This window comes from Streptomyces sp. NPDC006339, assembly GCF_040612775.1.
In the GTDB taxonomy this organism is placed as follows: Bacteria; Actinomycetota; Actinomycetes; order Streptomycetales; family Streptomycetaceae; genus Streptomyces.
In genome coordinates this window covers 1-115343 of sequence record NZ_JBEXQW010000023.1, presented here as the reverse complement: position 1 = coordinate 115343, position 115343 = coordinate 1, and the positions used below count along the sequence as shown (strand labels likewise).

Here is a 115343-nt window from a genome sequence, read left to right as displayed (position 1 = left end):
GCTCTGGGTCGTCACGGTCACGCCGTGGGGCGGCATCACCTTCGTACCCATCACCCACCCCGACACGATCCTCGGCTTCAAGGACCACGCGGTGACCGCCAACAGCGAGGTGCGCCTCACCCAGAACTGGGGCGGGGACTTCACCGGGACGGTCATCAACACCTTCTACCCGCGCCTGCCCAGCGAGTGGAACGTCCCGTACCACCACGTCTTCACGTGATCGACGGCCGCCGCCGCACGACACCCGTCCCGAGCCACCGTCCGCACCGCCTGGAAGAGGCACCACGATGCCCGTGCCCACCGAAGAACTGAAACTGGAGATCGTCAACGCCGCCACGGGGAAGACCCTCGACGTCAGGGCCGCGCCGGGGAACGGCGGGGCGCTCGTCGTCCGTGCGCTCCCCGAGAACGGTCCGCCCCCGGGACAATGGCAGATCGTCCCCGTGCCGTCCGCGCAGGACGAACAGGTCTACGTGATCCGCGACGTGGCCGGCGGCACGGTACTCGAACAGCCCGCCACCGCAGGCGGCCGCGTCCGGCAGGCGGACGCCACCGACGGCAGGAAGACCCAGCAGTGGCGGCTCGTCGCCGTCGAGGGCGAAGCCGATCACTATGTGATCGAGAGCGCGGCCGACGACATCGTCCTCGCCCTCGATCTCGATGCCGACCCCGACGCGCCCGCCGAAGACGGCACCACCCCGGTCGTCGCGCGCGCGTACGACGAGGACGCGGAAAGTCAACGGTGGCATCTCGTGCCGGCCCAGCCCGAGCGCGTCAGCGACCCCGTACTGCGCTGGACACGGCTGGCGCACTGGAACGGCCGGCAGTCCTGGCGGCTGGCTCCCTCGGCGGCACTGCGGCCCGCACCCGACACGACACCCTCCTTCAGCGATCCACTGCTGGTCCTCGAGAGCTTCGGAAGCGACCAGGACGCCGGCGGCTGGACGAGCGAAGGGGCCGCGCCCCGCCCCGGCGCACAGCCGGGCTCGTGGGCCGGGCTCGGTGCGCGGTTCCTCGCAGAGACCGCCGGCAAGGCGCCGGCGGACATCGTCGCGCTCAAGCCGGCCAAGGGGGTGGTGACGGCGGCCGCGAGGGGTGACGGCACGTTCGAGGACGAGGAGCGCGTCCTGCATCCGCCCGCGGCCTCGCCGCACCGCGCGGACCTGTGGACCTTCGCGGACACCGCGGGCGACGGCCGGCCCGGCATCGTGGTGCTGGCCACCGACGGTGTCCGGGTGTACTCCCCGGAGGAGGACGGGACGTTCAAGGCCGCGACCGACGAGCCCGCTCTCCGTGCTTTCGGCCACGGTGAGAAGGCCGGCGGCTGGCTGGCCGACAAGCACCCTCGCTTCCTGGCCGACACCGCCGGCAGCGGCCGGCTGGACATCGTCGGTTGCCACGACGACGGCGTCTGGATCTCCCGCCAGGACGAGGACGGAACGTTCACCCCGCTCCCCGACGAGCCCGCTCTCCGTGCTTTCGGCCACGGCGAGAAGGCCGGCGGCTGGCTGGCCGACAAGCACCCCCGCTTCCTGGCCGACACCGCCGGCAGTGGCCGGCTGGACATCGTCGGTTGCCACGACGACGGCGTCTGGATCTCCCGCCAGGACGAAGACGGCGGCTTTGCCGAGCCCTTGTACGTCCTCGACGACTTCGGGACCGACCAGGGGTGGACCTCGGCCGAGGAACACCCCCGGTTCCTGCTGAGGACCACCGGCGACGGGGCGACGGACATCGTCGGCTTCGGCCGCCACGGCGTCGTCGTCGCACGCGGCCGCGGCGACGGCACCTTCGCGCCCTCGAAGCTCGTCCTGAACGACTTCGGCACCGCCCAGGGATGGACGGCCACGAAGCATCTGCGCTTCCTCACCGATGTCACCGGTGACGGCAACCCCGACATCGTCGGCTTCGGCGACGCAGGGGTATGGGTGGCGCACAACCTCGGCGACGGCACGTTCGAACAGGCCCGACTGGTCTGCCGCGGCTTCGGGTACGACGATGCCGCCGGCGCCTGGCGGGTCGGACACCACCCCCGCTTCCTCGCCGACATCACCGGCGACGGACGCCTCGACATCGTCGGCTTCGGAGGACCGGGCGTGTACGTGGCCCGCAGCCTCTACCGCCGCTTCCGGACTCGCTGACCGGGGAGTGCGGGCGGGGCCTCCGCTTTTCGTGGGGTGGGCGGGGTCATGGCCGGATCGCCAGGTCCCCGGTGTCGGCCACGGTCGCGACGGCCTCGTCGAGCACCGCCAGGCCCCGCTCCATCTGTCCGTCCGTCACGGTGAGCGGCGGCAGCAGTTTGACCACCTCGTCCTGCAGCCCCGCCGTTTCCAGGAGCAGCCCGGCGCGGTACGCGGCGTCGCAGACCTCACGGGCCGCACCCGGGCGGTCGAGGACAAGGCCCCAGGCCAGACCCCGTCCTCGCGGGGCGGAGAGACCGTGACGGCGGGCCGTCTCGGTGAGGGAGCGGTGCACGCGGTCGGCCAGGGCCGCGGTCCTGGCCTGGAGGGCGCCGTCGGACCAGAAGACCTCCAGCGCCCGGGTGGCGGTGACGAAGGCCGGGTTGTAGCCCCGAAACGTGCCGTTGTGCTCACCCGGACACCACACGTCGTGCTCGGGGCGGATCAGGGTGAGGGCCATGGGCATCCCGTAGCCGCTGATCGACTTGGACAGGCAGACGATGTCGGGCACGATTCCGGACGTTTCGAAGGAGAAGAACGGGCCGGTGCGTCCGCAGCCCATCTGGATGTCGTCGGCCACCAGCAGAGTGCCGTGTTCCCGGGCCCAGGAGGCGAGCGTCCTCAGCCAGGCCGGACGGGCCGGGTTGACCCCGCCTTCACCCTGCACGCTCTCCACCACCACGGCGGCGAGCCGTCCGTCGGTGACCGCCGTCTCCAATGCCTGGACCAGTCGGGTGACGGCCCTCTGGTCGTCGTCGGCGGGGTCGTCGAAGGGGAGCGGCACGGTGTGGGGAAGCGGTACACCCGCCCCGGCGCGCTTGGCCGGGTTGGCGGTGACGGCGAGGGCGCCGAGCGTCATGCCGTGAAAGCCGCGCTCGAAATAGCCGACGGTGTGCCGCCCGGTCACTTTGCGGGCGAGCTTGAGCGCCGCCTCGATGGCGTTGGTGCCGCCGGGCCCGGGGAACTGGACGCGGTAGTCCAGAGCCCGCGGGGTGAGCACCAGGTCGCGCAGGCGCTCCAGAAAGGTGCCCTTGGCGGTGGTGTGCATGTCGAGCCCGTGGGTGATGCCGTCGCCGGTCAGGTACTCCAGCAGGGCCGCCTTCAGCTCGGGTGGGTTGTGGCCGTAGTTGAGGGCGCCCGCACCCGCGAAGAAGTCGAGATAGGTACGGCCGTTCGCGTCACGCAGTTCCGCACCCTGGGCGGTGGTGAAGACGGTGGGCCAGGCCCGGCTGTAGCTGCGGACCTCGGATTCCATGGTGGCGAAGACGCTCATGTTCGTCCCTGTCTGGCGTGCTTGCGGGGGCTGGCTGAGCTCGGTGGATACCCGGTCAAGCCTGCACACGGCGGTGGCCTTCGTGCCCGTCGACACCGGACCGACGTGCACCGGACCGCCGTACAGCGGCCCGACGTTGCCGGAGGCCGACGATCCGGCGGTCTCCGGCACCGAGAGCCGTCCGCGTCTTCTCCAGCCACCCCTGCGGGTGAGGTGCTCGGGCGTCAGGAGTAACAGATCTTGTGGCACGTGGTCGGACACAGATAGCCATGGGCCGGTCAGGTCCGTCCGGCCGCCCGAAGGAGCAGTCAGCAGCGATGAGCACCGTCCTCACCGGAACCCCGCCCGGCACGCCCCAGCAGCCCAGCACCGATCCGTTACTCCACCCGGATCCCACCGTCGCCGCCGAGCACGCCGCCGCCGAGACCCTGCTGCGCTGCTGGGTACGCGAGACCGGCGCCACGCCTGACCCCGACGGAGTCCTGCGCGTGCCGGTGCTGGAGGGAGCCGCCTGGATCGTGGCTCCCGTGTCGTACTGGTCACCGTGCGGCTGGCACCGCTTCGGCACGGTCACCCTCGACACCGGCGGCGCGGCCGAGTCGGTCCCGCCCGGCCGCCTCGACGCGGTCACCCTCGCGGCCCTCATCGGCGCGACCACCGAGGGCGGCGAGGGCGGTCACCTCGCCGCCCTGGTCGCCCAGGTCGCCGACTCGGTCGTCCGCACGGCCGACATCCTGGCGTACCGCCGCACCGCGGCCGACCCCGGGCACCTGCCCTTCCTCCGCGCCGAGCAGGCCCTGCTGCTCGGGCACCCCCAGCACCCCGCGCCCAAGGGCCGCGACGGCCTCGCACCCGCGCAGAGCGCCGCCTACTCCCCGGAGACCCACGGCGCCTTCCGCCTGCACTGGTGGGCCGTCGACCGAGAGCTCCTCGCCGCCGACTCCGCCGAGCCGCTCGCCGCCGAGCAGCTCACCGCACGCCTGCTCGGCGACCCGACCGTCCTGCCACCGGGCACCGCCGCACTGCCGCTGCACCCCTGGCAGGCCGGCGAGCTCGCCCTGCGCCCGGCCGTCGCGGCGCTGCTGGAGCAAGGCCTGCTGCACGACCTCGGCCCGCACGGGGAGCCTTGGCACCCCACCTCCTCGGTCCGCACCGTGCTCCGCCCCGGCACCCCGTGGATGCTCAAACTCTCGCTCGGTCTGCGCATCACCAACTCCCGCCGGGAGAACCTCCGCAAGGAGCTGCACCGCGGCCTGGAGGTGCACCGGCTGCTCGAGGCGGGCCTCGCCGCCGAGTGGCGGGCCGCGCACCCCGGCTTCGACATCGTCCGCGACACGGCGTGGATCGGCCTGGACGCGCCCGGACTGACCGATCCCACCGGCCTGGACACGGTGCTGCGCCGCCAGCCGTTCGGTCCTGAAAACCGAGTGCACTGCGTCGCCGGACTGGTCGCCGAGCAGCCGCTGGGCGACACGCTCGACTCCGCCCTGGCCGGGGTGCTGCGCGGCCTCGCCGCCCATACCGCCCAGCCGCTGCCAGCCGTGGCCGCCGATTGGTTCCGGCGCTACCTCGACGCGGTCGTGCTGCCCATCCTCTGGCTGGACGGCCAGGGTGGCATCGCCCTGGAGGCGCACCAGCAGAACACCCTGATCCTGCTGGACGACGACGGCTGGCCCGTCGGCGGCCGCTACCGCGACAACCAGGGCTACTACTTCCGCCAGTCCAAAGCCGGCGACCTGTCGGCCCGCCTGCCCGGCATCGGTGCCGCCAGCGACACCTTCGTCCCGGACCAGGTCGCCGACGAGCGGTTCTGCTACTACCTCGGCATCAACCACCTGCTCGGCCTGATCGGCGCGTTCGGCTCCCAGCGCCTCGCGGACGAGGACCGGTTGCTCGGTCTCCTGCGCCGGTTCCTCGCCGGCCCCGCCGCTGCCGCGACCGGCTCCCGCCTGCCCGCCCACCTGCTTGACGCGCCGACCCTGCGCTGCAAGGCCAACCTGCTCACCCGCCTCAAGGGCCTCGACGAGCTGGTGGGCCCGGTGTCGACACAGTCGGTGTACGTGACCCTGCCCAACCCGGTTGCCGCGCCGTGACCAGCCACGCGCTTCCCTGCGCCCTCACCACCACGGCCGGCGAGTTCCGGCTCCGCCCCGTCCGGCCCACCGACCTTCCCCTGGTCACCGACTGGATGAACGACCCGGCGGTCGCGGCGTACTGGGCGCTCGACGGGCCGGCCGAGCGCACCGAGCGACACGTCACCGCCCAGATGTCCGGCGACGGCCGCAGCACCCCGTGCGTGGGCCTGCTCGACGGCACGCCGATGAGCTACTGGGAGGTGTACCGCGCCGACCTCGACCCGTTCGCCCGCCACTACCCCTCCCGCCCCCACGACACTGGGATCCATCTGCTGCTCGGGCCGCCCGAGGCACGCGGCAGGGGGCTCGGCAGCATCCTGCTCACCGCCCTCTCCGACCACCTGCTTCGCTCCGCACCCCGGCTGGTCGGCGAGCCGGACGTCCGCAACACCCCGTCCATCCGGGCGTTCCGCAAGGCCGGCTTCCGCCGCGCGGCCGAAATCGACCTCCCCGACAAGAGAGCCGCCCTGATGACCCGCGAACCTCCGTCTGCCAGGAGGACCGTGACCTCATGAACCAGCCACCGACCGCACCGTACGACCTGCTCGGCGTCGGCATCGGCCCGTTCAACCTCTCGCTCGCCGCGCTGTGCGACCAGGTACCGGACCTGACCACGCTGTTCTGCGAGGCCCGCCCCGAGTTCCGCTGGCACCCCGGCCTGCTGATCGACGGAGCCAGGATGCAGGTCCCGTTCCTGGCCGACCTCGTCTCCCTCGTCGATCCGACCAACCCCTGGTCGTTCCTCAACTACCTGCGGCACCAGGAACGGCTCTTCCCCTTCTACTTCACCGAGCGGTTCCACCTGCCGCGCCGCGAGTACGAGCACTACTGCCGCTGGGCGGCCGAACGCCTGCCCAACTGCCGCTTCGGTACGCCGATCAGCTCGGTGCACTGGAACACCACCGACGAGCTGTTCCACGTCACCGCGGACGGGAAGGAGCTCACCGCACGCAACGTCGTCCTCGGAGTCGGCACCGAACCGCACCGGCCCTCCGCGTTCGACGCCCTGGCCGACCACCCCCGGGTCTGGCACTGCGCCCAGTACCTGGATCGTCGCTCCACACTGTCCGACGTCCAGGACATCACCATCCTCGGCTCCGGCCAGTCCGGCGCCGAGGTCTTCCTCGACCTGCTGCGCACCCGCGCCGGTGACGGCACGCGGCTGCGCTGGCTCACCCGGACCCGTGCCTTCGCGCCGATGGAGTACTCCAAGCTGGGCCTGGAACACTTCACCCCCGACTACACCCGCTACTTCCACCACCTCCCGGCCGCCGTACGCGACCGCCTGGTCGGCGAGCAGTGGCAGTTGTACAAGGCGGCCAGCGCCGAGACCCTCGCCGAGATCCACGACCACCTCTACCAGACCACGGTCGGGCAGCCGATCGACGTCGAGCCGGTCGAGATCGTCCCTGGCATGGCGGTGACAGAAGCCACCGCCGACCCGACCGGCACCCTTGAACTGCGCTGCCGGCACACCGACTCCGGCACCGACAGGGTGATCCGTACCGGCGCGGTCGTCCTCGCCACCGGTTACCGCGCGGTCCGACCCGCCGTACTCGATCCGATCACCCACCTGATCGACTGGGACGAGCAGGGCCGCTACCGAGTGGACCTGCACCACCGGGTCGCCACCCGGCCCGCCCTCACCGGCGGCCTGTACGTGCAGAACGCCGAACTGCACACGCACGGCGTCGGCACGCCCGACCTCGGCCTCGGAGCCCACCGGGCCGCCGTCATCCTCAACGCGGTCGCCGGCCGCACTGTCCATCCGCTGCCCGCCCGCACCGCCTGGACCAGCTTCACACCGCCCGCCCCCGCCCTCCCACAACGACAGGAGAGCAACGACGTGCCCCGCATCGTGTGTTGATTCCGCGCGATCGGCGCGGCCCGAGAGACGACGGCCACTGCCGCTCACGCGGCCGCCCACGGCGCCGGACGAGGTCCAGCCGGTGAGACCGGTGCATGACACAACGCGGACGTCCGGCGGGCCGCCTCGACTTGGTGCAGTCCGCGCCGCGCGTCTCCTGCGTTCCATCCCAGCTCACCGACGGCGGTTGATGACGACCACGACGCAGCCCGCCCCGTTCCGGTAGCCCGCGCCGGCCCGGTCGTCCCACCTCTTCCGCCTGGCGGCACCCTTCAGGCCTGGGGAGCAGCGGGCAGTTTGGTCTCACCCGCACTTCGCCGCCCGGGTCGGCCTGCACCAGGTAGCCGGCCTGGGCAAGGATTCCCAGCAGCGACTGCCGCAGCGCGGCGCGGATGCCCTCGTACTCGGTGTCCTGACGCCCGGCGGGGGCCAACTCGCTGCCCGGTACCCAGCCCACCACCACGCACTCGGCCTCCGTGCGTACGCGCAGCCCGTCCCGTCGGCCGCGTCCACCGACGGCAGGTCGAATCCGGCACGTGGGAGCGTCCCGCACACCTCGTTGAACAGCGTCCGCGGGACAGCCTCATGGTCATGGCCTCAGCCTGACCACAAGACGACCACCTGATCGACAATGATGTGCAGGACTTAACTGATCGTTTCAGAATGTGGTTCTGAGGCGTCTCAAGCAGAGAGTGGTGCAGGCGAGTTGGAGGGTGCGAGGTGGAGGTCGGCGCGTATCTCATAGCAGATGCGCAGCGATTGAACTGGTGGTGTCAGGCGAAAGTGCGCTCGACGAACCACCGGTTTTGCACAGGCCAAAGCCGTGCGGTGTGCCACGGCGGGCGATGTTGGGGGTGATGCCTCGGGCCCATGGGAGGCGACGGTACCTTTCGCGGCTTCGGCGAGGGTTGAGGACGCCCGGGACGCGGGAACGCCCCTTGCGCAAAGAGCCACTGGGTGTGGAGCCGTAGTCCATGGGTCGTGCGTAGATTATCGGCCGTGCACTCGGTGATACTGGCGCGTGGCATGGCACGCCAGGGAGGCTGGGGTGCGCGGGCGCGAGGGGGCGGCGTGGATCTGCCGGAGCACGTGGGCGACTTTGCGGTGGAGCGCGAACTGGGCGCGGGTGGCATGGGGACGGTGTATCTGGCCCGCTCGCGGGGTGGCCGTGCGGTGGCGGTGAAGGTCGCCCGGCCGGAGCTGGCAGCGGATCCCCACTTCCGTGCCCGGTTCCGTGCAGAGGCCGATGCCGCCCGCAGGGTCGGCGGGTTCCATACCGCGCAGGTGATCGACGCCGATCCCGAGGCGCCGGCCCCCCTGGATGGCCACTGCCTACATCGCCGGACCTACGTTGTCGGAGCTCCTCGCTGAGCAAGGCCCCATGGGGGAGACCGCATGGCGAGGGCTGGGCGCGGCGCGGGCGGAGGCCCTGGAGGCGATTCACGCGTGCGGTCTCGTGCACCGTGACCTGAAGCCCGGCAACATCCCTGCCCGGCGCCGGCCCTCGACCCTCCCGAGCGGCATCCGCTCGCTCGCTGTCGGGCCCGGCCGACGCGCGGGGTCGGCGTCATCCGATGTGTGTCGACCGATGCGTCCTCGGCTCCGCGTCCTCCGTGGCTCTGCCCGGCCGCACGGCTCCGCAGGACCGGAGGGCGTGCACCCTCGTATCCCCTTCGTTTCGAGAGATTTCGAAAGGCTGGGACGGGCCGGCCCACCCGGACAGAGTGGTCGTACCGGCCGGTGCTCCGGGCCGGAGAGCCGGTGCGGCGTCGCATGCGTCGTCGTGCGGGGGCCGGATCGAGAAGGCCCGGCACCGGCCGTCGTCGGAACCGGATGCGGGGGCATCCGGGCAGAAGAAAGGTATGTGATCTTGTCACGAAGGAATTCGGTCCGGGCCGCGGGTGCCCTGGCGGCGGGCCTGCTGTCGATCGCCGGGCTCGCGGGCACGGCGGTAGCGCAGACGTCGGCCCCGACCGCGGCCGTCAGCGCCGCCACCGGCTCTACCAGCGCCACCAGCTCCGCGACGAACGGGGCCTCGGCCGCCGCGTACAACCTGGTGTACCACCGCACCTTCCACGGCTACACCCGCGACATCGCCTGGTACCAGTGCAACAACGCGGGCCAGAACGGAGTGCGCAACAAGTACTGGTTCGTCTACGAGTGCAGGAGCGCGGGCGAGATCACCTACGACCTGTACGTGGCGTGGACGGGCAGCCCGTGATCTGAGCCGCCCTGACAGCACAGCACGGTAGGGGGCTTCGACGGCCTGTCGAAGCCCCCTACCGTGCGCTGCTTTCTCCCGCACACGGATACGATCGTGGCGTCGATGCGGTTACGGCGGTGCAGCGGGGGGGCTGTATGTCGAGAACGGCGAGCGTTCCGATCGGGCGTCTCGAGCATGTGCATCTGTCGGTCAGCCGGCATCCGGGGACGACGCTGTTCTCCGTTCTCGCCGGTACCTTCGGCGACCGTCCTCAGGGCATGCCGCAGACATGGAACCGGATCGTCCGCCAGTCGGCGCGGCCAGACGACGCGGCCGCGCTGCGGGCCGTGTTCACCTCGGGCGTCCCGTGGCTGCCCGACAGCCTCGCCCTGACACGGGGCGTGCGCGACGCCGGGGCCGGCCCGCACCCCAGGGGCGTCGAGGAGGAGCTGGACGCCCTCGACACCGAGGTGCTGCAGCAGGAGATCGCCCGCCGGTTCGGCGACGCCGTCCCGGAACACTGGCGGCGGATCGCCGAACGGCCCCGCCGCTTCCTCGACGCCTACCGGCGGTTGGCGCACTCGGTCTGGTCCGCCTTCTGTCCCTTATGGCGACGGGCGGACGGGCTGCTCCTGCGCGAGGCGGAACGCGTCGGGGTCGCCTCCGTGACGGGCGGTCTCGACCCGCTGCTCAACACCCTGGGCACGTCCGTCCGTTACGCCGACGGCCTCCTGGAACTCCCCCACGCCTGCCCTTCGCATCTCGCGGACCGAGGCCGCCGCCTGGTCCTGGCCCCGCTCACCTCCGGGTTTTCCGCCTGCGCCTACAGCGCCGAGGACCCGGACCTGATCTGGATCGGCTACCCCCTTCCCGGCCTGGGACAGCTCACCGAGGCCGCGGACACGGAGCCGCGTACGGCCTCCGATCCGCTGGAGGTGGTCCTCGGCCCGGTCCGTTCCGTGATCCTCCGCTCGGCCCGCCGCGGGCCATCCGTCTCGGAGACGGCCCGGCAGGCCCACGTCACGGTGAGCACGGCCACGTACCACTGCGGCCAGCTCGCCCGCGCGGGCCTGCTGCGCCGTACCCGCCACGGCCGCGAGGTCCGCCTCCGGCTCACGGACACCGGCGCCGCGCTGCTGGACCTGCTGTCCTGACACCCGGCACAGCCGGCCCGATAGCCGCGCCACCCGGTGCATGCCCTTCTCACACACGGCCCATCCAGGGCGCGTTACATGAACGCCGGGATTCGCGTCGACACGTGCACCTGGGACGGCGAGAAGCGGGCTGAGGACATGAACACCGCCTGGAGCACACGGCGAAGATCGTCGAGCAGAGTAAGGACAGCTACCGCTCCACGGGCGTCGAAGTCTCGTGCCTGTTCACTGAGTCGTACTGACCGTGGGCCTGCCGACCTTGGGGTACGACAGAAGGGGCCCGCTCCCTCCGGGGCGGACCCCTTCTCGTATGTCCGCAGCGCCGAGGACGAATGCGTCCCACTCTGCCTTCGTGTACCGCGAGCCGGTCGACACTTATGCCGACGAGCCCCCGGCATCGGACCCTGCGCATTCGGTTAGGGCGACCAGCATGCCGGCCACGCCGCTGTGCCGATGGAGCTCCTCATTGTGTACTGCACGTCTCTGCCCTCGGTTCGGCCGTGTGCTCTGCCCGGGGGCGCAGGGTACGCGGCGGCGCGGAGGCGCTCGGGTGGGGATCGGAAGCCGGCCGATGGGGCCCGTGACATCAGTGTGTGACCTCGCGGGCGCCGCCGAGCGCGCTGCTTTCCACCTCGCCGAGCAGGGCCTGCTGTGCCGTCTCGTCCGTGTTCCTGCTCTTCAGCCAGATGCGGGTGAGGTCGACGCCCTGGGTGCTCAGGCGGTCGAAGCGCTCGGCCTCGGGCGTCTTCTCGAATTCCTGGAGCCAGACGGCCGCGAATGCCTCGCCCGCCTGGTCCTTCCCCTCCACCGGCGCGTCCAGGCCGCGCGCCACCCCCTTCACGACCGTCACGCGCCAAGCCTTCGCCTCGTCCTCGTCCAGGCCTTGCAGGACCACGGTGGCGATGCCGTCCAGCACGCCGAGGGCACGTGCCCCCTTCGTCGCCGGCAGCGAGAAGGCCGCGTCCTTCGCGTCACGGGGGACAGCGGCCAGGCCGTTGGCCACCTGCCGGGTCTCGGCCGTGCGCAGCAAGGCGTACGCCTCCGGGTCCTCCGACACCGCCCGCACGATGTGCCGGAACATCGTGTTGTACACAGCGAGGTGATACGTGCCCTCCGACTCCCACGGAGGCTTCGTCCTGTCGCCTTCGAGGATGTACTTGCTGTCGAGGGTGACCAGCAGCTCGTGCACGTCGGGCGCGTAGTCCGCCAGTGCGGTCGCCAATGGGAGTCGCAGCGCGGGATCGATTGTGAGGTCCTCGGGTTGCGTGGACCCGAGCTCGAACAGGACATCCTTCAGAGCCTGGGCTTGCTGTCGGCTGTGGACACCAGGCTTTGATCCCGTCGTCGCTTCGACGATGACCTCACCCAGTGCGGCGCAGCTCATGCCGGGCTTCACGCCCGCGCCCAGGGACTGCTGGACGCGCTTGTTCTCGGGCAGGCCGTTGCAGGCCGGCGCGGAGTCCCGGCCGAGGACGAACCAAGCAGCGAGGCCGCCCAGCAGAGCCAGAGCCACCCCGGCAGCGATGAGTACCGCCGATGGACCGGCTCGGCGGGCAGTGCGCGCTGTCATGATCTTTCCCTTTCCGTGGTACCCGAGTCAGTTGGTCGTATCCGTCAGGTACTTCTGGGCGGTCTCGGTGCCACGGACTCTGCCTTCGAGAACGTCACGGGGGTAGCTCTCGACGTCGTCGTCGGAGATGGCCGGGTTCGCCTTGGCGTCGACCTCGGCCTTCATTTCGTTGCCCCACTGCCAGGCCCAGGTGTCGACACCTCGCTGGATCGAGTCGCCGAAGGCGACGGAGACCCCGCCTGCGGTGGTGAAGTAGAGAGGTGTCACCGCACCGCCGATGACGTGGTAAGCGATCTTTGCCTTCCAGTCCGCTTCGCTGTAACCCGCCATTCGGCCGTCGTTGATCACGTCTTCCCGGATCGAGGCCATCGCGCCCAGAGCCGTTCCGGCCTTGTTGAGCGGATTGGTCAGCTCGGCGCCCTTGGCGTCCTCCGGGATCCGTTCCAGCGAGAGGTCGATGTAGCGGGACTCGGCCTTGTGGAGCGTGCCGTAGGCCTCCGGGTCCTCGCTCAACCCACGTGCCTGCGGAAGTCGTCCATCGACATCGTGTCCGCGTCCGAAGGCGGTGAGATCGAGAACCTATCCCCGAAGGAGTCGTACCGCGTGGTGCTGAACCGCCCGTTCCGAGCGGACACCAACTCCACGAGCCGCGAGGTGTCGGACTCGATGTAGTACGTGTCCCGCGCAGCGCCCGCCGCCACCGCGAACGCCTGGGTCTGCTTGCCTTGAGACGTGCGGTCGTCCTCCGGCGTGTGCTCCGCGGCCTCGGGTATCTCGAAGAACCTCTCGCAGCCGCCGTCCGTCTCCGAGGTGACGAATGCGCCGGCCAGCCGGTCAGGCACGGTGACCGATTGGCCCTTCTCCTGCAGCGAGTGGGCGAGCAGCGCGGCACTCGTGTACGTCTTGCCGTCCTTGCAGAACATCTCACCGGAGCCGCCGATCCAGGACGCCTTCAGCCGGTAACCCCGATCCGGGTCCCACCATGCCTCTTGGGTACCGCCGCTGAATGCCGTCGTGGTCCCGGAAGAATGGAACGATGTCGAGCGGAGCTGGTCGTTGGCCTTATCCACCGAGGCGCCATCCCCCGAACCACAGGCCGACAACACCAATGCCACGAGGGCAATGGCCATGGCTGAACGCGCCCGTGGTGGTTTGCCTGGACTCATGACGCAACGTTTCGGCAACACCGGCTCCCCCTCATGGACCGCGATCGATGATCATGTTTGCACCTCTGCAGTGCTATGTCCACGGCAAATCGTGTGCCTGGCCCCGGACCTTAACTACCGTGGGTCGCTGCACATGTGATCCCACCACATGTGCTCTCTGCAGAAGCGAAGTCGCCCTGTTTCGATAACTCGGGCGGCGAGGCGGCTTCAGGTAGTCGTGTAGACGTGCGAGTCAACGGGGCCAGGCGCGTGTTACTCCGGAGACGGCGGCGAGGCGCGGCAAGGGGTTACGACCGGGCGCGCGCCGCAACCGTCGCTACCTTCGCAGGCGCCAGATCAGGCACACCATTGCCGAACCGCGAAGCCAACGTGCCAACCGGCAGCGCCGCGAACGCAGGGGCGGCCGGCCCGTCGGCTTCGACAAGGCGATCTACAGACGCCGCAACCTCGCCACGATCCGCTTATGGCTCCGACCATGATCCGCCGGAAGCTGTACGCCTTGTCTCCGTTGAGATGGTCGGGGCGGGTACGAGGGCGGCCGGTGGTGAGCCGGGGGACGTTCAGATCTTTCAGCACCGGGATCAGATGCGGGGCGTCGCCCCACTGGCCCGGGGTGACCAGGAACGCTAAGGGGCGGCGGCCGCCCTCGCCGACCAGATGGCCCGACAGGAGGTGGAATCGATGCCGACCACACTCCAGTCGATCCGGTCTTCGGCGTCGGCGTGTGCCAGGAGCGAGCGGAATATCTTGTCCCAAGTGCCGTCCGCCGCCAAGCGGCGGTGACGCTCGAGGATTCCGATGATGACCGTGCGATGGTCGCTCCACCGTCCGCCCGGCAGTCCGCCGCCGGGCAGGAGTGGCTGGAGCCGTGCCCACTCGTCATGTGTCAGATCGCCTCGCCCGACCTCGAGCACGGTGCACCCGTTCACCCAGACCGGACGACGTGGGCGGTTACGCGGTGATCCGCCGGGCGTACACCTCGATCTCGATCTTCATGCGGGAATCGGCGAGGCCACACATGAGCATGGTGGCGGCCGGCCGGACGTTCCCGAAGGCGCGACGCAGTACCGGCCAGCAGGGCTCGAAGTCCGCTCGGTCGGGCAGCAGATAACGTACCCGCACCACGTCGGCGAAGGTGCACTTCGCTTCGGTCAGGGCAGCCTCGATGTTGCGCAGGCACTGCTCGGCCTGCTCCACCACATCGTCGGAAATCGTCATGGTGGTGTAGTCGAATCCGGTCGTCCCGGACACATGCACCCAGTCGTCGTCGACCACGGCGCGGGCATAGCCGATCTGCTCCTCGAACGTCGAGCCGCTGAGGATGGAACGTCGCTCTGTCATGCGCCGAACGCTAAGTGACCAGCGCTGATACGTCTAATACGTCATGAGGTACGAACTGATATCTCTATGCGTATGGAGCGCCCTGAACTTCCCCTTCCGCAGTTGTACGCCTTCGTCGTGCTCGCCGAGGAACTCCACTTCGGCCGCGCCGCCGCCCGCTTGGGCATTGCCCAGCCGCCGCTGAGCCAGCAGATCCGCCGCCTGGAGGACAAGGTCGGATACGCGCTCTTCAGCCGCGCACCCGGGCACATCGGTCTCACCCCAGCGGGCCGGGAACTCCTCCCTGCCGCCCGGCATGCCCTCACCGACCTCGCGGACGGCCTGACAGCCGCCCGAGAAGTCGGCAGCGGCAAGGCCGGCCGCCTGCGGATCGGATTCGCCGCCTCCCTCGCCCTCACCGTCCTGCCCGGCCTGCTGCGAACCTTCCGGCAACGTTTTCCCGCCGTTCACGTGGACATCCAGGAGATGACCACCGCGCCGCAACTGGCCGCTCTGCGTGAAAGAACGATCGACGTCGGCCTGTTGCGCGAGCCGCCTGCCCATGATGCGGACCTCGGGTTCGAGACCGTGCTGACCGAGCCATTCGTGGCCGTCTTGCCCTCCTCGCATCCGCTCACGGCACAACGAACCGTCCGAGTCGAGCAGTTGGCGGACTACCCCTTCGTGCTCCTGCCTCGCGTCGTCGGCCCGCCGTTGTACGACCAGATCACCAACTTGTGCATCGCAGCAGGCTTCACACCCCAAGTGACCCAGCACGCCGTGGAATGGCAGACCGTCTGCGCCCTGGTGGAGACCGGCTTGGGCGTGTCACTGGCCCCGGAGAGCATCCGCCGCATCCGCCTCAAAGGCGTCGCTTTCCGCAAGATCGCGCCCGACAGCGCGTACACACGAGTCGCCGTCGCTTGGCGCAAGAATGATTCAAACCCTCTGGTCCCACGCCTCTTGGCAGCTCTCAACCAAGATCCGTCGGACAGGCCCTAGGCCGGTCAAGGTGCGGCAGACCGGGGCCGGGGTGAGGTACCCAGGAGTTCGGCGAGGCCGCGGCGGGTGGCGGCGATGACGATGCGGTCCTGGGGGTGCAGGACGTAGCCGGGGTGCAGGTCCCACAGGAGTTGGGGTTCCTCGCCGACCTGGTGCGAGGAGGCGAGGTCGGGGCGGCGGGCGGCGGGGGCTGCGGTGTCGAGGGCGAGGACGCGCCATGCGCCGGGGCGGAAGGCGTCGGCGATGGTGCGGCCTTCGAACTGGGGGTGGCCGGCGACGAGGAGGGCGGCGAAGAGCAGGACCTTGCGCTCGACGGGGATGGCGCCGAGGATCTGGCGGCCCATCATGGCGCCCGCGAAGGCGGGTGCCGCGAGGTGGGTGACGCTGCGGCTGCGGGTGAGGGCGTCGGGGTGGGCGGTGCGGAGGGTGCGGTGGACGGCGGTGGCGAAGTCGTCGTCGTACAAGCGGAGAGCCACCCGCAGATCGTTCTTGACCGTACGGGCGTAGAGCGTGGCTTCCAGGTTGGTGGTGTCGGAGCTGGTGAGGGCGAGCAGCGCGTGGGCGCGGTGGATCCGGGCGGTCTCGAGGACGCCTTCCTCGGTGACGTCGCCGAGGACGACGGGGACGCCGAGGCCGCGAGCCAGGGGAATGCCTCGTGCGTCGGGGTCCTCCTCGACACAGACGACCGGGATGTCGAGTTCGCGCAGTCGGGCGAGGACACGGGTTCCGATTTTCCCGAGGCCCAGCAGGACGACGTGGCCGGACAGTCCGCGAGGCGGCCGGTGCAGGGCACCCGCGGCGCGGAAGGTACCGAGTGCCTCCAGAGCTCCGGCGACGAGGAGGGGGAGCAGGGCGAGGCCGACGAAACCGGACAGGAGCTGAAGGATCTGTTGGGTGACCGACGCGTCGATAGCGGGGTCGTTGATCGAGAACAGGTCGAGCAGCGTGATGTACGCGGCGTGCACGGGGTCGGCGTCGGTGAGCAGGGTGGTCGTGACGGTCAGGGCGAGGACGGAGGCGACGATGCCGGCGAGCGCCCACCGCAGGCGGCTGGAGAAGAGCTCGTGGAGTGGCGCCCCTCGGCGGGCCAGGCGCCGCGCGGGCAGAGCGGGACCGGTGTACCGGACGGTCTCCAGGACGACGCTCCCGCGCCCGCTCGCGCCCGCCACGGTCCGGTCGTCGGGCAGGAGCATGGGGCTCTGCGGACCGCTGGCCTCCGAGCCCTCGGCGCCCGCGGGGTCGCCGGTCGTGGACGAGAGCAGGGCCAGGGTGCACAGGCCGGGGTCGGCCACCTCGCCGCGGCCGGGAGGGGTGCGTTCGGCGGCGCGCAGGAGGACGCCGTCGGCCTGGACGACCTTGCTCGTTCCGGCGACGGCGGTGGCGGCGAGGGCGGGTGCGGCGGTGTCCGCGTCGGACAGGACGGTGGTGGAGGCGTCGAGGGCGGCCCGGTCCATGCCGGGGGAGTGCAGGAGCGCCGCCTGGTCGAGGAGTTCTTCCAGGTGCTGTCCGAGCTTGCGGTTGTACATGCGGACCACGAGCCGCAGACCGGGCCTCAGACGACGGGCGGCGAGCGCCGCCCGCAGGTTGGTCTCGTCGTCCTCGTACAGCAGGGCCAGTGCCGTGGCCCGGTCCACCCGCGCCCTCAGCAGCGCCGCCTCGGTCGGGGCCGACGACGTGACGTCACGTAGCGGCGGGGGTGCGCTGCCGGACTCGTCCTCCGTGGCGGGTTCGCCGGGCCGGCGTATCAGTCGGGCGGCCCGGGACAGTGCGGCGGGCTGTTCGCCCATGGGGTCGTCCATCGGCTCGCCCGCCTGATCGCCGGGAGCGACGAGGACGACCCGCTGGCGGTAGACGTCCCGCAGCTCGGCAGCGAGCCGGTGCGCGAGCCCGTCGTCGCCGCAGACCACCATGTGGCCATCGTCCCGTGGATCTCCGGCTTCCTGGTGCGGTAGCGCGATCACGAATCTCCCCCCGGTCGAGATGGGCCCGGCTGTCACGCGGGCGGGTGCGGTGTCGGTCGTTCCCGCCTCGGATTGTCCCGAGTGCGGCGCGCGCGGGAGACCAGGGTTTGTGCCGGCAGGGCAAGGCATACGACGACGAGGACACCGGCGCCGACCCGCACCCACGTCGGGGTGCCGCTGCTTGCGGCCGTCCAGCTCAGCCACAGGAGGTACAGGCCCATCCCGGCGGGACTCTCCAGGAAGCCGCGCCGGGCATTCCGCGATGACATGACAGTCCCTGGCCCTTTCGCTCGTGGTCGTCATGGACGGGGGCTGCGTGGCGGCTCATCGTCGGTTGTGCGTCTCGGGTATCGGCGGCTCGGGAGAACAAGCGAGCAGTGGCGCGCTGCCCGTGGTGAGGGCCATGAGCCTGGCCAGGCCGACGAGTTGTGCACGACGCCGGCGGCGCTGTGGGCCTTGCCGTGGTGGGGATCGGGCGTCATGGCCTGCCGGCCCAGTGGTCCAGCTTCCCGAAGACGAGCGTCAGGCCGCCACCGCCCGCCGCGAAGAGACCGTACGCCGCGAACGCGACACGCTGTTCGTCCTTGCGCAACGCCTCGTACTGGCTTGTGGTGATCGGGACGCGCCTGCGGTCCGGGGTGGAGGTGTCGATCGCGGAGTGGTACCCCCTGACGGACTCGGCGCCCTGGAGGTCCGAGTCGTCCCACAACGCTCCGGTGACCAGGAAGACCCCGGCCAGCCCCGCACCCACGAGCAGCGCGTGGACGCGGCGGGGCAGGGCCCGCAGAGCCCTCCACTGGTTCGCCTTGTTGCCGGCGAAGCCTCTCGCGCGCCGTTCGAGAGCGACGCTACGGAAGGTGGTCGCCAGGTGCAGGGGCACCAGCAGGGCGATGCCGATGCCGAGCAGTAACCACTCGTTGGTGAAGGGAGGCAGGGGTGGTGCCGCGGCGAGGGCTGCGGTGAGTAATCCGGCGGCGCAGAGGGCTAGTTGAGCGCCTGCGTGAAACTTGAAGCTGGTTCTCACCACGGCCCCCGTCGCGTTCGCGTATCTACTCGGTGATCTCGACCGGCTTCCCCATGGCTGCCGGAGCGGGTACAGACGCGCCGGTCGACTTCTTCTGGGTGATGCCCTGGAGAAGGGAGGCGAGGTCGACTCCGGTGGTGGAGGAGAGGAGTTCCATGCCCTGGGCGACATTGTCGGCGACCGTGCGGGAGAGCTGACTCGCACCGTCAGTGGAGATGACGGTCATCTTGTCGACGGCCGACAGCGGCTCGGATGCCTTGGCGACGACCTGGGGAAGCACCTCGACGAGCATCTGGAGGACGGCGGCGTCGCCGTACTGGGCGAAGGCGTCGGCCTTCTTCCGCATGGCCTCGGCCTCGGCGGAGCCCCTCGCCGCGATCGCGGCGGCCTGGGCCTCGCCCTCGATGCGTACGGCGTCGGCGAGGGCGGCGCGGTGGGCCTTTTCGCCCTCACCGGTGAGGCGGGAGCGCTGGGCGTCGGCCTCGGCCTGCTTGACCAGGGCGATGCGGCGGGCCTCGGCCTCCTGCTCGGCCTGGTAGCGGGCGGCGTCGGCGGGCTTGCGGACCTGGGTGTCGAGCTGGCGGTCGGTCAGCGCGGCCTGCCGCTCTGCGACCTTCTCCTGCTCGCTGAGGATGTCCTGCTGGCGGGCGGCTTCGGCGAGCGGCCCGGCGGCGTTGGCCTGCGCGGCGGCCTCGTCGGTCTGGGCCTTGATCTCGGCCTGCTTCAGGTAGAGGGTCCGCTGCGCGATGGCGATCTCCTCCTCCGCCTTCAGCCGCGCCTGTTCGGCGGCCCGCCGGGCGACGGCCTCGGCGATGTCGGCCTCCTGCTTGGCGCGCGCGGCCTCCGGCCGGCCCAGGTCCTCCAGGTACGAGCCCTCGGTGGTGATGTCCTGGATCTGGAACGCGTCGAGGACAAGCCCCTGCCCCGACAGGCTGGCCTCGGCCTCCTCGGCGACCTGCCCGGCGAACGCGGCCCGGTCCCGGATGATGTCCTCCACCGACATACGGCCCACGATCGAGCGCAGCGCGCCCGACAACACCTCCTGGGTGAAGCCGACGATGCCGTTCTGCTGCATCAGGAACCGCTGGGCCGCGGCCCGGATGGAGTCCTCGGTGCCGCCCACCTTCACGATGGCGACGCCCTCCAGGTTGGCCTTCACCCCGCGCAGGGTGACGGCGCCGCGGACGGCCACCGGGATGTGACGGCTGGAGAGGTCGAGGGTGAACTTCTGCTGCACGAAGGGGACGACGAAGACGCCACCACCGACCACGACCTTCTGGCCGCTGTTGTCGGTGAACACCCGCCCGGTCGCGGGGTCGGTGGACTTCTTGCCGCGCCGGCCGGTGATGATGAACGCCTCGCTGGGCCCGGCGACCTTATAGCGCGTGATGACCACGAGGCCGAGCAGCACGAGAAGGACGACGATGCCCACCACGGCGGTGAGGACAGGGCTCATGAAGAAACCCCCTTCAATCGGTACAGAATGAGAAGAACAGAGTGTGCCGGGCCGGTCAGCGTTCGATCGGACGGACGGCGACGGATGCCGGTGAGAGGACGGACTCCACCCACACGTCGGTGCCGCGCGTGAGGGGAGTCGCCGCTTTCGCCGCGTACTTCACCGGTTGGCCGGCGAGATACAGCAGCACCTCGCCGTAGCCGTCCGCCGGGATCGGCGTCACCACGGTGCCGCTGGTGCCCGTGAGGTCCTCGCCCCGCGGTGCGGGCGCGGTCCCGTCGCCGTGCAGGAGCATCCGGCTGAACCGCCACACCACCCACCCGACGACGCCCCCCGCGGCCACACCCGCACCGGTGGCGACCCCCGCCCCCGTACCGGTGGACCCGAGCACGATCGCCCCCGTGAAACCCAGCGCCGACACGAACCCGGCGACCACCGGCAACGACAGAAACCCGTCCAAGCCCCCGCCGAGACCGTCGAGGACCCCCTCCAACACCCCGTCGAAGACCAGGGACAGGACGAGCAGCACAAGACCCGCGATGCCGAGACCGAGAAACCAGCCCATGTACGCCACCCCGCCTCGTGCCATCCGCTGCCGTTGCCAGGGATGGTGCCATGGAGTAGCACGGGTGTTCACTGCCGGATTCCGGCAGTATTTACGCGTTCTTAATGCCGCCTGTGCGCACGCATGAAGTCAGCCATGACTGCGGCGGCACACTCGGGAGACTCCTCCGGGACGAGGTGCCCCGCGCCGTCGAGAACGCGCAGCACGGTGCCGAGCCGCCGTTCGGCCGCAGGGCCGAGGCGGCTCGGGGGCAGGAAGACGTCGTGCGACCCCACCACCACGCTGTTGGGCACGCGCTGGGCGCGCGCCAGGATGGCCGTCGGCACAGGCTCGGGGGCGAGGCTGCTGTGGCAGGAGCTGCCCACCAGCGCCATCCACCGGCTGAGACCGTCCGGTACGGCCGCACCGGGGGCCATCATGTGCCGCAGGAGCCGCTCGGCCCGCCCCACGGGAGGGCGCAGGAGCCATGGCGTCGTCGCGCTCAGCTCGGGGGTGACGCGAACCCGCATCGGCGGGCGACACGAGCACGCGACCGGCGATCAGGTCGGAGCCAGAAGCCAGGGCGATCGCGCCGCCGAGCGAATGGCCCACGACCACGACCGGTTCGGACGCCACGTGCGCCGCCGGCGCCGGCCCGTCGGCGGCCAGCGTGTGGCCGGCACCGGCCTCGGGCGCTTCGGCAGATCGCTCGCCAACGAGTGTCGGCGTTCACGAGTTCTCCAGCGCTGTCGTCGGTATCGGTGCGGACATCGAAGCGAGCATCCTGGTCAGCTCCAACCTCCTCGAAGCGGCGTCCCCCATATCTGGGTCAAGGCCGTCAGCCGTCAGCACGGCAAGATCCTGGAATGCCTCGGAGTGCACCATGCCCTGCTGCCGGAGCATGAGATGGGCGAACGCGCCGCCCATCTCGTCCCCGGGCGCATGCTCGACTTCATCGGCGTCAAGCGTCCCGGCGGGGCTTCACCTCCGCCACCGCCGACACGAGCGTCGAGAAGGGCGACATCCCCGTCGTCACCGGCAAGACCGGGGCCGTTGCAGAGCTTCACACACCTCCCCTGACGACTAGAATCAGCCACCGGTGAGCCGGGAAGTCTGGTCGGCACAGTCTTCCGCCTGCCCTGGAGCCCTGCCCCATGCCCCTCACCCTTGTCGTGCTCGCCCTGTGGGCGCTTGCCTTCCTCACGTTCAACGTCGTCGTCAGCGTCCGGGTCTGGCGGATCAGACATCTGCCGCGCTGGCGTCGGGTCCTGCCGGGACTGCTGCTGTGCGCAGGGCTCACGGCCAGTCTCACCCGGGCCACAGGAGTCACCGCTGTCGCGGAGTCCCTTGCCTTCTCCCTCTTCGTAGCCACGGCGGCGATCGGCCTGTTCGAGCTTCGCCGCCAGCGGACGCGTGCCTCCCGCCCGGACGATTCCGCGGCCCTGACATGAGCGCTTGGGCAAGCTGGACACTGGTGATCGGGGGTGTGGCACTGCTCCTGGCGCCGAGCATCGCGGTCCTGCTGGGCTGGCGGCCGAACCGCCTCGCCCGGCCCGGCGCCCCGGCCCGCCTGCTCGGTGGCGCCGGTGTCATGCTGTACGGAGCCGTGCTGACCAATGAGGCGGCGCGGCTGGCCGAGGCTTCGAGCGCCGCGAGGGAGGCATGTTCCCTCGTCGCGCTGGGGCTGGTCGGTTTTTCCATCGCGTTCGTGATCATCTACGACTTCCGGGCGGTCCGCCCTTCCCGATCAGGACGCCGCTGAGCGGCCCTCGGCCGGCGAAGAACGGCTACCAGGGGGCGAGATGGCGGTCCTCGCCCTCGCCTCCGTCGCCCGCGTCGGCATCATGCGCTTCAACCGCCGGGATGTCGGCTGACCCGGCCGAAGGGCGCGCGGGGCGGCTGCTCACGGTGCCGCATGCATGGCCATAGCCGCAGAACGGGACGTGGGCCTGTCGAACCCGTCCGCGGGTGGAGTCGGTGGGGCATTCAGCACGGCTGTGAGCATCAATGCCAGCAGCGCGATCACCGAGAGGACGACCGCTACCACGAAGCGAGGGTTGCGGCGGATGGCTGGGGCCGCAGGCTCTGCCGGATTCCCGGGGAACTGCTGGTTCAGTGTGCTCATCCGGGCGGCGAGGGCGGGGTCGTCGTGGGTGAGGCGCCGCTCGATCTCCGTGAGGATGCGCTGGTCATCTGCGGGGTGACTCATAGCGACCGCCTCGGGAGTGCTGTGGACGGGCGGATGGACCTGTCACATTCCTCCTCACTCGGAATGTTCCCCAGCGACCCCGCTCCGATGCCCTGGGACGTCGGAGTGCCTGGGCGGTTGCGCCACCGTTCCAAGAGCGCCGACTCAACGGGGCGAGCCGGACCGTTGCCGTGAACCAGCCGAACGGGCTCTGCCCACGAAGGCTGGCGCTGCGTCCGACGTTCCGCCTTCCCCCTGGGAACGGCTGCTTCGCCGTAGGGCCGGCCCGAAGCCGGCTGCTCGTCGAGTGGACCCTCTGATCGGGAGGCCCGCTCGTCGTGGTCCATGCGCGCCAGAATGTCGAAGCACTCTCCGCGGCCCAGGTACTTCAAGTGGCCCGGTTCGCCGGAGAACCGCCCGTCGCGCCGGTTCGAGGAGTGATCGAGGAGTGCACCAGGTCGCACGGCGCACGGGTGGCCCTTTACCCCGTCCGCTGGCACATCGTGCGGACATGCCGATTGCGTCCCGATTTAGGTGGGTAAATGAGTGGATAAGTCCCCTGAGGGAGGCTGATCCCATGCCGTGGTTCGCCTGGCTTCTCGCCGCCGCGGCCCTCGGCCTCGCGGAGTTCTTCACCCTGACGCTGGTTTTCGGGCTTCTGGCGGGCGCCGCCCTGGTCACTGCCGTTGTCGCCGGGGTCGGCGTCGGCCTTTTCGGGCAGCTCCTCGCGCTCGCGCTGGCAGCGGCGGCGGGCCTGGTCATCGTCCGCCCTGTCGCGCTGCGGCAAATGGCACAGGGCCCCGTCACGCATGAGGGGAGCGACGCGCTGATCGGCAAGCGGGCCGAGGTCATGCAGGAGGTGACCGCGACACGCGGCCTGATCAAGATCTCCGGTGAGGACTGGTCCGCACGTGCTCTCGACGAGAGCCATGTGATCCCGGTCGGGTCGCTGGTGGACGTCATGGAGATCGAAGGCGCGACAGCGATCGTCTACCCCCGCGAACTGCTTCCGTGAACGGCTGAACACGTCCCGACGGAGGAATGGTGGATCCGGTTCTCATCCCGATTCTCGTGGCGGCGATCGTCGTCGTCTTCCTCGTGGCGGCCACGGTGCGCATCGTCCCGCAGGCGCGCCGCTACAACATCGAGCGGTTCGGTCGTTACCGCCGGACGCTGCAACCCGGCCTGAACTTCGTTCTGCCGGTGGCGGACCGCATCAACACCAAACTCGACGTGCGCGAGCAGGTCTACTCGTCCCAGCCCAAGCCGGTCATCACCGAGGACAACCTCGTCGTCAACATCGACACGGTGCTCTACTACCAGATCACGGATCCGCGCGCGGCGGCCTACGAGGTGGCCGACTACCTGCAGGCGATCGATCAGCTCACCGTGACCACGCTCCGGAACGTCATCGGCTCCATGGACCTTGAGCAGACGCTCACCTCGCGTGAAGAGATCAACACCCGGCTCCGCACCGTCCTGGACGACGCCACCGGCAAGTGGGGCATCCGCGTCAACCGCGTCGAGATCAAGGCCATCGATCCACCTCACACGATCAAAGAGGCGATGGAGAAGCAGATGCGGGCCGAGCGGGACAAGCGCGCGGCCATCCTGCACGCCGAAGGAGAGCGGCAGGCCAAGATCCTCACCGCGGAGGGCACGAAGCAGAAGGACATCCTGGAGGCGCAGGGCACCCAGCAGGCCATGATCTTGAGGGCGGACGGCGAGGCGAAGGCGGTGGAGCGCGTCTTCCAGGCCGTCCATCGCAACAACGCCGACCCGAAGATCCTGGCCTACAAGTACCTGGAGACGCTCCCGCACCTGGCGAAGAGCGACAACAACACGTTCTGGGTGATCCCGGGAGAGCTGACCGAGGCGGTTCGCGCCGTCACCAGCGCGTTCGGGGATCGGTCGGCCAGGGGTCTGCCACCGTCCGAGCAGCGGGAGAAAGCAGCCGCTACCGGTGGTGGCGGCGAGCCGGACGAAGGCGCGGCGCCCCAGCTCGAGGCAGGCTCGACGTTCTCGCTCGACGCCGCCGCGGCAGCGGACGAAGTCGCGAAGCAGGCCGACGCCGTGGTGAGCGACGCGAAGGCCGAGGCCGAGGCGGCCAGGACCTCCCAGGTACCGGGCCGGGGGCAGACCTCCGGCGCTTGAGCGCACCCCCGCTCCGTCAGAGCTGCTCCCTCGGCCAGCCGAGGAGTCGGGCGCCGACGACGGCGGTCTGGAGGGTGTAGCGCTGGACCGGATCGCCGGGGTCCGAACCGGTCAGGCGATGGATGCGGTCGAGGCGGTACGTCATGGCCCGCACGCTCAGGTTCAGACGGCGGGCCGCCTGGGCGGTGACGCAGCCGGTGTCGAAGTACGCGGTGAGGGTGTCCAGGAGCGGCTGGGCGCCGCCGCGGGCCTGCTGGAGCGGACCGAGGACGCTGCGTACGAGGTCGGCCATGGCCTGCCGGTCGCGGGTCAGGACGGGGTAGACGAGGAGGTCGGCGGCGTGCAGGACCGGGTCGTTCAGGTCCATGCGGGCGGCGAGGTCGAGGGCGTTGAGGGCTTCCTCGTAGGAGTGGACGACGCCGCCGGCGCCGGGATGGGACCGGCCTATGGCGACCTGGCCGCCGTCGGTCGCCGCGTACGCCTGCTTGGCGAAGTGGGCCAGCACCTCGGGCTCGTCGGCCGGCGCGATGCAGATCAGCCGGCCGTCCTTGGTGGTGAGCAGGATGCGGCGGTTGCCGAACCGGGCGACCAGCGACGCCTCGATCGTGCGGGTGACCGCGAACCCGTCGCCGTACGGCTCCGCGCCCTGTGCGACGGCCACCGCGTGGGCATGGGACAGGAGCAGCCCGAAGCGTTCGGCGCGCTCGGCGAGCCGGCCGAGGTCGCTGCGCCCGTAGAGCAGGTCGTCGATGAACTCCCGACGCGCCGCCTCCTCCTGTCGTACCGCCAGCCGCTGCGCCCGTTCGTGGCCCTCGGCGAAGGCGTCGACGGCCTGCTCGACGGCCGCGAGGAGGTGCTCGTGGCTCGGCCGCGGCAGCCCGGCATGTGTCTCCCGCGCGGCGGCGAGGTGGGCGCGGACGAGGGCACGCAAGCCGATCCCGGCCTCCGCGGCCCGCTCGCCCTGATACCGGAACGCTTCCAGCTCCTCGCGGGTGAGCCTGCGGCCGGTCGAGCAGACAGCCGTCAGAACGCCGGCGTACCCCTCCAGATACTCCTCGGCTGTCTCCCGTTCCCCCACGGCCCCTCCCGGAATCCTGACGCGTCTCTGACGAGATCCTGACGCGAGAGGCCAGGCTGCCACAGCCCCGGTGAGGAGTCGCAACCGGCATCAAGAAGGCGTCAAACACTGCCGGGTTACGGAAATGCCTTACACGGGCTCTGCGGCCAGGATAGTGAGGCCGGACGGCCTGGGGGTGGCGTCGATGCCGGTTGCGGGAAATCGACGTACGCGAAGGGGAGGGCTATGGGCGGGTTCCTTAACGCGGCCGCCGGCCTCCCCGCGACGCCGTCCGCAGCGCCGTCCGCGAAGCTGCCGCCCGACGAACCGGGGCCGCCCCGGCGCTGACCCGCCGGCCCTCCGCAGCACCGCGCTGCCCCCCTCATGCGTACCGCCGCCCGAGCGGATACGCCTCTCCTCCTTCTTCGATCGACACGGGGTTCTCTCATGGATGCCATCACCGTGGTCATCGGCGTGCTCATCGCCGTGGTCCTGCTCGTCGCCGCCGCGCTGCTCTTCGTGAGCCGCCTGTTCCGCAAGGTGGAGCAGGGCAAGGCGCTGATCGTCTCCAAGATGCGGAAGGTCGACGTGACCTTCACCGGGCAGGTCGTGCTGCCCGTGCTGCACAAGGCCGAGGTCATGGACATCTCGGTGAAGACCATCGAGGTCAGCCGGACCGGCCGGGACGGCCTGATCTGTCGGGACAACATCCGTGCAGACATCCGCATCACCTTCTTCGTACGGGTCAACAAGACCGCGCAGGACGTCATCAAGGTCGCGCAGGCGATCGGCACCCAGCGGGCCAGTGACAAGGCGACGCTGCAGGAGCTGTTCAACGCCAAGTTCTCCGAGGCGCTGAAGACCGTCGGCAAGCAGATGGACTTCACCGACCTGTACACCAAGCGCGAGGAGCTGCGGTTCCGGATCATCGAGATCATCGGCATCGACCTCAACGGCTACAGCCTGGAGGACGCGGCCATCGACTACCTTGAGCAGACGCCGCTCACCCATCTCGACCCGGCCAACGTCCTCGACGCCCAGGGCATCCGGAAGATCACCGAGCTGACCGCCATCGAGCACGTCCGGACGAACGAGTTCCAGCGGACGGAGGAGAAGGAGATCACCCGGCAGAACGTCGACGCCCGCGAGGCCATCCTGGAGCTGGAGCGGCGCCAGGCCGACGCCGAGATCAAGCAGAAGCGGGAGATCGACACCGTACGGGCCCGGGAGGAAGCCGAGACCGCACGGGTGGTGGAGGAGGAGCGGCTGCGGGCCCAGAGCGCCTTCCTCAGGACGGAGGAACAGCTCGGCATCCAGCGCGAGAACCAGGCCCGCGAGGTCGCCGTCGCGCAGAAGAACCGCGAGCGGGTCATCGCCGTCGAGAACGAGCGGATCGAGAAGGACCGCCTCCTGGAGGTCATCGCCCGGGACCGGGAGACCGAACTCACCCGTATCTCCGCGGAGAAGGAGGTCGAGGCCGAGCGCCGGGAGATTGCCGAGGTCATCCGCGAGCGGGTCGCGGTGGACCGCACGGTCGCGGAGCAGGAGGAGTCCATCAAGCGGCTGCGCGCGGTCGAGGAGGCCGAGCGCGAGCGCCAGGCGATCATCATCGCCGCCGAGGCGCAGGCGCAGGAGAAGTTGGTCAAGGACATCAAGGCGGCGGAGGCCGCGGAGCAGGCCGCCGTGCACCGCGCGGCGGAGGAACTCACCCTCGCCGAGGCCCGCAACAAGGCCGCCGACATGGACGCCCGCGCCAAGATCCGGCTCGCCGAGGGCATCCAGGCCGAGGCCGCGGCCGAGGGCCTCGCGGCGGCGCAGGTACGGGAGAAGGAGGCCGACGCGATCGAGAGGACCGGCCGGGCCGAGGCGGAGGCCACCGAGGCCCGCCTGCGCGCCGAAGCCGTCGGCACGCGGGAGAAGGCGCTCGCCGAGGCGACCGCGATCGGCGAGAAGCTCAAGGCCGAGGCGGCCGGCCTGACCGAGAAGGCGGCGGCCATGGCCGCGCTCGACGAGGCATCCCGTACGCACGAGGAGTACCGGCTGCGCCTGGAGGCGGAGAAGGACATCCGCCTCGCCGGGCTCGACGTGCAGCGGCAAGTGGCCGAGGCGCAGGCCACGGTCCTTGCGACCGGCCTGGAGAACGCCGACATCAACATCGTCGGCGGCGAGTCGGTCTTCCTCGACCGGCTGGTGCAGTCGATCGCGCTCGGCAAGTCCGTCGACGGCTTCATGGAGCACTCGCAGACCGCGCAGACGCTCGCCGGGCCGTGGCTGAACGGCTCCGGCTCCTTCACCGAGGACCTCACCAAGGTGCTCGGCTCGCTGTCCACCGCCGATGTACAGAACCTCAGCGTCTCCGCGCTGCTCGCGAAGGTCATGAAGTCGGGCGTACTCGACGCGGGCGCGCCGGGCGTGGCCCCGGTCGAGACCACGGCACTGAACGGCGTCGCCACCAAGAGCTGACCGCCCACGGGGGAGCGGTCACAGCGGGTCCGGTGCCGGCATACGGGGGTTGACGGCACCGGACCCGCGTCGATCACGGAACAAGGGAGCGGAACGAGATGAGCGCCGGAATCGACCAGGACACGTACGCGGTGCTGCGCGACCGCCTCACCACGCAGGCCGGCGAGCTGGCCCGACGCGCCGAGGCCCTCAACAAGGCCCGGATCGCGGAGTTCGGCGCCGGCGAGCTGGCCCTCACGGGCACCGGTCGCATCCGCACCGCGCACAACAGCCTGCCCCGGGACATCGTCGCCGTCGGCGACGACGTCCTCCTCTTCGGCCGCCACACAACGTCGGCGGGGCGTGCAGAGACCGCGGTCGCCGACGTCTTCACGCTGTACGACCGCGAGCTGAATCCCCTGCCCGAGGGCTCCGTGCCCGGCCTGCTCGACGACCCCGACTTCGTAGGGGAGTTCACCGCGCTGCACCGCTACTTCCGGGGCACCCGCCTGCTGCGGCTTCGTCACGTGGAGGGCCGGCTCCTCGCCGTCTTCCGGACGGGGGAGCAGGCGGACGACCTCCGCGTCCTGCGCTGGTCCGTGGGGCCGTCCGGCGAGCTGCGGTTCCTCGACGCCAGGGGCGAGCGCGATCACGTCCTGCCTCCCTCCCACGACGTCGACTGGGTGGAGACGACCCGCGACGACCATGTCCCGGGCCGGCACCCGCACCTTTCCCTCGGCGGCCGCCTGTTCGTCTCCACGGTCGGCGGGGTGCTGACGGTGAAGACGGAGAACGACACCGAGACCGCCGAAGGCGTCCACACCGAACCGGTCGACGAGCCCCTGCAGTCCCTGGCCGACGCGGAGGTCGCGTACGCGACGGTGGGCGCTCTGATCCTGGTGCGCGTCCGCCCGTACAAGGAGGAGATCCGACGGCACCTCGTCTTCAACACCCTGACCGGCTCCGTCGTCAGACTCGACGGCATCGGACAGGCGTGTCTGCGACTGCCCGAGGACGAGGGGATCGTGTTCCCCGGCGGATACTGCCTCGCCTCCGGCACGGTGAAGACCTTCGATACGGACTCGGCGGGGCCGACGGCGGCGGGCCCGGGGGCGGGGCCGGCGTTCGAGCGGGCGATCCGCTCGCCCAACGGCGAGGACGTCCTCTACGTCTTCCACGCACAAGAGGCCGGCCGCAGCCTCCTCCTCCCGTACAACCTGATCCGCAAGGAGATCGCCAGCCCGGTGTCCTGCCGCGGACACGCCCTCCTCGACGACGGGACGATGGTCGTCCTGCGCGCGGACGACGAGGAGCCCGGCCGGGTCCACCCGGTGCAGATCTGGCGGACCCCGTACGTCGCCGACACGCACCCGGCGCCGCCGGGCAGCGGCCCGCTCGCCCGGATCGGCAACGCCGACCTCGTCCGCGGCATCTCCGACTGCCTCGCCATCGCCCGGCAGGCCACCGAACCGGCCCCCGCCGGTGCGGTGTACGCGTCGCTGATCGCCGCGTGCGAGCGCGCGGCCGACCACCACCACTGGCTGGGCGACCCGGAGACCGGTGACCTGCGCGGCCCGCTGACCGACCTGCGCGGCACCGCCGCCCAGGTCCTCGACGAGTTCGAGACCGTGACGACCCTCACCCGGCAGGCGGCCGAGGCGCTCGCGGAGTCCGGCCGGCGGATCTCCCGGCTGGTCCGGCGCATCCGCAGCGAGGCACCGGCCACCGCCGATGAATGGATCGAGCGGATCACCCAACTCCGCCAGGAACAGGGGCACCTGGTGACCCTGAAGGAGATGCGCCACGCCGACACCGAGAGCATCGACACCCTGGCCGCGGAGGTCGAGGCCGACATCACCTCGGTCGCGCAGCGGGCCGTCGCCTTCCTCCAGCGGGAGGATGCCTTCACCGGCCACCACGCGGAGGCCGAGCGGCTCGCCGCCGAGGCCGGCGCGCTGACCACCGTCGCCGAGACGGGCCGCGTCGCCGACCGGCTCGACGAGCACACCCTCGGCCTCCGTACCCTCAGCGAGATCGTCGCCGGCCTGGACATCGGCGACGCGACCGTCCGCACCTCGATCCTGGAGCGGATCGCCGACGTCCTCGGCTCCCTCAACCGAGCCCGGGCCGTCCTGGCCTCCCGGCGTGCCGAACTCCTCGACACCGAGGGCCGGGCGGAGTTCGCGGCCGAGCTCGCCCTACTGACCCAGGCGGTCACCGGCGCCCTCGCGGCCTCCGACACGCCGCAGGACTGCGACCACCAACTCGGTCGCCTGCTCCTCCAGTTGGAGAACCTGGAATCCCGCTTCGCCGAGCACGACGGCTTCCTGACCACCGTCGCCGAGAAGCGGAGCGAGATCTACGAGGCATTCACCTCCCACCGGCAGTCCCTCCAGGACGCCCGCGCCCGCCGTGCGGAACGTCTCGCCGAGTCGGCGCGCCGGATCCTTGAGGCGATCGCCCGGCGGGCCTCGGCCCTCGCCGACCTCGACGCGGTACACACGTACTTCGCCTCCGACCCGATGGTCGCCAAAGTCCGGCGCCTCGCGGCGGACCTCAGGGAACTCGGTGACCAGGTAAGGGCGGAAGAGCTGGACGGCCGGCTGGCGGCCGCCCGTCAGGAGGCCGGCCGGGCCCTGCGGGACCGCACCGACCTGTTCTCCGACGGCGGCGACACCATCCGGCTCGGCCGGCACCGCTTCGCCGTCAACCGGCAGGTGCCCGAGCTGACCCTCGTACCGTACGAGGACGGCCTGGCCTTCACCCTGACGGGCACCGACTACCGCTCGCCCGTCACCGACCCGGACTTCGCCGCCCACCGGCCCCACTGGCACCGGACCCTGCCCTCCGAGTCGCCGGAGGTCTATCGCGCCGAACACCTGGCCGCACGTCTTCTGGCCGAGCACGGCGCGGACGGCCTGGCGGGCGCGGACCTCGCCGCGCTCGCACGGGGTGCGGCGGAGGGCGCCTACGACGAGGGCTACGAGCGCGGCGTCCACGACCACGACGCGGCACTGATCCTGGAGGCGGTGCTCGGGCTGTACAAGGGCGCCGGACCACTGAGGTACCCGGCGGCGGCGCGCGCGGCCGCCCAGACCTTCTGGGCCCACGCCACCACCGCCGAGGCCCGCGACCAGTGGACCCACCGAGCGGTCTCCCTGACGCAGGCCCGTGACCTCTTCGGCTCGGCGTCGGCCGTCGACGGACTCCGGCGGGAACTGGCCGCGAAGATCGGCGACGCGACCGCCGCCGCGTACCTGATCACGGAGCTGGCCTCCGGCCCGCCGGGCTTCGCCGTCTCCCACGAGGCACAGACCCTGCTGGCGGCCTTCCGCCGCGCCGTCGCCACCTCCGCGTACGACGACACCCTCGCCGTTCTCGCGGAACCGGCCGCCCGGCGGCAGCATGTCGAGGCATGGCTCACCTCGTACGCGGCGGCGTCGGGGGAGCGGCTCCACGAGGGCGTCCTGGCCGAGGCCGTCGTCGTCGAGCTGAGCCCGGACCTCGACCGCTACGAGGTCACCGCCCCGACCACGGCGACGGTCACCGGACTCCTCGGCACCCACCCCCGTGTGGTGGACCGCGCACTCGTACTGCGCCTGGACGAGTACCTGGCCAGGACGCGGGCCTTCGCCGAGCGGGACGTGCCGGCCTTCCGCGCCTACCAGCGGCACCGGGCGGAGCTCGTCGCGGCCGAGCGGGCCCGGCTGCGGCTGGAGGAATACCGTCCGCACGTCATGTCGTCGTTCGTGCGCAACCGGCTCGTCGACGAGGTCTACCTGCCGCTGATCGGCGACAGCCTCGCCAAGCAGCTCGGCGCGGCAGGCGACGCCAAGCGGACCGACTCCCACGGACTGCTGCTGCTCCTCTCGCCGCCCGGCTACGGCAAGACGACACTCGTCGAGTACGTCGCCGACCGACTCGGGCTGCTCCTGGTCAAGGTCGACGGGCCCGCCCTCGGGCAGGCCACGACCTCCCTCGATCCCGCGGAGGCCCCCGACACCGCGGCACGCCGCGAACTGGAGAAGATCGCCTTCGCGCTCGCGGCGGGCAACAACGTCCTGCTGTACGTGGACGACATCCAGCACACCTCGCCGGAGTTCCTGCAGAAGTTCATCCCCCTCTGCGACGCCACCCGGACCCTGAACGGCCACGACCTGCGCGGCAAGCGCTTCGCCGTCTGCATGGCCGGCAACCCCTACACCGAATCGGGGCAGCTCTTCCGGGTGCCGGACATGCTCGCCAACCGGGCCGACGTGTGGAACCTCGGCGACGTGCTGACCGGCAAGGAGGACGCCTTCGCGGCGAGCTTCGTCGAGAACGCCCTCACCTCACACCCGGTCCTCGCGCCGCTCGCCGGACGCGACCAGGGCGACGTGGAGCTGCTGACCCGCCTGGCGGCGGGCGACCCGACCGCACGCCGCGACCGGCTCGCCCACCCCTACGCCCCCGCCGAGCTCGACCGTGTCCTCGCCGTCCTGCGGCACCTGCTGACCGCTCGCGAGACGGTCCTCGCGGTCAACGAGGCGTACATCGCCTCGGCCGCCCAGTCCGACGACGCCCGCACCGAGCCGCCGTTCCGGCTCCAGGGCTCCTACCGCAACATGAACAAGATCGCGGCCCGTATCTCGCCCGCCATGAACGACGCCGAGCTCGCCGCCGTGATCGAGGACCACTACACCGCCGAAGCTCAGACCCTCACGACCGAGGCCGAGGCCAACCTCCTCAAGCTCGCCGAGCTGCGGGGCACCCTCACGGCGGCGCAGGCCGCCCGCTGGGCGGACGTGACCGCCGCGTACGCGCGCGCCCGGGCGTTCGGCGGCTCCGGAGACGATCCCCTGGACCGGGCGATCGCCGTTCTCGGCCTCCTCGCCGACCGCGTCGCGGCCGTCGAGACGGCGATCACCCGCGCGACGGACCCGCGCCATCTCCTCGCCCGCCCGTCGGGCCGGCACCTGACACGACCGACCGAAGTGACCGAGTAGAAGGGGCCTGGCATGGCCAAACCATTGCACGCGGCGATCGGAGGCATCGAGATCCGCTGCCTGATGTGCGACAACGACACCTTCCGGGAGCGAGAGGTGAAGCTCAACAGCACGGGGATGGAGTTGCTCAATCTCGCGTGGGCCAACGAGTCCGCGACCGGCCTGATCTGCTGGACGTGCGGATACGTCCACCTGTTCGTGAACCGCGACATCCAGCTCTTCCGGGTCAGGTAGTGATCCGCCGAGCGGAAGGATGGGCCGGCTCGACTCCGCTCCGCGATTCGTGCTTTCTGCCGGTGCGCTGCGGGGGCGCGAACATGTGTGTCGCTCGGAACGCTCCTGACCAGCAGAAATAAGTGCACGGTGAACGGACAAGCTGTTCGGATAGCGGTCACGTCACGCTTGCTGGGATTTCGGAAGATCACCTTCCGTAATGTGATGTGCGTCACCCGCCGGCGGGGCGCTGTCGTGGTAGGAATGCGCAACTCCGCAGGTGGCACCACCCCTCGCCATCCTGCGCAGTGCCGGCACGCACCGGCAGGACCGCTCAAGGTGATCACACTCCGAGTCCAGGACGTGACGCCTCGGGTCGCCGATCGGACAACGGCGTTCGCTCATACACGCACCCTCACCGGCGCAGCCTCCCGCGCGCCGGTCCTGCGCACTGAGGTCCCCACCGTGTCACTCGATTCCTTCACCCAGTCCGTGGACGACGCCGTCAGCGGCTTTTTCGAGCCCATAGCCAAGTGGCTCGGCGAGATCGTCTTCTACGCCATCCCCGTCGGCGGCACGCAGTTGCCGCTGATCGTGGCCTGGCTCGTCGTCGCCGGAGTCGTCTTCACCGGCTGGTTCGGCTTCGTCCAGTTGCGCAAGTTCCGCCTCGCGGTCGACGTCGTGCGCGGCAAGTACGACGAGAAGGGGTCGGCCGGCGAGGTCAACCACTTCCAGGCGCTGACCGCCGCCGTCTCAGGCACCGTCGGCCTCGGCAACATCGCGGGCGTGGCCGTCGCCGTCTCCATCGGCGGTCCCGGCGCCACGTTCTGGATGATCCTCTGCGGCCTGCTCGGCATGGCCACCAAGTTCGTCGAGGTCACCCTCGGTGTGAAGTACCGCGAGGTGCACGCCGACGGCACCGTCTCCGGCGGTCCCATGCACTACCTGGCCAAGGGCCTCGCCGAGCGTTTCGGCAAGAACGGCAAGACCCTCGGCAAGGTCCTCGCGGTCCTCGCCTCCTTCATGATCCTGTTCTTCGGCCTCTTCGGCGGCAACCTGTTCCAGGTCAACCAGTCCTACGCCCAGCTCGTCTCCGTCACCGGTGGCGAGAGCGGCCTGATGGGCTCGTCCGCCGGAGCGCTCTTCTTCGGCATCCTGATCGCCGCCCTCGTCGGCATCGTCCTCCTCGGCGGCATCCGCTCCATCGCCTCGGTCACCAGCCGGCTCGTGCCCGCCATGGCCGGCATCTACATCGCCGCCTGCCTGGTCGTCATCCTGGTGAACGTCACCGCGGTGCCGTCCGCGGTCTCCGCGATCATCGAGGGCGCGTTCAACCCCCAGGGCGTCGCCGGCGGTGTCCTCGGCGCGCTGATCGTCGGCTTCAAGCGGGCCGCCTTCTCCAACGAGGCCGGCCTCGGCTCCGCTCCCATCGCGCACTCCGCGGTGAAGACCAAGCACCCCGCGAGCGAGGGCCTGGTCGCCCTGCTCGAGCCGTTCATCGACACGGTCATCATCTGCACCATGACCGCGCTGACCATCGTCATCGCCAACCCGGCCAGCTACGTCGAGCTCCGGAACGGCGGCGAGTCCATCGGCGGCGTCACCATCACCTCCGACGCCTTCGCCACCGTCCTGCCGTGGTTCCCGTACATCCTGACCCTCGCGGTCATGCTGTTCGCGATCTCCACCGTGCTGACGTGGGGCTACTACTGCATGAAGGCATGGACGCACCTCTTCGACCGCAGCCGCGCCAGCGAGCTGACCTTCAAGGTCCTCTACACCGTCTTCGCGGTGGCCGGCTCGCTCCTCACGCTGCAGACGCTGATCGACATGGCGGACGCGGTGCTGTTCATGCTCGCCGTCATCAACATCATCGGCCTGTACCTCCTCGCGCCGGTCGTCAAGCGGGAGCTCAACTCCTTCCTCGCCTTCGTGCGGAACCGCGACGCGGGACTGCACACGGACGAGGACGAAGACCAGGAGCCGGTGAAGACCACCGTCTGACCGCCCCCCGGCGGCCCGGCTCCTTAGGTGGGGTCCGTACACACCTCGCGCCTTGGTGTGCACGGGCCCCACTCGCCTGCGTTTTCTGCGTTTCAGCAGGTGAGAACCGGCCTGGTGAGATCGGAAGGGGCAGGCTAGGGTGTAAAGAACGCGTCAAGGTGACGCTGGTGTGCCGGGAAGTCTGGTCGGCGTCCGAGGGCCCGTGTGCCCATCCGTCGACGTACCCCGGAGACCCGCCCCATGACGCAGCCGCGCCCACGCAAGCCCCTCTTCGGACTGCTGCCCTGGACGGAGCGGCAGACGGTCGCCGAAGCCCTTCGGACCGAGACGGTCGGCGGACTGGTCCTCCTGGCCGCAGCCGTGGTCGCGCTCGTCTGGGCCAACAGCCCGTGGAGCGCGGCGTATGCGGACATACGCGACTTCCACTTCGGGATACCCGCCCTGGGCCTGGACCTCTCGGTCGGCCACTGGACGGCCGACGGCCTGCTGGCCATCTTCTTCCTGATCGCCGGCATCGAGCTGAAGCGAGAGCTGGTGGTCGGCGAGCTCCGGACTCCCGCCACCGCCGCCCTGCCCGTCATCGCCGCCGTCTGCGGCATGGCCGTCCCGGCCGCCCTCTACCTCCTCACCGTTACGGCAGGCGGCGGGAGCGCCGACGGCTGGGCCGTGCCGATGGCCACCGACATCGCCTTCGCCCTCGCGGTGCTTGCCGTCATCAGCACACATCTGCCGTCCGCGCTGCGGGCCTTCCTGCTCACCCTCGCCGTGGTCGACGACCTCGGCGCCATCTTCATCATCGCGGTCTTCTTCACCTCCGACCTCAACTTCTGGGCGTTGGGCGGCGCGTTCGCCGGGCTCCTCGGCTTCTACCTCCTCCAGCGTTTCCGAGTGCGCGGTTGGTGGTGGTACGCACCGCTGGGCATCGTCATCTGGGCGCTGATGTACAACTCAGGAGTCCACGCGACGGTCGCCGGCGTCGCCATGGGTCTCATCCTGCGTACCGTCCGCGACAAGGGTGAGAAGAGCACACCGGCCGCCCGTGTCGCCCACCGGCTGCACCCGGTCTCCGCCGGCGTCGCCGTCCCGCTCTTCGCCCTCTTCGCCGCAGGCGTCACGGTCTCCGGCGATGCCCTGACCAGAGTGTTCACCGACCCCGAGCCCCTCGGCGTCGTCATCGGGCTCGTCGCGGGCAAGATCCTCGGCATCTTCCTCGGCACCTACCTCGCCGCCCGCTTCACCCGCGCCGAACTCAACCCTGACCTCGCCTGGGCCGACGTCCTCGGCCTCGCCACCCTGGCCGGCATCGGCTTCACCGTCGCGCTCCTGATCGGTGAACTCGCCTTCCCGGCCGGCACCGAGGGAGAACACATCAAGGCCGCCGTCCTCGTCGGCTCCCTCATCGCGGCAACCCTCGCCGCTGTGCTCCTGCGCCGCCGCAACCGCATCTACAAGCGGTTGTGGGAGGAAGAGGAACGCGACGACGACGCCGACGGCATCCCCGACATCTACCAGACCGGCGCCACGGGCAGCGGCCGGTGACCGACCCGGCCGCGGGCCCCGCCCTCCTCGGCGCGACCGTAGTGCTGGCGCTCCTGGTCATCCGTACCGCCGTGCGGGAGACGAAGCAGCCAGGAAGCGCCCGGCAGGAGTGGGCGTTCCTCCGGGACGGACGATCGCTGGTTCTCCTCCTCGGCGCGGCCGCGACGCTGGGAACCCTGGGCTGGATCCTGTCAGGTCCGGCATCCCTGCCCTGGGCGGGTCTCGCGGCCCTCCTCGTCGCCAGCGTCTGTCACAAGGAAGGCTGAGGGCATGTTTCACGTCCAGTGGATCGCGCGGTCCACGACGTGCCCGGTGCCGTTCGGCGTGGCCTCTCTGAGGGACCGGCCCCACCACGCCCCGTAGGCGCCCGCTCCTTCGGCTGAGAGAGCCCGCCTCGACACGCAGTCCACAGTGGTGCCGGAATCGTCAGAGGTGAGCGCCCTAAGAGAGCGGGAGGGAGATGGCCAGCGCGACCGACGGCCCGGGCCGGGACAGCCCCGGCAGCCTCCCGTAGACGCCGCGTGCCCGGCGCAGTGCCGAGTGACCTCGTGCCCCTTCAACACCCCTGCACGCCCCTGCACGCACTCCTATGGGGGATGGGCAGGCCGAAGCGGCATCGAAAAGATCAACACCGGGTGCCGACCAGGCGCTTCCCTCTCACCGCAGGAGACAGCATGAGTGACAGCGGAACGTTTGAGTTCTTCGTCTTGAATCTGACCAAGGAGCCCCTCAAGGGCGCGGTCTCGTGGAATGGAGCCGGCCGCACCGTGGACATTGACGTCAACGGTCTGGAGCCCTGCGCCGTGTCGCAACGCGCGGGATTCTCGCCGGAGCGGGGACGCGACGACATGTGGAGTTGGAGCGAGCGGGGCAGGCAGTACCAGTTGAACTGCTTCGACGGGGACCGGTATGTGGTGGTGACCATCAGCGACTACGGCATCGGAGTGCTGCCCACGAAGACTTCGCCTGACACCTGGGGCTGGTGAGCCCCGTGCAGGGGGACCCGCAGGGCAGCGAAGGCCGGCTTCTCGTACGTCCCACCGTGTGACACGCCGGGCAGCCCGGCCGCCCGTGCGGGCGGTCACCCCTCGGTCTTCACGGTCCGGCGAGGGCAGCGGAGCCTTGCCGCTCCGCTGCCCGGAGCACCGCTACCTGCTCTACAAGAGCGGGACGCTCACGGCTCTCGGGCACAGGCGCGAAGCACGCCAGGTCCAGGAGCAGGCGCTCGTCCTCTACCAGGACAAGACAGGAACCGACCCCGCGCTCCTCCGGCTTGAAGCGGCCATCTGCTGCTACGCGCGGGACCGCAGCCCCGACGAAGCATGCCAGTTGGCCTGTGCGACATGACAATCACGCCGGCCCCCGGTGGGTTCGACGAGTCCGAGATGTACAAGGTGCTGGAGCGGGCCTGTACGAAGGCTGGCCTCGACGGCCGTGATGCGCGTCTCCTGCGCGGCCACACCAATGCCGTTCTCCTGTTGGAGAAGGAACAGGTGGTAGCCAAGATCGCGCGGAAGGGAACGGACGCCGAGAGTGTTGCACGCACAGTTGCCTTCGTACGCTGGCTCATCGAAGCGGGCTTTCCCACCGTCCCCCTTCACCCTGGCGATCAGCCGCTGATCGTCGATGGGCACGCTGTCACCTTCTGGACCTATCTGCCGCAGCCAGAGCACCCGGTGGCGGCCGGGCAACTGGCCGGCCCCCTGAAGGCGCTCCACTCTTTGCCCTCACCGCCGATCGCACTCGATGAGCACGACAACATCCGCGCGATCCGCCGCTCTCTGACCGCGGTCACCTGCCTCCCGGCCGCAGCTCTCCGTTACATGGAGCAGGAGGCGGACCGACTCGAAGCGGAACTGAGGCAGGTCCGGTTCACGCTTGCCCCCGGGCTGATACAAGGCGACCCACAGCACCGAAACGCGCTGCACACCACCGACGGATCTGCGGTCCTGTGCGACTGGGACACGGTGGCCCGCGGTCAACCGGAATGGGACCTCGTCACGGTCGAAGTCCACTGCCGACGGTTCGGTTACGGCCAGGCGCACTACCAAGCGTTCGCGGACGCTTACGGCTGGGACATCACGAAAGGCGCCTACTATCCGGTTCTGCGTGATATCCGAGAGCTGCGGATGATCACCACTAACGCCCGGAAAGTCAGTCATGCTCCCGAATCTTTGAGTGAGATCCAGCGGCGAGTCGACGGACTCAGAAGGCGGGACGAACACCTCGCCTGGAACATCCTCTAGGACTTGTCCGGCCGATCATGAATGATGTTCACCAGACGGGCCTGGCCCTTCGTGAAACCAGACTGCACATCAACGGCGCTGAACCTCCAGGCCGTAGACAAGCGCTGCCCCATGTCGGCAGTGAACGAGTCCGGATTTTGCCGGGCTCGGGCATGGAAGCCCCCGGCCGTACGGGTTGAGACTGAAACCCGAGCCACTTGGAGGGGCGCATGGGCAGGAAGCAGCAGCGGAAGATGCTGCGGCTGATGGAGAGCGGGGAGCCGGTCCGGCTCGCTGTCACCATGGCCACGATGAAGAAGCTCACCCGGCTTGCCTTCATCGCCCAGCAGTTCGGGTACGCGTACGAGAACCTCCAGCAGACCAGTCAAGGCGGGAGCGTGCTGTCGCTCGTGCCCGACCCCGATCCGCAGGCACGGGCGCTCGCTGAGGAGAACCGGGAACGCTACCCGCACGCGGCCGAGGGAGGCTCGTTGCCGCCGCTCGTGCCCGAGGCGCTCGAAATCCTCAAGGCCCGGATGGTCCTGGACCTCCAGCGCCAGCACTCCACCAAGGCCCGGATGGTGCTCATCCTGGTCCCCCTCACCCTCGGCTCGCTCACCCTCGGCCTGGAGTTCGGCGAGGACGTGGCCTCGGTTCTCACCGTCGCCGGTGGCTTCTGGGCGGCGACGACGGCTCTGCTGTGCGTCTTGTTCGCCGCCAGCCGACGCTCCATCGCCCGGTGCACCGCTCGACTGCAGGCCGCCGGCTTCACAACCGTGACCGACCACAACGGCCAGGACCGGTACGTGCCGCCCGGTGGGCGCCTCCCAGGTTATGGAAACCCATTCGCCAGCTAGGACTTGTCCAGCCAATCAAGTTCGTAGCCAGATGGACAGGGCGGCTGCTGTAGCGGTGCCGAGGTGGACGGGGCCGTTGCTGGAGGCATTGTCGGCCGCGAGGCAGTCCGGCTTCTTGCGGGGGCCTGCCTGGCCCGGGCCGGGGCACGCGGATCTTCTCCAGGATGGCCTCCAACTGGGTGCAGTCCGCTCGCTGGCCGGCGGTGACGATCAGGGACAGCGGACGGCAGCGGCCGTCCGCGCTCAAGTGGAGCTTGCTGGTGAACCCGCCGCGCGAGCGACCCAGGCCGTCGCCTCCAGCACCACATCCACCAGGCGGGCGAGCAGGCTCTTCCACGGACTTTCGTCCTGGTGCTCCACCCATTCGGCCCCCTTTGACGCATGGTCCGGCGACGGGCCGGTGCGGGCGCCGGCCGCATGCTGATGGGCGCGGACGCTGGTGGAGTCGACCGAGATGTCCCAGTCGATCTCACCCGCTGCATCGGCCTCGGCCTGGACCTGCTGGAGCAGTCGCTCCCATGTGCCGTCGGCGGACCACAGTCGGTGGGCGCTCATACACGGTCTTCCACGGGCCGAACCGCTCGGGCAGGTCACGCCACTGAACGTCGGTTCGCACTCGGTGCAGAATCCCGTCGATCACCTGCCGGTGAACACGCCACCGGCCACAACGCCGGTTGCTAACGAGCAGGCGCAGGGCGAAGCGCAGGGCGAAGAAGCGGATTCAGCTACCCACGCTGGCGGAGATCGAGGCGATCGAGCGACACCTGCCTGGACCGTACAAGTTGCTGGTGTGGCTGATGGCCGGCTGCGGGTTGCGCATTGGGGAGGCGAGCGCCGTAACGCTGCAGCAGTTCGACTTCGAGGTGGGCGTGCTCTATGTGGACAGGCAGGTCACACAGGACGGTGAGAACGAGAAGCCCAACACGGCCCGACAGGCGGCGATCACCAAGGGGCGGGGGCGGGCCCACTGCGTCCGGCACTTGAAGCGGCGCGACATGGACGAGGGCCGGGCCGTCCCGCTGCCCGCCTACATTGCCGCCAAGGTGAAGGGGCACGTCAGGCTGTACGGCGCCTTCCGCGTGGAGGAAAGGCCCAACCGGCTCAAGGGCGACTGCGTCTTCTCCAACGTCGGGCGCACCAGCTTACTGATGTACTCATTGTCGACCGTCTCTGGCGTGGCGCCAGGAAAGCAGCCGGCATCTCAGGAAGAGCACGCCGCACTGGCTGCGGCACTTCTTCGCCTCTGCCGGTCTGTCGAAGGGTGTGCCGGTGTCGGACATGGCGGAGTGGCTGGGGCACCGCGATCCGCGCATCACCTTGGAGACGTACGCGCACATCATGCCGGACGCACCTGAGCGGCTGAGGAAGCTCATGGACTCCGTCTTCACCCGAGAGACCGAGCTGACCCTGCCCCTGGAGTTCGACGCCCTCGTCTCCGATCCGTGCCCGAATGCCCGGGTTCAACGCTCCGTAGTCAGCACCAAACCAGCACGGGAGGGGTCGACAGGGGTGCTGACATGGGGTTTCGGGTCAGCACCAAACCAGCACGGGAGCCAGCACGCTACCCCCAAAGTGGGGCGCACCACGCAAACCTGACGCCCGCCCATTGGCCCCGCCCATGGCCGCTCGCCGGGGCTCAGCCGTCCCGGCATGGTGCCTGCCCGCACCCCCGCGCCCCGAACTATGGTGTCTCACCACATACGCGCCTGACCTGCGCTTTCCTACGGTGTGGCGACACGAACACAGTCCCCGTCACCCGCTCGGAAGTGGTGCACATGGCCGCCGCAACACACGCTCCCACGCCTCCCGGCGCTCTCAAGCGCATCGTCGCCGCAAGTCTGATCGGCACCACCATCGAGTGGTACGACTTCTTTCTGTACGGTTCGGCCGCCGCGCTGGTGTTCAACAAGTTGTTCTTTCCCGAGTCCGATCCGCTGGTCGGGACGTTGCTGTCGTTCCTGACCTACGCCGTCGGGTTCGCCGCGCGGCCGCTCGGGGCGTTGGTGTTCGGGCATTACGGTGACCGGCTGGGGCGCAAGAAGCTGCTGGTGCTGAGCCTGTTGCTGATGGGTGGGGCGACGTTCGCGATCGGGTTGTTGCCGACGCATGCGACCGTGGGGTCCGCCGCGCCGCTGTTGCTGACCGCGTTGCGGCTGGTGCAGGGGTTCGCGCTCGGTGGGGAGTGGGGCGGGGCCGTGCTGCTCGTGTCCGAGCACGGGGACGCGAAGCGGCGCGGGTTCTGGGCCTCGTGGCCGCAGACCGGGGCGCCGGCCGGGCAATTGCTCGCGACCGGGGTGCTGTCCGCGCTGACCGCGCTGCTGTCCGACGCCGCGTTCGGGTCGTGGGGGTGGCGGATCCCGTTCCTGCTGTCCGGCGTCCTGGTGATCGTCGGCCTGTGGATCCGGCTGTCCGTCGACGAGTCGCCCGTCTTCAAGGCCGCCCTCGCCGCCGCCGAGGAGCGCAAGGCCGCCGCCGACCAGGTCGAGAAGATGCCGCTGGTGGCCGTGCTCCGGCACCACTGGCGCGACGTGCTGGTCGCCATGGGCGCCCGTATGGCCGAGAACATCTCGTACTACGTGATCACCGCGTTCATCCTCGTCTACGCCACCACCCAGGTCGGGCTCAGCAAGCAGAACGCCCTCAACGCCGTCCTCATCGGCTCCGCCGTCCACTTCGCCGTCATCCCCCTCTGGGGCGCGCTCTCCGACCGGCTCGGACGCCGCCCGGTCTATCTGATCGGGGCCGTCGGCGTCGGGCTCTGGATGTTCCCCTTCTTCGCCCTCATCGACCGGGGCACCTTCGGCAGCCTGCTCCTCGCCGTCACCGTCGGCCTCGTCCTCCACGGCGCCATGTACGCCCCCCAGGCCGCCTTCTTCTCGGAGATGTTCGCGACCCGGATGCGCTACTCCGGGGCCTCCATCGGCGCGCAGTTCTCCTCCGTCGCCGCCGGCGCCCCCGCCCCGCTGATCGCCACCGCGCTGCTCGACGACTACGGCAGCTCGACCCCCATCTCCCTGTACGTGATCGCCGCCGCGCTGCTCACGGTCGTCGCCCTCGCCTGTGCCCGCGAGACCCGCAACCGCGACCTCTCCGACCTCGCCGACCCGGACGACGCGGCCGGATCCGACGGTGCCGACCGGGAGGCGCCCGCCGCCACCCCGTCCCGCTGACGCGCGAGAAGGGCCCCTCCCGGACCGGGAGGGGCCCTTCGGCCGTCCACGCGACTACTTACTTCTCGCAGGTCACCTTGTCCCGCGGCGTGTAGTGCGTGTCGAAGGTCTCGCGCTTCACCTCGGTGCCGCCGTTCTTGAACACCCGGTCGACCTTGATGTCGAAGCCCTCCAGCGGCTCCTGCACCTCGCACTTGTCGCCGGTGCCCTTGCGCTCCGCCGGCGGCTTGATGTTCGTGCGCGGGCCGGCGACCGCCTCGACCGAGTCGTACTTCTTCGTGCCCAGGAAGCTCACCGTCACCGACGAGTCCGTCGAGCTCGCCTTGATGTAGATCGGCTTGCCCGAGTCGTTGCGGAACTTCAGGTCCAGCGTGCCCCACGCCACCGTCGCCTCCCGGCCGGCCGGGTAGCGCTCGATGTAGAAGGAGTGGGCGCCGTGCTCGATCGGCTTGACGCCGGCGAAGAACAGCGCGTTGTAGACGGTCGTGGCGACCGCCGACACACCGCCGCCCGGCGCCTTCTGGTACTGCCCGTCCATGATCATCGTGCCGTCGACGAAGCCGTTGGCCTCGGTGCGCTCGCCCACCGTGCGGTTGAAGCTCCACACCTCGCCGGGCTGCACGAGCGAGCCGTTGATCAGCTCGACCGCCCGGCCGATGTTGGTCGTACGGTACGGCGCGGCCGGGAAGTCCACGGTGAACGTCGACATCTCCTCGGTGATCCCGAGCGCGGCCAGGTTCTCCGCCGTCAGCTCCGGCCGGGTCACCTTCGTCTCGACGGGGGCGGTACGGGCCTCGGCGCCCACCTTGGTGAGCAGCGGCCGCACCGCGCGGCCCAGGGCGTCGGCCGACACCTCGCGGCCCGGCCGGCCGTCGCGCTCCACGACGACCTTGCCGTCCCGCACGCCGAGGCGCGCCTCGACCGGACCGCCGGTGAAGGCGTGCAGCGGACGGGCCACGTCCGGGTCGCGCAGCAGCCCGCCGGAGTCGAGCGACGGGGTGAGCCGGCCGCCCTCGGTCGACACCTTGAGGTGGTCGGCGAGGGTGGCCGCCGGGATCGCCAGCCGGTTGCCGCCCGTGGTCAGCGTGACCGGGCCCGACAGGGCGGGCGTCGCGAAGTCCTTCACGAAGCGGTCGACCTCCGCCGTACCCACCTTCGGGCGGGTGACGGAGACCGGCAGGGCCACGGCCGCGGAACCCCCGGTCCCGGGGTACGCGGCGCGCAGGGTGTCCACGGCCTTGTCGGTGTCCAGCTTCCGGCCGTCCCGCGCCGGGGTGACGACCGCCTTGCCCTTCTTGAAGGCCACGGCGCCCTCACGGACGGTCCGGTCGTGCTCCTCGGCGACCCCGGCGACCGCCGCGCGTGCCTTCGTCGCGTCGAAGGACACGACGGGCTCGATGTCGCGGCTGCCGGGGGAGAAGAGCCGGCCGATCACGGTGACCGGGTCGCGGGACGGGTCGGCCGCGCGGTCCGCGGTGGCCGCCACGTCGACCGTGAGGCCCGCCTCCGCGGGATCGAGCGCGGTGGTGGCATCACCCACCGTGACCCGCATCGGGTCCTTCCAGGCGGCGGGGGCCGCGGAGGTCAGACGGTCGGCGGCCTCGGTGCGGCTCAGGCCGCCGATGTCGACCCCGGCCACCCGGGTGCCCTCGGAGATGTCGTCCCCGGTGGCGACGAGGCCCGCCCCATACAGTCCGCCGGCGACGGTCGCGACCGCTGCGGTCGCGATCGCCGCCTTGCGTATGTGGCCGCGGCGCCCGTTCGGGCCCGCGGCGGCGGCGTGGTCGGTCGTGGAGCGGCGCACACACCCTCCCGGGGCGGTGAGGAGTCAGAGGTATCCCTCGACGGTACGCCGAATGGGGGCAAAAGATCCATATGATCCCTTTTCTCGGGCGGTGACACTCCTCTCATCCCTCGCCCGCTCCCTCCCGGCCGACCGCATTAGGGTGGATCGGTGCGCCCGACCTCCTCCAACCCGACCGGCCCCGTGTCCGGCCCCGTGTCCGGCCCCCCGACCGGCCCCGCATCCGCCCCCCAGTCCGTCGAGCGGGCCCTCGCCCTCCTCGACGCCGTGGCCGACGCCGACCGGCCCGTCACGGCGAAGGCCCTCGCCCGCACCCTCGGCTGCGCCCTGTCCACCGTCTACCACCTGACCGGGCCACTGATCGCCCGCGGCCACCTCGTCCGTACGCCCGAGGGGTACGCGCCCGGGCCGCGGGTCCCCGCCCTCCACCGCTCCTACCAGCGCCACCACGGCCTCGACGGCGGTCTCGCCGAGCTCCTCGGCCGGCTCCGCCGCGCCTCCGGCGCCGAGGCGTACTTCACCGCCTACCAGGGCGGCCGGATCACCGTCGTCGACACCACCGCACCCGTCACCGACACCGCCCACCCCTTCGCGCCGGGGCCCGAGGCCCGCGCCCACGCCACCGCCCACGGCAAGGCGCTGCTCGCCGGGCTGCCCCGGCCGCTGCGCCGACGCTACCTGGACGAGCATGGCATGGCCCGGTTCACCGAGCGCACCATCACCAGCCCGGAGCGCTTCGAGGCGGAGCTGGCCCGGGTGCGCGACCGGGGCTTCGCCGTCTCCGTGGGCGAGGCGGACCCCGCGTACACCTGTCTGGCGACGGTCCTCCCCGGCCGGAGCGACGGCGTCGCGCACGCCCTGTCGGTGTCGCTGCCCACCGTCGACTTCCGGCGCCGGTACGGCGAGGTGCGCGCCGCCCTGGCCCGGGCCGTGCCCCTCTTCACGGCGGGGATCGGCACAGCGGGTGCCGAGCCGTACCCCGCACCGGCGTTCCCCGCCGCGCCGTCGGACGCCTGATCCGCCGCTTCCCGCCGTTCCCCGCCGCGCCGGACACCTGACCCGCCGCATCCCGCACCCCCGACCCAGACCCAGACCCGATCCCGGCCGTACCCCGCACCACGGGCGTCACCCGCCCCGGCCCTCGCCGGCCCAGCCCCGCCCTTTCCGGCCCTGTCGGAATCCCCGTCCCCACCGCTGGCCCCGCCACCCCGCCGCGGCGCAGCGTAGGCGCATGATCTTCATCGCCGTACGTTTCACCGTCCGTCCCGAGCACGCCGACACCTGGCTCGACCGCGTCGCCGACTTCACCCGTGCCACGCGCGAGGAGCCCGGCAACCTCTTCTTCGACTGGTCCCGCAGCGTCGAGGACCCGCACCAGTACGTCCTCCTGGAGGCGTTCGCCGACGCCGAGGCCGGGGCCGTCCACGTCGCCTCCGCGCACTTCCGGGCCGGTCTGGAGACCATGGGCGCCGCCATCGCCGCCACTCCCGAGATCATCAACGTCGAGGTGCCGCAGCAGGGCTGGGGCGCCATGGCCGAGCTCGCCCGCTGACCCGGCCGAAGCAGGCCCCCCGCCGCGGGGAGTGCCGTGAGGTGCACGGCCCCGCGGCACCCGGGAGACGGACGTATCGGGGGTCGGACGGGCCCACCCGGCAAGGGGGCGGTGGATGTGCCGCTGCGACAGCTCTCCTGGCCATTGCGCCGATGGACCCTCCTCTACCTGCTGTTCGTGGCCACCGTCACCGTCGCCTATCTGCTGGTGCCGTCCCGGCACACCGTCCTCTGGGCGCTGATCGGTCTCAGCGGCGTCGCCGTCATCCTCACCGGCGTGCATCTCCACCGCCCCGCCCGCCGCTGGCCGTGGCTGGTGCTCGCGGCCGCCAACTTCACCTTCGTCATCGGCGACACCACGTACAACGCGCTGGAGACCTTCTTCCACCAGCACCGGCCCTTCCCCTCCGTGGCCGACGCCCTGTACCTCGCCACGTATCCGCTCTTCGCCGCCGGCCTGTTCGGCTTCATCCGGCACCGTGCCGTCGGGCGGAACCTGGCCGTGGCGCTCGACGCGCTGATCCTCACCTGCGGCCTCGCCCTGCTCTCCTGGGTGTACCTGATCACCCCGCTCGCCACGTCCCCCGGCATGACCTGGGTCGAGCGCACCATCTCCATCGCCTATCCGCTCGGCGACGTGCTGATGCTGGCGATGCTGGCCCGCCTGCTCGTCCCCGGCGGCCTGCGCTCCCGTGCCGTCCAGCTCCTCACCCTGGGCACCTGCGGCATCCTCTTCTCGGACGTCGTCTACGGCGTGAGGCAACTCGACGGCACCTGGCAGGTCGGCACTCCCTGGGACCTCGGCTGGGTGGTCTTCTTCACCGCCTGGGGCCTCGCCGCCCTGCACCCCTCGATGACCGGGCTCACCGAGCTCACGACCGAACCGGTGTCCGGGAGCGCCGAACGGCGGCTCTTCCTGCTTGCCCTCGCCTCCCTCATCGCCCCCGCCCTGCTGCTCTTCCAGTCGCTGCGGCAGGAACCCGGCCGGGACATCGGCGTCATCTCGATCTTCTCCGCCCTGATGTTCCTGCTGGTCCTGGTCCGCCTGTGGGGCATGATGGCCGAGCACCGCGGGGCGGAGGCCCGCGAGCGCAGTCTGCGGGTGGCCGCCGCGTCCCTGGTGGCGGCGCTGAGCCCGCGCGAGGTCGCCGCCGCCGTCGAGACCGCCGCCGCCACCCTCTTCGGTCCCGGTCCCGGTCCCGGTCCCGGCGCCTCGCGCCACACGATGCTGCTCGTCTGCGACCGCCACGGCCGGCTGTCGGCCGTGGCCACGGGACTCCGGCCCCGGCGCGCCCAGGTCACCGAGCTCACCGGGCCCCGCGGCACCCCCTGGCCGGAACTCCTCTCCGGGGGCAGCCGGCTGCTGCCCGTCGCCGCACTCGACCCGGCCCTCGCCACCGCCGTGCGCCCCGCTACGCACGTCCTGGTCTGCCCGCTCGCCCTCCAGGCCCCGGCCGCCGGCGAGCCGCTGCTCGGCGCGCTGCTCCTCGCCGGGACGGAGAAGAAGCTCTCCGAGATCGCGGACCCCGCCCAGTCCCTCGCCTCCCAGGCCGCGCTCGCCCTGGAACGCTTCGGGCTGAGCGAGGAGGTCAACCGCCGTACGAGCGAGGCGTACTTCCGCACCCTGGTGCACAACACCTCGGACGTCATCCTCATCGTGGACGACGACGACACCGTCCGCTACGCCAGCCCGTCCGCGGAGAAGCAGTTCGGGCGCTCGCTGCTGCCCGGCACCCCGCTCGGCGAACTCCTCGCCCCGGGTCACGAGGTGAGCGCGCTGCGGCTCCTCGCCGACGCCCGCTCCCGTGGCCGCACGGAGGCGAGGGACGACTGGAGACTGAGGCACGGCGGCGCCGCCGACCTGGAGGTCGAGGTCCGGTGCAGCAATCTGCGCGACGAGCGGACCGTGCACGGGCTCGTCCTGACCCTCCGGGACGTCACCGAACAGCGCAAACTGGAGCGCGAGCTCACCCACCGCGCCTTCCACGACTCGCTCACCGGACTGCCCAACCGGGTGCTGCTCCTGGAACGGATCGAACGCGCCCTCCTCCGCGGCCGCCGCGAATCCACCCTGACCTGCATGCTCTTCGTCGACCTCGACGACTTCAAGGTCGTCAACGACACCATGGGCCACTCGGTCGGCGACGAACTCCTCGTCGCCGTCGCCCGCCGGCTGACCTCCGTGCTCCGCCTCACCGACACCGCCGCCCGGCTCGGCGGCGACGAGTTCGCCGTGCTCATCGAGGGCGCCCGGGAACCCGGCGACGCCGAGGCCCTCGCCGCCGAGATCATCCACACCCTCGGCCAGCCCTTCCACCTCACCGACGGCGCCGTCTCCGTCTCGACCAGCGTCGGCATCGCCACCGTCCTCGACAGCGCCCATGCCGAGGAGCTGCTCGGCCACGCCGACCTCGCCCTGTACGCCGCCAAAGCCGCCGGCAAGAAGCGGTGGCGGCGCTTCCGGCCCGAGCTGCACTCGCGGCTCGTCGCCCGCCACGAGCTCCAGGCCGGCATGGACACCGCCATCGCCGACCACGCCTTCGCCCTGCGCTACCAGCCCATCGTCCGGGTCGACGACGCCGCCCTGGCCGGCTTCGAGGCCCTGATCCGATGGCCGCACGCCCGCCGTGGCATGGTCCCGCCCGAGCAGTTCATCAGCCTCGCCGAGGAGAGCGGCCACATCATGCCGCTCGGTGCCTGGGTGCTCGAACACGCGGCCGGTGACATCGCGCGCTGGCAGCGCTCCCATCCCCGTACGCCCCCGCTGTACGCCAACGTCAACGTCTCCGCGCGGCAGTTCCGCGACCCCGGGCTGCCCGACGTGGTCCGGCAGACCCTGAGCTCCTCCGGGCTCGCCCCCGACTCCCTCTGCCTGGAGATGACCGAGTCCGTCCTCATGCGCCGCGACGAGCAGGTGGGCACCACCATGCGGACCCTGAAGGACCTCGGGGTCTCCATCGCCATCGACGACTTCGGCACCGGTTTCTCCTCGCTCAGCTATCTGCGCGAGTTCCCCATCGACGTGCTCAAGGTCGACAAGTCGTTCATCGACGACATCACCACCGACGGGCAGCAGGTCGCCCTCGTCGAGGGCATCGTGCGCATCGCCGAGGTGCTCGGCCTCCGGGTCGTCGCCGAGGGCATCGAGAACGAGGAACAGCGCGCCCTGCTCGCCGACATGGGCTGCCACTACGGACAGGGCTACCTCTTCGCCCGGCCCATGACCGCGCGTCAGGCGGAGACCTTCCTGCACCGAACCCCCGCCCGCTCCGCCCGCGGCACCGGAAGCACCCCGTCCGCCCGCTCCGCCCGCGGTGCCGGAACCGCCCCGACCGCGCGCGGCGCCCGAACCGCCCGGTCCGACCGGTCCGACCGGTCCGACCGGGGCGCAAAGGCCCCCCGTACGGCCGCCCCGGCACCCGGCACGGGCCCCCTCGACGTCCGCTGGCGCGACCTGGAACGGCTCAGGAGGAACAGCGCCATGTGCGATGCCGTCATCGACGAGGTCGACGGCCGCAGGCTCCGCGTCGGTGACCACTGGCTGATCGACTTCGCCTCCTGCAACTACCTCGGCTTCGCCCTCGACCCCGAGATCATGGCGGCCATCGAACCCATGGTGCGCACCTGGGGCACCCACCCGAGCTGGTCCCGGCTCATCGGCAGCCCCCGCCTCTACCCCCGGATCGAGGAGCGCCTCACCGACCTCCTCGGCGCCCCCGACACCCTGCTGCTGCCGACCATCACCCTCATCCACCAGTCGGTCGTCCCGCTGCTCGCCGCCGACGGCGAGGTCTACATCGAGGCGCAGGCCCACCGCACCCTGTACGACGGCTGTCTCGTCGCCCGCGGCCGGGGCGCCCGGCTGCACCGCTTCCGGGCCGACCAGCCGTGGGAGCTGGACACCCTGCTCCGCGAGGCGCCCCTCGGCGCCGGCCGGCTCGTCTGCATGGACGGCGTCAACAGCATGACGGGCGACTACCCGGACCTGCCCGCCCTCGCCCGCGTCTGCCGCGACCACGACGCCCTGCTGTACGTCGACGACGCCCACGGCTTCGGCGTCATCGGCGAACGCCACCCCGAGGAGACCAGCCCGTACGGGGCACGCGGCAACGGCATCGTCCGCCACCTCGGCGAGGACTACGACAACCTCGTGCTGGTCGGCGGCTTCTCCAAGGCGTACTCCTCGCTGCTCGCCTTCCTCGCCCTGCCGAGCCGCCTCAAGGACCACCTCAAGGTGGCCGCGGCGCCCTACCTCTACTCCGGCCCCTCGCCGACCGCCTCCCTCGCCACCGCCCTCGCCGGACTCGACGTCAACGAGGCGCGCGGCGACGCCGTCCGGGCCGAGCTCCACCGCAGGACCGCCCGCGTCCTCGACCACGTCCGCGGCCTGGGCATCGCCACGCCCAACACCCACGGCCTGCCGATCATCGAGATCCCGCTCGGGGACGCCGCCGACCTGGAGGCCGTCGCCGCCTTCCTGTGGGACCGGGGCATCTACGTGACCCTGGCCGGCTACCCCCTCGTCCCGCGCAACCGGGTGGGCTTCCGGATCCAGATCACCGCCGCCAACACCGACGAGGAGACGGACACGCTCAACGACGCCCTCACCGACCTCGCCGCCCGCTTCGCGCTCCAGCGCCGCACCCCACGGCGCTCGGGCGCGACCACGGCGGGGCGGCGCCGGGAGGCGTGATGGCCGCGACCCGGCGGACCACCGTGCGGCGCAACCGCGACGCGGACTGGGACGCCTGGCCCGTCGGCCCGTACCTGGCCGAGAACTACCGGTGGATGCACCCCTGCGACCGGGGCGTGATCCACCACCACTCCCGCTTCTACCGGCGGTTCGCCCCCGGCGGTCTGACCCGCACCCTCGAACTGGGCGCGGGCCCCAACCTCTATCCGCTGATGCTGGCCGCGGGCGCCGCCCGCCGCATCGACGCCCTGGAGCCGAGCGCCGCCAACCTCGCCTATCTGCGGCGGCAGTTGACGTACGGCCCGGACGAGAGCTGGGAGCCGTTCTACGCGCTGTGCCGCACCCTCGACCCCGCGCTCCCGGCGACCCTGCCGGAAGCCCTCGGCCGCGTGCGCGTGATACGCGGCGACGCCGGCGACCTGGTCGACGGCCGCTACGACACCGCGTCCATGAACTTCGTGGCCGAGAGCGTCACCGAGGACTTCGGCGAGTTCGCCGCCCTGTGCACGGCGTTCGTACGCTCCGTGCGGCCCGGCGGCCGGCTCGTGGCCTCCTTCATGGAGCGGATGCCGAGCTATCGCATCGGGGCCGGCCCGCTCTGGCCCGCCTGCCCCGTCGACGCGTCCGCGCTGCGCGCCGTGTTCGCCCACCAGACGGTCTCCCTGCGCCTGACCCACCTCGCCAAGGACCCCACCCTGCCCGAGTACGGCGACACCGGCGTCCTGCTCCTGACCGCCGAACGCCCCGCCCCCTGAACCGCGTCACCCGCCTTCGTCACCCGCCTTCGTCACCCGCCTTCGTCCCGCCCCGGCCTTCGTCGCCCCTTCCTGCGTCACCCCAGACCCCCAGACCCACCGGCCCCCACCGGACCCCCGGCGGAGGCCCGGCCCGGCAGTTCCCCGCCACCCTGCGGCGGGTCCCCCCACGGCATTAGAATCCGGACATGGCAGGGCGAATCGAGGACTACGCCCTCATCGGTGACCTGGAGACGGCGGCCCTCGTCGGCCGCACCGGGTCGGTCGACTGGTGGTGTGTGCCGAGATTCGACTCACCGGCCTGTTTCGCCTCCCTCCTCGGCGTCGGCGACCACGGCCACTGGACCCTCGCCCCCGTCGGCGACCGGCCCTGCAACCGGCGGGGCTACCGCGGCGACACCCTCGTCCTGGAGACGGTCTGGGAGACCGTCGACGGCACCGTGAAGGTCACCGACTTCATGCCGCCGCGCCGGCACGGCCCGCGGATCGTCCGCGTCGTCGACGGGATCGCCGGCCGTGTCGACATGCGGAGCGAGCTCACCGTCCGCTTCGACCACGGCCGTGTCGTGCCGCTGACCCACGCCTCGGACCGGCGCACGGTGGACTCCCTCGCCGGGCCCGACGCCACCCGGCTGCACTGCGGACCCGGCGCCGGTGACCCCACCGTCACCCGCGAGCGCACCACCTTCGCCTTCCCCGTCACCGCCGGCCGGCGCGTCACCCTCGTCCTCGGCTGGCACCCCTCGCACCTCCCGCCGCCCCCGCCGCCCGACGTGCCCGCCGACCTCGACCGCACCCTCGCCTTCTGGACCGACTGGGCGGCCGGCCTCCGCTACGAGGGGCCCGCCCGCGACGCCGTCCTGCGCTCCCTCGTCACCCTCAAGGCCCTCACCTACGAGCCGACCGGCGGGGTCGTCGCCGCCGCCACCGCCTCCCTGCCCGAATGCATCGGCGGCCGCCGCAACTGGGACTACCGCTTCTGCTGGCTGCGCGACTCCACCTTCACGCTCTCCTCCCTGCTGCGCAGCGGCTACCGCCGGGAGGCCCTGGCCTGGAAGGACTGGCTGGTCCGCGCCGCCGCCGGCGACCCGGCCGACCTGCAGCCGCTGTACGGGGTCGCCGGACAGCGCCGGGTGCCGGAGACCCACGCGGCTGGCTGCCCGGCTACGAGAACTCGCGTCCCGGCAGGTTCGGCAACGCCGCCGTGGGCCAGTTCCAGCTCGACATCTACGGCGAGGTCCTGAACACCATCTACTCCGCCGTCCGGGCCGGCGTCCCCCTCGACGCGCAGGTGTGGAGCCTGATGGCCGCGCTCCTCGACTACGTCGGCCGCCGCTGGCGGGAACCCGACGAGGGCATCTGGGAGGTGCGCGGCCCCCGGCGCCAGTTCGTCCACTCCAAGGTGATGGCCTGGGTCGCCGCCGACCGCGCCCTGCGGCTCGCCCGCGTCGCCGGACTGCGCGGCTCGGTCCGCCGCTGGCAGGCGCTGCGCACCGCACTGCACGACGAGGTCTGCAGGCGGGGCTGGAGCGAGGAGCGGCAGTCCTTCACGCAGTACTACGGCAGCCGCCGCGTCGACGCCACCGCCCTGCTGATCCCGCGCCTCGGCTTCCTGCCGCCGCACGACCCGCGCGTCCTCGGCACCGTCCGCGCCATGGCCGGACTCCAGGACCACGGCTTCGTGCGCCGCTACGACGAGGTCGCCGACGGCGAGGTGCACGAGGTCGACGGCCTCGACGGCGCCGAGGGGGTCTTTCTGGCCTGCACGTTCTGGTACGCCGACGCCCTGGCCCAGACCGGCCGCCCGGCCGAGGCCCGTACCGTCTTCGAACGGGTCCTGGACGTCCGCAACGACGTCGGACTGCTGGCCGAGGAATGGGACCCGGCGACGGGCCGCCAGCTCGGCAACATGCCCCAGGCGCTCAGCCACGTCGCCCTGATCAACACCGCCTTCACCCTGGACGGCACCCGCCGCCGGGCCCGCACCTCGGAGGCCCGCGCGGCCGTCGCCCACCCCGGGAACGGGGCACCGCGAGCCGCCTAGCCGTCCGCGTACGGCCCCGCCGGGTCCCCCGCGAGGCCCGGGGGCCGGAGGGCCCCGAGCGGACCGGGCGGGCGGCCGGAGCGACGTACGGAACCCTCGCGCCGCCGCCCCGCGTCGTTCGGGTGCCTCCAGCGCGCGGCCGGGTCGGGGCCGGGGTCGAATCGAGGCATGGCACCCTTCGACAGGCCCCGCACCGGCGGCTCCTCGCGGAGCGTCGCAGCCGGTGACACATGGTGGTACGCCGCCGTCGCCGCGGAGGCCCCGGGATCCTTCAGCGCCCGGGTCCGCATACGGATGCGGCGGGCGAGTCTCGCCGCCGTCCTCCTGTTCACCGTCGCCTACGCCGGGCTCGTGCTCACCGCCACGGGCCGGCGCTGGGGCGACGCCGCCGTCGCCGGACGGCTCGCCGATCCGCCCGTCGCCCGCGTCCTGCGCGAGCACCCCACCCTCCAGGGCATCGGCACCGTGTCCCTGGCCGTCGCGGTGCTGCTGCTCGCCGCCGTCGGCGTCCTGCGCCGGCGGTACGCCCGCACCGGCGCCGCCCTCGGCACCCTGGCCGCCACCGTGGCCCTCGCGGAACTCCTCCAGCGGTACGCCCCCGGCCCGCGCCTGGTCGACGCCTCCGGCACCGTCGTGGGCACCGGCTTCCCCAGCAGCCCCTCCGTGGTCGCCGCGGGCACCGCGCTCGGCCTCGTCCTCGTCGTCCCGCACCGGCTGCGCAGCGCCGCCGTAGGCCTCGGCGCCCTGTGGGCCGCCGCCCTCGGCGCGTACGGCATCGCCTCCGGACGCCACCGCCCCGGCGACGTCATCGCCGCCGACCTGCTCGCGCTCGCCGCCTTCGCCGCGCTCATCGCCCTGCTCGCCCGCAAGGGCAAGGTCCACCCCGCCTCCCGGCGCGCCCTGCCCTCGCAGCGGTTCCTCGTCACCGTCCCGCTCGCCGCCCTCGCGCTCGCCGGGCTCGCCGCCGGCGGCTACCTCCTCGGCGACTGCCTGCCCGGCACCGGCCCGCTCCCGGTCGAGCTGCCGCGCACCGCCCACCGCTGCGCTCAGGCCCTCGCCGCCGGCACCGGCGCCGGCGTCGCCCTCCTGCTGCTCGCCCTGCTCCGCCGCGTCGACCTCGACCCGAACCGGGTCCCGTACCGCCTGACGAGCCGGAGCACCGAGGACGCGTCGCCCGAGGACCCGTTTCCCGAGGACCCCTTTCCCGATGAGCGCGATCACGAGATATCTTGATGTCGAGCAATCTTGCAGACGCAGACGCAGACGTGGAGCGGAGCACACCCGGTGACTGACTCGACCATCATCTACACGCACACTGACGAGGCGCCCGCCCTGGCGACGTACTCGTTCCTGCCCGTGATCCAGGCGTACGCCTCGACCGCCGGGATCAACGTCGAGACGCGTGACATCTCCCTGGCCGGGCGCATCATCGCCAGCTTCCCCGAGCGTCTCGAGGAGGGCCAGCGCATCGCCGACGCCCTCGCCGAGCTGGGCGAGCTGGCCAAGACGCCCGAGGCCAACATCATCAAGCTGCCGAACATCTCGGCCTCCATCCCGCAGCTCAAGGCCGCGATCGCCGAGCTCCAGGCCCAGGGCTACGCCCTCCCGGACTACCCGGACGACCCGCGGACCGACGAGGAGAAGGACGTCCGCGCCCGCTACGACAAGGTCAAGGGCTCCGCCGTCAACCCGGTCCTGCGCGAGGGCAACTCCGACCGCCGCGCCCCCGGCTCGGTCAAGAACTACGCCAAGGCCCACCCGCACCGCATGGGCGCCTGGACCCCCGAGTCCAAGACCAACGTCGCCACCATGGGCCAGAACGACTTCCGCTCCACCGAGAAGTCCACGGTCATCGCCGAGGACGGCTCCCTGCGCATCGAGCACGTCGCCGCCGACGGCACCACCACCGTGCTCCGCGAGTCCGTCCCGGTCCTCGCGGGCGAGGTCGTCGACGCCTCCGTGATGCGCGTCGCCGCCCTGCGCACCTTCCTCTCCGAGCAGGTCGCCCGCGCCAAGGCCGAGGGCGTGCTGTTCTCCGTGCACCTCAAGGCCACGATGATGAAGGTCTCCGACCCGATCGTCTTCGGCCACGTCGTGCGCGCCTTCTTCCCGCAGACCTTCGCCAAGTACGGCGAGGTGCTGGCCGGCGCCGGCCTGTCCCCGAACGACGGCCTCGGCGCCGTCCTCAAGGGCCTGGAGTCCCTCCCGCACGGCCTCGGCGAGGAGATCAAGGCATCCTTCGACGCCGAGCTGGCCGAGGGCCCGGCCCTCGCCATGGTCGACTCCGACAAGGGCATCACCAACCTGCACGTGCCGTCCGACGTCATCGTCGACGCCTCGATGCCGGCCATGATCCGCACCTCCGGCCACATGTGGGGCCCGGACGGCCAGGAGGCCGACACCCTCGCCGTCCTCCCGGACAGCTCCTACTCCGGCGTGTACCAGGCCGTCATCGACGACTGCCGCGCCCACGGCGCCTTCGACCCGTCGACCATGGGCTCCGTCCCGAACGTCGGCCTCATGGCGCAGAAGGCCGAGGAGTACGGCTCCCACGACAAGACCTTCGAGATCGCCGCGGCCGGCACCGTCCGCCTCGTCGACGCCGCCGGCGAGGTCGTCCTGGAGCAGGAGGTCGCCGAGGGCGACATCTTCCGCGCCTGCCAGACCAAGGACCTCCCGATCCAGGACTGGGTCAAGCTCGCCGTCACCCGCGCCCGCGCCACCGGCGCCCCGGCCGTCTTCTGGCTGGACGAGACCCGCGCCCACGACGCCCGGCTGATCGCCAAGGTCAAGGAGTACCTGCCGCAGCACGACACCGAGGGCCTGGAGATCAAGATCCTGTCCCCGGTCGAGGCGACCAAGTTCTCCCTGGAGCGCATCCGCCGCGGCGAGGACACCATCTCGGTCACCGGAAACGTCCTGCGCGACTACCTGACCGACCTCTTCCCGATCCTGGAGCTGGGCACCAGCGCCAAGATGCTCTCCGTCGTCCCGCTGATGGCGGGTGGCGGCCTCTTCGAGACCGGCGCCGGCGGCTCCGCCCCGAAGCACGTCCAGCAGCTCGTCAAGGAGAACTACCTCCGCTGGGACAGCCTCGGCGAGTTCTTCGCCCTGGCCGCCTCCTTCGAGCACCTGGCCACCACCACCGGCAACGCCCGCGCCCAGGTCCTCGCGGACACGCTGGACCGCGCCACCGGCACCTTCCTCAACGAGGACAAGTCGCCGACCCGTCGCCTCGGCGGCATCGACAACCGCGGCAGCCACTTCTACCTGGCCCTGTACTGGGCCCAGGAGCTGGCGAAGCAGACCGACGACGCGGAGCTGGCCAAGGCGTTCGCCCCGCTCGCCGAGAAGCTGACCGCCGACGAGCAGAAGATCGTCGACGAGCTGATCGCCGTCCAGGGCTCCCCGGCCGAGATCGGCGGCTACTACCAGCCCGACCCGGCCAAGGCCGCGGCCGTGATGCGCCCGTCCGCCACGTTCAACGAGGCCATCGCGTCCCTCGCCTGAGGCGACACGGGCCCCCTCCCGGGGGCCCGGAACCGCCCCGGCCGGACACCCGTCCGGCCGGGGCGGCCCTGTCGGTGGCGTATCCGCCGTCCGGGTGTGAGTCTGGATGGATGAGCTGGGCATCATGGACGACCGCCGGTGTGTACACCGGGCGTGGCGGGGTGCTGACCCAAGAGGCCGGTGTCGTCACGGGCGATATGACCGTGCACACCACCTACGCCGACGGCGAGGCACGCGTGGCCGTGCAGTACAGCGGCGCTTCCGACTGGTTCACCATGTCGGGCAGTCCGGTTCCCTGCGGATCGGAGGAGGAGAGCCGCGACCTGCACGACGCCGTCGTCGAGGCCGTGCGCGCGGGGGGCGGGGCCACCGTGCCGAGCCTGCCGCACCTCCCCGGATAGTCCGGGGCGGGCACGGAACGCACGAAGGCGCCGACGAAAAAGTGTTGTCCCGGACGCTCCCACGGGTCTCCTCGACGAACAGGACAGGTCAGAGGACAGGACCCGAGGAGAGCAGGGACCATGCACGACGAGCAGCGCACCGCCGCCCTGGTGGAGGCGGCACGGGCCGGTGACGCACGTGCCGGGGACGATCTCGTACGCGCCTGTCTCCCGCTCGTCTACAACATCGTCGGCCGGGCCCTCGACGGCCACGCCGACGTGGACGACGTCGTCCAGGAGACGATGGTCCGCGCCCTCGACGGCCTCACCGGACTGCGCGACCCGGCCCGCTTCCGCTCCTGGCTCGTCGCCATCGCCATGAACCGGATACGCCACCGCTGGCGGGAACGGCAGCAGGCACCGCAGCCCGGCCTGGACCGGGCCGCCGCGCTCGCCGACCCGGCCGGCGACTTCACCGACCTCACCATCCTGCGGCTCGGGCTCACCGGGCAGCGGCGCGAGGTGGCCGAGGCCACCAGGTGGCTCGACGAGGACGACCGGGAGCTGCTCTCCCTGTGGTGGCTGGAGGCGGCCGGCGAACTCACCCGCGCCGAACTCGCCACCGCCCTCGACCTGCCGCCCCGGCACGCCGCCGTCCGCGTCCAGCGCATGAAGGCCCGCCTGGAGACCGGCCGTGCCCTGGTGCGCGCCCTCGCCGCCCCGACGCCCTGCCCCGGCCTCGCCGAGACCACCGCCGCCTGGGACGGCCGTCCCTCGCCGCTCTGGCGCAAGCGCCTCGCCCGCCATCTCGACGCCTGCCCCCGCTGCGCCGCCGGCCGGGCCGGGCTGGCCCCCGCCGAGGGCCTTCTCGTGGGTCTCGCCCTGGTGCCCCCGCTGCTGGCCGGGGCCGGTCACGGCACCGGGGGAGCGGATCCGGCGACGGAGACGGCCGCATGGGTGGCCGAACCGGGGCCGAGCGTCGAACCGGGCTCCGGGGCGGGCGCCGGGGGAGTGGAACCGGCGACGGAGACGGCCGCATGCGTGGCCGAACCGGGGGCGGGCGTCGAACCGGGCTCCGGGGTCAGGGCCGGGGCTGGGGGCGAGGCGCCGGCGGTCGGCGGCCCGCCCGCAGGATCGGGCGGCGACCCGGCCGCCGGCACCGCGTCCGCGCCGGCCGGTGGGCTGCGCGCGTGGGGAGCCGGGGCGGTGGCCGTCGGCGTGCTCGGCGCGGCGGTGCTGCTGGCGCCGGGCGCACCGGTCGAGCGGGCGCAGATGCGTCAGCGGGTGGTCGCCGCGCCCACCACCCCGGCGCCGTCCACCACCACGCCGACGGCCTCGCCGACACCCTCGCCCCGGCCCAGCCGGACCCGGACGCCGGAGCCGCCGTCCCCCGAGGAGCGGCTCAACCGGCTGGTCAACCGCCACCGCGCGGCGGCCGGCTGCGGCCCACTGCGCTCGGACCCCGAGCTCGTCGCGGTCGCCCGCGCCTACGGCCGGGACATGGTGGCGCGGGACCACTACGGCCACCACGGCCCCGACGGCTCGGACCCGGGCACCCGGATGACGGCGGGCGGCTACTCCTGGAGCGCCTGGGCGGAGAACCTCGCCCGCGGGCAGAGCGGCCCCGAGTCCGTCGTCGCCGACTGGATGGCCGACCCTCCGCACCGCGCCAACCTGCTGAACTGCCGCTTCCGGGACACCGGCGTCGCCGCCGTCCCCGGCCCCGACGGCACGATCTGGGTGCAGGAACTGGCGGCACCGCTCGGCTGAAGCCGGACGCCCCCGCCCCGCGTCCCCGGCCGGGCCCCTCAGCGGGCCGTCGCGAAGTCCTGTACCCACCAGGGGCCGTTGCCGGAGAGGTTGACTCCCACGCCGACGTCCTTGAACGCGCAGTTCAGAATGTTCTTCCGGTGGGCCTCGCTGTCCATCCACTCCGCGACCGTCTCCGCGGGCGAGAGCGTGCCGCGGTGGATGTTCTCGCCCCAGGACGACCAGGAGTAGCCGGCGGCGGTGATGCGGTCGCCCGCGTTCCGGCCGTTCTGGCTGTCGTGGGCGTAGTAGCCGCGGGCCGCCATGTCGTCGGCGTGGTCCTGGGCCGCCTCCGTGAGCCTCGGGTCGGAGCGCAGCGGATCGCATCCGGCCCTGCTCCGCTCGGCGTTGGCGAGCGTGACCACCTCGGAGACGTAGTGCGCGGCGGACCCGGCGGCCCGTGGTACCTCCGAACGGGTGCCGGCGCCCGCCGGAGTGCCCGACGTCACCACGTACACCGCGGTCGTGACCGTCACCGCCGCCGCCACCGTGCCGGCCACGGTCAGCGCCGTGCGGAACGACGGCCTCCGGCGGCCGCCACCGCCGTGACCGGCCCGCTCCCGGGCTCCGTCCCCGGCTCCTTCGTGGGCTCGCTCCCCGGGCCGTTCGGGGGGCCGCGCCGCGTCGAACGCCTCGTGTTCCATGGGGCTCCTCTCTCTCGCCGGTCGCCTTGCCGTCCGGCGCGGCGAGATGACTATCCGGCGCCGGAGAGCTCGACACTCCTCGTCAATCCTGGGCGTCAACCTCGTGTGGCACCACCGCGACCGGGCGCCCCGCGGCGCACCCGCCGCCCCACCGCGAGGGGCTGCCCGCCGCCCGAGGCGGACAGCGGCGAACCCGTCGGCCTCGTCGGCGAGCCGCAGGAGGCCGGGCCGTACGCCCCTCCCGTTCCAGCCTGGGCCGGTCGGGCCGGTTGGGCCGGTCGGGGTCAGGCCGGCAGCGTGAGTCCCGCGTGCGTCCCGTTGAGGTAGTGGTCGCCGATGTCGCGCAGCCGGTGGTCCGGCGGCACCGGCGCGGTGAGCGTGCGGGCGTTGCGCCAGAAGCGGTCGAAGCCCGGGCCGCCGCCGTGCGGGTCGGATTCCGTCGCCGGGTCCACGAGTTCCAGGATCCTGGTGGTGATGTCCAGGGCCGCCCGGTGGGCGACCGTCTCGGCCGCCGCGACCAGGACGGCGATGTCGGTCCGTTCCTCGACGCCGAGGGCGCCGCCGGCGAGCAGTCCGTGCGCCAGGGCGTCCGTGGCACGCTCCACCACGGCGGCGGCGGTGTGCGCGGAGGTGGCCAGCTCGCCGTAGGCCAGCAGGAGGAACGGGTCGCCCCCGCGGGCGGCGTGGCCGGCCCGGCTGACGTCACGGGCCTCCGCGAGCGCCCCCTCGGCGATGCCGAGCGCCACTTGGACGAGCAGCAGCCGCAGGGCGAGGGGCGCCAGGGTCGGGTACGGGGCGACGGCGTGCTCGTCGTGGGGCAGGGTGCCGAGCACGTCACCGGCCGCGATCGGGACCCGGTCGAAGGTGACGGTGCCCGCACCCGCCAGGCGCTGGCCCACCCGTTCGGCGGCCGGCTCCGTGAAGACGGCCGGGTGCGCCGGGTCCACGAGGACGAGCGGCAGGTCCCCCGTCTGCGTACAGCGGGCCGCGACGACCAGCCGGTCGGCGACCGTGACGCCGGAGGCGAAGGCACGCCGGCCGTGGAGGACGTAGGCGCCCCCGCCGGCCGGTGTGAGCACCGGTCCGGTGGAGGCGGGGGTGCCGGCCGGCCCGGTGCCGCCGCCGGGGCCGTTCTCCGGGGACGGCGGTTCGGCTGAACCGGCGAGCAGCCACCGCTCCCGCGCCGCACGGGCGCCGAGGTCGAGCGGCCCGGCGGCGGGGCCGAGGAACCGTGTGGTCCAGGCCAGCGCGCAGTGGTGGGCGAGGAGTTCGCCGATCGAGCCGTCGGCCGCGGATATCTCCCGGACCACCCCGCAGGCGGTGCGCCAGTCGGCACCGGCCCCGCCGGGGCCGGGAGCGGTGAGCAGGGCGGGCAGGCCGGCCTCCTTGAGCCGGTCGACCTCGTCGAACGGGACCTTGCCGGCCCGGTCCCTGACCAGGGCGTCCACGGCGAGGTCGTCGGCGAGCTCCCGGGTGACGCGGGGCCAGATCCCGTCCTCGGCCGTGCGCTCGGTCGCGCGGTCGGCCGCAGGGCCGGCCGGGACGGAGGTGGGGCGCTTGGCTGACTTCTTCGGCGTACTCACGTCACCTCACATGATCCCTAGTATCCCCATTGGAATACTAGGGATCCTGACAGAGGGGTGCCCGGGCCCCAAGAGGCATCCACATGGCGGACATTGACTGCTCGACAGGTGGGACGCGATGCGCCGTCAGGGGTTGGTCCATGCCTCCGGGTCCTCGGCGAGCGCCACGATCTCCCGCGGCAGCCGCGCCGTGGCCACCTCGGCCAGCGAGACGCCGTCGAGCACATGGCGCACGTTCGCCCGCAGCGCCACCCACAGGGTGAGCAGCGACTCGGCCGGACCGGTGTACGACAGCTCCGGCGGCCGCACGCCCCGGACCGACACCAACGGCCCCTCCACGCAGCGGATCACGTCCGCCACCGAGATCTCCTCGGCCGGCCGCGCCAGCCAGTAGCCGCCGTTGCCGCCGCGCTGGCTCTGGACCAGGCCGCCCTTGCGCATGTCGCCGAGGATGCCCTCCAGGAACTTGTGCGAGATGCCCTGGCCGTCGGCGATGGCCTCGGCCTTCACCGGCCCCGACTCCCGGGCCGCGGCGAGCTGGAGGGCGGCCCGCACCGCGTAGTCGGCCCTGGCTGAAATGCGCATACGCGCATTATGCCCACGCGCTCCGCCCGCGCCCCCGACGAGGGGCACCACCGGTTCCGCACGCGGCGGGGGTCAGCCGAACCGGCGGCCGCCCAGCGGCTCCGTCGCGTCCCCGCCACCCGCCCGGACGCCGCGCAGGAACGCCTCCAGGGCCTCCACCGAGGACCTGGACGGCGCCCAGTCCAGCTCCTCGCGCGCCCGGTCCGTGGACATCAGCGGCAGGCGCAGCACCGCGTCGAAGAGATCCGGCGACGCGGGCGCCACCCGCATCCGCCAGGCCGCCGACAGCACCCCGCGGACCGCCGCCGTCGGCACCCTCACCGGCCGCGCGCCGAGCAGCCCGGCGAGCGTCGCCACGTCGACCACCGGCTCCGCCGCGAGGTTGAACGCCCCGCGCACATCCCGCAGCAGCGCCGCCCGGTACGCCTCCACCGCGTCGTCCGTGTGCAGGGCCTGGAAGCGCAGCCCCGACAGCTCCGGTACGAGCGGAATCAACTCCGGCCGGATGAGCTGGCCGGGCAGCCAGCGGCCCGCGAAGATCCGCCGCTGCTCGCTCGCCGACTCCTCCTTGAACATGAAGCCCGGCCGCATCCGCACCACCCGGGTCTGCGGGTGGTCGCGCTCGAACGTGTCGAGCAGCCGCTCCACGTACGCCTTCTCCCGGGTGTACGCGGCGCCCGGCCAGCCGTGCGTCGGCCAGGACTCCGACACCGGCGCGCCGTTGCCCGGTCCGGGGGAGTAGGCGCCGACCGAGGAGCCGTACAGGAGGACCGGCACGTGCGCCGCCGCGACCGCCTCGAAGACCCGTACGGAACCGAGCACATTGCTGCGCCAGGTCGTCGCCGGATCGTGCGTCGGCTGGAAGCGCCACGCCAGATGGACGACCGCGTCCGCGTCCGCCACGTACTGGGCGAGCCGCGCCTCGTCGCCGTCGAGCGAGAGGTCCACCTCCGCCCATTCGGTCTTCTCCAGGGTCAGTCCGGGCCTGCGGCGGGCCAGGCCGAGCACGGACGCGACCCGGGGCTCCCGCACCAGGGCGCGGACCAGGCTCGTCCCGACGTTTCCCGTGGCACCGGTGACGACGACACGCATCCGCTCACTGGGGTTCATGTCTCGACCATCCGCCATCGCGGCGGCCCTCGCACGCGGAAAGAGCCGACCCGGTCACGGAGCGTAGCGCTGTGGGTCGCGCTTGTGAGCATGTGCACCCACGATGGTGGGACCGGGGGGCCAGGTCACGATCAGGAGGAACGGATGCTGCTCCCCGACCGCAACACGATCGACCGCCTGCTGCGGAGCTACCGCGCCCAGGAACGGCTGGTCCTGACCAGGCCGCACGACCTGGCGGCCCGCAGGCGGTTCGAGGACACCGCGTACACGCTGTGCGTCCTCATGGGGGAGCGGACGGCCCGCGAGGCCGTCCTCGCCGCGGAGCGCTATACGGCCGGACCGGCCGGGGCGCGGGTTCAGGTGTGCGGTTCGACGCGCGCCGGCGGGGTACCCGCCGAATAGGTCACGGACGACATGCCGCGGGCCGGGGCCGGGAGCGGTCGCCGGCCCGACGGCCGCGAGCCGAGGGCGGGAGGTGCCGGCGATGGACGGACCACGGCTCTCGCCGCGCGAGCGGCGGATTCTCGCCGAGATCGAACACGCGCTGGGTGAGGACCACTCCCTCGCCCGCACCCTGGGCCCCGGCCCGCCGCCGCGCCCCGGGACCGGACGGCTCGCCGGTCCGGCCGCCGCGGTCGCCACGGCCGTCCTCGGCCTCGTGACCGCGGTGCTCTTCGTGGCCGCCGTGGCCACCGGATCCCTCACCCTCCTCTGGTCCTTCGCGGCCGCCTGGACGGCGGCCGCGATCTGCGGACTCGGTCTGCTGCTGCGCCGGTGCGAGAGCCGTGCGGCGCGCGTCGCACGAGCCCCGCGGGAAGAGCCCGACCAGGGGGACCACCTCACCTGAGGCTCCCGCCTCCGGGCGCGGGACGCGCGGCGGGCTCCGGCCGGGGGAAGCGGGCCCGCACGGCGTCGACGCAGACGTCCCGGGAGGTCGGACCGCCGAACCGCAGCCGGTCGTAGGGCGCGAAGGCGGGCAGCAGCGCGTCCAGTTCGTCGACCAGGGCGTGCACGGCGGCCGACCACAGGGGAGACTCCGGACGCGGGGACCGCACCGCCCCGGTGATCGCGGCGGTCAGCTCGGCCTTGCGCCGGATCGTCGCCGGGGTGACCCGGTGCAGACACACGTACTGGCCGCTGAGGTACGCCTCCCACTCCTCGGCGCCCCGCGCCGGGTCCGTCCAGTGGGCCGTGAACCAGTCGCGCAGCCGCTCCGGCCCGCCCGCCCGCGCCGCCAGGTCGAAGAGGTCCTGCGGGACCATCTCCGCGCCGTCCGAGCGCAGATACCCGGGCAGCGGCAGCAGACCGTCCAGCATCCGCCGCCGTGTCTCCGCGAGGTCCCGCCCCCGCGCGGCGCACAGCCGGTCCAGTGGCGTGAACTGCGCGCTGACATAGGCGTCGTCGGCGGCGGTCATCGGATGGTCGCCGTTGACCTCCCGGAACCGCCGGGCGACCTCCGCCGCGTACGCCTCCGTGCCCCTGGCGGCACTCCCCGCAGAACCCGTGACCGACCTCATGACCGTCCCTTCCGGTGCCGCCCGGGGCCCTCCCGGCCGGCGGTCCCGGCAGGTTAGGCGCCGGACCCTACGGCGGCCGCCGAACCGTGCCGGACCGGGTGGCGCGGGGAGACCGCCGGCCGCCGGGCCGGTCAGTTCCCGCGCGCGCCGAACCGCCGCCACAGCCACAGCGAGAGCGCCGCACCGAGCGCCGCGCCCACCAGGGCGAGCGGCAGGCCGGCCGCGGTGCCGGAGGGCACGGCGTCGTCCGGCGTGTCGCGGACCGGCGTCCGGGCCGCGTCGCCCGCCGCACCGGCACCGGGAGCGGTCCCGGCAGCGGCACCGGAACGGGCACCGGCAGCGGCACCGGCACCCGCACCGTCCGAGGCGGCGGCTCCCGTGGCCGAGTCCGCCTTCCGGGCGGCCTGCGCCCCCGCCCCCGCCTCCGGACCGGCCTGCGCCCGGGCCCGTACCTGGGACCGCGCCTCGACCCGGGTCTCGGCCGGTGCCGTGTCCCGGGGCTTCCTCCGGTCCTTCCGGGGTTCGAGCGAGCCCACCGGCTGCACCCGGCCCGACGCGTCGAAGCCCCAGTCGAGGAGCGCCCGGGCCTCCTCGTACACCGCGAAGCCACCGCCCCCCTGCGGGTTCATCACCGACACCACGAGGGTCCGGGCGCCGCGCCGGGCCGCCGCGATCAGGGTGTTGCCGGCGCCGCTGGTGTAGCCGTTCTTGACGCCGATCAGGCCGGGATAGCGCGCCACGCCGTCCGCGCCCGTCAGCAGCCGGTTGGTGTTGGCGATGCCGTACGACCACGAGCCGGCCGGGAAGTCGGCGTAGGGGGTCGAGCAGTAGCGGGTGAATCGCGGGTCGCGCACCCCGGCCCGCCCGAAGACCGCCAGGTCGTACGCGGAGGAGACCTGGCCCGGCGCGTCGTAGCCGTCGGGGGAGACCACCCGTGTGTCGCGGGCGCCCAGGGAGCGTGCCTTGTCCTGCATCTGGCGGGCCGTCGCCTCCCAGCCGCCGTTCATCGCCGCGAGCACCCGTACCGCGTCGTTCCCCGAGCTGAGGAAGACCCCGTTCCACAGGTCCGACACCTTGTAGGTGTAGCCCTCCTTCAGCCCCACCAGACTGCTGCCCGCGCCGATGCCGGTCAGCTCGTCGTCGGTGACGGTGTGCCGTTCGCCCGGGTCGTGGCGGGGCAGCGCAGTCAGCGCGAACAGCGTCTTCAGGGTGCTGGCGGGCGGCAGCGGTTTGTGGGCGTTGCGGGCGGCGAGGACCTCTCCCGTGGACACGTCGGCCACCACCCAGGACAGGGCCGAGACGGAGGGCAGCGCCGGAGCGCCGCGCAGCGGCTGCACCTGGGTGCCCGAGCGGTCGAGCCGGGCCGGATCGACGAAGTGCCGGGCGGGCGGGGTCGGCTCGGCCACGGCGGCGGCCGAGGCCGTGGGGACCGGCAGGGCGAGCAGCAGCGCCGCGGCACCGGCGGCGGCGTGGCGGACGGCAGGCGTGACGATCATTCAGCCACCGTAGGAACGCCGTCACGGCGGCGCAGATCGAAGTGCGCCGACCGGCGTAGCGGCCGCGCCGAACGGCGCACGCGCCGGACCTCCCCGCCCGGGCCGGGGACCCGGCGGCGGTGTCAGTGGGACAGGGCATCCTGGTGACGTGTCCTCACTCCCGTACCAGAGCAGGTCCGTTGCCCCCACCGGCCCTCCGTCCCCGGCCGCGCACATGATCGTCTGCGGTGACGACGTCCTCGCCCACCGCCTCGCCGCCGAGCTCCACGAGATGTACGGGGAGCGCGTCACCCTGCTCGTTCCCTCGCCCGGCGACACGCCCGACCGGCCCGTCGCCCGCACCGGACGGGCCATGGCGCTCTTCGGCCGGGTCACCGCCGCCGTCACCCGCACCACCGGCGCCGGAGGCCCGGTGGGCTCCGGCGCGGGCGGCGGGGGCGACGGCCGGGGGGCTGGCCAGAGCCGGACGGTCCGGGTCGTCGAGACCGCCGAGATCGACGACGCCGTCCTGCTCGACGCGGGGGTCGAGCAGGCCGCCGCGCTCGCCCTCGTGTACGACGACGACGAGCGCAACATCCGCGCCGCGCTCACCGCCCGCCGCCTCAACCCGCGCCTGCGCCTGGTCATCCGGCTCTACAACCGCAGACTCGGCCAGCACCTGGCCACCCTCCTCGACCAGGCCGCCGCCGTCGCCGAGCCCGGTCTCGACCCGGACAAGCTGGACGCCGCTACCACGGTGTTCTCCGACGCCGACACCGCCGCGCCCTCCCTCGCGGCCACCGCCGTGGCCGGCACCAGGAAGGTGATCCAGGCCGGCGGGCTGCTGCTGCACGCCGTGGACCGCACCCCGCCCGCCCGGGGCCGGATCGCCGACCCCGGCCTGTGCACGCTCGCGCTGCTCTCGGCGACCGCCAGCGACCCGGCGGGCTGCGAGGGCTCCGAGGGCAGCGGCGACCAGAGCCCGCGGCTGCTCCCCGGCGACGCCGAGGTCGCCGCCGCCACCGGACGCGGCATCGTCGCCCTGGAGACCGTCAGTTACGAGGCAACCGCCCGCACCCCCGGCTGGCTCGGCGCCTCCGCGCTGCCGGTCGGCTCCCTGTTCTCCCGGCGACTCCGCTGGTCCCTCGCCGGAGTCGTCGCCGCGGTCGTCGCCCTCGCGCTGGCCTCCACCCTGACCACCGGCGACCACCCGCTGCACGCCGCCTATCTGATCCTGCTCGACGTCTTCGCCATCGGCGAGCCCGCGCACGGCGAGCCGACCAGCCGCCAGCTTCTCCAGATCCTGGCCGGATTCGTCGGGCTCCTGCTGCTGCCCGTGGTGATCGCCGCGCTCCTGGAGGCCCTCGGCACCTTCCGCAGCGCCACCACGCTGCGGCGGCCGCCGCGCGGACTCTCCGGCCACGTGGTGCTCCTCGGCCTCGGCAAGGTCGGCACCCGCGTCCTCGCCCGGTTGCGGCAGATGAACATCCCCGTCGTCTGCGTCGAGGCCGACCCGGAGGCCCGCGGGCTCGCCCTGGCCCGCCGGCTGCGCGTGCCGACCGTCATCGGGGACGTCACCGAGGAGGGCGTCCTGGAGGCCGCCCGCATCCACCGCGCCCGCGCCCTGCTCGCCCTCACCAGCGTCGACATCACCAACCTGGAGGCCGCGCTGCACGCGCGCTCGATCAGCCCCGGGCTGCGGGTCGCGCTGCGCCTGTACGACGACGACTTCGCCACCGCCGTCTACCGCACCCTGCGGGCCGTCCACCCGGGCGCCCTCACCCGCAGCCGCAGCGTCTCGCACCTGTCCGCGCCCGCCTTCGCCGGGGCGATGATGGGCCGCCAGGTGCTGGGCGCGCTCCCCGTCGAGCGCCGGGTGCTCCTGTTCGCGGCGCTCGACGTCGCCGACCATCCGCTCCTGGAGGGGCGCACGGTCGCCGAGGCGTTCCGGCCCGGTGCCTGGCGGATCATCGCCCGCGGCGACGCGGGCGTGCCCCCGGACCGCTGCGGCTACCGGCCCGCCTGGGAGCTGCCGACGGGGCACGTGCTGGGACCCGGCGACCGCGTGGTGGTCGCCGCCACCCGCCGCGGTCTCGCCGAACTGCACGGCCGCCGGCCCCGGCAGCCCGGCGCCCCCACGACGGGCGACCCGACGGGTGACCCGACGGGTGACGCGGCGGGCGCCAGGACGGGCGAGACGGCGGGGGAGACGGTGAGGTGACGGCGGAGGGCCACGTGCCGCCCCGGCGGCGGGCGGAGCCGCCCCGGGTCAGATGTGCCTGCCCCGCTCCGCGGCGGGGGAGGCCCGCAGCGACGCCACGAGGCGCAACAGATGCGCCTCGTTCCCCGCGAGTCCGGCCGCCCTCAGGGCCGCGTCGGCCTCCGCCATCGGATGCGTCAGCATCGCCGCCGCGTACGGCTCGAGCCGCGGGTCGGAGAGAACGGCCTGGGTGGATTCCATCAGGCGCAGATACGCCTGGGCCGCGGCGCGCTCGAGGCCGGTGGTCGTCGTCATGTCGGTCTCCCTCTCCACGATGTGAGCTCGGCTCACCCCACCCTCTCGCACGGGTCTGACAATGGGCCTGAACCGGCCCCACCACGGGACCTTTTCAGCCCCCCGGCGCCGGCGCCCCCGGCGCTCCCGCCGACCCCGCCGCACCGTCAAGGCGTTCGGCGAGCCGCTCCAGGAACACCCGTTGCCCCGCCACCAGGAGCGGGAGGGCCTCCGGGAGCGCGAACCAGCCGACCCGGTCGATCTCCGGGAACTCCCGCAGCACACCCGACCCCCGCGGCCACTCCATGGTGAACGTCCCCGGCACGACCAGCTCCGGGTCCAGATCCGCCTCCACTGCCCAGACGGTGACGAACTTCCCGTTGCGCTGACGTGCCTCCCCGAGCGCCCACCACTCGCCTTCCGGCAGCGGCAGCCCCAACTCCTCCTCGAACTCCCGCCGCGCCGCGACCTCGGGCGCCTCCTCCGGCTCGTACTCGCCCTTGGGGATCGACCACGCGGCCTCGGACCGCGAGGACCAGAAGGGGCCACCCATGTGACCGATGAGCACCTCCGGGAGGCCGTCCGGCGTCCGGCGGAAGAGAAGGAGACCAGCACTGCGCTTCTCGGACATGGCGCCCAGTGTGGCCGAAGCGGGGCCCGCCGCGCGGCCGCCCGGCGCTCCCGTCGGCCACTCGGCGGAACGTCAGCCGGCCGTCAGCCGCACCGTCACCGGCCCGCCCGCCGGGTCCGCCGCGCCCGCCCAGGTGGCCGCGTGCCGGAGCGAGCGGTGCGGTTCCAGGAGGGCGGGCAGCCGGCGTTCGTACAGCCGGCGGTCGTCCTGGGTCACCGTTAGCGTCGGCTGCGACAGGCGCTCCGAGGGGCGCAGCAGCAGTACGGGCACGGGCACCGGCCCCGGAACCGGTGCGGACGCGGCGGCGGGGTCCGGGACCAGACGGCCGGGCGTGACCCAGTCCAGTCCGCCCGCCGGCCGCAGCGCGAGGTCGGGTTTCGGCCAGGGGGCGCCCGCGAGATGCGCGAGGACGGCGGAGGCCACCGACCGGCCCTCGGCGGCGGCCACCACCGCCGGTTCGACACCGCGCAGCAGGTTGCCCGCCGCGAAGACGCCCGGCACCGGCGTGCGCAGGGACGGGTCGACGGAGGGGCCCCGGGTGGCCGGGTCGAGCGGGACCCGGCCGGAGCGGGCCAGTTCGTGGTCGGGCAGCCAGTCGCCGGTGAACACCACCGTGTCGCAGCGCAGCAGCCCCGTGCGGCCGTCGGCACCGCGCACCACGACCCCCGAGAGGCGCCCCCGGCCCACGAGTTCGGCCACCGTCGCCCCGCGCAGCACCGGGCCCGGCAGCCGGGGACCGTCCGCCCGGTCGGCGACGACCGCCGCCACCACGACCCCGGCCCGGCGCAGCACACGGACCGCGTGGCCGGCCACCGGGTCGGAGCCGACCACGACCGCGCGCCGGCCGATCCGCTCCCGGCGCAGCCCGAACAGCTCCACCGACTGCTGGAGTTCCCCGGTGGACAGCACCCCCGAGGGCCGCGAGCCCGGGACCAGGCGGGCGCTGCGCGGCCGTTCGCGCGCTCCGGTGGCCAGGACGACGGCCCGCGCCGTGATCCGCTCCGGACCGGTCGGCGCGGTGACCTCCAGGGCGAGCGGTCCGGCCCAGCCGGTCGCGCCGGCCCCGGTCCGTACGACGGCCCCGGCCCGCACGGCCGCGGCCACCGCCCGGCGGGCGTAGAGGGGACCCGTGTACGGTCCGAAGCCGGTCCGGGCGCAGTGGCGCGGGATCCCGCCCGCGGTCTCCTCGCGCTCCAGGACCTCGACCCGGCCCGCGCCCGCCGCCGCGAGCCGGGTGGCGGCGGCGAGCCCGGCGGGACCGCCGCCGACCACCAGGACGTCGACCGTGCGGTTCACCGCACGCCCTCCTCGAACAGCGCCCGCACCGCCGCCCCGCAGGTGAAGCGCTGGCAGCGCCCCGCTCCTGCCCGGGTCCTGCGCCGCAGCCCGTCCAGGGACGCGGGCGGCACCGTGGAGGCGAGCGCGTCGCGGATCTCGCCGTGGGTGACCCGCTCGCAGTGGCAGACCACCCTGCCGTACGCGGGGTCGCGGGCGATCCGCTCGGCGTCCCGGTACGGGCGGGGAGAAGCCTCGCCGAGGTTCGGCATCCGCACGGGGGCGAGCGGCCGCTCCGGCCCGAGCTCCAGGCCGGCGTCGGCGAGCAGCCCGACCGTGTGCCGGCCGAGGGCGAGCGAGGCGGTCAGTCCGGTCGAGCGGATCCCGCCGACCGTCACGTACCGCAGCTCGGGGTGGGCGGCGATCCGGTAGTCCTCGGCGCCGGTGGCGGCGCGCAGCCCCGCGTAGACGGCGGTGACCTCCTCGTCGAGGAGCGCCGGAAGGATCCGGCGGCCCTGCGCGCGCAGCGCGGCGAGCCCTTCCGCCGTCGAGCCGGTGTCCGTCTTGTCGTCCAGGTCCTCGGCGGTCGGTCCGAGCAACACGTTGCCGAACACCGTCGGCGCGATCAGGACGCCCTTGCCGAGGGGGCCGGGCACCGGCAGCAGGATGTGCCGGACCAGCTCGCGGGCGAACGGGTCGAAGACGACGAGCTGGCCGCGCCGCGGGGTGACGGTGAAGTCGTGGCGCCCGACCAGCGCGTCGAAGGCGTCCGCGTACAGCCCGCACGCGTTGACCAGGAAGCGGGTGCGCAGCACCCCGCGCCGGGTGATCAGCCGGTGCGGGGCCCCCGGAGCGCCGGGGTGGACCTTCTCCACCCGGCAGTCGAGGTGCAGGTCCACCCCGGAACGCACGGCCTGGGTGGCGTACGCGAGCGGGGTGGACCAGGGGTCGATCACCGACTCGCCCGGCACCTCGAGGGCGCCGAGCGCGCCGGGACCCAGGTGCGGCTCGCGGGCCCGCAGCTCGTCGGCCGAGAGCGGTCGCGTGCCGTGGTGCCCGTTGCGTACGGCCTTGTCGGCGAGCCGGGGCAGCGCGGCGAGCTGTTCCTCGTCCCAGGCGACGAGCAGCGCGCCGACCGGTTCGACGGCGATCCCGGTCTCCTCGGCGTACGCGGCGAGCATCCGCCCGCCCTCACGGACGAGGCGGGCCTCCAGCGACCCGGGCACGGCGTCGAAACCGGTGTGCAGGATGGCCGTGTTGGCCTTGGAGCTGCCCTCGCCGACGTCTCCGCCCGCCTCCACGAGCGCCACCCGCAGCCGGTACCGTGCCAGCTCCCGTGCGATGGCGCAGCCCACCACACCGGCGCCGACGACGGTGACGTCGTACGCGCCGCCGGGACCCGACGTGTCCGGCAGGATTCCGCGCCGGGTGACGCTCACGCCCCGTCCTCCGGGCCCGCGCCGCCGGCCAGCAGCGTCGCCACCGCCGAGCGGAAGCGGCCGAGGCGTTCGGCGGCCTCGGCGGGCGTGACGCGGGGTTCGTAGACGGCGGAGGGCTTCCAGGGAGGGACGGCCTCGTGGGCGGCGAGGCCGGGCTCGTGGCCGAGCCGGGCGACCGCGGCCACGCCGAGGGCGGTGGCGTCGGGGAGGGCGGAGACCTCGACCGGGCGCTGGAGGAGGTCGGCCTGGGTCTGCATGAGCAGCGCCGAGCGGGTCAGACCGCCGTCGACCCGCAGGGCGGTGAGCGGCCCGCCCAGGTCGGCCGCGGCGGCGCCGGCGAGCTCCGCCACCTGGGCGGCGATGCCCTCGCACAGCGCCCGGACCAGGTGCCCGGGTCCGGTGTCGAGGCCGAGGCCGGTGAGCGCGCCGCGCACGTCGCCGCGCCACCAGGGGGCGGCGAGACCGGCGAGGGCGGGGACGAAGGTGACGCCGCCCGCGTCCGGGACGGCGCCGCCGACCGCGTCGAGTTCCTCGGCGCCCGCGATGACGCCGAGGTCGGTGAGCCAGCGCACGGCGGACGCGGCGGTGTACACCTGCCCGTCCAGGCAGTAGCTGGTGCGGCCGGCGAGCCGCCAGGCGACGCAGGCCACCAGGCCGGAGTCGCCGCGGCGCGGCGCGGACCCGGTCTGGGCGAGCAGGAACGCCCCGGTGCCGTAGGTGCACTTGGCGGTGCCCGGCTCGGTGACGTCCTGGGCGAGGAGCGCGGCCTGCTGGTCGACGAGGAGGCCGGTCAGGGGGAGCGGCGGGCCGAAGGCGGTGGTGGTGCCGACGGGGGTGTCGCAGTCCACGACCCGGGGCAGCCGTTCGGCGGCCAGGCCGTAGACGTCCAGGGCCGCATCGGACCAGGCGACGCCGTCCAGATCGAGCAGCCCGGTACGGCCCGCGGTGGCGGCGTCGGTGACGAACGCGCCCGTGAGGCGGTGCACGAGCCAGACGTCGCTGGTGGTGACGACGCCCGCGCCGGTCAGGTTGCGACGGATCCAGGCCATCTTGGGGGCGGCGAAGTAGGGATCGAGGGGCAGACCGGTGATGCGTGTCAACTCCGCTGCGTGAGCGGCGAGTTCGCCGCACAGGTCGGCGGCCCGCCGGTCCTGCCAGACCAGCGCGTCGGTGAGCGGGTCGCCGGTCGCGGGGTCCCAGGCGAGGACCGTCTCGCCCTGGTTGGCGAGGCCCACCGCGACGGCCGGCTCCCCGGCCTCGGCGAGGGCGGCGCGTCCGGCGGTGACCACGGAGTCGTACAGCTCACGCGGGTCGACCTCGACCAGGCCGCCGGGCAGGGCGCGCGGGCGGACCGGCGCGAAACCGGTGCCGAGGACGCCGCGCTCGGGGCAGACCACGAGGGCCTTGGTGCCCGACGTGCCCTGGTCGACGGCGAGTACCGGGCCCGTCATGTGTGCGTCTCCCTGCCGGTCGTGGATTCCTGGACGTCCTTGATCGCTTCCGATCGTGGAACCGGTCAGCCTGATGCAGCCGGCTCGCCTCGTCAAGAGGTCGGCGGCGAGGCCGTCATGTTCCGAACCGACCCTGACTTTGCGTCAAATTCGGTCGTTGGCCGAATAGTTACGGTCACGGAGAAAAGTGGATCGGTCACGTCCGGCAACCTCTATAGTGATCGCCGATCAACGGCCGGGACGGCCAAGGGGACTGACCGCCCCCTCCCCCCATCTCACCGAGGAACGATGTCTCCCACCCTCCGCCCTGCGTCGCCGCTCGGCTCCGGCCCCGCTGCCTGATGGCCGCGCAAGGCTTCCGTCCCGTCTACCACCCGGCGGGCCACGACCACGCCCTGCGCGGTGCCGTCCAGGAGCTGCGCACCGGCCGCTGGGTGGCCATGGGCCGCCTGCTCGAAGAGACCTCCGGCTGGACCGCCTGGACCCGCCGCACCCAGGTGCTCGCGGCCGTCGCCGCCGGCACCGACGTCGTCGAGACCTGGCTCGCCGAGCAGCCCGACTCGGCCGCCGCCACCGTGATGCACGCGCGGGTCGCCGTCGAACGGGCCGTACGCGCCCACCGCACCGCCCACCCCCGCACCCGCGAGCTCTGGCAGGAGGCGTGGACCGTCTGCCTCCAGGCGGCCGACCGCGCCCCCGCCGACCCCGTGCCGTGGGTGTGCCGGCTCGCCCTCTCCGTACTCGACGCCCAGCAGCGCATGGAGGAGCACCGCCTCGCGCCGCCCGCGCCCATGCTGCCGCCCGGCCCCTGGGGCCTGCTCGCCGAGGCCGAGAAGCGCGACCCGCAGAACCGCGAGGCGCACCACCGGATGCTCCAGTTCGTGTACGCCCGCCGCCCCGGGCCCCTGTCCGAGGCGGTCAACTACGCCCAGTGGGCGGCCTCCTCGGCGCCCGTCGGCTCCGCCCTGCACGTCCTGCCGCTCTACGTCCGCGTCGAGCGCTACCGGCGCGAGCGGGGTCACGAACGCGCCCTCGACCTGCACTGGGTCGCCGAGGACGCGGTGCGCGACGCCTGCCGTGCCATGGACGGCTGGTTCCTCTTCTGCGCCCTCGACGAGGCCAGCCTGCTCGACCTCAACCACCTGGCCCACGCCCTGTACGGCGCCCTCAAGTTCGCCGACGCGGCCCGGGTGTTCGAGGCGCTCGGCCCGTACTGGACCCCGCAGCCCTGGTCGTACCGCACCGCCCACCCCGACGAGCGCGGACCGGCCGAGGAGGTCTTCCTGCGCGCCCGGGCCCGCTGTCTGGGGGCGTCGGAGACCCGGACGGGCCCCTGACCCGTACGTCCCCGCCGGCGTCCGTACGGCCCCCGTCCGTGCGCCCTCGTCCTCTTCCCGCTCGCTTCCTTTCCCTCTCGTCCCCCGTACGTCCCCTTCCCTTCCCCCGGAGGAACGCACGCATGTCCCGCACCGCTCCCACCGACGCGATACGCAAGCCGCCACCGGCCCCCCGGGACGAGGAGGCCCGGCTCAGAGAGCTCGGCTACCAGCCCGTCCTCGCCCGCCGGATGGGCGGCTTCGGCAACTTCGCCATCAGCTTCTCCGTCATCTCCATCCTGTCCGGCTGCATGACGCTCTACGGCTTCGGCCTGGGCACCGGCGGGCCCGCCGTCATGCTCTGGGGCTGGGCCGGCGTCGGCCTCTTCGTGCTGTGCGTCGGCCTCGCCCTCGCCGAGGTCACCAGCGCCTACCCGACCTCCGGCGCGCTCTACTACATGGCCGACCGGCTCGGCGGCCGTCGCTGGGGCTGGTACACCGGCTGGCTGAATCTGCTCGGACTGCTCGGCGCGATCGCCGGCATCGACTACGGCGCCGCCCTCTTCACCGGTGCCTTCCTCAACCTCCAGTGGGGCATCGTCCCCACCCCGGGGTCGACCTTCCTGATCTTCCTGGTGATCCTGCTCGTGCACGCCGTGCTCAACCTCAACGGCGTCCGCCTGGTGAGCGTGCTCAACTCGATCAGCGTCTGGTGGCACCTGGGCGGTGTCGCCCTCATCGTCGGCGCGCTCGCCCTGATCCCCGACCACCACCAGTCGGCGAGCTTCGTCTTCACCGAGTTCGTCAACGACACCGGCTGGAGCAACCCCCTCTACGTGGCGGCCATCGGTCTGCTCCTCGCGCAGTACACCTTCTCCGGCTACGACGCCTCCGCGCACCTGTCGGAGGAGACCGCCAACGCGTCCGTCGCCGCCGCCAAGGGCATCGTCCGCTCCATCTGGGTCTCCTGGATCGCCGGCTTCGCGCTGCTCGCCGGACTCACCTTCGCCATCCAGGACTACGCCGGCACCCAGGCCAGCGCCACCGGCGTGCCGCCCGCCCAGATCCTCCTGGACGCGCTCGGCGCCGGCGGCGCCAAGGCGCTGCTGCTCGTGGTCATCGTGGCCCAGCTCTTCTGTGGCAACGCCGAGGTCGCCGCCGCCAGCCGCATGGTGTTCGCGTTCAGCCGCGACAACGCCCTGCCCGGCTCGGCCCTCTGGCGCCGGGTCAGCAGCCGCACCCACACCCCGGTCCCGGCGGTCTGGCTCTCGGTGGCCGTCGCCGCCCTGCTCGCCGTGCCGTCGCTGTACTCGGCCACCGCCTACGGGGCCGTCACCGCCATCAACGTCATCGGCATCACCCCGGCGTACGCCATTCCGATCCTGCTGCGGCTGCGCGCGGGCCGGAACTTCGTCCCCGGCCCCTGGAACCTGGGCCGCTGGAGCCGGCCGATCGGCTGGATCGCCGTCGTGTGGGTGGCCGTCGTCACCGTGCTCTTCTGCCTGCCGCAGCGCTCTCCGGTCACCGTCGACACCATGAACTACGCGGTGATCGCGCTGGCCGTCGTGCTGGCCCTGGCCAGCGTCTGGTGGTACGTCGCCCGGCGCTCGTACGGCACTCCGCAGTCGTACGGCAGTGCCCGCGAGGAGGCGGAGATCGCGGAGGGGATCGTCTAGGTCGTGTCTTTTGGATCAGGCCGGATCAGGGAGCGGCGTCTGGTGCTTGGGGTCTCCCCAGGCCCGCAGGGCCTAGGGGAAGATCGCAAGGCGGAGGAGGGAGTCCATGCGGTGGGGGCACCTCCCGGGCGAAGCCTGGGGGACATCGGCGACCGACGACAACGCGGCGAGCGTGCGTGCCAGACGCCGCGAGCCCGGCAAGATCCGAAAGACACGGCCTAGCACGGCGGGTGGTGCGGTCGGCGGGGGCCCGGACGGAGGCCCTCGCCGCGTCCGTGGCCTCAGCCGCCGAACTCGTAGGTCCAGGAGGCCGAGCGGGCCGCGAAGTCGATGTCGGTGATCTCCAGGGTGTGCCCGTGCTGGTCGGTCACCACGCGGTGCACGCTCAGCCGGGCTCCGTCGTCGGCCGTCGCGTCTCCGGTGCCGGTGCCGGTGCCGGTGGCCGTGTCAGTGCCGGTGGCTGGCTGCGCGGGGTGCGCGGGGTGGGCCGGGACGCCGATCGACTCCCGGTGCGTGGTGCGCAGGCCCGCCTGGTGCATCCAGTGGTACAGCAGCCGCAGGTCCGGCTGCCGGAACCGCTCGGTGCTCCGGCGGTAGCGGGCGAGCTGCGGGATCTCCGTCAGCGCGGGCCGCGAGAACCAGGTGACCGAGCGCTGCAGGGAGGCGCCGGCCGGGGTGAGCACCACATGGCGGTGCACCAGGGTCGGTTCCCCGGGCGCCAGGAGGAGCCGGCCGGCCAGGGCGATCGGCGGGGCCTCCCAGGAGAGCGCGGCGCGGACCAGCGAGTCGGCGGCCCTGGGCCCGCCGGGGAAGGTCCGCGGGCGCGGGGCGGGCACCGGAGCCGGCGGCTCGTGCGCGCTGCCGGCGGCGAAGGTGCCGCGCCGGTCCGTCACCACGAGCCGTTCCTCGCGCAGGAGTTGCAGCGCGGCGCGGACGGTCTGCCGGTTGACGTGGTAGCGCAGGGCCAGATGGCGCTCCGAAGGCAGCCTGCTGCCGGGGGAGATGCGGTGCTGGATGAGGTCGTCCCGCAGTGCGCGGGCGACCCGGAGGTAGAGCGGAAGCGCCCCGCTCGGCCCCTGCTCGGGAACGGGCTCGGCCATGTCTCGGCCCCTCTCTGTCGTGCCTGGGCGAACACCGGTGGTGCGGGGTCGAACGTGCGCGTTTGAACCATTGCGCGGTGTGACCGCTCGACCCGTATGGGTGATCAATTCCTATCATTGGTCTAAACCATTCGGGAAGTCCCGTCGGTGAGAGTGGCCGAAACGAGCACCGCGCCGTGTAATGGATCGCACCGGAACGGTGGGGGGCGGTGACGGTGGAGGAGGTGGGTGTGCCCGATGACGACACCGTCCGAACGGGCCGAGAAGGGCAAAGCGGCCCGCAAGCAGGTCCCCCGCTCCTCGCACGGCCGCTGGATACCCTCCTCGCAGCGCCCCGACCCGATCACCGTCCTGGAGCGTCAGGCCGTCGACCGGCTCCCGGAGCTCGTGCCGGTCCGCTACGGCCGGATGGCCGTCTCGCCCTTCGCCTTCCTGCGCGGCGCCGCCGCCGTGATGGCCGCCGACCTCGGCGCCCAGCGCCACACCGGACTCACCGTCCAGTTGTGCGGCGACGCCCACCTGCTCAACTTCGGCCTCTACGCATCACCCGAACGGACGCTTCTCTTCGACGTCGACGACTTCGACGAGACGCTCCCCGGGCCCTTCGAGTGGGACGTGAAACGGCTCGCCGCCTCCGTCGCGGTCGCCGCCCTCCAGAACGGCACCACCAAGGCCAAGGCCCACCGGGCCGCCGTGGTCGCCACCGAGTCGTACCGCAGGACCATGCGCCGCCTGGCCGGGCTCGGCGAACTGGACGTCTGGTACGAGCGGATCGCCGCCGACGAGGTGGCCGGTCTGGTGCGCGGGGCGAACCGGGCCCGCTTCGAGAAGCGGCTCGCCCACGCCCGCCGCCGCACCGGTCTCCAGGCCCTCGGCAAGCTCACCGTGAAGGACGCCTCGGGCCGGCACTTCGTCGACGACCCACCGCTCCTGGAGCGGCCCCCCGAGGTAGACCGGGTCACGCTCGGCAAGATCTTCAACGACTACCGCAGCTCCCTCACCGAGGAGCGCAGGCTGCTGCTCGACCGCTTCCGCTTCGTCGACGCCGCCCGCAAGGCCGTCGGCGTCGGCAGCGTCGGCACCCGCTGCTTCGTCATCCTCCTGGAGGGCCGCGACGACGGCGACCCCCTCTTCCTCCAGGTCAAGGAGGCCGGACACTCGGTCCTGGAGCCCTATCTCGCGCCCAGCGCCCACACCCACCAGGGCCGCCGGGTGGTGTGCGGTCAGCGGCTCCTCCAGGCCGCCGGGGACATCTTCCTGGGCTGGATGACCGGTCCCGAGCAACGGCACTTCTACTGGCGCCAGTTGCGGGACATGAAGGGCTCGGCCGAGGTCGAGACCATGTCCCCGGCCACGCTCCGCGGCTACGCCCGGCTGTGCGGTCGCGCGCTCGCCCGGGCCCACGCCCGCTCCGGAGACCGGATCGCGATCGCCGGCTACCTCGGCTCCTCCGACGTCTTCGACCGGGCCGTCGCCGACTTCGCCCTGCGCTACGCGGCCCAGAACGCCGACGACTACGCGGCCCTGAGCGCGGCCATCGCGGCCGGGGTGGTGGCGGCGGCCCCGGGCGTGTGAGCCCGGCCCCGAACCGACGTCACCACCGTCAGCGTCCTTGCACCGTCACCGTCGGGCGCGAGCGGACCGGCAGGAGCCGTACCCGCGGGCCCTACGCCCGGCCTCGGCGCAACGGAGGCTCGACCGGGGTCGGCGGCACCGGCCCGAACAGCACCTGACGGGCCACTGCCGGCGCGAACAGCACGCTCAGCGGAGCCGTCAGGGTCAGCGCCGCGCGGAACGGCGCGCCCACCACCGGGTTGCCCGCGGCCCGCTCCTGCACCCGGCGCAGGTACCAGCCCGTCGCCTTGTCCAGCGGGCCGGACCGCGCCGCGTCGCCCATGGCACCCGGCATCTTCTTGTCGGCGCCCGCCGAGATGTCCCATGCCTGCTTCGAGGCGTCGAGCAGCGCCCGCTGCACCCGCCGCGTGGTCGGGGTCCGCTTCGGATCCGCGAGGGCCTTCCGCAGGGCCACGGCGCTCATGGCGGCGACGGCCATGCCCTGCCCGTAGATCGGGTTGAAGGCGCACAGGGCGTCACCGGTGGCGAGGAAGCCGGCCGGGCGGCGGCCCGGACGGTCGTACCGGCGGCGGATGTTGGCGGTCTTGCGGAAGCCGTAGACCGGCGACATCGGCTCGGCCTTGGCGATCCAGTCCCCGACCACCGGGTGCGGCAGCTTGCGCGCGTACTCCTCGAACAGCGCCTCGTCGGTGGGCGGCTGGTCGTCGCGCAGACCCGAGAGCGTGACCAGGTGCCGGCCGTCGCCGAGCGGCAGCACCACACCGGCGTACACCTGCGCGGGGTTGGGCACCACGTAGTACCCGACCGCGTCGACCGAGGGGTCGTCGGCGGGGGAGCGGTAGACCCGGGTCGCGTAGGCGAGGCCGGTGTCGAGGGTCTCCTCGTGCGGGGCCTCGGCGCCGATCCCGGCCAGCCAGTCGGCCGCCCGGGTGGAACGGCCGGAGGCGTCCACGACCAGGTCGGCCTCCAGGGGGCGCGGCTCCTTGGGCGCGCCCGCGCCGCGCTCGCGCAGCAGCACCCCGCGCACCCGGGAGGCGTCGCCGAGCAGTCCCACCGCCTCGTGGCCCTCGACGCGCTCGATCCGCGGATCGGCGAACACGCGCTTGCGCACCAGCCATTCGAGCTGGTCGCGCGGGCCGGTGTAGAAGTACGCGGTGGCCGGCGTGCGGGCGAACCACTTGCCGCTCTGCCACTGGACCATGTCCTGCGGAACGCCGACCTTGGGCGCGCCGAGCGCGTGCAGCTCGTCCATGAAGCCCGGCAGCAGGTCGTCGAGCGCCCGCTGCCCGCCCTCGATCAGTACGTGGAGGTGCCGGCCCTGCGGGACGCCGGGGCGCGCGTCCGCCTCCTCCGGGTAGCGGTCACGCTCGACGACCGTGACCCGCTCGGCGTGCTCGCTCAGCACCCGCGCGGCCAGCAGACCCGCGAGGCTCCCCCCGATGACCACCGCATGACGTGTCCTGCGGGGCCCCAACTCGTCGGCCATCCTCGCCCTTTCGCGTGGCGGACCCACCCCCGTGGATCCTCGTGGTCTAGGACTGACCAGTATCCACGGCCGCGCGGGGCGCGTCGCGGGTGCCGAGACGCAGGTGCTCGATGTGGTAGACGGCCTCGTCGAGGAGTTGGGCGACGTGGTTGTCGTAGAGGCTGTACTCGATCCGGCGCCCCTGGCGGACTCCGGTGACCAGGCCGAGCGCGCGCAGCAGCCGGAGCTGGTGGGAGACGGCGGACTGCTCCATCTCCACGGCGGCGGCGAGCTCGGTCACGCCGCAGGGGCCCTGACGGAGCTTCGTGAGGATCATCAGGCGGGACGGGGTGGCCAGGGCCTGGAGAGTCTCGGCGATGGTGGCCGCGGACTCCGCGTCGAGATGCGTCGCCGCGGTCGTGCGGCCTGTCGCCCGGCCTGTCGCTCCGTGTCCCATGTGCTCATCGTAGCGGCGACTTCCGGTCAACGGATGAAGATCTCTTCATATGTTCCGCTATGGTGGTGGGGCCGGCGCGGCTCCGCATGCCCGCGCCCTCCCTCCCCGGTATCCCGAAAGGCTGTGCCCATGGCTTCCCCGGCACTCCACACCCCCGCGGCACCCCCGCTGCCGGCCCCGCCGCCCCCCGCGCGCCGGGCCCGCGTCACCGACCTGCCCGAGGTCCGCTGGGCCGCGCTGTCCGCCCTCGCCTTCCTCTGCGCCTTTCCGCTCGACCTGGCCGGAGCGCCCAGTTGGGCGTGGGGACCGCTCTACGCGGTGTGTTACGCCGCGGGCGGCTGGGAGCCCGGACTCGCCGGGCTCCGGGCGCTGCGCGAGCGGACCCTCGACGTGGACCTGCTGATGGTCGTGGCAGCCCTCGGCGCCGCCGCCATCGGGCAGTTCCTCGACGGCGGCCTGCTCATCGTCATCTTCGCCGTCTCGGGCGCCCTCGAAGCACTCGCCACCCGCCGCACCGCCGACTCCGTCCGCGGCCTGCTCGACCTCGCCCCCGCGACGGCCGTCCGCCTCACCTCGGCCGGCGAGGAGACCGTGGCCGCCGCCTCCCTCGCGGTCGGCGACACCGTCCTCGTACGGCCCGGGGAGCGGCTGCCCGCGGACGGCACCGTCCTCGCCGGCACGAGCGACGTCGACCAGGCCACCATCACCGGCGAACCCCTGCCCGCGCCCAAGGCTCCCGGCGACGAGGTCTGGGCCGGCACCCTCAACGGCGCCGGCGCGCTGCGCGTACGCGTCGACAAGGAGGCCGGCGCGACCGTCCTGGCCCGGATCGTCGCCCTCGTCGAGGAGGCGAGCGCCACCAAGGCGCCCACCCAGCTCTTCATCGAGAAGGTCGAACAGCGCTATTCCGTCGGCGTGGTGGTCGCCACCCTCGCCCTGTTCGCCGTCCCGCTCGCGTTCGGCGCGGACTTCACCGAGACCCTGCTGCGGGCCATGACCTTCATGATCGTGGCCTCGCCCTGCGCGGTCGTCCTCGCCACCATGCCGCCGCTGCTGTCCGCCATCGCCACCGCCGGACGCCACGGCGTGCTTGTGAAGTCCGCCGTCGTCATGGAACGGCTCGGCACCGTCGACCGCGTCGCCCTCGACAAGACCGGCACCCTCACCGAGGGCACGCCGCGCGTCACCGCCGTGCACGGCGACCCCGAAGCCCTCGCGCTCGCCGCCGCGGCGGAGCTCCCGAGCGAACACCCGCTCGCCCGCGCCGTCGTGGCGGAGGCCCGCGCCCGCGGCCTCGCCGTCCCCGAGGCCACCGACTTCTCCTCGGTGCCGGGCACGGGCGTCCGGGCCCGGGTCCAGGGCCGGGAGGTGACGGTCCGCCGGGCGGCCGGCGAGCACACGGACACCGCCGTCGAGGTCCTCGTCGACGGGGACCGGGCCGCCGTCCTGGAGTTCTCCGACCGGCTGCGCGACGGCGCCCCCGAGGCCGTCGCCGCCCTCACCCGCCTGACCGGCACCGGCCCCACCCTCCTGACCGGGGACAACGCGGGCGCGGCCGCCCGCGTCGCGGAGGAGGCCGGCATCACCGACGTACGGTCGGACCTCCTCCCGCAGGACAAGGCGAACGCCGTACGGGAGTGGGAGGCGGCCGGCGGCCGCGTCCTGATGGTCGGCGACGGCGTCAACGACGCGCCCGCCCTGGCCGCCGCGCACACGGGCGTGGCCATGGGCCGGGCGGGCTCCGACCTCGCCCTGGAGACCGCGGACGCGGTCGTCGTCCGCGACGAACTCACCGCCCTCCCCGCCGTCATCGCCCTCTCCCGCCGCGCCCGCCGCCTGGTCGTCCAGAACCTGGTGATCGCCGGCGTCTGCATCGGCGCCCTCGTCATCTGGGACCTCCTCGGCCACCTCCCCCTCCCCCTGGGCGTCGCCGGCCACGAGGGCTCGACCGTCCTGGTCGGCCTGAACGGCCTGCGTCTGCTGCGGGACGCGGCGTGGCGCAGGGCGGCAGCCGCGTAGCGCTACGGGTACCGGGCGGGCGGTCCGGTCCTCTCCGCGCCGGACCGCCCAGGCGCCGGCGCGGAGACCGGCGCTCAGGCCGGGGCGGGCGCGTGGGGGTGCTGGTGCCCGGGGGTGCCCTCGGAGCCGGACGCGTGCTCGTGCTCGGCGCCGACCTCGGGGCGGTGCCAGGAGCCGGAAGCGTGCTCGTGTGCGCAGGTGTCGTCGAGGCCGTGGACGGCCCACGCGGGGAACGGGTCCTGCCACGGGCCCGTCTCCCCGTCGGCCACGAGGCAGCGGTCGAGCGCGGCGCGCAGGGCGTCGGGGCGCAGGCCCGTGCCGATGAACACCAGCTCCTGGGCGTGGCCGGGCCCCTGGTCATGTGCGTCGCGCACTCCCGAGGGCTCGAAGCGGGCCACGGCGCCGGCCTGGGACCACAGGCCCGTCACCGCGTCGCGTCCGGCGAGCCGGAAGAAGCCCTTGGAGCGCAGGATCCGGCCGTGGGCGCCGCCGTCCATCTCCTCGGTGACGAACCGCCACAGCCGCCCGGGATGGAAGGCGCGCGGCGCGCGGTAGACGAGCGAGGAGATGCCGTACTCCTCGGTCTCGGGCACGTGGTCGCCGTTGAGCTCCTTGACCCAGCCGGGCGCCTGCTGTGCCCGGTCCAGGTCGAAGAGCCCGGTGCCGAGCACCTCGGCGGGCCGCAGCCGGCCGTGGGTGGCGTCCACGATCCGGGCGGCGGGGTTGAGCCGCGCCAGCACGGCCCGCAGTCGCGCCGCCTCCGCCTCGTCGACGAGGTCCAGCTTGTTGAGCACGAGCACGTCGGCGAACTCGATCTGGTCCACGAGCAGATCGCTCACGGTCCGCTCGTCGTCCTCGTACGGGGCGAGGCCGCGCTCGGCGAGGCCGTCGCCGCCGTCGAATTCCGGCAGCAGGTTCGCCGCGTCGACGACGGTCACCATGGTGTCGAGCCGGGCGAGGTCGCCCAGGGTGGCGCCGTCGTCGCGCGGGGACGCGAAGGTCGCGGCCACCGGCATCGGTTCGGAGATGCCGCTGGACTCGATGAGGAGGTGGTCGAAGCGCCCCTCGCGGGCGAGCCGGTCGACCTCCTCCAGGAGGTCGTCGCGCAAGGTGCAGCAGATGCAGCCGTTGGTCATCTCGACCAGGCGCTCCTCGGTGCGCGAGAGCTCCGCGGCCCCGCCGCGCACCAGAGCCGCGTCGATGTTGATCTCGCTCATGTCGTTGACGATCACGGCGACGCGCAGTCCGTCCCGGTTGGCCAGGACGTGGTTGAGCAGAGTGGTCTTACCGGCCCCGAGGAAGCCGGACAGGACGGTGACCGGCAGCCTCGGGTCCGGAGTCGGCGTCGCCGTGTCCGTCACGGCCGTCAGCCCTCGGGGCGCAGCAGGCCGCGCTCGTACGCCTTGGCCAGGCGCTGCGGGACGCGGTACACGACGCCGTCGACCGTGATCGGGACGAGCTGGGGCGTGGTCGCCTTCCACTGGGCGCGGCGGTGGCGGGTGTTGGAGCGGGACATCTTCCGCTTGGGTACGGCCATGGGAAACGGACCTCCATCGTCGGGACGTGGCGGCCACGTTACATGAAAACGATTCCCATTAACAAAAGTCCGGAAGTGGGCGGACGGGATCAGTCCTCCTCCGCCGTGCCGAGCTCGTCCAGCGCCGCCGTCAGCCACTGCACCCAGAACCGTTCCAGGTCGATCCCGCCGCGCAGCACCAGGTGCCGCAGCCGGTCCGGCTCCGCCGTGCGGCGCTCCGGCGGGAAGTCCCGCTCCTCGATCTCCAGGTATTCCTGCAACTGCCGCCGGTGCAGCCCGAGATGACGCTCCAGCTCGGCGCGCAGGCCCCGGCCGCCGACCACGGCCGCCGCGCGCATCCGCAGCAGCAGTGCCGAGCGCAGCGGCTTGGGATCCTCGGCGGTGTCCACCCAGGCCGCCAGCTCGGCGCGGCCGGCCGGGAGCACCTCGTACTCCTTCTTCTGCCCGCGCGCGGGGACGGGCGCGGGCAGGGCGCGGATGTACCCCGCCTGCTCCAGCTTCCCGAGCTCGCGGTAGATCTGCTGGTGCGTGGACGACCAGAAGTAGCCGATCGACCGGTCGAACCGGCGGGTCAGTTCGAGGCCGGAGGACGGCTTCTCGAGCAGCGCCGTGAGGATCGCGTGCGGGAGGGACATGGACGCATCCTAGGTTCGGCCGGTCGGGGCGCTCATCGGGTCCGCCGGCTCACAGGGCGGCGGCCAGCCGCGTGCCCTGGTCGATGGCCCGCTTGGCGTCCAGCTCGGCGGCCACGTCCGCGCCGCCGATCAGGTGCGCCGTGCGGCCCGCGGCGATCAGCTCCTCGTACAGACCGCGGCGCGGCTCCTGGCCCGTGCACAGCACCACGGTGTCGACCGGGAGCACCTGCGGCTCGCCGTCGACGGTGAGGTGCAGGCCCTCGTCGTCGATGCGGTCGTACGACGCTCCCGCGACCATGGTGACGCCCCGGTGCTTCAGCTCGGTGCGGTGGATCCAGCCGGTGGTCTTGCCGAGGCCCGCGCCGACCTTGGTGGTCTTGCGCTGGAGCAGGTGGACCTGGCGCGGCGGACGGGGCCGCTCGGGAGCGCGCAGGCCGCCCCGGGAGGCGTAGGAGGTGTCGACGCCCCACTGCCGGAAGTACGTCTCCGGGTCCTGGCTCGCGCCCTCGCCGCCGTCCGTGAGGAACTCGGCCACGTCGAAGCCGATGCCGCCGGCGCCGAGGATCGCGACCCGCTCGCCGACCGGCACGCGGTCGCGCAGCACGTCCAGGTAGCCGACCACGCTCGGGTGGTCGACGCCCTCGATGCCGGGGGTGCGGGGGGTCACGCCGGTGGCGACGACGACCTCGTCGTAGCCGTCCAGGTCGGCCGCCGTGACCCAGGTGTTCAGGCGGAGCTCGACGCCGCGCTCGGCGAGCTGGACCCGGAAGTAGCGCAGGGTCTCGTCGAACTCCTCCTTGCCCGGCACCTGCTTGGCGACGTTGAGCTGGCCGCCGATCTCGGCCGCGGCGTCGAACAGCGTCACCGCGTGGCCGCGTTCGGCCGCCGACACGGCGCAGGCGAGGCCGGCCGGGCCGGCGCCGACGACGGCGACGCGCTTGGCGCGGCGGGTGGGGGAGAGGACCAGTTCGGTCTCGTGGCAGGCCCGCGGGTTCACCAGGCAGGAGGTGATCTTGAGGCTGAAGGTGTGGTCCAGGCACGCCTGGTTGCAGCCGATGCAGGTGTTGATGGTCTCGGCGCGGTCGGCGGCGGCCTTCGCCACGAAGTCCGGGTCGGCGAGGAAGGGGCGGGCCATGGAGACCATGTCGGCGCGGCCCTCGGCGAGGAGCGCCTCGGCGACCTCGGGGGTGTTGATGCGGTTGCTGGTGACCAGCGGCACCGACACCGCGCCCATCAGCCGCTTCGTCACCCAGGTGTAGGCGCCGCGCGGCACGGAGGTGGCGATGGTGGGGATGCGGGCCTCGTGCCAGCCGATGCCCGTGTTGATGATCGTGGCCCCGGCCGCCTCGATCTCCTTGGCGAGGGCGACGACCTCCTCCAGGGTGGAGCCGCCCGGGACCAGGTCCAGCATGGAGAGCCGGTAGATCAGGATGAAGTCCTCGCCGACCCGCTCGCGGATCCGGCGGACGATCTCCAGCGGGAAGCGCACCCGGTTCTCGTACGAGCCGCCCCAGCGGTCGGTGCGCCGGTTGGTGGCGGAGGCGATGAACTCGTTGATCAGGTAGCCCTCGGAGCCCATCACCTCGACGCCGTCGTAGCCGGCCTCCTTGGCGAGCTCGGCGCAGCGGGCGTAGTCCTCGACCGTCTGCTCGACCTCGGCGTCGGTCAGCTCGTTCGGCGGGAAGGGGCTGATCGGCGCCTGGATCGGGCTCGGGGCGACCAGGGCGGGGTGGTAGGCGTAGCGGCCGAAGTGCAGGATCTGCATCGCGATCCGGCCGCCCTCGGCATGCACGGCGTCGGTGATCACACGGTGCTCGGCGACCTCCTCGGCGGTGGTCAGCTTGGCGCCGCCGTCCCAGGGGCGGCCCGCCTCGTTGGGCGAGATGCCGCCGGTGACGATCAGGCCGACCCCGCCGCGGGCGCGCTCCGCGTAGAAGGCGGCCATCCGCTCGAATCCGTGCTCGGCCTCCTCGAGGCCGACGTGCATGGATCCCATGAGCACCCGGTTGGGCAGGGTGGTGAACCCGAGGTCCAGCGGGCTGAGCAGATGCGGATACGGGGTGTTCGGGACCATCGGGTGCCTCCTCGCGCGGGGTCGTCACCGACTGTTGTAGGCGACGCGCCGAGGTTTGTGCAACAAGTTGCACAACGGGGGAGGGGTGATGTGCCCGACACCACAACGAGGGGCCGCCCGGTCCTCCCGGGGCGGCCCCTCGTCGCGGGGGAGCCGGCCTCACTCCTTGCGGTACGCGTACGCCTCCGAGGCCGCCGCCGTCACCGCGTCCAGATCGCCCCCGGCCGTCGCCGTCACCAGCGCCGCCACAGCGCCCTCCACGAACGGCGCGTCCACCAGGCGGGCGCCCTCCGGCAGCTCGTCGCCCTCCGCGAGCAGCGCCTTCACCGTCAGCACCGCGCTGCCCAGGTCCACCAGGAGCGCGACCCCGGCCCCCTCGTCCACGGCCTTCGCCGCCTCGGTGATCAGCTCGGCACTGGTGCCCAGACCGCCGTCCGGCGTCCCGCCGGCCGGCCGGACCGGCGCCGTGTCACCGCCGCCCGCCAGCCCCCGCGCCAGCTCGGCCACCGCCGCCGCCACCGCCGCGCTGTGCGACACCAGCACGATCCCCACCCGGGCCGTCATGCCGTCACCTCCGCGAGCGCCGCGAGCAGCAGCGCCGACGAGGTGGCGCCCGGATCCTGGTGCCCCACGGACCGCTCGCCGAGATAACTCGCCCGCCCCTTGCGCGCCCGCATCGGCACGGTCGCCAGCGCACCCGCCTCCGCGGCCTCCCGGGCCGCCGCGAACGAGGTGGCGAGCGCGTCCGCCGCGGGCACGAGCGCGTCCAGCATCGTCTTGTCGCCCGGCTGCGCCCCGCCGAGCTGCGCCACCGCCGCCACCCCGGCCGTCAGGGCCTCGGCGAGGGTGGCCCGCGAGACCCGCTCGGCATCACCCAGCGCCTTGCCGGTGCGGCGCAGCAGCGTCCCGTACAGCGGCCCGGACGCCCCGCCCACCGTGGAGACGAGCTGCCGCCCGGCGGTGGTGAGCACCGCCCCCGGTGTCGTCGGCGACTCCTTCTCCAGGACCGCCGTCACCGCCGCGAAACCGCGCTTCAGATTGGCCCCGTGGTCGGCGTCGCCGATCGCCGAGTCCAGCTCCGTCAGCCGGTCCGCCTCCCGCTCCACGGCCGAGGCCGCCGCCGTCATCCAGTCCCGGAAGACCTCGGCCCCGTACTCCGCTCCATGCTCCGACCCGTTCGTCTCCGCCGTCACTCCGGTCACTCTCCCCTCACGCCTTCCCGCTCACCCGTCCTCACCGCACCCATCCCCACCGCGCCCGTCCCCATCGCACCCATATCCACCGCACCCATGTCCCTCACCGGCCCCAGCGCAGCGCGGGCGTCCGCACCGGCGCGTCCCACAGCCGCAGCAGCTCCTCGTCCGCCTCGCACAGCGTCACCGAGCAGCCCGCCATGTCCAACGAGGTGACGTAGTTGCCGACGAGGGTCCGGGCGACCGACACCCCCCGCTCGCCCAGCACCCGCTGCACCTCCGCGTTGAACCCGTACAGTTCGAGCAGCGGGGTCGCCCCCATCCCGTTCACCAGGGCGAGCACCGGACCCCTCGGCCGCAGGTCGTCGAGGACCGCGTCCACGGCGACGTCCGCGATCTCCCCGGAGGTCATCATCGGGCGCCGCTCACGGCCCGGCTCCCCGTGGATCCCGATGCCCAGCTCCAGCTCGCCCGCCGGAAGATCGAAGGTGGGCGAACCCTTCGCGGGGGTCGTGCAGGCGCTCAGCGCCACCCCGAAGCTCCGCGAGCGCTCGTTCACCCGCCGCGCGATCGCCTCGACCCGCTCCAGCGGCGCGCCCTCCTCGGCCGCCGCGCCCGCGATCTTCTCCACGAACAGGGTGGCTCCGGTGCCGCGCCGCCCGGCCGTGTACAGGCTGTCGGTCACCGCCACGTCGTCGTCGACGAGCACCTTCGCGATCTGGATGCCCTCGTCCTCCGCCAGCTCGGCCGCCATCTCGAAGTTGAGGACGTCACCCGTGTAGTTCTTCACCACGAACAGCACACCGGCGCCGCTGTCCACCGCGGCCGCCGCGCGCACCATCTGGTCGGGCACCGGAGAGGTGAACACCTCGCCGGGACAGGCCGCGGCGAGCATGCCCGGACCGACGAACCCGGCGTGCAACGGCTCGTGCCCCGACCCGCCGCCCGACACCAGGGCCACCTGACCGGCCACCGGCGCGTCGCGCCGCAGCACGACCCGCTGCTCCACGTCCACCGTCAGCTCGGGATGCGCGGCGGCCATCCCGCGCAGCGCGTCCGCGACCACGGTCTCCGGAACATTGATCAACATGCGCATGAACACCTCCAGGTGAGGTTGTGCGGCGCGGCCGTCCCGGCCGGGCGCGGCCGCCCCAGCAGTATCCGTGGCGGACCGGTCGCCCGCCCAGACGGCCCCGATCACCGCGTGGCGCCGGACGGCCGGTGGCGGGATGCTGAAGGGAGAAGGGCCGCGCGGCGCTTCCGCGTGGCCGCGGGCACGAGGAGGCAGACCATGACACGACACCTGGAGTGGAAGGTCGGCGTGGACCTGGTCGAGGAGGACGGCAGGACCAAGGCGGAGGCGCGCCTGGACACCGGTACGTCGACCCTGACCGGTCACGGCAGCGCCCGGTGCAACCCGGCGGACGTGGACGTGCCGGTGATCGGTGACGAACTCGCCGCCGGCAGGGCCATGAAGGATCTGGCCGGACAACTGATGAGGGAGGCCAACCGGGAGATGGAGGCCGCCGGCGCCGACACCGTGCCGCGGCGCACCGGACCCGGGTACGGCTGGCCGGAGGCGGTCCAGTAGCCGACCGCCCGCCGACCCGCCCGTCGCCCCTCACCCGTCGGCCGCCCGTCGACCGACCCCACGACCCACCCCGTCGGCCCCGGGCCCGCCGGTGCCGCCCGCACCGGCGGGCCCGGGCCGTCCGCACGGGTCGGGCCCCCGGGCCGCTCGTTCGGCCCGTCCGGTCACACTCCGGCGCCGGGCCTGTCCTCGATGGCGGCGTCGCCGCCGCCGTCGCCCCGGTCCTCGGCTTCGTCCTCGTACACGAGCCGGTCGACGACCTCCACCACGCCGTCCACGTCCTCGCAGAGCCGGACGAAGATCGGCGCGAGGCGCCGGCGCGGCAGCGTGCCGCTCAGCGTCACCCGGCCCTCGGCCACGTCGATGTGCAGGGAGGCGGGGGAGAGGCCCAGGATGCGGGTGACGACGTCCTCCAGGATCTCCTCCTGGATGGCCCGGTCGCGGCGCAGGAAGAGCTGGAGAAGGTCGCTGCGGCTCAGGACGCCGATCAGCCGGCCGTCCGCGTCGACCACCGGCAGCCGCTTCACCCGGTGCCGCTCCATGAGCCGCGCCGCCTCCACGGCCGTCCAGGACGGGCGCGCGACGACCACCGGGCTCGACATCATGGCCTCGGCGGTGCTGGGGCCGTCCTTGTCGGTGTGCCGCCGCAGCAGGTCCGCCTCGGAGACGACGCCCACCGGCCGGTTGTCCTCGTCGACCACCGGAACGGCGGTGATGCCGTACTCGTCGAGCAGCCGGGCGATCTCCTTGAACGGAGTGCCCGGCTGCACCGCGACCGCGGTCGGTGTCATGAGGTCGGCGACACTGCGGTGCCTCATCGTTGGTCCGTCCCTTCTCGGCTCCTTTGTCCATGATCTCTCACGGAGGCCGGCCGAAGAGCCGAGGGGCGGGACCCGAGGCCGGGGGCAGGACGGAAAGACGTCGGCGCAGGGCGTCCGGACCCTGTTCCCCCCGCGCCTCTCACTCCCCGGGAGGCGCCCGTGCGGTACGGGGTCGGGGGCCGCCGTGTCGGAGGCGGCCGGCCGCGCCCGGGGACGGCCGTCGGGCCGCACCGGAAAGGGCGGTCGGCTCCCGTACGGCGTACCGGCGGGCGCACGCGCCGCGCGCGGCCCGGTACGGGGCCGGCCGGGCAGGCTCGGCGGGAGGAACGTGCCGCAGGCGGCCGCGCCGCGCGCCTCCACCGCGCGCTTCACCCCGCCGCCCGACAATGCGGCGCCCGCGAGGCCGGTTCGCACCGGGCGACGGCCGCGTCCCGGCCGCGTCCTCGGCCGTGTCCCCGGGCGCGCCGGAGTCCGATCCGCCCGGCGCGTCGCCGGACCCGCTTCCGGGGTACAGCAGCACATGGGACCGGCCGGTCTCCGGTGAGGCCCGCGTGCTCGGGTGCCCGGTCGCCCGCCCGGGGCCCCGCGCCCCCCGTCGTCGGCCGGGCCGGTGTCGCCGGCGATCGGGCTGCCCGCCCCGTGCCGCACGCCGGGCTCCCCGGCGCCGACGGGGTGCGCGCGTCACTCCAGGTCGAGGACCTCCCGCAGCGCGGCGACCGCGTGGTCGCGGTGTTCGTCGAGCCAGCGCACGGCGGCGGCCTCGTCGGACTGGGTGACGGCCGAGATGACCGCCCGGTGCTCGCGGACGGCTGCCTGACGGTGCGGGTCCTGGGCGTAGTACAGCGCGCGGTACGCGTCGGTGGCGTCCCACAGCGTGGTGATCAGACGCACCAGGCGCGGCATGCCCGAAGCCTCCACGAGGGCGAAGTGGAAGCGGCGGTTGGCCTCGGCCATCGCCGTCACGTCCCCCGTGGCGGCGGCCCGCTCCACGTCCGCCTGGCTGCGCTCCAGCGAGCGGATCAGGCCGTCCGGCATCCGGCGCAGGGCCGCGCGGACCGCCTCCGTCTCCAGGAGCCGGCGGATCCGGTAGATCTCCTCCAGGTCGGCCAGGGACAACTCGGCGACGAAATAGCCCCGGTGGACGTGGTGCACCACCAGGCCCTCCGCCTCCAGCGCCTTCAGCGCCTCGCGCAGCGGCACCCGGCTGACGTCGAGGCGGGCCGCCAGGGTGTCCTGCCGGATCGGGTCGCCCGGCCGCAACTCCCCGGTGGTGATGGCGCGTCGCAGTTCCTCCAGGACGAACTGCTGGGCCGTCCCCGGCCGCCGCCTCTCCACCGTGCTGGTCATGGCTGTGCCCCTTCCCTCGACTGCTTGGCGTTCATCTTCCTACGCGCCGGTGACGGGCGGTCGCGGCCTGTGGACAACCCCGGTGGACAGCCCCAGCTCGGCCAGCACCTCGTCGGTGTGCTCGCCCAGGCGCGGCGGCGCGGAGCGGTAGGCGGCCGGGGTCGCGCCGAACGCGATCGGATGGGCGACCTGACCCGGTCCGGCGGCCTCGGCCGGGACGCGGGGGTTCAGGCCCAGTCGGTCGGCGAGCGCGAAGGCGCCGGCGAGGTCGTTGATGGGGCCGCAGGGCACCCCGGCCGCGGTGAGCTCCTCGAACCAGGCGTCGGCGGTGCGCCCGGCGAGCGGCCCGGCGAGCGCCGCGACCAGCTCGTCCCGGTGGGCCACCCGGGCGCTGTTGGTGGCGAACCGGGGGTCCTCGGCGAGCCCCGGACGGCCGATCCGCGCGCACAGGGTGCGGAACTGACGGTCGTTGCCGACGGCGAGCACGAGGGGGCGGTCGCTCGCCTCGAACACCTCGTACGGGGAGATGCTGGGGTGCCGGTTGCCCAGGGCGCGCGGGACGACCCCCGCGGCGAGGTGGGCGGCGGCCTGGTTGGTCAGCGCGGAGAGCAGCGAGCCGAGGAGCGACACCTCCAGGCGCTGGCCCTCGCCGGTGCGTTCGCGGTGGCGCAGCGCGGCGAGCACGCCCATGCCCGCGTGGAGGCCGGTGATGACGTCGACCAGGGCGACGCCCGCCTTGGTGCCCGGTCCCTCCGGCTCGCCGGTGACGCTCATCAGGCCGCCCATCGCCTGCACGAGCAGGTCGTAACCCGGCAGGGCGGCGCCCTCGGCCGAGCCGAACCCGGTCACGGAGCAGTAGACGAGGCCCGGATTGCCGGCCCGGACCTGCTCGTATCCGAGGCCGAGCCGGTCCATGGTGCCGGGGCGGAAGTTCTCCACGAGCACGTCGGCGCGGTCCACGATCGCCCGCGCCGTCGCCAGGTCGGCCGGGTCGGTCAGATCGAGCGCCACGGAACGCTTGTTGCGGTTCACGCCGAGGAAGTAGGTGGCCTGCCCGTCGGCGAACGGCGGACCCCAGGCGCGGGTGTCGTCGCCGGAGCCGGGGCGTTCGATCTTCACGACCTCGGCGCCCAGGTCCGCGAGGAGCATCGTCATGTACGGGCCGGCCAGCACCCGGCCGAAGTCCGCGACGACGATCCCGGACAGGGCGCCCGCCGTGGCCGCCTCCGGCTGCTGCGCGTCCATGCCGCTCTCCTTTGATCGGATCCAAGCGGACCGTACGCACCGGAGATCGGATATTCAATACTGGATCCAATATCCAATCTGGGGCTACGCTTCGGCACGCCGCGTTGCCCCAGTCGCCAGGAGGCCGTTCGTGAAGTCGTCGCCGCAGCCGTCGCGTTCGTCGCAGTCCGCGCCCGTCCACCCCCTCGATCTGCTCGCGATCGACGGACTGCTCACCGACGAGGAGCGGGAGATCCGCCGTACCGTCCGGGCCCTCGCCGACCGTGAACTGCGCCCGCACGTCGCCGAGTGGTTCGAGCGCGGTGAGATCCCCGCCCGCGAACTCGCCCGCACGCTCGGCGGACTCGGCGTCCTCGGCATGCACCTGGAGGGCTACGGCTGCGCGGGCACCAACGCCGTGGCGTACGGCCTCGCCTGCATGGAGCTGGAGGCCGTCGACTCCGGCCTGCGCTCCCTCGTCTCCGTGCAGGGCTCGCTCGCCATGTACGCGATCTGGAAGTACGGCTCCGAGGAGCAGAAGCGGCAGTGGCTGCCCGGCATGGCGGCCGGCGAGTACATCGGCTGCTTCGGCCTGACCGAGCCCGACGCCGGCTCCGACCCGGGCGCCATGCGTACGAACGCCAAGCGCGACGGCTCCGACTGGGTGCTCAACGGCACGAAGATGTGGATCACCAACGGCTCCGTCGCCGATGTGGCCGTCGTCTGGGCCCGCACCGAGGACGGCGTCCGCGGCTTCGTCGTCCCGGCCGGAACCCCCGGCTTCAGCGCACCGGAGATCAAGCAGAAGCTCTCCCTGCGCGCCAGCGTCACCAGCGAACTGGTCCTGGAGGACGTGCGGCTGCCCGCCGACGCCATGCTCCCCGAGGCGCGCGGCCTGTCCGGCCCGCTCGGCTGCCTCAACGAGGCCCGCTTCGGCATCGTCTTCGGCGCCCTCGGCGCCGCCCGCGACTGCCTGGAGACGGCGATCTCCTACGCCGCCGACCGAACGGTCTTCACCCGGCCGCTCTCCTCCTACCAGTTGACGCAGCAGAAGCTCGCCGACATGTCGCTGGAGCTCGGCAAGGGCATGCTGCTCGCCCTCCACCTCGGCCGCCTCAAGGACGCCGGCACGCTGACCCCCGAGCAGATCAGCGTGGGCAAGCTCAACAACGTCCGCGAGGCCATCGCCGTCGCCCGCGAGTGCCGCACCATCCTCGGCGCGAACGGCATCACCCTGGAATACCCGGTGATGCGCCACGCCAACAACCTGGAGTCGGTCCTCACCTACGAGGGCACCAGCGAGGTGCACTCCCTGGTCATCGGCAAGGCGCTCACCGGCGAGCAGGCATTCCGCTGACCCGCCTCGGGTGACGGCCGTCCCACGAACGGCCGTCCCACGAACGGCCGTCGCACGACCGGCCGCCGACCGCAGGGCCGGCGGCCGGCCGCCGTACGGTCCTCACCCGGCCGTCACCCGGTCCACGAAGGCGTTCAGGTTGCCCATCATCCGGTCGATCTGCTCGTCCAGACTCAGCGACTCCTGGTGACGCGGCCCGCGCAGCTTGGGCTGCCGCTTGCCGCGGACGTACAGCGGGCAGGCGAGGTCGGCGCACACGTACGTGCCGACCGTGTTGCCCTCACGGCCGCGGGCGCCGGCCAGCGGCGCCGCCAGCAGGGTCACGCCCGAGGAGGCGTGGGAGGTCAGGCAGATCTGGCACATGCTGGACTTCACGGCGCTGGTCCGGCCGACGGCCGGCACCCGCAGGGTGATGCCCACCGGGCCCTGCGCGCGCGGGACGACGAGATGGGCGCGCAACGGGGCGCCCGGGTCGACCCAGCCCAGGAAGTCCAGGTCCTCCCAGGGCAGCTCGGCGAAGTCGAGCGGCAGCTTCATACGGGACGCGTCGCCCTTCGAGCAGTTGACGAAGGACGCGCGGATCTGTTTGTCGGTCAATGGTTCCACTGTTCCGACCGTACACAGCACCGTTGCCCGGGGCATCCGATTATCGGTGCGCGGCGTCCCGGCGGACCGTGAACGTGGCCCCCGGGCCCGGCCTCACGCCACCCAGTCCGGCAGACCCGGATCGGCGATCCGCGCGGGAGCCCCGTCCAGGGCCGCCGCGAGCCGCTCGGCCGCCGTCTCGTACGCCTCGGCCGGCAGGGTGTACGGGATGCGCAGCCGGTGCTCGTGCGTGCCCGGGTCCACCCCGAACCGGGCGCCGCCCTCCACCCGCACACCGTGCCGCAGGGCGTGCGCCGCGAGCTGGGAGGCGACCGGCCGGCCCAGGTCGATCCACAGGCACAGCCCGCCCGGCGGCAGCGTCCAGTGCCACTCCGGCACGTGCCGGGCGAGCGCCGTCACCAGGGCCTCGCGCCGCCGCCGCAGCTCGGCCGCCCGCCCCGGCAGCAGCGGGTCGATCCGGTCCGTGAGCGCGACGGCGACGAGCTGGTCGAGGACCGAACCGGCCAGGTCATGAGTGACCCGGATCCGGGCCAGCTCGGTCACCACCCGCGAGGACGCCCGCACCCAGCCCACCCGAAGCCCGCCCCAGCAGCTCTTGCTGAGCGAGCCGACGCTGATGATCTGCTCCCCGGTGGCCGGACCGGCCGAGGCCGCGAAGGGCCGCGGCGCCGGCACGTCCAGGGCGATGTCGGCCAGGGTCTCGTCCACCACCAGCCAGGTCCCGGTGGCCCGCGCCGCCAGGGCCACCTCCCGCCGCTGCTCGTCGGGCATCAGACGGCCGGTCGGGTTGTGGAAGTCGGGGATGAGGTAGGCGAGCCGCGGCGCGGTCTGCCGCAGCGCCGCGTCGACGAGCCCGCTGTCCCAGCCGCTCTCGGTCACCGGCACGGGCGTGATCCGCAGCCGCCGGCCGCGCATGGCGTCCAGCGCGTTGGCGTACGAGGGGTTCTCGGCGAGCACCCGGTCCCCGGGCCCGCCGAGCAGCGCGAGCGCCAGCGACAGGGCCTGCTGGGCGCCGGTGGTGACGAGGATCTGCTCGGGCCGGGTCGGCAGGCCGCGGGCCGTGTACCGGTCGGCGACGGCGGCCCGCAGTGCGGGGAGCCCGTACGGGTGGTAGCCCTGCGTCGCCGCGTAACGGGGCAGCTCGGCGGCGGCCTCGGCCAGCGCCTGCGCCAGCACGTCGGCCGGCGCCTCGGGCGCGGCGAACGCCAGGTCGATGACCGACTCGGAGTCGCCCTGGAGGGCGGCGGGACCGATCGGCGTCTGGCCCTCGGGCAGCGCCGTCCACGTACCGGCGCCCTGCCGGCTGTGCGCGTAGCCGCTCTCCCGCAGCAGGTCGTAGGCGGCGGTGACGGTCGTCCGGCTCACCCCGAGCGCCACGGCCAGCTCCCGCTCGGCGGGCAGCCGCATCCGGAGTGCGACCCGCCCGTCGAGCAGTGCCTGCCGCACCGCCCGGGCCAGCTCCCGGTAGCCGAAGCGGCCCTCGGCCGGCGGCGTCAGGAGCGCCGCGAGCTGCCGGCCGCTCACCATGCGGTCCGACACGGAGACCACGGTACGGACCACGCGACCCTCTGCCATGCCAATCACTCCTCATTGGCTGTGCTGTCCAGGCCAATAAGGCTACAGACTCCCCTCATTGGCCTGGTGTCGAACCAGGCGGACCGGGAGAGGAGCACAGAACATGTCCGGACACATCACGGATCGGGACGAAAGGATGTGGCAGCGGCGCACCGAAGAGAGGATCGCCGCACCCGTGGATATCGGATATTGGATCCACATGCTGCGGTCGCTTCGGCGTCCCCGCCCACGCCATGGAGCCCCGCCGGGGGCCCGCGCTCCGCGCTCTCAGATCAGCGGCTGACCGGGCGAACCCGGAACCGACGGCCCGTCCGACTCCGACGACCCGCTCGACGTCAGACCCGAGGCCGGCTGCGACTCAGGACCCGGTCCCGACGTCTCCGTCGTCGGCGCCGACGCGGACCCCGGGTCCGAATCGGCGGGGGTGGAAGGCGAGTCGGGCGGCGCCGGGGTGGTCGGCGAGTCCGGCGGGGAGGGACACGGCGGGGGCGTGACACCGTCGACGGGCGCCGGCGGCTCCCCGCCCGTGACCGACACGCACGGCACCGGTGCCTTCGGCGAGACGGGTGAGTCGGGCGAGGCCGGCGAACTCGGCGAGGTCGGCGGCGAGCTCGGGGGAGAGGTCGACGGCGAGGGGGACGGGGGCGGCGGGGGAGTGGTGTGCTTGTCCCCGTGCCCCGTGTCGCCCGACTCGCGGGCGACCCAGCGGTCCGTGCGCGGGTCGTGGATCACGAAGACCTTGATGACCGTCACGGACGGCTGCACGACCACGACATTGCCGGTCCGGTAGCCGGGCCACGCCGCGCCGACCTGCTTCGGCTCCTTCTGGGCGATCGGCGGCGTCAGCGGGTTGCCGCACGCGCAGCGCACCCGCGGCACGCCGTGGTCGTCGACCATGACCGCCGTACCGGCCTGGAGCACCGCCTGGTACGGCACGGGCGAGCCGCCCCGGAAACCGTGGTTGGTGACCCGGGTGTCCAGCCGTAGCTGAAGAGGCGTCAGGGAGCGCAGGTAGCCGGGGACTTCGGTCGCCTTGAGGCCGATCACCGAGGCGAAGGCCGCGTTCTTGGCGGGCTCGTCGGCGAGGAAGCGGATCTGCTGCTCGACGTCACAGCTCGCGATCCGGTGCGTGCCGCCGTACAGCCCGGGCGTCGCACCCGACACGCCGCGCCGGGCGTTGGCGTCCGCGCCGGAGGCGCTGGGCAGCGCGGGCGGCGCGGGGGACGCGCCTTCCGCGCGGGCCGTGGAGCGGGTGAAGGGATCGGGGCCGCTCGCCGAGGTGTTCTGCAGGAAGACCTCGCCGCCTCCCGCGCCGGCCTGGTCACCGGCCCCGCCACCGCCCCGCTGGGTCAGGACCACGACGAGCGCGACGGCCGCCACCACGATGGCGGTCAGCGAGGCCACCTTGGGGACGGAGCGCCACCAGGGACCCCCGCCGGCACCGCCGGACGGGCCGCCTCCCCGGCCGTCACCCCCGCCCCCGCCACCGCCACCGCCACCGCCCCCGCCCTCGCCGGGGCCGCCGGGGCCGCCGGGGCCGCCCCGGTCGCTGCGCGTACTGCCGTGCGGTGGGCCGGGCGGGGGTGGGGGGCCGACCTGGCCGGGACGCGAACCGGGCCCCGAGAGGGGACCCGAGGGCGGGCCGGTGGGAGGTACCGAGGGCCGGTCGGACGGCGGGTGGGAAGTCACGTTTTTCCCTTTCTTCCGTTCCGCGCCCATTGTGTGCTCCGACTCGGTGTCGCCCGCAAGCGGACCGCACCCACCGGTACTAGCGTGGGCAGAGTGAGCAATCGGCTCCCCACCCCACCCGGCCGCACCGCCCCCACCGGCGCCTCCGGCCGGCTCGCCCGCCACCTCGCGGCGGCCCTCGCCGCCGTCGTCGCGGGCTTCCTCGCGATGGGCGTCACCGCCGCCCTCGGCCTCTGGGCCGCGGGCGCGACCGACCTCCCGGGCGGCGCCGGCGCCTTCGTCGCCGTCCTCGCCGCCGTCGTCGTCATGGCCACGGGCGGCCGGATCGGGCTCTCCGGCGAGGCCGGAGCACTGGCCGGCACCCAGGCCCAACTGACCGCCATGCCGCTCACCGTCACCCTGGTGGGCGCACTCGTCACCGGAAGCGTGTTCCTGCTCCCCCTGCGGCACCACGCCGTCGCCCGCGCGGGTGACCTGCTCACCCTCGCCGTGCCGACCGTCGTCCTCTGGCTGGCCGCGCTCGGCGGCCTCTCCGCCCTCGCCCGCCACGACTTCCCGATCACCCTCGGCGGCGGCACCACCACCGAGGAGACCGGCGACCTCGGCGACCTCTTCAAGGACCTCCTCGACGCCACGAACCCCAGCGTCGGCTTCCGCACCGACGTCGGCCCCACGCTCTTCTACGGCCTGCTGTGGATCCTCGGCGTCCTCGTCGTCGCCCTGCTCGTCTCCCGGCGCACCCCGCTGCCGCCCCGCCTCGTCCGCCACCACCAGGCCGTCCGGCCCGCCGCCTCCGCGATGCTGCTCCTGCTCCTCGCGTACGTGGCCGTCGGTCTCGTCATCGGCCTGGTCGTCGCCGCCACCAAGGGGCACGCGGCCGAGACCCTCGCGGTGCTGCTGCTCGGCCTGCCCAACGTGAGCTGGCTCGCCCTCGGCGTCGGCATCGGCGGCTCCTGGGAGGGCCGGGCCGAAGGCCCGTTCGGCCTCCCCATGCCCCAGATCCTCGACGGCGTGCTGCGCGGCGGCGACGGAGGCCGACAACTGTCGACCGTCGACCTGTCCACCCTCGCCGCCCAGGACGGGCGCGCCTGGTGGCTGCTCCCGGTCGCCGCCGTGCTCACGCTCGCCGCCGGCTTCGTCATGGCCGCCCGCTCACCCGCCCGCGTCCCGCTCTGGCGGCACGCCCTCCACCTCGGCCTCGCCTTCGCCGCCACCCTGCTGGTCGTCATCCCCCTCACCTTCGTCGAGGCCCGCTTCGGCCTGTCGATCCTCGGCATCGGCGACCTGGAGGCGCTCGGCGCGGAGGTGCTCCTGATCCCCCACGTCTGGAAGACGGTCGGCCTCGGCCTGCTGTGGGGTCTGGTGGCCGGATTCCTCGGCGGCCTCCTCGCCACCCGCGTCCACCGACGGGGCGAGGTGGAGACGACGGAACGGCCCGGAGGCACGGACCGACAGGGCACGGCCTGACCGTGTACGGGCCGGCAGGGCCCGGACCGACAGGGCACCGCCCGCGGCCGCCGACCCGGCCCGCCTGACCAGGCCCGGACCTACAGGGCACCGCCTGACCGGGCACGGGCCGACAGGGCCCTGAACTGGACCGAACCGTGCCCGCCCGTGCGGCTCCCGTGCCCCTCAGAGGCGCACCGCCCGTCCGTCAGGCCATCCCCCGGAACACCGGCCGCGCCCACGACGGCGGCTCGGGCGGCGGGCCGGTCGGCCACCGGCCGCTGTCGCCCGGCGCCTCCGCCGCCCGCGCGCCCCGCACCCCCCGCTCCAGGGCCGCCCGCAGCTCCGCGACGAACTCCAGACACGTCCCGTAGCGCTCCTCCGGCACCTTCGCCAGGGCCTTCGCCAGCACCGCGTCCGCCGCCTCCGGCAGCCCCGCCCGCTCTTCGGACAGCGGGGGCGGCGGATCGTACTGATGCGCCCACAGCAGCGCCATGTCGTCGTCCCTGCGGAACGGCGGCACTCCGGCCAGCGTCTCGAAGACCACACAGCCGAGGCTGTAGACGTCGCACCGGCCGTCCACCGGCTTGCCGGAGATCTGCTCCGGTGCCACGTAGTCCAGGGTCCCCACGAACTGTCCCACCGACGTGAACCCGGTCAGCGACAGCGACTTCTTCGTCAGACCGAAGTCCGTGAGGTACACGTGCTCCGGGTGGTCCCGGTCGGTGCCCTCCGCCACCAGGATGTTGCCGGGCTTCACATCCCGGTGCACCAGGTCGTGCGCGTGCGCCGCGTCCAGCGCCGAGGCCACCTGTACGGCGATCCGCCCGGCCGTCACCGGCTCCAGCGGGCCCTCGCGGTCGAGCAGCGCCCGCAGGTCCTGACCCGGCACGTACCGCATCGCGATGTACAGCACGCCCTCCGTCTCGCCGGCCTCGAAGACCGGCACGATGTGCGGGTGGTCGATGGCCGCGGCCACCCTCGACTCGTGCGCGAAACGCCTGCGGAAGGTGTCGTTGCGGGCCAGTTCGGGAGCGAGCAGCTTCAACGCCACGACCCGGTCGAGCCGCAGGTCGCGGGCCCGGTAGACGACCGCCATGCCGCCCCGCCCGACCTCCTCCTCCACCAGGTACCCGGCGATCCGCCTCCCGAGCAGCCCCGAGTCCCGGCCGGCCGGAAGCCCGGGGTCCGTGCCGGGGTCCGTGCCGGGGACCTGCTGCCCGTCCGCCCCGGTCACCGGGCCTCACCCGCCCGGCGCATCAGCGCTCACCCGGCCCGTCCGTGCCCCACTCCACCACCTGGGTCTCCCCGGCGCCGTCCCGCGGCAGCCCGGACACCACCTGCGTGGGCTCGTGCGGGGCGTCGCCCGGCGGGGCGGCGGCCCCCGCCGAGGGGCGCAGGGAGGCGGCGTACGTGCTGAGGCCGGTGCCGTCGCAGTACACCCACCGCTCGTGCTCGGCGTCGTAGAGCCACACCGACTCGCCGTCGACGACCATCCCCACCCGCAGGCCACGGGTGCGCCGCCGGAACGTCTCGCCGTCCGCCCGCCCCGCAGCCAGCTCCTCCGCGGCCCGCCGGTAGCGGCCGAGCGCGTCCTCGACGCGGGCGATCAGCGGGCGCGGGTCGGCGGTGCGGGAGGAGGGCCGGCCGGCGGCCGGCGGATCGGTCGGCACGGAGACGAGCAGCCGGGCGTCGACCCACGCGGACCAGCCGTTGGAGCACAGCACCTGTCCCCAGTCGCCGACCCGCTCGGTCAACTGCACCGGGAGGAAGGGATCCAGTGGCTCCGTCGGCAGCGCCGGATCGGGCGCCTCCCACGCGGGCAGGCCCTCGCGCGGCACGACGTGCGTCGGCCGGAAGTCCGGCAGGTAGTCCGACACGTACGGGCTGGCCATCTCGGGTTCCTCCCTTCGGGCTCGGATTCCGGCTCTCCCTCCGCATCGCGAACGGTCCGCGTCGCGCTATCTCCGCATCACGACCGGCTCGTGCCGCCGCAGCAGCCGGGCCACGACGAGCCCGAGGACGACACACAGCGCCAGCAGCATCCCCATGTCGAAGAGCCAGGCGCCGACGGTGTGGTCCATCAGCGGGTCGGCGGTCTTCTCGCCCGGCACGGTCGCACTGATGTCGACGGTCGCGCCCATCGCCGCGAACGCCCACCGCGACGGCACCAGCCACGCGAGCTGCTCCAGGACGGGCGTACCGCTCACGTTGAGCAGCGCGCCGCAGAACACCACCTGGACGATCGCGAGGAGGACGAGCAGCGGCATCGTCACCTCCTCCTTGCGCACCAGGGCGGAGACGAACAGGCCGAGCATCATCGCCGTGAACGCCAGCAGGGTGACGGCGAGGGTCAGCTCCACGAGCGGGGGCATCAGCACGCCCTTGCCGCCGGGCGCGCCGAGCGGGACCCCGATCAGCGCGACCAGGGTGAGCACCACCGACTGCACGACCGTGATCAGGCCGAGGACGACCACCTTGGACATCAGATACGCCGAACGCGACAGGCCGACGGCTCTCTCACGGCGGTAGATGGTCCGCTCCTTGACCAGCTCGCGCACCGCGTTCGCCGCACCCGTCAGCACACCGCCGACACACAGGATCAGCAGCACGTTGAGCGTCGACTCGGGACCCAGCCGGCCCTCGGACAGGGCCCGCGCCATGGCGCCCATGACGAACGGCAGCGCGACCATGATGGCCAGGAAGGTCCGGTCGGCGGAGAGGGCCGCGGCGTAGCGCCGGACGAGGGTACGGAGCTGGGAACCCCAGCTCTGCGCCTTGGGCGGCGGGGCCGGCTCCGGCGGCGGCGCCCCCGGCCGGGCGGCGGGGCTCGGCCGTACGGACGCCTCCTCGATGTACCGGCGGTGGAAGCGCGAGGTCCGGTAGCCGCCCGCCCAGTCGCGGTCCCGGTCGTTCTCGAACGCCTCGAACGCCTCCGGCCACTGCGCGAAGCCGAAGAAGTCCAGCGCGTCGGCGGGCGGACCGTAGTACGCCACCCGCCCGCCCGGCGCGAGGACGAGGAGCCGGTCGCACACGTCGAGGCTGAGCACGCTGTGCGTGACGACGATGACCGTGCGTCCGTCGTCGGCGAGCCCGCGCAGCATGTGCATCACCGAGCGGTCCATGCCCGGGTCGAGTCCGGACGTCGGCTCGTCGAGGAAGAGCAGCGACGGCTTGGTCAGCAGTTCGAGCGCCACGCTGACCCGCTTGCGCTGGCCGCCGGAGAGACTGTGAATCGGCTGCCGGGCCCGCTCCTCCAGGCCGAGCTCCCGGATCACCTCGTCGACCCGGGCGCGCCGCTCGGCGGGCGCGGTGTCCTCGGGGAAGCGCAGCTCGGCGGCGTAGGCGAGGGCCCTGCGGACGGTGAGCTGGAGGTGCAGGATGTCGTCCTGCGGCACCAGGCCGATGCGCTGACGCAGCTCCGCGTAGTCCCGGTACAGGTCGCGGCCGTCGTACAGGACGGTGCCCCGGTCCGCGGGCCGCTGGCCGGTGAGCGCCCCGAGCAGGGTGGACTTGCCGGAGCCGGAGGGGCCGACGACCGCCAGCAGGCACTTCTGCCCGACGGGGAACGAGACGCCGTCCAGCAGGGTCTTGCGGCCGTGGTCCACGGTGACGGCCAGTTCCTGCACGTCGAGGGAGACCTCGCCGGTGTCCGTGAACTCGACGAGGTTGCCGCCGATCAGGCAGAACGCGCAGTGACCGATGCCGACGATGTCCTCGGCGGTGACCCGGGCGTCGGTGACGGGGCGGCCGTTGAGGAAGGTGCCGTTGTGGCTGCCGAGGTCGTGGATCCAGTACGTGCCGTCGGGGTGGGCCCGCAGCTCGGCGTGGCGGCGCGAGACCGTGAGGTCGTCGACGACGAGGTCGTTGTCGGGGGCGCGGCCGATCCGCACGGCGGCATGGTCGGGCAGCGGCCGCACGGACGTCGGCTGCCGGAACGTGCCGGTCCGGGCCGGGTGCGAGACGGAGGAAGGGCGCGGCGGAGGCGGCGGCGCGGGCGCCTCGGGCCGCGCCCGTACGGGCTCGGACGGTACCGGCTCCGGGGGTACGGCTTCCGGTCGTACGGGCTCCGGTCGTACGGGCTCCGGTCGTACGGGCTCGGGGGGCGCGGGCGCGGGGCCGGGAGGAGGGGTGGTCGGGGCGCGGGCCGGGAGCAGCACCGCCATCGGCCCCTCCGACGGGTGGCCGAAACGGATCACGGTGCCGGGGCCGACCGGACTGAGGGCCACCCGGCGGTCGTCCGCGAAGGTGCCGTTCGTACTGCCCTCGTCCTCCAGCGTCCAGTGGTCGCCGACCGCCCGCAGCACCGCGTGGTGCCAGGACGCCCGGGCGTCTGCCAGGACGAAATCGCTGGTGGGGTCGCGTCCGATGCGATAGACGCGGCTCGGGTTCATCACGGTCGCGTCCCCGCCGATCTCGAGCACGAGCTCGGGTGCGGCGGGCGCGAGGGGCCGCTCTCCCATGCGTGAATCTTAACGTCGGAGGCCCGTCCGCGCCTGGGAGGGCCGCCGGTATCGTGGGCGGCCGACCCACCGGAAAGGCGTGCGCGCAGGAGGAGGAGCCACCCGTGCCGAAAGGTGTCACCGGGCGCCGGCCCCGTACCCGCGCGGCCCTGCTCACGGCGGCCCTGGAGGTCTTCGCCGAGCACGGGTTCCACGCCGCCTCGATCGAGCAGATCTGTGAGCGCGCCGGTTTCACGCGGGGCGCGTACTACTCCAACTTCGCCAGCAAGGAAGCGCTCTTCCTCGCCCTCTTCGACGAGCACGGCGAGCGGATCGTGCACCGTCTCGCCGAGGCGATCGACGCGCTGGCCCCGGAGGACTACACCCTGGAGCGGCTCGCCGAGCTGGCCTCGCGCGTCGAGCCGGACGAGCGGGACTGGTACCTGGTGAGCACCGAGTTCACTCTGCACGCCATCCGCGATCCGCAGGCGGCCTGGGTGCTGGCCCGGCACGACGCCCGGCTGCGGGCCGAGATCGCCCGCGGCCTGGAGCTGGTCCTGCGCCGCGCCGGGCGCGAACTCACCGTGGACGCCGACCGGTTCGCCCGACTGATCGTCGCCCTCCGCGAGGGCGGTCTGGCCCAGAGCTATGTCGAACCGGACGCCCTGCCCCCGGGCAGTCTCGAACGCGACTTCCTGGCGGCGCTGCTGGAGTCGGCGACCCGCCGCGTCGAGGCCGGCCCCGCCGGCTGAGCCGCCGCCCGGCCGACCGAGCCGCCGCTCAGCCGGAGGCCGGCGCCCCGAAGCGGGCCAGCAGGTGCCACACGCGCTTGACGTGCTGCCGGTCGTAGCGCCCCGACTCGGCCGCCTCCTGCACGATCCGGGGATCGAGCCGGCCGTCCACGGCTATCTCGGCCCCCAGCTCCACGAACTCGGGCCCCCGGTACTCCGGATGCCGGCGCAGCTCCGCGACCGAGAGCCGGAAGCCCTCGTGCCACTCGACCGGGCAGGGCAGCGCGCGGGCCGCGGCCTCCACCTCCGTACCGCGGAAGGACGGGTCGAGGACCAGCGCCTCCACGTCCTTGCCGATCTCCACCGGCCCGTGGACCTGGGCCTCGACGTAGTCGTCGAGCGCGTCCGCCTCGGCGTCGGCGAGCGCGAGCGCCACCACCCCCGCCCGCTCCGCGACGCCGAAGTCCCGCGGCTCCAGGTAGCTGTCCGGATAGCAGAAGGTGCTGCGGGCGAGCGCGGCCCCGGTCAGGCGCAGGTGCGCGGAGCCGAAGCGCGGGGCGGCCCCGTACGGGCGGCGGCGATGGTCGAGGGCGCCGTACACGGGCCGCTCGTCCGCCGGCGCGTCGTCGTACGCACCCCCGAAGATCCTGCTCTCCCAGCGCCACCGGTCGCCGCCGGGGTGCGCGGTGAGCCCGCCGTTGCTGGTGCCGGTGACGAACTGCGAGCGGTAGACGCCCTCCTCGGCGAGCCGGTCGAGGAAGGTGGGATGGAAGTTGAGCGTGACCCGCAGCGTGGGATCGAGGGGACCGCCCGTCGCGAGGGCGGAGACGTGGGCGAGGGCGCGGCGCGGTCGTGGCTGAAGATCCATCGGCGCATTCTGCCCGAGGGAAGGGCCTTGCGGCCTGGGGTTTTCGCTGGCTACGGTCCTGCTCGGCGGCGGGGAAAGCGCTTGCGCGGCAGCCGGGGGCGGCGCGGGACGCACGGGACCCCGAAACCGCACGGAACGAACAGAAGGAGCGTGTACGACGTGACCAGCGGCAGGCCGAAGGACGTCCTCCTCTACACCCGCACCACCGGCTACCGCCACGACTCGATCCCGGCCGCGGCCGCCGCCCTCGCCGAACTCGCCGCGGAGGCCGGGCTCGCCGCCGAGACCACCGAGGATCCCGCCGCCTTCACCCCGGAGCGCCTCGCCCGCTGCGCCGCCGTCGTCCTCGTCTCCACCACCGGGACGGTGCTCACCAACGCGGGCCGCGCCTCCTTCGAGGCGTACGTACGCGGGGGCGGCGGCCTCCTCGCCGTACACGCCGCGGCCAACGCCGAGCCGCACTGGCCCTTCTACGGCGAAGTCCTCGGCACCCGGTTCGACGGCCACCCCGAGATCCAGCCCGGCACCGTGTGCGTCGACGCGCACGACCACCCGGCGACGGCCGGCCTGCCGGACCGCTGGGAGTGGACCGACGAGTGGTACAACTTCACGGCCAACCCCCGGGCCGCTGGTGTCCGCGTCCTCGCCCGGGCCGACGAGACGCGCTACCGCGGCGGCACACTGGGGGCCGACCACCCCCTGGTGTGGTGCCGGGAGGCCGCGCCCGACCGGGGGCGCGTCCTCTTCACCGCGCTCGGCCACGCGACGGAGGCGTACGCGGACCCGGCCTTCCGCGCCCACCTGTCGGGCGCCCTCCGCTGGGTGACGGGCGCCTGACGGCCGCCTCGCCGACCGCCCGCCGTGGGGTGCGGCGCCCACCCCCGTCGGCCCGGCCCCGTTGGCCCGGCTGTCCGTCGGCCCGCGCCCGTCGGCCCGGCCCTCCGTCGGTCCGGTCCTCTCCTCCGTCACCCCACCGCACCGCCCCGTTTGCGCCCGTCGCCCGGCCGCGAAAGGTTGCCCGTGACGGCGGAGGCCGGCCGAGGCCAGGAGGAGACGACATGGGCATCGCCACCGTGAACCCGGCGACCGGCGAGACGCTGCGCACCTACGAGGCCCACGGCCCCGACGAGGTCGAGCGGCGGGTCGACGCCGCCCACGAGGCGTACCGCCACTACCGGACCACGCCCTTCGCCGAACGCGCCCGGCTCATGCGCGCCGCCGCGTCCCTGCTCGACGAGGACGCCGAGGACATCGCGCGCACGATGACCACCGAGATGGGCAAGCCGATCGTCGCCGCCCGCGCCGAGGCCGCCAAGTGCGCCAAGGCGATGCGCTGGTACGCCGACCACGCCGAGGCGCTGCTCGCCGACGAGCACCCGTCCGAGCACGACGTCCAGGACTCCGGCGCCGACCTCGCCCGCGTGCACTACCGGCCGCTCGGCCCGATCCTCGCCGTCATGCCGTGGAACTTCCCGCTCTGGCAGGTCATCCGCTTCGCCGCGCCCGCGCTGATGGCCGGCAACACCGGGCTCCTCAAGCACGCCTCCAACGTGCCGCAGACCGCTCTCTACCTCGGGGACCTGTTCCGCCGCGCCGGTTTCGCCGAGGGCTGCTTCCAGACCCTGCTCATCGGCTCGGGCGCCGTCGAGGGCATCCTGCGCGACCCGCGGATCGCCGCCGCGACCCTCACCGGCAGCGAACCGGCCGGCCGCTCCGTCGCCGCGATCGCCGGCGACGAGATCAAGAAGACCGTCCTGGAGCTCGGCGGCAGCGACCCGTACATCGTCATGCCCTCCGCCGACCTGCCCCGGGCCGTGAAGACCGCCGTCACCGCGCGCGTGCAGAACAACGGCCAGTCCTGCATCGCCGCCAAGCGGTTCATCGTCCACCGGGACGTCTACGACGACTTCGCCGAGCGCTTCACCGCCGCCATGAACTCCCTCACCGTCGGCGACCCGCTCGACGACGACACCGACGTCGGCCCGCTCGCCACCGAACAGGGCCGCGCCGATCTGGAGTCGCTGGTCGACGACGCGGTGGCCGCCGGAGCCACCGTCTTGTGCGGCGGGAGCCGCCCCGACGACCAGCCGCGCGGCTGGTTCTACCGGCCCACCGTTCTCACCGGCATCACCCCGTCGATGCGCGTCCACCGCGAGGAGACCTTCGGCCCCGTCGCCACCCTCTACCCGGTCGCCGACATCGAGGAGGCCGTGACCGTCGCCAACGACTCGCCTTTCGGCCTGAGTTCGAACGTCTGGACCCGCAAGGACGAGGACATCGCCTTCTTCGTACGGGACCTGGAGGCGGGCGGCGTCTTCGTCAACGGCATGACCGCCTCCCACCCCGCCCTGCCCTTCGGCGGCGTGAAGCGCTCGGGCTACGGCCGCGAACTCTCGGGCCATGGCATCCGCGAGTTCTGCAACGCGACCACGGTCTGGCAACGCGCCTGACCCACTCCCCGTCCGGCCCACCCGACGCTCCCGACGGTTCAGGAACCCGCCGCACCACGGACGTAGGTGTCGAAAGCGGCCGGGACGCGTTCGCCGTAGACCGTGGCTCGTTCTCCCGAGTCCTCTACGTCCAGGTCGAAGAAGCACCGCTCGGCCGTTTCGGGATGCCGCAGTTCGACGTGCACCACCCGGGGATCGTCCGTATCGCCGAAGGCCCACGTCGCGGCGGCCCGTCCGCCGCCCGCCGGCACCCACGCACAGGCTTCGACCTGCGCTTCGGGCATGAGCTCGGCCGAACCGTCCGCGCGGATGACCAGCCGTGGGTCACCGCCGTCCTCGGCGATCCACGCCCCCTCCACGTCGTCCACGCCGAGGGCGACCTCACCCGCGCCGCCCGCGACGATCCCGTAGACCGCGCCCCCCACGACCACGGCCGCAACCGCAGCGAAGACGCCCACCCTCCGGAGCGATGTACGCGCTTCATCGGCCACTCCAAGCCCCCCTGTCCATCGGTCGGCGAAGGTGATCAGCCGGTTGACGGGGCCCAGCCTGGCGCCGGAAGCCAGGAGTGTCGAGTGCCGGGTCGGCCGCACCAGGCCACATCGGCAGCATGGCGACCTCGACACACCGACCCACCCCACCCGGGGACGCGGTTCGCCCGGACAGGACCTAGTCGGCCTCGCCCCGCGTCCACCGCGTCAGTTCGTCCGCGGACCAGGTGTTGATCACCCGGTCCGCGGGCACCCCGCACTCCTCGGCGCGGGCGCAGCCGTGGATCTGCCATTCGAGCTGGCCCGGTGCGTGGGCGTCGGTGTCCACGGCGAAGTACACGCCGGCCTCCACCGCGAGCCGCAGCAGGCGCAGGGGCGGATCGAGGCGTTCCGGGCGGCTGTTGATCTCGACGGCGGTGCCCGCCTCCGCGCAGGCCGCGAACACCCGTTCCGCGTCGAACTCGGACTCGGGGCGCAGGCGTCCGCCGCTCACCAGCCGACCGGTGCAGTGACCGAGCACGTCCATCAGCGGATTGCGGACCGCCCGTTCCATCCGGCGGGTCATCGCGGCGGCATCCATTCGCAGCTTGGAGTGGACGGAACCGACCACCACGTCAAGGCGGTCCAGGAGTTCGGGCTCCTGGTCGAGCGAACCGTCCGGCAGGATGTCGCACTCGATTCCGGTGAGCATCCGGAACGGCGCCCATTCCTCGTTGAGCCGCGCCACCACGTCCAGTTGCTCCCGCAGCCGGTCGGGCGAAAGGCCGCGCGCCACCTTCAGGGTCGGCGAATGGTCCGTCAGGACGATCCACTCGTGGCCGAGCCGGGCCGCCGCCCGCCCCATGTCCTCGATGGTGCTGCCGCCGTCCGACCAGTCCGAGTGCACATGGCAGTCGCCGCGCAGCGCCGCCCGCAGGGTCTCACCGCCCCGCGCCTCGGGCACCGGGATCTCCTTCTCCAGGCGCTCCAGATACTCCGGCACCCGCCCGGCCAGCGCCTCCCGCACCACCGCCGCCGTCTTCGGCCCGATCCCCTTGACCGACTCCAGGGTGCCCGCCGCGGCCCGCCGCGCCACCTCCTCCGCGCCCAGCGCCGTCACCGCCGCCGAGGCCGTACGGAACGCGCGGGCCCGGTACGCGGGCGCCTGTGAGCGCTCCAGCAGGAACGCGATCCGCTCCAGCGCCGCCACCGGGTCCATCGACGCACCGCCCTTCGCTCAGTTCTCCGGCCCCGTGCGACCGGATTCCGTACGGCCGGATGCCGCCCCGCCCCCGCCGCGGGCCTGCTCGTCCGGCTCCACCCCGTTCGGCCCGCCCGGCGTCGAAGGCGTCTCCGCGGGGCCGATCTCGCACCACACCGCCTTGCCCTCGCCGCGCGGCTCCACCCCCCACCGCGAGGCGATCGCGTCCATCAGGAGCAGCCCCCGCCCCGAGGTCGCCGCCTCGCCCGGCGTGCGCCGGCGCGGCCACGCGCTCGACCGGTCCTGCACGGAGAGCCGTACCCGCCGCACCGGCTCCGGCAGCACCTCCAGGGTCAGCACCGCACCGCCCTCGGTGTGCAGCAGCACGTTCACCAGCAGCTCGCCCGTCAACAGCTCGGCGTCGTCGGCGAGTTCCGGCATGCCCCAGTCCACGAGCGCCTGCCCCACCGCCGCCCGCGCGTCCGACAGGCCCTGCGGATCGGCCTGGTGGATGTACTGGTGGATGCGCGGCGCCCGGGGCGTGCCCGGGTCGGGGCTGCGCCGCAGCACGAGCAGCGCCACGTCGTCGCCGGAACCCCACCGCTCCCACAGCCGCTCCGACAGGTGGTCCGCGAGCGCCTCCGCCTGCGGAGGACCGCTGCTCACCGCCTCCGCGAGCGCGTCCAGGCCCGTCTCGATGTCCGTGTCCGGCTGCTCCACCAGGCCGTCCGTGTACAGCACCAGCGTCTCGCCCGGCACCAGGTCGAGCCGCGTCTCCGGGAACTCCTCGTCCCCGAAGACCGTCGCGAGGCCCAGCGGAAGACCGCCCCGCAGCTTCGGCCGGCCCACCCGCCCGTCCGTGTGCCGGATCAGCGGCCCCAGATGCCCCGCCCGCACCCCCCGCACCGTGCCGCCGGCCAGGTCCACCTGCGCGTAGGTGCAGGTCGCGAAGCGATTGGTGTCGAGCTCCGCGAGGAAGCGGGAGGCCCGGGCGAGCACCGTCGACGGGGCGTGGCCCTCGCCCGCGTACGCCCGCAGCGCGATCCGCAGTTGGCCCATGATCGCGGCGGCGTGGGTGTCGTGGCCCTGGACGTCGCCCACGACGACCCCGACCCGGCCGCGCGGCAGCGGGATCACGTCGTACCAGTCACCGCCGACCTGCCGGCCGCTCCACGCCGCGTGATAGCGCACCGCGATCTCGCCGCCGGTGATGGCCGGGATCCGGCGCGGCAGCATCGTCGCCTGGAGACCGGTCGCGAGCTCCCGCTCCTCGTCGAAGAGGATCGCCCGCTGCAGCGACTGCGCCACGATCGCGGCCAGACCGAGCAGCAGATTGCGCTCGTCGGCGTTGAAAGTGCTGCGGCGCCGGTAGAACAGCGCCATCCCGCCCAGCGAGCGGGCCTGGGCCACCAGTGGCAGATAGCAGGCCGAGCGGAACGGCATCCGGCCCACATAGGGGGCGAGCTCGGGGAAGTCCTGCCCCAGCGTCGGAAACGAGGACACGAAACGCGGCCGGCCGCTCAGCACCGTCTCCGCGAGCGGCAGCCCCCGGTCCAGACGGCGGCTGCGGAAGTCGTCGAAGACCTCCAGAGACTCGCCGCTCAACGCGATGATGTTGAGGGAACCGTTCTCCACCAGACCCAGCGCGAGCCCCTCCGCGCCGAGCCGCGCCAGACCCCCCGGGCCGGTCAGCGCCGCCGTCACGTCGTCCACGGTCACCGCCCGCGACAGCGCGTGCGTCGTCCGTTCCACGATCGTCGTCTGCACCTCGCGGCGCTTCTCCAGGTCGAGCACGAACTCCGAGTGCGTGACCTCGGTCGTCGCGTCCCGCACGATCCCCACGATGCGGTGCGCCATACCGCCGCCCCGGCGCAGGATCCGCGCCTGCACATGCGTCCATTGGGGTGTACCGTCCGGCCGTTCGAGCCGCACGTGCGCCGTGTAGGAGGAGCTGCCGCCGGTGATCGCGTCCCTGATCACCTGTTCGAGCCGGGTCCGTTCCTCGGGGTCCAGATCGCGTACGAGCGTCGCGGGCCGCCCGTCGAACTCGGCCGGGGCGAGCCCGAAGACCAGCAGGCCCGCGTCGTCGACGTCGATGGTGCCGGTGTCGAGGTCCCAGTCGAAGCTGCCGGTGCGGTTCATGGCGAGGCGCTCGGTCGGCCCGATCTCGCCGCCGCGCGTGTTCCGCTCGTCATCGGTCATCTTCCTTATTGTCGAACCCGCACACCCCGCACGCCATGGCGGCGACACGGCCACACGGGCGGATTCGGCAGAATGGGCCGGTGCAGCCGCCCTACCGCATCCTCGGAACCGCCCAGGCCCGCCGCCCCGACGGCACGGAGGCCGTACTGAGCGGCGCCCGGCTGCGGGCCCTGCTCACCGCGCTCGCCGCGGCGGGCGGCCGCCCCGTCGGCGCGGACGGCCTGATCACCCAGGTATGGGCCGAGGACATCGCCGAGGACCGGGACGGGGGCGGGGCCGGGGCCGCACATCGAGACCGGGACCGGGACCGGCTGGCGGCGCTCCAGGCGCTGGTGGGCCGCCTCCGCCGGGCCCTCGGGCGGGACGCCGTCGCCTCCGTGCCCGGCGGCTACCGGCTGGCCGCCGCCCCCGGCGACATCGACCTGTTCCGCTTCGAGGAGCTCGCCGACGACGCCGTACGGGAGCTGGACGCCGGCCGGCCCGAGCGCGCCGCGCGCCTGCTCGACGAGGCCCTCGGCCTCTGGCGCGGCCCCGCCCTCGCGGACCTGCCGGGGCACGGGGACGACCCCCTCGCCGTACGGGCCGAACAGCGCCGCACCCGTGCCCGGCGCGACCGGCTCGCCGCGGACGTCGCCCTCGGCCGCGCCCAGGACACCCTCGCCCCGCTCGCCGCCCTCACCGCCGAGCACCCCCTCGACGAACCCCTGCACGCCCTCCGCCTCCGCGCCCTGCGCGCCGCCGGCCGCCCCGCCGAGGCCCTCGCCGCCTACGAGACCGCCCGACGCACCCTCGCCGACCTCCTCGGCACCGAACCGGGACCCGAACTCAAAGCGCTGTACGAGGAGTTGCTGGCCGGCGACGAGCCGCCCGCCGCCCGTCGCGCGCTGCCCGCACCGCTGACCTCCTTCCTCGGCCGTACCGCCGAACTGCGCGACCTCGCCGACACGTTGGCCACCGGGCGGCTCGTCACCCTGACCGGCCCCGGCGGCGTGGGCAAGACCCGCCTCGCCCTGGCGGCCGCGTCGGCCCACCCCGACACCTGGCTCGCCGAACTCGCCTCCGTACGCGACGCGTCCGACGTCCCCGCCGCCGTCCTCACCGCCCTCGGCGCCCGCGAGACCCACCTCTGGCGCGACGCCCCCGCCCGCGACCCCCTCACCACCCTCGTCGACCACTGCGCCCGCCGTCGGATGCTGCTCGTCCTGGACAACTGTGAGCATGTGGTGGGTGCGGCGGCGGGGTTGGTGGAGGTGCTGCTTGCGCGGTGTCCGGGGGTGACGGTGCTTGCGACGAGTCGTGAGCCGTTGGGGGTGCCGGGGGAGGTGCTGCGGCCGGTGGGGCCGCTGCCGGTGGAGACGGGGGTGCGGCTGTTCGGGGAGCGGGGCGCGGCGGTGCGTCCGGGGTTCCGGGCGGCGGACGATCCGGAGGCGGCGGCGGAGATCGTGCGCCGGCTGGACGGTCTGCCGCTGGCGATCGAGCTGGCCGCGGCGCGCCTGCGGATGCTGACGCCCCGGCAGATCGCGGAGCGTCTGGACGACCGTTTCCGGCTGCTGACCTCGGGCGCGCGCACGGTCCTTCCGCGTCAGCAGACCTTGCGCGCCGTGGTCGACTGGTCCTGGGACCTGCTGGACGAGGCCGAGCGGGCGGTCCTGCGGCGTCTGGCGGTCTTCACGGGCGGGTGCGACCTGGAGGCGGCGGAGGCGGTCTGCGGTGAGCCGGGGCAGGAGTCCGAGGTGCTGGAGCTGCTGGGCGCGCTGGTCGACAAGTCGCTGGTCGTGGCCGCTCCCACGGAGGCCGGTATGCGCTACCGGCTCCTCGAGACGGTCGCGGAGTACGC

94 protein-coding genes and 5 pseudogenes (1 of these 99 running past the window's edge) are annotated in these 115343 nt (G+C 73.0%); 50 read left to right on the top strand and 49 right to left on the bottom strand.

Translation table 11 applies throughout. The features are described from left to right. Both ABZ135_RS20210 and ABZ135_RS20205 read left to right on the top strand, forming a co-directional pair. On the top strand, positions 1-220 hold the 3' end of the coding sequence (locus ABZ135_RS20210; protein ID WP_356697579.1) for a hypothetical protein. 500 nt of this gene lie to the left of the window's left edge; 220 of the gene's 720 nt are visible here — the last part of the coding sequence; its start codon lies beyond the left edge, outside the window; it ends in the stop codon at positions 218-220. Between the two features lie 67 nt (positions 221-287). Continuing rightward, positions 288-2141, top strand: a complete 1854-nt coding sequence (locus tag ABZ135_RS20205; RefSeq protein ID WP_356697578.1) for an FG-GAP-like repeat-containing protein — start codon at positions 288-290, stop codon at positions 2139-2141. A gap of 46 nt (positions 2142-2187) precedes the next feature. Here ABZ135_RS20205 and ABZ135_RS20200 read toward each other — a convergent pair whose 3' ends face one another. Next, on the bottom strand, positions 2188-3453 hold the full coding sequence (locus tag ABZ135_RS20200) for an aspartate aminotransferase family protein (RefSeq protein ID WP_356697577.1): 1266 nt from the start codon (positions 3451-3453) through the stop codon (positions 2188-2190). A gap of 317 nt (positions 3454-3770) precedes the next feature. Between ABZ135_RS20200 and ABZ135_RS20195 the strand changes: the two genes are divergently transcribed. From ABZ135_RS20195 to ABZ135_RS20170, 6 genes and pseudogenes are all read left to right on the top strand, one after another. Next, entirely contained in the window at positions 3771-5546 is a 1776-nt protein-coding gene (locus tag ABZ135_RS20195; RefSeq protein WP_356697576.1) for an IucA/IucC family protein, read from the top strand. Next, complete coding sequence (locus ABZ135_RS20190; protein ID WP_356697599.1) at positions 5438-6103, top strand: GNAT family N-acetyltransferase; 666 nt, start codon at positions 5438-5440, stop codon at positions 6101-6103. Before ABZ135_RS20195 ends, ABZ135_RS20190 begins: the two co-directional genes overlap by 109 nt. Continuing rightward, positions 6100-7455 (top strand): SidA/IucD/PvdA family monooxygenase, encoded by a 1356-nt coding sequence (locus tag ABZ135_RS20185; protein WP_356697575.1) that lies wholly within the window; start codon positions 6100-6102, stop codon positions 7453-7455. Before ABZ135_RS20190 ends, ABZ135_RS20185 begins: the two co-directional genes overlap by 4 nt. 1131 nt (positions 7456-8586) lie before the next feature. After that, positions 8587-8938, top strand: a pseudogene (locus ABZ135_RS20180) (serine/threonine protein kinase); the annotation flags it as partial. A 387-nt stretch (positions 8939-9325) separates the two neighbouring features. Continuing rightward, positions 9326-9676, top strand: a complete 351-nt coding sequence (locus ABZ135_RS20175) for a hypothetical protein (protein ID WP_356697602.1) — start codon at positions 9326-9328, stop codon at positions 9674-9676. Positions 9677-9936: 260 nt separating this feature from the next. After that, positions 9937-10812 carry a hypothetical protein gene (locus ABZ135_RS20170; RefSeq protein ID WP_356697574.1) on the top strand — a complete coding sequence of 292 codons (876 nt, stop codon included), beginning with the start codon at positions 9937-9939 and terminating at the stop codon, positions 10810-10812. A gap of 586 nt (positions 10813-11398) precedes the next feature. Here ABZ135_RS20170 and ABZ135_RS20165 read toward each other — a convergent pair. The 3 genes from ABZ135_RS20165 to ABZ135_RS20155 all read right to left on the bottom strand — a co-directional run bounded on the left by ABZ135_RS20165 (position 11399) and on the right by ABZ135_RS20155 (position 13512). Then, positions 11399-12325 (bottom strand): hypothetical protein, encoded by a 927-nt coding sequence (locus ABZ135_RS20165; RefSeq protein ID WP_356697573.1) that lies wholly within the window; start codon positions 12323-12325, stop codon positions 11399-11401. An 84-nt stretch (positions 12326-12409) separates the two neighbouring features. Continuing rightward, on the bottom strand, positions 12410-12895 hold the full coding sequence (locus ABZ135_RS20160) for a hypothetical protein (RefSeq protein WP_356697572.1): 486 nt from the start codon (positions 12893-12895) through the stop codon (positions 12410-12412). Beyond that, positions 12892-13512, bottom strand: coding sequence for a hypothetical protein (locus tag ABZ135_RS20155; RefSeq protein WP_356697571.1), 621 nt, complete (start codon positions 13510-13512; stop codon positions 12892-12894). The genes ABZ135_RS20160 and ABZ135_RS20155 overlap by 4 nt, the downstream gene beginning before the upstream one ends. 335 nt (positions 13513-13847) lie before the next feature. On the opposite strand from ABZ135_RS20155, the pseudogene ABZ135_RS20150 reads away from it, so the two are divergent. Then, a pseudogene (locus ABZ135_RS20150) lies at positions 13848-13994 on the top strand (IS5/IS1182 family transposase); the annotation flags it as partial. Positions 13995-14028: 34 nt separating this feature from the next. Here ABZ135_RS20150 and ABZ135_RS20145 read toward each other — a convergent pair. Together ABZ135_RS20145 and ABZ135_RS20140 are read right to left on the bottom strand one after the other, a co-directional pair. Further along, positions 14029-14462: pseudogene (locus tag ABZ135_RS20145) on the bottom strand (IS5/IS1182 family transposase); the annotation flags it as partial. Positions 14463-14499: 37 nt separating this feature from the next. After that, entirely contained in the window at positions 14500-14889 is a 390-nt protein-coding gene (locus ABZ135_RS20140) for a RidA family protein (protein ID WP_356697570.1), read from the bottom strand. A gap of 72 nt (positions 14890-14961) precedes the next feature. Between ABZ135_RS20140 and ABZ135_RS20135 the strand changes: the two genes are divergently transcribed. Next, positions 14962-15870, top strand: a complete 909-nt coding sequence (locus tag ABZ135_RS20135) for a LysR family transcriptional regulator (RefSeq protein ID WP_356697569.1) — start codon at positions 14962-14964, stop codon at positions 15868-15870. A 5-nt stretch (positions 15871-15875) separates the two neighbouring features. On the opposite strand, the gene ABZ135_RS20130 is transcribed toward ABZ135_RS20135, so the two are convergent. The 5 genes from ABZ135_RS20130 to ABZ135_RS20110 form a co-directional block, all read right to left on the bottom strand. After that, positions 15876-17780: an NAD-binding protein gene (locus tag ABZ135_RS20130; RefSeq protein WP_356697568.1), complete on the bottom strand. Its 1905-nt coding sequence runs from the start codon at positions 17778-17780 to the stop codon at positions 15876-15878. Positions 17781-18309: 529 nt separating this feature from the next. Next, positions 18310-18855: a hypothetical protein gene (locus ABZ135_RS20125; protein ID WP_356697567.1), complete on the bottom strand. Its 546-nt coding sequence runs from the start codon at positions 18853-18855 to the stop codon at positions 18310-18312. A gap of 25 nt (positions 18856-18880) precedes the next feature. Next, complete coding sequence (locus tag ABZ135_RS20120; RefSeq protein ID WP_356697565.1) at positions 18881-20311, bottom strand: SPFH domain-containing protein; 1431 nt, start codon at positions 20309-20311, stop codon at positions 18881-18883. 55 nt (positions 20312-20366) lie between these two features. Beyond that, positions 20367-20876, bottom strand: coding sequence for a hypothetical protein (locus ABZ135_RS20115; RefSeq protein ID WP_356697563.1), 510 nt, complete (start codon positions 20874-20876; stop codon positions 20367-20369). A 129-nt stretch (positions 20877-21005) separates the two neighbouring features. Continuing rightward, positions 21006-21467 (bottom strand): hypothetical protein, encoded by a 462-nt coding sequence (locus tag ABZ135_RS20110; RefSeq protein WP_356697598.1) that lies wholly within the window; start codon positions 21465-21467, stop codon positions 21006-21008. A gap of 542 nt (positions 21468-22009) precedes the next feature. Here ABZ135_RS20110 and ABZ135_RS20105 point away from each other — a divergent pair. Both ABZ135_RS20105 and ABZ135_RS20100 read left to right on the top strand, forming a co-directional pair. Next, the gene (locus tag ABZ135_RS20105) at positions 22010-22306 is read left to right on the top strand and encodes a hypothetical protein (RefSeq protein ID WP_356697561.1); all 297 of its coding nucleotides are present in this window, start codon (positions 22010-22012) and stop codon (positions 22304-22306) included. Continuing rightward, positions 22303-22617, top strand: coding sequence for a hypothetical protein (locus ABZ135_RS20100; RefSeq protein ID WP_356697559.1), 315 nt, complete (start codon positions 22303-22305; stop codon positions 22615-22617). The genes ABZ135_RS20105 and ABZ135_RS20100 overlap by 4 nt, the downstream gene beginning before the upstream one ends. Before the next feature lie 141 nt (positions 22618-22758). Here ABZ135_RS20100 and ABZ135_RS20095 read toward each other — a convergent pair whose 3' ends face one another. Next, a complete protein-coding gene (locus ABZ135_RS20095) occupies positions 22759-23064 on the bottom strand; it encodes a DUF3040 domain-containing protein (protein ID WP_356697557.1) in 306 nt (101 codons plus the stop codon). Between the two features lie 556 nt (positions 23065-23620). Here ABZ135_RS20095 and ABZ135_RS20090 point away from each other — a divergent pair. Beyond that, on the top strand, positions 23621-24058 hold the full coding sequence (locus ABZ135_RS20090) for an NfeD family protein (RefSeq protein ID WP_356697555.1): 438 nt from the start codon (positions 23621-23623) through the stop codon (positions 24056-24058). A 29-nt stretch (positions 24059-24087) separates the two neighbouring features. Then, positions 24088-25197 carry an SPFH domain-containing protein gene (locus ABZ135_RS20085; RefSeq protein WP_356697553.1) on the top strand — a complete coding sequence of 370 codons (1110 nt, stop codon included), beginning with the start codon at positions 24088-24090 and terminating at the stop codon, positions 25195-25197. Positions 25198-25213: 16 nt separating this feature from the next. Here ABZ135_RS20085 and ABZ135_RS20080 read toward each other — a convergent pair whose 3' ends face one another. Further along, positions 25214-26275 carry a helix-turn-helix domain-containing protein gene (locus tag ABZ135_RS20080; protein WP_356697551.1) on the bottom strand — a complete coding sequence of 354 codons (1062 nt, stop codon included), beginning with the start codon at positions 26273-26275 and terminating at the stop codon, positions 25214-25216. A 426-nt stretch (positions 26276-26701) separates the two neighbouring features. On the opposite strand from ABZ135_RS20080, the gene ABZ135_RS20075 reads away from it, so the two are divergent. The 10 genes from ABZ135_RS20075 (at position 26702) to ABZ135_RS20030 (ending at position 40519) form a co-directional block, all read left to right on the top strand. Next, complete coding sequence (locus ABZ135_RS20075; protein WP_356697549.1) at positions 26702-28717, top strand: flotillin family protein; 2016 nt, start codon at positions 26702-26704, stop codon at positions 28715-28717. 98 nt (positions 28718-28815) lie between these two features. Continuing rightward, positions 28816-33681 carry a DNA repair ATPase gene (locus ABZ135_RS20070; RefSeq protein ID WP_356697547.1) on the top strand — a complete coding sequence of 1622 codons (4866 nt, stop codon included), beginning with the start codon at positions 28816-28818 and terminating at the stop codon, positions 33679-33681. Between the two features lie 12 nt (positions 33682-33693). Continuing rightward, positions 33694-33915: a hypothetical protein gene (locus ABZ135_RS20065; protein ID WP_356697545.1), complete on the top strand. Its 222-nt coding sequence runs from the start codon at positions 33694-33696 to the stop codon at positions 33913-33915. 444 nt (positions 33916-34359) lie between these two features. Next, on the top strand, positions 34360-35898 hold the full coding sequence (locus ABZ135_RS20060) for an alanine/glycine:cation symporter family protein (protein ID WP_356697543.1): 1539 nt from the start codon (positions 34360-34362) through the stop codon (positions 35896-35898). 240 nt (positions 35899-36138) lie between these two features. Beyond that, the gene (gene nhaA, locus ABZ135_RS20055) at positions 36139-37437 is read left to right on the top strand and encodes a Na+/H+ antiporter NhaA (RefSeq protein WP_356697541.1); all 1299 of its coding nucleotides are present in this window, start codon (positions 36139-36141) and stop codon (positions 37435-37437) included. Next, positions 37434-37703 carry a hypothetical protein gene (locus ABZ135_RS20050; protein ID WP_356697539.1) on the top strand — a complete coding sequence of 90 codons (270 nt, stop codon included), beginning with the start codon at positions 37434-37436 and terminating at the stop codon, positions 37701-37703. Before nhaA ends, ABZ135_RS20050 begins: the two co-directional genes overlap by 4 nt. Before the next feature lie 408 nt (positions 37704-38111). Continuing rightward, positions 38112-38423: a hypothetical protein gene (locus tag ABZ135_RS20045; protein WP_356697537.1), complete on the top strand. Its 312-nt coding sequence runs from the start codon at positions 38112-38114 to the stop codon at positions 38421-38423. 136 nt (positions 38424-38559) lie between these two features. Then, positions 38560-38784 (top strand): hypothetical protein, encoded by a 225-nt coding sequence (locus ABZ135_RS20040; protein ID WP_356697536.1) that lies wholly within the window; start codon positions 38560-38562, stop codon positions 38782-38784. Next, entirely contained in the window at positions 38781-39683 is a 903-nt protein-coding gene (locus tag ABZ135_RS20035; protein WP_356697534.1) for an aminoglycoside phosphotransferase family protein, read from the top strand. Before ABZ135_RS20040 ends, ABZ135_RS20035 begins: the two co-directional genes overlap by 4 nt. Before the next feature lie 209 nt (positions 39684-39892). Further along, on the top strand, positions 39893-40519 hold the full coding sequence (locus ABZ135_RS20030; RefSeq protein WP_356697532.1) for a hypothetical protein: 627 nt from the start codon (positions 39893-39895) through the stop codon (positions 40517-40519). A gap of 121 nt (positions 40520-40640) precedes the next feature. On the opposite strand, the pseudogene ABZ135_RS20025 reads toward ABZ135_RS20030, so the two are convergent. After that, positions 40641-41225: pseudogene (locus tag ABZ135_RS20025) on the bottom strand (transposase); the annotation flags it as partial. A gap of 82 nt (positions 41226-41307) precedes the next feature. On the opposite strand from ABZ135_RS20025, the gene ABZ135_RS20020 reads away from it, so the two are divergent. The 3 genes from ABZ135_RS20020 to ABZ135_RS20010 all read left to right on the top strand — a co-directional run bounded on the left by ABZ135_RS20020 (position 41308) and on the right by ABZ135_RS20010 (position 43689). Then, positions 41308-41874, top strand: a complete 567-nt coding sequence (locus ABZ135_RS20020; RefSeq protein WP_356697530.1) for a hypothetical protein — start codon at positions 41308-41310, stop codon at positions 41872-41874. Next, complete coding sequence (locus ABZ135_RS20015; RefSeq protein WP_356697597.1) at positions 41771-42115, top strand: hypothetical protein; 345 nt, start codon at positions 41771-41773, stop codon at positions 42113-42115. The genes ABZ135_RS20020 and ABZ135_RS20015 overlap by 104 nt, the downstream gene beginning before the upstream one ends. Before the next feature lie 179 nt (positions 42116-42294). Then, positions 42295-43689: an MFS transporter gene (locus ABZ135_RS20010; RefSeq protein ID WP_356697528.1), complete on the top strand. Its 1395-nt coding sequence runs from the start codon at positions 42295-42297 to the stop codon at positions 43687-43689. Between the two features lie 58 nt (positions 43690-43747). Here ABZ135_RS20010 and ABZ135_RS20005 read toward each other — a convergent pair whose 3' ends face one another. Beyond that, positions 43748-45493 carry a VanW family protein gene (locus ABZ135_RS20005; protein ID WP_356697527.1) on the bottom strand — a complete coding sequence of 582 codons (1746 nt, stop codon included), beginning with the start codon at positions 45491-45493 and terminating at the stop codon, positions 43748-43750. A 150-nt stretch (positions 45494-45643) separates the two neighbouring features. Between ABZ135_RS20005 and ABZ135_RS20000 the strand changes: the two genes are divergently transcribed. The 9 genes and pseudogenes from ABZ135_RS20000 (at position 45644) to ABZ135_RS19960 (ending at position 60196) form a co-directional block, all read left to right on the top strand. Further along, on the top strand, positions 45644-46510 hold the full coding sequence (locus ABZ135_RS20000; protein ID WP_356697525.1) for an IclR family transcriptional regulator C-terminal domain-containing protein: 867 nt from the start codon (positions 45644-45646) through the stop codon (positions 46508-46510). Positions 46511-46724: 214 nt separating this feature from the next. Then, on the top strand, positions 46725-47045 hold the full coding sequence (locus tag ABZ135_RS19995; protein ID WP_356697523.1) for a putative quinol monooxygenase: 321 nt from the start codon (positions 46725-46727) through the stop codon (positions 47043-47045). 117 nt (positions 47046-47162) lie between these two features. Further along, positions 47163-51737 carry an aminotransferase class I/II-fold pyridoxal phosphate-dependent enzyme gene (locus ABZ135_RS19990; protein ID WP_356697521.1) on the top strand — a complete coding sequence of 1525 codons (4575 nt, stop codon included), beginning with the start codon at positions 47163-47165 and terminating at the stop codon, positions 51735-51737. Further along, positions 51737-52492: a class I SAM-dependent methyltransferase gene (locus tag ABZ135_RS19985; RefSeq protein ID WP_356697519.1), complete on the top strand. Its 756-nt coding sequence runs from the start codon at positions 51737-51739 to the stop codon at positions 52490-52492. The genes ABZ135_RS19990 and ABZ135_RS19985 overlap by 1 nt, the downstream gene beginning before the upstream one ends. Positions 52493-52680: 188 nt before the next feature. Then, a pseudogene (locus ABZ135_RS19980) lies at positions 52681-54536 on the top strand (glycoside hydrolase family 15 protein). Positions 54537-54704: 168 nt separating this feature from the next. After that, entirely contained in the window at positions 54705-55769 is a 1065-nt protein-coding gene (locus ABZ135_RS19975) for a phosphoesterase (protein ID WP_356697517.1), read from the top strand. A 51-nt stretch (positions 55770-55820) separates the two neighbouring features. Further along, a complete protein-coding gene (locus tag ABZ135_RS19970) occupies positions 55821-58046 on the top strand; it encodes an NADP-dependent isocitrate dehydrogenase (protein ID WP_356697515.1) in 2226 nt (741 codons plus the stop codon). 110 nt (positions 58047-58156) lie between these two features. After that, complete coding sequence (locus ABZ135_RS19965; protein WP_356697513.1) at positions 58157-58447, top strand: hypothetical protein; 291 nt, start codon at positions 58157-58159, stop codon at positions 58445-58447. A 120-nt stretch (positions 58448-58567) separates the two neighbouring features. After that, positions 58568-60196, top strand: coding sequence for a sigma-70 family RNA polymerase sigma factor (locus ABZ135_RS19960; protein ID WP_356697511.1), 1629 nt, complete (start codon positions 58568-58570; stop codon positions 60194-60196). A gap of 38 nt (positions 60197-60234) precedes the next feature. On the opposite strand, the gene ABZ135_RS19955 is transcribed toward ABZ135_RS19960, so the two are convergent. The 4 genes from ABZ135_RS19955 to ABZ135_RS19940 all read right to left on the bottom strand — a co-directional run bounded on the left by ABZ135_RS19955 (position 60235) and on the right by ABZ135_RS19940 (position 64157). Then, entirely contained in the window at positions 60235-60879 is a 645-nt protein-coding gene (locus ABZ135_RS19955; protein WP_356697509.1) for a CAP domain-containing protein, read from the bottom strand. Positions 60880-61163: 284 nt separating this feature from the next. Continuing rightward, complete coding sequence (locus ABZ135_RS19950) at positions 61164-62462, bottom strand: acyl-CoA dehydrogenase family protein (RefSeq protein ID WP_356697507.1); 1299 nt, start codon at positions 62460-62462, stop codon at positions 61164-61166. A 126-nt stretch (positions 62463-62588) separates the two neighbouring features. After that, entirely contained in the window at positions 62589-63047 is a 459-nt protein-coding gene (locus ABZ135_RS19945) for an Rrf2 family transcriptional regulator (protein WP_356697505.1), read from the bottom strand. Between the two features lie 72 nt (positions 63048-63119). Next, positions 63120-64157, bottom strand: a complete 1038-nt coding sequence (locus tag ABZ135_RS19940) for an NAD-dependent epimerase/dehydratase family protein (protein ID WP_356697503.1) — start codon at positions 64155-64157, stop codon at positions 63120-63122. Between the two features lie 144 nt (positions 64158-64301). On the opposite strand from ABZ135_RS19940, the gene ABZ135_RS19935 reads away from it, so the two are divergent. Both ABZ135_RS19935 and ABZ135_RS19930 read left to right on the top strand, forming a co-directional pair. Next, complete coding sequence (locus ABZ135_RS19935) at positions 64302-64559, top strand: DUF5133 domain-containing protein (protein WP_356697501.1); 258 nt, start codon at positions 64302-64304, stop codon at positions 64557-64559. Positions 64560-64641: 82 nt separating this feature from the next. Beyond that, positions 64642-65004: a DUF3040 domain-containing protein gene (locus tag ABZ135_RS19930; RefSeq protein ID WP_356697499.1), complete on the top strand. Its 363-nt coding sequence runs from the start codon at positions 64642-64644 to the stop codon at positions 65002-65004. Here ABZ135_RS19930 and ABZ135_RS19925 read toward each other — a convergent pair. Both ABZ135_RS19925 and ABZ135_RS19920 read right to left on the bottom strand, forming a co-directional pair. After that, positions 64997-65674: a DUF6058 family natural product biosynthesis protein gene (locus ABZ135_RS19925; RefSeq protein WP_356697497.1), complete on the bottom strand. Its 678-nt coding sequence runs from the start codon at positions 65672-65674 to the stop codon at positions 64997-64999. The genes ABZ135_RS19930 and ABZ135_RS19925 overlap by 8 nt on opposite strands. Before the next feature lie 131 nt (positions 65675-65805). After that, the gene (locus ABZ135_RS19920) at positions 65806-67170 is read right to left on the bottom strand and encodes a serine hydrolase (protein WP_356697495.1); all 1365 of its coding nucleotides are present in this window, start codon (positions 67168-67170) and stop codon (positions 65806-65808) included. 214 nt (positions 67171-67384) lie between these two features. Here ABZ135_RS19920 and ABZ135_RS19915 point away from each other — a divergent pair, with 214 nt between their 5' ends. Then, positions 67385-69370 carry an NAD-binding protein gene (locus ABZ135_RS19915; protein WP_356697596.1) on the top strand — a complete coding sequence of 662 codons (1986 nt, stop codon included), beginning with the start codon at positions 67385-67387 and terminating at the stop codon, positions 69368-69370. Between the two features lie 48 nt (positions 69371-69418). Here the strand turns inward: ABZ135_RS19915 and ABZ135_RS19910 are convergent, their stop codons facing one another. The 5 genes from ABZ135_RS19910 to ABZ135_RS19890 form a co-directional block, all read right to left on the bottom strand. Then, entirely contained in the window at positions 69419-69664 is a 246-nt protein-coding gene (locus tag ABZ135_RS19910; RefSeq protein ID WP_356697493.1) for a hypothetical protein, read from the bottom strand. Positions 69665-69758: 94 nt separating this feature from the next. Then, the gene (locus ABZ135_RS19905) at positions 69759-70274 is read right to left on the bottom strand and encodes an NUDIX domain-containing protein (RefSeq protein ID WP_356697491.1); all 516 of its coding nucleotides are present in this window, start codon (positions 70272-70274) and stop codon (positions 69759-69761) included. A gap of 72 nt (positions 70275-70346) precedes the next feature. Next, positions 70347-71570 carry an FAD-dependent oxidoreductase gene (locus ABZ135_RS19900; RefSeq protein WP_356697489.1) on the bottom strand — a complete coding sequence of 408 codons (1224 nt, stop codon included), beginning with the start codon at positions 71568-71570 and terminating at the stop codon, positions 70347-70349. After that, on the bottom strand, positions 71567-72988 hold the full coding sequence (locus tag ABZ135_RS19895; RefSeq protein ID WP_356697487.1) for an FAD-dependent oxidoreductase: 1422 nt from the start codon (positions 72986-72988) through the stop codon (positions 71567-71569). The genes ABZ135_RS19900 and ABZ135_RS19895 overlap by 4 nt, the downstream gene beginning before the upstream one ends. Further along, positions 72985-74439 carry an FGGY family carbohydrate kinase gene (locus tag ABZ135_RS19890; protein WP_356697485.1) on the bottom strand — a complete coding sequence of 485 codons (1455 nt, stop codon included), beginning with the start codon at positions 74437-74439 and terminating at the stop codon, positions 72985-72987. The genes ABZ135_RS19895 and ABZ135_RS19890 overlap by 4 nt, the downstream gene beginning before the upstream one ends. A gap of 341 nt (positions 74440-74780) precedes the next feature. On the opposite strand from ABZ135_RS19890, the gene ABZ135_RS19885 reads away from it, so the two are divergent. After that, on the top strand, positions 74781-75776 hold the full coding sequence (locus ABZ135_RS19885) for a hypothetical protein (RefSeq protein WP_356697483.1): 996 nt from the start codon (positions 74781-74783) through the stop codon (positions 75774-75776). A 122-nt stretch (positions 75777-75898) separates the two neighbouring features. Beyond that, a complete protein-coding gene (locus ABZ135_RS19880; protein ID WP_356697481.1) occupies positions 75899-77431 on the top strand; it encodes an amino acid permease in 1533 nt (510 codons plus the stop codon). A 281-nt stretch (positions 77432-77712) separates the two neighbouring features. Here the strand turns inward: ABZ135_RS19880 and ABZ135_RS19875 are convergent, their stop codons facing one another. After that, positions 77713-78531: a GntR family transcriptional regulator gene (locus ABZ135_RS19875; protein WP_356697479.1), complete on the bottom strand. Its 819-nt coding sequence runs from the start codon at positions 78529-78531 to the stop codon at positions 77713-77715. 237 nt (positions 78532-78768) lie between these two features. On the opposite strand from ABZ135_RS19875, the gene ABZ135_RS19870 reads away from it, so the two are divergent. Beyond that, on the top strand, positions 78769-80106 hold the full coding sequence (locus ABZ135_RS19870) for a DUF2252 domain-containing protein (RefSeq protein ID WP_356697477.1): 1338 nt from the start codon (positions 78769-78771) through the stop codon (positions 80104-80106). A 91-nt stretch (positions 80107-80197) separates the two neighbouring features. Here the strand turns inward: ABZ135_RS19870 and ABZ135_RS19865 are convergent, their stop codons facing one another. Beyond that, entirely contained in the window at positions 80198-81592 is a 1395-nt protein-coding gene (locus tag ABZ135_RS19865) for an FAD-dependent monooxygenase (protein WP_356697475.1), read from the bottom strand. A 46-nt stretch (positions 81593-81638) separates the two neighbouring features. After that, positions 81639-82028, bottom strand: a complete 390-nt coding sequence (locus ABZ135_RS19860) for a metalloregulator ArsR/SmtB family transcription factor (protein ID WP_356697473.1) — start codon at positions 82026-82028, stop codon at positions 81639-81641. A 129-nt stretch (positions 82029-82157) separates the two neighbouring features. Here ABZ135_RS19860 and ABZ135_RS19855 point away from each other — a divergent pair, with 129 nt between their 5' ends. After that, on the top strand, positions 82158-84047 hold the full coding sequence (locus tag ABZ135_RS19855) for a heavy metal translocating P-type ATPase (RefSeq protein WP_356697471.1): 1890 nt from the start codon (positions 82158-82160) through the stop codon (positions 84045-84047). Between the two features lie 74 nt (positions 84048-84121). On the opposite strand, the gene ABZ135_RS19850 is transcribed toward ABZ135_RS19855, so the two are convergent. From ABZ135_RS19850 to dhaK, 7 genes are all read right to left on the bottom strand, one after another. Beyond that, the gene (locus ABZ135_RS19850; RefSeq protein WP_356697469.1) at positions 84122-85408 is read right to left on the bottom strand and encodes a GTP-binding protein; all 1287 of its coding nucleotides are present in this window, start codon (positions 85406-85408) and stop codon (positions 84122-84124) included. Between the two features lie 5 nt (positions 85409-85413). Beyond that, positions 85414-85584: a 50S ribosomal protein L32 gene (gene rpmF / locus ABZ135_RS19845; protein WP_137991083.1), complete on the bottom strand. Its 171-nt coding sequence runs from the start codon at positions 85582-85584 to the stop codon at positions 85414-85416. An 89-nt stretch (positions 85585-85673) separates the two neighbouring features. Further along, the gene (locus ABZ135_RS19840) at positions 85674-86219 is read right to left on the bottom strand and encodes a helix-turn-helix transcriptional regulator (protein WP_356697467.1); all 546 of its coding nucleotides are present in this window, start codon (positions 86217-86219) and stop codon (positions 85674-85676) included. A 49-nt stretch (positions 86220-86268) separates the two neighbouring features. Next, positions 86269-88293: an NADPH-dependent 2,4-dienoyl-CoA reductase gene (locus ABZ135_RS19835; protein ID WP_356697465.1), complete on the bottom strand. Its 2025-nt coding sequence runs from the start codon at positions 88291-88293 to the stop codon at positions 86269-86271. A 159-nt stretch (positions 88294-88452) separates the two neighbouring features. Beyond that, the gene (locus ABZ135_RS19830) at positions 88453-88857 is read right to left on the bottom strand and encodes a PTS fructose transporter subunit IIA (protein ID WP_356697463.1); all 405 of its coding nucleotides are present in this window, start codon (positions 88855-88857) and stop codon (positions 88453-88455) included. Continuing rightward, entirely contained in the window at positions 88854-89420 is a 567-nt protein-coding gene (gene dhaL, locus ABZ135_RS19825; RefSeq protein WP_356697595.1) for a dihydroxyacetone kinase subunit DhaL, read from the bottom strand. Before dhaL ends, ABZ135_RS19830 begins: the two co-directional genes overlap by 4 nt. Positions 89421-89589: 169 nt before the next feature. Next, entirely contained in the window at positions 89590-90582 is a 993-nt protein-coding gene (dhaK, locus tag ABZ135_RS19820; protein ID WP_356697461.1) for a dihydroxyacetone kinase subunit DhaK, read from the bottom strand. Between the two features lie 195 nt (positions 90583-90777). On the opposite strand from dhaK, the gene ABZ135_RS19815 reads away from it, so the two are divergent. Next, entirely contained in the window at positions 90778-91077 is a 300-nt protein-coding gene (locus ABZ135_RS19815) for a DUF1876 domain-containing protein (RefSeq protein ID WP_356697459.1), read from the top strand. A gap of 164 nt (positions 91078-91241) precedes the next feature. Here ABZ135_RS19815 and ABZ135_RS19810 read toward each other — a convergent pair whose 3' ends face one another. From ABZ135_RS19810 to ABZ135_RS19800, 3 genes are all read right to left on the bottom strand, one after another. Continuing rightward, positions 91242-91895 (bottom strand): CBS domain-containing protein, encoded by a 654-nt coding sequence (locus ABZ135_RS19810; RefSeq protein WP_356697457.1) that lies wholly within the window; start codon positions 91893-91895, stop codon positions 91242-91244. Positions 91896-92579: 684 nt separating this feature from the next. Continuing rightward, positions 92580-93245: a GntR family transcriptional regulator gene (locus ABZ135_RS19805; protein WP_356697455.1), complete on the bottom strand. Its 666-nt coding sequence runs from the start codon at positions 93243-93245 to the stop codon at positions 92580-92582. A gap of 39 nt (positions 93246-93284) precedes the next feature. Next, positions 93285-94490 carry a CoA transferase gene (locus ABZ135_RS19800; RefSeq protein WP_356697453.1) on the bottom strand — a complete coding sequence of 402 codons (1206 nt, stop codon included), beginning with the start codon at positions 94488-94490 and terminating at the stop codon, positions 93285-93287. 130 nt (positions 94491-94620) lie between these two features. Between ABZ135_RS19800 and ABZ135_RS19795 the strand changes: the two genes are divergently transcribed. Beyond that, complete coding sequence (locus ABZ135_RS19795; RefSeq protein ID WP_356697451.1) at positions 94621-95826, top strand: acyl-CoA dehydrogenase family protein; 1206 nt, start codon at positions 94621-94623, stop codon at positions 95824-95826. A 102-nt stretch (positions 95827-95928) separates the two neighbouring features. Here ABZ135_RS19795 and ABZ135_RS19790 read toward each other — a convergent pair whose 3' ends face one another. From ABZ135_RS19790 to ABZ135_RS19780, 3 genes are all read right to left on the bottom strand, one after another. Beyond that, positions 95929-96432 carry an FBP domain-containing protein gene (locus ABZ135_RS19790; RefSeq protein WP_356697449.1) on the bottom strand — a complete coding sequence of 168 codons (504 nt, stop codon included), beginning with the start codon at positions 96430-96432 and terminating at the stop codon, positions 95929-95931. 93 nt (positions 96433-96525) lie between these two features. Next, complete coding sequence (locus ABZ135_RS19785; protein ID WP_356697447.1) at positions 96526-98007, bottom strand: PLP-dependent aminotransferase family protein; 1482 nt, start codon at positions 98005-98007, stop codon at positions 96526-96528. Between the two features lie 267 nt (positions 98008-98274). Beyond that, a complete protein-coding gene (locus ABZ135_RS19780) occupies positions 98275-99411 on the bottom strand; it encodes a DUF6777 domain-containing protein (RefSeq protein WP_356697445.1) in 1137 nt (378 codons plus the stop codon). Positions 99412-99780: 369 nt separating this feature from the next. Here ABZ135_RS19780 and ABZ135_RS19775 point away from each other — a divergent pair, with 369 nt between their 5' ends. Next, complete coding sequence (locus ABZ135_RS19775) at positions 99781-101163, top strand: streptophobe family protein (protein WP_356697443.1); 1383 nt, start codon at positions 99781-99783, stop codon at positions 101161-101163. Between the two features lie 187 nt (positions 101164-101350). On the opposite strand, the gene ABZ135_RS19770 is transcribed toward ABZ135_RS19775, so the two are convergent. The 3 genes from ABZ135_RS19770 to ABZ135_RS19760 all read right to left on the bottom strand — a co-directional run bounded on the left by ABZ135_RS19770 (position 101351) and on the right by ABZ135_RS19760 (position 105605). Further along, positions 101351-102298, bottom strand: a complete 948-nt coding sequence (locus ABZ135_RS19770; RefSeq protein WP_356697594.1) for a serine/threonine-protein kinase — start codon at positions 102296-102298, stop codon at positions 101351-101353. Between the two features lie 103 nt (positions 102299-102401). Further along, positions 102402-103037 carry a hypothetical protein gene (locus ABZ135_RS19765; protein WP_356697441.1) on the bottom strand — a complete coding sequence of 212 codons (636 nt, stop codon included), beginning with the start codon at positions 103035-103037 and terminating at the stop codon, positions 102402-102404. 66 nt (positions 103038-103103) lie between these two features. Next, a complete protein-coding gene (locus tag ABZ135_RS19760) occupies positions 103104-105605 on the bottom strand; it encodes an FHA domain-containing protein (protein WP_356697439.1) in 2502 nt (833 codons plus the stop codon). A 104-nt stretch (positions 105606-105709) separates the two neighbouring features. Between ABZ135_RS19760 and ABZ135_RS19755 the strand changes: the two genes are divergently transcribed. Then, a complete protein-coding gene (locus ABZ135_RS19755) occupies positions 105710-106336 on the top strand; it encodes a TetR/AcrR family transcriptional regulator (RefSeq protein WP_356697437.1) in 627 nt (208 codons plus the stop codon). 28 nt (positions 106337-106364) lie between these two features. Here ABZ135_RS19755 and ABZ135_RS19750 read toward each other — a convergent pair whose 3' ends face one another. Next, positions 106365-107183 carry a DUF3626 domain-containing protein gene (locus ABZ135_RS19750; RefSeq protein ID WP_356697435.1) on the bottom strand — a complete coding sequence of 273 codons (819 nt, stop codon included), beginning with the start codon at positions 107181-107183 and terminating at the stop codon, positions 106365-106367. A gap of 159 nt (positions 107184-107342) precedes the next feature. Between ABZ135_RS19750 and ABZ135_RS19745 the strand changes: the two genes are divergently transcribed. Beyond that, on the top strand, positions 107343-108020 hold the full coding sequence (locus ABZ135_RS19745) for a ThuA domain-containing protein (RefSeq protein WP_356697433.1): 678 nt from the start codon (positions 107343-107345) through the stop codon (positions 108018-108020). Positions 108021-108241: 221 nt separating this feature from the next. Then, the gene (locus ABZ135_RS19740) at positions 108242-109633 is read left to right on the top strand and encodes an NADP-dependent succinic semialdehyde dehydrogenase (protein ID WP_356697431.1); all 1392 of its coding nucleotides are present in this window, start codon (positions 108242-108244) and stop codon (positions 109631-109633) included. A gap of 38 nt (positions 109634-109671) precedes the next feature. Here ABZ135_RS19740 and ABZ135_RS19735 read toward each other — a convergent pair whose 3' ends face one another. The 3 genes from ABZ135_RS19735 to ABZ135_RS19725 form a co-directional block, all read right to left on the bottom strand. After that, complete coding sequence (locus tag ABZ135_RS19735) at positions 109672-110064, bottom strand: hypothetical protein (protein ID WP_356697429.1); 393 nt, start codon at positions 110062-110064, stop codon at positions 109672-109674. 238 nt (positions 110065-110302) lie between these two features. After that, positions 110303-111322, bottom strand: coding sequence for a PHP domain-containing protein (locus ABZ135_RS19730; protein WP_356697427.1), 1020 nt, complete (start codon positions 111320-111322; stop codon positions 110303-110305). 18 nt (positions 111323-111340) lie between these two features. Then, positions 111341-113506, bottom strand: coding sequence for a SpoIIE family protein phosphatase (locus tag ABZ135_RS19725; RefSeq protein ID WP_356697425.1), 2166 nt, complete (start codon positions 113504-113506; stop codon positions 111341-111343). Between the two features lie 35 nt (positions 113507-113541). Between ABZ135_RS19725 and ABZ135_RS19720 the strand changes: the two genes are divergently transcribed. Beyond that, a partial coding sequence (locus ABZ135_RS19720; protein ID WP_356697423.1) for a BTAD domain-containing putative transcriptional regulator occupies positions 113542-115343 on the top strand: 1802 nt, incomplete at its 3' end.

Bases quoted from the DNA above. Each gene is read 5' to 3' on its own strand.
- nhaA (WP_356697541.1), top strand. From the start codon at position 36,139: ATGACGCAGCCGCGCCCACGCAAGCCCCTCTTCGGACTGCTGCCCTGG.
- ABZ135_RS19750 (WP_356697435.1), bottom strand. From the start codon at position 107,183: ATGGATCTTCAGCCACGACCGCGCCGCGCCCTCGCCCACGTCTCCGCC.
- ABZ135_RS19925 (WP_356697497.1), bottom strand. From the start codon at position 65,674: ATGAGGTCGGTCACGGGTTCTGCGGGGAGTGCCGCCAGGGGCACGGAG.
- ABZ135_RS20140 (WP_356697570.1), bottom strand. From the start codon at position 14,889: ATGACAGAGCGACGTTCCATCCTCAGCGGCTCGACGTTCGAGGAGCAG.
- ABZ135_RS19730 (WP_356697427.1), bottom strand. From the start codon at position 111,322: ATGGACCCGGTGGCGGCGCTGGAGCGGATCGCGTTCCTGCTGGAGCGC.
- ABZ135_RS20010 (WP_356697528.1), top strand. From the start codon at position 42,295: ATGGCCGCCGCAACACACGCTCCCACGCCTCCCGGCGCTCTCAAGCGC.
- ABZ135_RS19870 (WP_356697477.1), top strand. From the start codon at position 78,769: ATGACGACACCGTCCGAACGGGCCGAGAAGGGCAAAGCGGCCCGCAAG.
- ABZ135_RS19960 (WP_356697511.1), top strand. From the start codon at position 58,568: ATGCACGACGAGCAGCGCACCGCCGCCCTGGTGGAGGCGGCACGGGCC.
- ABZ135_RS20130 (WP_356697568.1), bottom strand. From the start codon at position 17,780: ATGGTGGTCTGCGGCGACGACGGGCTCGCGCACCGGCTCGCTGCCGAG.
- ABZ135_RS20185 (WP_356697575.1), top strand. From the start codon at position 6,100: ATGAACCAGCCACCGACCGCACCGTACGACCTGCTCGGCGTCGGCATC.
- ABZ135_RS19920 (WP_356697495.1), bottom strand. From the start codon at position 67,170: ATGATCGTCACGCCTGCCGTCCGCCACGCCGCCGCCGGTGCCGCGGCG.
- ABZ135_RS19725 (WP_356697425.1), bottom strand. From the start codon at position 113,506: ATGACCGATGACGAGCGGAACACGCGCGGCGGCGAGATCGGGCCGACC.
- ABZ135_RS20035 (WP_356697534.1), top strand. From the start codon at position 38,781: ATGACAATCACGCCGGCCCCCGGTGGGTTCGACGAGTCCGAGATGTAC.
- ABZ135_RS19910 (WP_356697493.1), bottom strand. From the start codon at position 69,664: ATGACGACGACCACCGGCCTCGAGCGCGCCGCGGCCCAGGCGTATCTG.
- ABZ135_RS19965 (WP_356697513.1), top strand. From the start codon at position 58,157: ATGAGCTGGGCATCATGGACGACCGCCGGTGTGTACACCGGGCGTGGC.
- dhaL (WP_356697595.1), bottom strand. From the start codon at position 89,420: ATGACGGCGGCGGCCTCGGCCGTGGAGCGGGAGGCGGACCGGCTGACG.
- ABZ135_RS19935 (WP_356697501.1), top strand. From the start codon at position 64,302: ATGCTGCTCCCCGACCGCAACACGATCGACCGCCTGCTGCGGAGCTAC.
- ABZ135_RS19865 (WP_356697475.1), bottom strand. From the start codon at position 81,592: ATGGCCGACGAGTTGGGGCCCCGCAGGACACGTCATGCGGTGGTCATC.
- ABZ135_RS20090 (WP_356697555.1), top strand. From the start codon at position 23,621: ATGCCGTGGTTCGCCTGGCTTCTCGCCGCCGCGGCCCTCGGCCTCGCG.
- ABZ135_RS19905 (WP_356697491.1), bottom strand. From the start codon at position 70,274: ATGTCCGAGAAGCGCAGTGCTGGTCTCCTTCTCTTCCGCCGGACGCCG.
- ABZ135_RS19860 (WP_356697473.1), bottom strand. From the start codon at position 82,028: ATGGGACACGGAGCGACAGGCCGGGCGACAGGCCGCACGACCGCGGCG.
- ABZ135_RS20120 (WP_356697565.1), bottom strand. From the start codon at position 20,311: ATGAGCCCTGTCCTCACCGCCGTGGTGGGCATCGTCGTCCTTCTCGTG.
- ABZ135_RS20155 (WP_356697571.1), bottom strand. From the start codon at position 13,512: ATGGCCATTGCCCTCGTGGCATTGGTGTTGTCGGCCTGTGGTTCGGGG.
- ABZ135_RS19940 (WP_356697503.1), bottom strand. From the start codon at position 64,157: ATGAACCCCAGTGAGCGGATGCGTGTCGTCGTCACCGGTGCCACGGGA.
- ABZ135_RS19885 (WP_356697483.1), top strand. From the start codon at position 74,781: ATGGCCGCGCAAGGCTTCCGTCCCGTCTACCACCCGGCGGGCCACGAC.
- ABZ135_RS20200 (WP_356697577.1), bottom strand. From the start codon at position 3,453: ATGAGCGTCTTCGCCACCATGGAATCCGAGGTCCGCAGCTACAGCCGG.
- ABZ135_RS19995 (WP_356697523.1), top strand. From the start codon at position 46,725: ATGATCTTCATCGCCGTACGTTTCACCGTCCGTCCCGAGCACGCCGAC.
- ABZ135_RS19915 (WP_356697596.1), top strand. From the start codon at position 67,385: ATGATCGTCTGCGGTGACGACGTCCTCGCCCACCGCCTCGCCGCCGAG.
- ABZ135_RS20075 (WP_356697549.1), top strand. From the start codon at position 26,702: ATGGATGCCATCACCGTGGTCATCGGCGTGCTCATCGCCGTGGTCCTG.
- ABZ135_RS20205 (WP_356697578.1), top strand. From the start codon at position 288: ATGCCCGTGCCCACCGAAGAACTGAAACTGGAGATCGTCAACGCCGCC.
- ABZ135_RS20100 (WP_356697559.1), top strand. From the start codon at position 22,303: ATGAGCGCTTGGGCAAGCTGGACACTGGTGATCGGGGGTGTGGCACTG.
- ABZ135_RS19840 (WP_356697467.1), bottom strand. From the start codon at position 86,219: ATGTCCCTCCCGCACGCGATCCTCACGGCGCTGCTCGAGAAGCCGTCC.
- ABZ135_RS19785 (WP_356697447.1), bottom strand. From the start codon at position 98,007: ATGGCAGAGGGTCGCGTGGTCCGTACCGTGGTCTCCGTGTCGGACCGC.
- ABZ135_RS20045 (WP_356697537.1), top strand. From the start codon at position 38,112: ATGAGTGACAGCGGAACGTTTGAGTTCTTCGTCTTGAATCTGACCAAG.
- ABZ135_RS19875 (WP_356697479.1), bottom strand. From the start codon at position 78,531: ATGGCCGAGCCCGTTCCCGAGCAGGGGCCGAGCGGGGCGCTTCCGCTC.
- ABZ135_RS20065 (WP_356697545.1), top strand. From the start codon at position 33,694: ATGGCCAAACCATTGCACGCGGCGATCGGAGGCATCGAGATCCGCTGC.
- ABZ135_RS19830 (WP_356697463.1), bottom strand. From the start codon at position 88,857: ATGACGGCCCGGGTGGGGATCGTGCTGGTGTCGCACAGCGCGGCGGTG.
- ABZ135_RS20095 (WP_356697557.1), bottom strand. From the start codon at position 23,064: ATGAGTCACCCCGCAGATGACCAGCGCATCCTCACGGAGATCGAGCGG.
- ABZ135_RS19810 (WP_356697457.1), bottom strand. From the start codon at position 91,895: ATGAGGCACCGCAGTGTCGCCGACCTCATGACACCGACCGCGGTCGCG.
- ABZ135_RS19955 (WP_356697509.1), bottom strand. From the start codon at position 60,879: ATGGAACACGAGGCGTTCGACGCGGCGCGGCCCCCCGAACGGCCCGGG.
- ABZ135_RS20170 (WP_356697574.1), top strand. From the start codon at position 9,937: ATGCCGCAGACATGGAACCGGATCGTCCGCCAGTCGGCGCGGCCAGAC.
- ABZ135_RS20070 (WP_356697547.1), top strand. From the start codon at position 28,816: ATGAGCGCCGGAATCGACCAGGACACGTACGCGGTGCTGCGCGACCGC.
- ABZ135_RS19985 (WP_356697519.1), top strand. From the start codon at position 51,737: ATGGCCGCGACCCGGCGGACCACCGTGCGGCGCAACCGCGACGCGGAC.
- ABZ135_RS20135 (WP_356697569.1), top strand. From the start codon at position 14,962: ATGGAGCGCCCTGAACTTCCCCTTCCGCAGTTGTACGCCTTCGTCGTG.
- ABZ135_RS19740 (WP_356697431.1), top strand. From the start codon at position 108,242: ATGGGCATCGCCACCGTGAACCCGGCGACCGGCGAGACGCTGCGCACC.
- ABZ135_RS19930 (WP_356697499.1), top strand. From the start codon at position 64,642: ATGGACGGACCACGGCTCTCGCCGCGCGAGCGGCGGATTCTCGCCGAG.
- ABZ135_RS19805 (WP_356697455.1), bottom strand. From the start codon at position 93,245: ATGACCAGCACGGTGGAGAGGCGGCGGCCGGGGACGGCCCAGCAGTTC.
- ABZ135_RS19835 (WP_356697465.1), bottom strand. From the start codon at position 88,293: ATGGTCCCGAACACCCCGTATCCGCATCTGCTCAGCCCGCTGGACCTC.
- ABZ135_RS20115 (WP_356697563.1), bottom strand. From the start codon at position 20,876: ATGGGCTGGTTTCTCGGTCTCGGCATCGCGGGTCTTGTGCTGCTCGTC.
- ABZ135_RS19890 (WP_356697485.1), bottom strand. From the start codon at position 74,439: ATGACGGGCCCGGTACTCGCCGTCGACCAGGGCACGTCGGGCACCAAG.
- ABZ135_RS19880 (WP_356697481.1), top strand. From the start codon at position 75,899: ATGTCCCGCACCGCTCCCACCGACGCGATACGCAAGCCGCCACCGGCC.
- rpmF (WP_137991083.1), bottom strand. From the start codon at position 85,584: ATGGCCGTACCCAAGCGGAAGATGTCCCGCTCCAACACCCGCCACCGC.
- ABZ135_RS20195 (WP_356697576.1), top strand. From the start codon at position 3,771: ATGAGCACCGTCCTCACCGGAACCCCGCCCGGCACGCCCCAGCAGCCC.
- ABZ135_RS20030 (WP_356697532.1), top strand. From the start codon at position 39,893: ATGGGCAGGAAGCAGCAGCGGAAGATGCTGCGGCTGATGGAGAGCGGG.
- ABZ135_RS19765 (WP_356697441.1), bottom strand. From the start codon at position 103,037: ATGGCCAGCCCGTACGTGTCGGACTACCTGCCGGACTTCCGGCCGACG.
- ABZ135_RS20105 (WP_356697561.1), top strand. From the start codon at position 22,010: ATGCCCCTCACCCTTGTCGTGCTCGCCCTGTGGGCGCTTGCCTTCCTC.
- ABZ135_RS19760 (WP_356697439.1), bottom strand. From the start codon at position 105,605: ATGGGAGAGCGGCCCCTCGCGCCCGCCGCACCCGAGCTCGTGCTCGAG.
- ABZ135_RS19815 (WP_356697459.1), top strand. From the start codon at position 90,778: ATGACACGACACCTGGAGTGGAAGGTCGGCGTGGACCTGGTCGAGGAG.
- ABZ135_RS19975 (WP_356697517.1), top strand. From the start codon at position 54,705: ATGGCACCCTTCGACAGGCCCCGCACCGGCGGCTCCTCGCGGAGCGTC.
- dhaK (WP_356697461.1), bottom strand. From the start codon at position 90,582: ATGCGCATGTTGATCAATGTTCCGGAGACCGTGGTCGCGGACGCGCTG.
- ABZ135_RS19800 (WP_356697453.1), bottom strand. From the start codon at position 94,490: ATGGACGCGCAGCAGCCGGAGGCGGCCACGGCGGGCGCCCTGTCCGGG.
- ABZ135_RS19945 (WP_356697505.1), bottom strand. From the start codon at position 63,047: ATGCGCATTTCAGCCAGGGCCGACTACGCGGTGCGGGCCGCCCTCCAG.
- ABZ135_RS19855 (WP_356697471.1), top strand. From the start codon at position 82,158: ATGGCTTCCCCGGCACTCCACACCCCCGCGGCACCCCCGCTGCCGGCC.